General features: G+C 56.0%; 100 protein-coding genes, 1 tRNA gene, 1 other RNA gene, 1 pseudogene and 1 riboswitch (2 of these 104 only partly in view). Of the genes and pseudogenes, 44 read left to right on the top strand and 59 right to left on the bottom strand.

All coding sequences use genetic code 11. From position 1 onward, the window contains the following. On the top strand, positions 1-1076 hold the 3' portion of the coding sequence (locus tag N655_RS19235) for an alpha-amylase family glycosyl hydrolase (protein WP_049961459.1). Its footprint begins 823 nt before the window's first position; only the last 1076 of its 1899 coding nucleotides appear in the window; the start codon falls outside the window, past its left edge; its stop codon occupies positions 1074-1076. Positions 1077-1171: 95 nt separating this feature from the next. Here N655_RS19235 and N655_RS0114580 read toward each other — a convergent pair. The 9 genes from N655_RS0114580 to N655_RS19240 all read right to left on the bottom strand — a co-directional run bounded on the left by N655_RS0114580 (position 1172) and on the right by N655_RS19240 (position 14990). Beyond that, positions 1172-1263 (bottom strand) — tRNA-Ser (locus tag N655_RS0114580). A 50-nt stretch (positions 1264-1313) separates the two neighbouring features. Continuing rightward, the gene (locus N655_RS0114585) at positions 1314-2438 is read right to left on the bottom strand and encodes a glycosyltransferase family 4 protein (protein WP_026443576.1); all 1125 of its coding nucleotides are present in this window, start codon (positions 2436-2438) and stop codon (positions 1314-1316) included. A 155-nt stretch (positions 2439-2593) separates the two neighbouring features. Then, positions 2594-3586, bottom strand: a complete 993-nt coding sequence (locus N655_RS0114590) for an NAD-dependent epimerase/dehydratase family protein (protein WP_026443577.1) — start codon at positions 3584-3586, stop codon at positions 2594-2596. A 72-nt stretch (positions 3587-3658) separates the two neighbouring features. After that, entirely contained in the window at positions 3659-5074 is a 1416-nt protein-coding gene (locus N655_RS0114595) for a UDP-glucose dehydrogenase family protein (RefSeq protein WP_026443578.1), read from the bottom strand. 210 nt (positions 5075-5284) lie between these two features. Continuing rightward, on the bottom strand, positions 5285-6553 hold the full coding sequence (locus N655_RS20625) for a hypothetical protein (RefSeq protein WP_155987609.1): 1269 nt from the start codon (positions 6551-6553) through the stop codon (positions 5285-5287). Beyond that, positions 6478-7983, bottom strand: a complete 1506-nt coding sequence (locus tag N655_RS0114610; RefSeq protein ID WP_026443580.1) for a hypothetical protein — start codon at positions 7981-7983, stop codon at positions 6478-6480. The genes N655_RS20625 and N655_RS0114610 overlap by 76 nt, the downstream gene beginning before the upstream one ends. A 39-nt stretch (positions 7984-8022) precedes the next feature. Then, positions 8023-8955 (bottom strand): polysaccharide biosynthesis/export family protein, encoded by a 933-nt coding sequence (locus tag N655_RS0114615; RefSeq protein ID WP_162173562.1) that lies wholly within the window; start codon positions 8953-8955, stop codon positions 8023-8025. Positions 8956-8959: 4 nt separating this feature from the next. Next, on the bottom strand, positions 8960-11209 hold the full coding sequence (locus tag N655_RS0114620) for a GumC family protein (protein ID WP_026443582.1): 2250 nt from the start codon (positions 11207-11209) through the stop codon (positions 8960-8962). Positions 11210-11546: 337 nt separating this feature from the next. Next, complete coding sequence (locus N655_RS19240) at positions 11547-14990, bottom strand: alpha-mannosidase (RefSeq protein WP_049961460.1); 3444 nt, start codon at positions 14988-14990, stop codon at positions 11547-11549. A 132-nt stretch (positions 14991-15122) separates the two neighbouring features. On the opposite strand from N655_RS19240, the gene N655_RS0114630 reads away from it, so the two are divergent. The 5 genes from N655_RS0114630 (at position 15123) to N655_RS0114650 (ending at position 23601) form a co-directional block, all read left to right on the top strand. Continuing rightward, entirely contained in the window at positions 15123-17315 is a 2193-nt protein-coding gene (locus N655_RS0114630; protein ID WP_044934772.1) for a ligand-binding sensor domain-containing protein, read from the top strand. Beyond that, positions 17312-18562, top strand: a complete 1251-nt coding sequence (locus tag N655_RS0114635; protein ID WP_026443584.1) for an ABC transporter permease — start codon at positions 17312-17314, stop codon at positions 18560-18562. Before N655_RS0114630 ends, N655_RS0114635 begins: the two co-directional genes overlap by 4 nt. Beyond that, the gene (locus N655_RS19245) at positions 18562-20010 is read left to right on the top strand and encodes a zinc dependent phospholipase C family protein (RefSeq protein ID WP_049961461.1); all 1449 of its coding nucleotides are present in this window, start codon (positions 18562-18564) and stop codon (positions 20008-20010) included. Before N655_RS0114635 ends, N655_RS19245 begins: the two co-directional genes overlap by 1 nt. Before the next feature lie 147 nt (positions 20011-20157). Further along, positions 20158-20925: an ABC transporter ATP-binding protein gene (locus tag N655_RS0114645; protein ID WP_238324771.1), complete on the top strand. Its 768-nt coding sequence runs from the start codon at positions 20158-20160 to the stop codon at positions 20923-20925. Between the two features lie 219 nt (positions 20926-21144). Then, positions 21145-23601, top strand: a complete 2457-nt coding sequence (locus tag N655_RS0114650; RefSeq protein WP_026443586.1) for an ATP-dependent Clp protease ATP-binding subunit — start codon at positions 21145-21147, stop codon at positions 23599-23601. Positions 23602-23713: 112 nt separating this feature from the next. On the opposite strand, the gene N655_RS0114655 is transcribed toward N655_RS0114650, so the two are convergent. Together N655_RS0114655 and uvrA (N655_RS19250) are read right to left on the bottom strand one after the other, a co-directional pair. Next, positions 23714-24610 (bottom strand): CPBP family intramembrane glutamic endopeptidase, encoded by an 897-nt coding sequence (locus N655_RS0114655; protein ID WP_026443587.1) that lies wholly within the window; start codon positions 24608-24610, stop codon positions 23714-23716. Beyond that, positions 24607-27444, bottom strand: coding sequence for an excinuclease ABC subunit UvrA (gene uvrA / locus N655_RS19250; protein WP_044934776.1), 2838 nt, complete (start codon positions 27442-27444; stop codon positions 24607-24609). The genes N655_RS0114655 and uvrA (N655_RS19250) overlap by 4 nt, the downstream gene beginning before the upstream one ends. A 175-nt stretch (positions 27445-27619) precedes the next feature. Here uvrA (N655_RS19250) and N655_RS20795 point away from each other — a divergent pair, with 175 nt between their 5' ends. After that, the gene (locus N655_RS20795) at positions 27620-27781 is read left to right on the top strand and encodes a hypothetical protein (RefSeq protein WP_202900343.1); all 162 of its coding nucleotides are present in this window, start codon (positions 27620-27622) and stop codon (positions 27779-27781) included. A gap of 38 nt (positions 27782-27819) precedes the next feature. Here the strand turns inward: N655_RS20795 and N655_RS0114670 are convergent, their stop codons facing one another. Continuing rightward, positions 27820-28449 carry a hypothetical protein gene (locus N655_RS0114670; RefSeq protein ID WP_162173563.1) on the bottom strand — a complete coding sequence of 210 codons (630 nt, stop codon included), beginning with the start codon at positions 28447-28449 and terminating at the stop codon, positions 27820-27822. 181 nt (positions 28450-28630) lie between these two features. On the opposite strand from N655_RS0114670, the gene N655_RS0114675 reads away from it, so the two are divergent. Genes N655_RS0114675 through N655_RS0114685 form a run of 3 tightly spaced genes read left to right on the top strand, consistent with a single transcriptional unit; the run spans position 28631 to position 30718 of the window. Further along, a complete protein-coding gene (locus N655_RS0114675; RefSeq protein WP_155987611.1) occupies positions 28631-29593 on the top strand; it encodes a hypothetical protein in 963 nt (320 codons plus the stop codon). An 18-nt stretch (positions 29594-29611) separates the two neighbouring features. Next, positions 29612-30262, top strand: a complete 651-nt coding sequence (locus N655_RS0114680) for a nitroreductase family protein (RefSeq protein WP_026443590.1) — start codon at positions 29612-29614, stop codon at positions 30260-30262. 9 nt (positions 30263-30271) lie between these two features. After that, entirely contained in the window at positions 30272-30718 is a 447-nt protein-coding gene (locus N655_RS0114685; RefSeq protein ID WP_026443591.1) for an NUDIX hydrolase, read from the top strand. On the opposite strand, the gene ribA is transcribed toward N655_RS0114685, so the two are convergent. Then, complete coding sequence (ribA, locus tag N655_RS0114690; RefSeq protein WP_026443592.1) at positions 30719-31378, bottom strand: GTP cyclohydrolase II; 660 nt, start codon at positions 31376-31378, stop codon at positions 30719-30721. Between the two features lie 130 nt (positions 31379-31508). On the opposite strand from ribA, the gene N655_RS19255 reads away from it, so the two are divergent. Next, a complete protein-coding gene (locus N655_RS19255; protein ID WP_202900344.1) occupies positions 31509-33386 on the top strand; it encodes a CRTAC1 family protein in 1878 nt (625 codons plus the stop codon). Here the strand turns inward: N655_RS19255 and N655_RS0114700 are convergent. Beyond that, positions 33364-34227: a hypothetical protein gene (locus tag N655_RS0114700; protein WP_026443593.1), complete on the bottom strand. Its 864-nt coding sequence runs from the start codon at positions 34225-34227 to the stop codon at positions 33364-33366. The genes N655_RS19255 and N655_RS0114700 overlap by 23 nt on opposite strands. 60 nt (positions 34228-34287) lie before the next feature. Between N655_RS0114700 and cyaY the strand changes: the two genes are divergently transcribed. From cyaY to N655_RS0114715, 3 genes are read left to right on the top strand one after another with little or no spacing between them, the layout of a single operon-like run. Beyond that, positions 34288-34671 (top strand): iron donor protein CyaY, encoded by a 384-nt coding sequence (cyaY, locus tag N655_RS0114705; RefSeq protein ID WP_349509495.1) that lies wholly within the window; start codon positions 34288-34290, stop codon positions 34669-34671. An 11-nt stretch (positions 34672-34682) separates the two neighbouring features. Further along, positions 34683-35444: a glycosyltransferase family 2 protein gene (locus N655_RS0114710; protein ID WP_026443595.1), complete on the top strand. Its 762-nt coding sequence runs from the start codon at positions 34683-34685 to the stop codon at positions 35442-35444. A 58-nt stretch (positions 35445-35502) separates the two neighbouring features. Next, positions 35503-37206, top strand: coding sequence for an acyl-CoA mutase large subunit family protein (locus tag N655_RS0114715; RefSeq protein WP_238324772.1), 1704 nt, complete (start codon positions 35503-35505; stop codon positions 37204-37206). 18 nt (positions 37207-37224) lie between these two features. Here N655_RS0114715 and N655_RS0114720 read toward each other — a convergent pair whose 3' ends face one another. After that, the gene (locus N655_RS0114720) at positions 37225-38208 is read right to left on the bottom strand and encodes an anti-sigma factor (RefSeq protein ID WP_049961462.1); all 984 of its coding nucleotides are present in this window, start codon (positions 38206-38208) and stop codon (positions 37225-37227) included. Positions 38209-38337: 129 nt separating this feature from the next. Beyond that, complete coding sequence (locus N655_RS0114725; RefSeq protein WP_049961544.1) at positions 38338-38934, bottom strand: RNA polymerase sigma factor; 597 nt, start codon at positions 38932-38934, stop codon at positions 38338-38340. A 182-nt stretch (positions 38935-39116) separates the two neighbouring features. On the opposite strand from N655_RS0114725, the gene N655_RS0114730 reads away from it, so the two are divergent. Continuing rightward, on the top strand, positions 39117-39719 hold the full coding sequence (locus N655_RS0114730) for a ribonuclease HI family protein (RefSeq protein ID WP_049961463.1): 603 nt from the start codon (positions 39117-39119) through the stop codon (positions 39717-39719). 39 nt (positions 39720-39758) lie between these two features. Here N655_RS0114730 and N655_RS0114735 read toward each other — a convergent pair whose 3' ends face one another. Both N655_RS0114735 and N655_RS0114740 read right to left on the bottom strand, forming a co-directional pair. Next, entirely contained in the window at positions 39759-40388 is a 630-nt protein-coding gene (locus N655_RS0114735; protein ID WP_069955832.1) for a YdcF family protein, read from the bottom strand. Between the two features lie 9 nt (positions 40389-40397). After that, the gene (locus N655_RS0114740; RefSeq protein WP_026443601.1) at positions 40398-41042 is read right to left on the bottom strand and encodes an L-threonylcarbamoyladenylate synthase; all 645 of its coding nucleotides are present in this window, start codon (positions 41040-41042) and stop codon (positions 40398-40400) included. Positions 41043-41116: 74 nt separating this feature from the next. On the opposite strand from N655_RS0114740, the gene N655_RS19260 reads away from it, so the two are divergent. Genes N655_RS19260 through N655_RS0114755 form a run of 3 tightly spaced genes read left to right on the top strand, consistent with a single transcriptional unit; the run spans position 41117 to position 43819 of the window. Beyond that, positions 41117-41944 (top strand): TrmH family RNA methyltransferase, encoded by an 828-nt coding sequence (locus N655_RS19260; protein WP_155987612.1) that lies wholly within the window; start codon positions 41117-41119, stop codon positions 41942-41944. Between the two features lie 37 nt (positions 41945-41981). Continuing rightward, complete coding sequence (locus tag N655_RS0114750; protein WP_026443602.1) at positions 41982-43316, top strand: replication-associated recombination protein A; 1335 nt, start codon at positions 41982-41984, stop codon at positions 43314-43316. Between the two features lie 47 nt (positions 43317-43363). Further along, positions 43364-43819, top strand: coding sequence for a metallophosphoesterase family protein (locus N655_RS0114755; protein WP_026443603.1), 456 nt, complete (start codon positions 43364-43366; stop codon positions 43817-43819). A 25-nt stretch (positions 43820-43844) separates the two neighbouring features. On the opposite strand, the gene N655_RS0114760 is transcribed toward N655_RS0114755, so the two are convergent. The 5 genes from N655_RS0114760 to N655_RS0114780 all read right to left on the bottom strand — a co-directional run bounded on the left by N655_RS0114760 (position 43845) and on the right by N655_RS0114780 (position 49815). Beyond that, a complete protein-coding gene (locus N655_RS0114760) occupies positions 43845-44924 on the bottom strand; it encodes a class I SAM-dependent methyltransferase (protein WP_026443604.1) in 1080 nt (359 codons plus the stop codon). Positions 44925-45128: 204 nt separating this feature from the next. Continuing rightward, positions 45129-46388, bottom strand: a complete 1260-nt coding sequence (locus N655_RS0114765; RefSeq protein WP_349509496.1) for a homoserine dehydrogenase — start codon at positions 46386-46388, stop codon at positions 45129-45131. A gap of 122 nt (positions 46389-46510) precedes the next feature. After that, the gene (locus N655_RS19265; protein ID WP_081823742.1) at positions 46511-47917 is read right to left on the bottom strand and encodes a sensor histidine kinase; all 1407 of its coding nucleotides are present in this window, start codon (positions 47915-47917) and stop codon (positions 46511-46513) included. Next, positions 47907-49310 (bottom strand): sigma-54-dependent transcriptional regulator, encoded by a 1404-nt coding sequence (locus tag N655_RS0114775; protein WP_026443606.1) that lies wholly within the window; start codon positions 49308-49310, stop codon positions 47907-47909. Before N655_RS0114775 ends, N655_RS19265 begins: the two co-directional genes overlap by 11 nt. A gap of 121 nt (positions 49311-49431) precedes the next feature. Then, positions 49432-49815 (bottom strand): (2Fe-2S) ferredoxin domain-containing protein, encoded by a 384-nt coding sequence (locus N655_RS0114780; RefSeq protein WP_026443607.1) that lies wholly within the window; start codon positions 49813-49815, stop codon positions 49432-49434. Between the two features lie 93 nt (positions 49816-49908). On the opposite strand from N655_RS0114780, the gene N655_RS0114785 reads away from it, so the two are divergent. Both N655_RS0114785 and recJ read left to right on the top strand, forming a co-directional pair. Continuing rightward, complete coding sequence (locus tag N655_RS0114785; protein WP_349509497.1) at positions 49909-50382, top strand: hypothetical protein; 474 nt, start codon at positions 49909-49911, stop codon at positions 50380-50382. A 2-nt stretch (positions 50383-50384) separates the two neighbouring features. Further along, positions 50385-52184: a single-stranded-DNA-specific exonuclease RecJ gene (recJ, locus tag N655_RS19270; RefSeq protein WP_044934790.1), complete on the top strand. Its 1800-nt coding sequence runs from the start codon at positions 50385-50387 to the stop codon at positions 52182-52184. A gap of 7 nt (positions 52185-52191) precedes the next feature. Here recJ and N655_RS0114795 read toward each other — a convergent pair whose 3' ends face one another. Further along, complete coding sequence (locus N655_RS0114795; RefSeq protein ID WP_026443609.1) at positions 52192-53973, bottom strand: AMP-dependent synthetase/ligase; 1782 nt, start codon at positions 53971-53973, stop codon at positions 52192-52194. A 144-nt stretch (positions 53974-54117) separates the two neighbouring features. Between N655_RS0114795 and N655_RS0114800 the strand changes: the two genes are divergently transcribed. Beyond that, positions 54118-54555: a DoxX family protein gene (locus N655_RS0114800; protein WP_026443610.1), complete on the top strand. Its 438-nt coding sequence runs from the start codon at positions 54118-54120 to the stop codon at positions 54553-54555. Positions 54556-54582: 27 nt separating this feature from the next. Here N655_RS0114800 and N655_RS0114805 read toward each other — a convergent pair whose 3' ends face one another. The 7 genes from N655_RS0114805 to N655_RS0114835 all read right to left on the bottom strand — a co-directional run bounded on the left by N655_RS0114805 (position 54583) and on the right by N655_RS0114835 (position 60845). Beyond that, positions 54583-54858 (bottom strand): DUF507 family protein, encoded by a 276-nt coding sequence (locus tag N655_RS0114805; RefSeq protein WP_026443611.1) that lies wholly within the window; start codon positions 54856-54858, stop codon positions 54583-54585. Next, complete coding sequence (locus N655_RS0114810) at positions 54855-55133, bottom strand: DUF507 family protein (RefSeq protein WP_026443612.1); 279 nt, start codon at positions 55131-55133, stop codon at positions 54855-54857. The genes N655_RS0114805 and N655_RS0114810 overlap by 4 nt, the downstream gene beginning before the upstream one ends. A gap of 89 nt (positions 55134-55222) precedes the next feature. Then, positions 55223-57223 carry a TolC family protein gene (locus tag N655_RS19275; RefSeq protein WP_049961464.1) on the bottom strand — a complete coding sequence of 667 codons (2001 nt, stop codon included), beginning with the start codon at positions 57221-57223 and terminating at the stop codon, positions 55223-55225. Beyond that, positions 57220-57924, bottom strand: a complete 705-nt coding sequence (locus N655_RS0114820; RefSeq protein ID WP_026443613.1) for an ABC transporter ATP-binding protein — start codon at positions 57922-57924, stop codon at positions 57220-57222. The genes N655_RS19275 and N655_RS0114820 overlap by 4 nt, the downstream gene beginning before the upstream one ends. 81 nt (positions 57925-58005) lie before the next feature. Continuing rightward, complete coding sequence (locus N655_RS0114825; RefSeq protein WP_026443614.1) at positions 58006-58725, bottom strand: ABC transporter ATP-binding protein; 720 nt, start codon at positions 58723-58725, stop codon at positions 58006-58008. 29 nt (positions 58726-58754) lie between these two features. Further along, on the bottom strand, positions 58755-60047 hold the full coding sequence (locus tag N655_RS0114830; RefSeq protein ID WP_026443615.1) for an efflux RND transporter periplasmic adaptor subunit: 1293 nt from the start codon (positions 60045-60047) through the stop codon (positions 58755-58757). A gap of 156 nt (positions 60048-60203) precedes the next feature. Further along, positions 60204-60845, bottom strand: a complete 642-nt coding sequence (locus N655_RS0114835) for a pyridoxamine 5'-phosphate oxidase family protein (protein WP_044934792.1) — start codon at positions 60843-60845, stop codon at positions 60204-60206. 162 nt (positions 60846-61007) lie between these two features. On the opposite strand from N655_RS0114835, the gene uvrA (N655_RS19280) reads away from it, so the two are divergent. From uvrA (N655_RS19280) to N655_RS0114850, 3 genes are read left to right on the top strand one after another with little or no spacing between them, the layout of a single operon-like run. Further along, positions 61008-63941, top strand: a complete 2934-nt coding sequence (gene uvrA, locus N655_RS19280; protein ID WP_044934795.1) for an excinuclease ABC subunit UvrA — start codon at positions 61008-61010, stop codon at positions 63939-63941. A 5-nt stretch (positions 63942-63946) separates the two neighbouring features. Continuing rightward, positions 63947-65293 carry a tetratricopeptide repeat protein gene (locus tag N655_RS19285; RefSeq protein ID WP_162173564.1) on the top strand — a complete coding sequence of 449 codons (1347 nt, stop codon included), beginning with the start codon at positions 63947-63949 and terminating at the stop codon, positions 65291-65293. Between the two features lie 38 nt (positions 65294-65331). Further along, on the top strand, positions 65332-65781 hold the full coding sequence (locus N655_RS0114850) for a hypothetical protein (protein WP_026443617.1): 450 nt from the start codon (positions 65332-65334) through the stop codon (positions 65779-65781). Between the two features lie 156 nt (positions 65782-65937). Here N655_RS0114850 and rpoZ read toward each other — a convergent pair whose 3' ends face one another. The 4 genes from rpoZ to N655_RS0114870 form a co-directional block, all read right to left on the bottom strand. After that, positions 65938-66171, bottom strand: coding sequence for a DNA-directed RNA polymerase subunit omega (gene rpoZ / locus N655_RS0114855; RefSeq protein ID WP_026443618.1), 234 nt, complete (start codon positions 66169-66171; stop codon positions 65938-65940). A gap of 20 nt (positions 66172-66191) precedes the next feature. Next, the gene (gmk, locus tag N655_RS0114860; RefSeq protein WP_026443619.1) at positions 66192-66902 is read right to left on the bottom strand and encodes a guanylate kinase; all 711 of its coding nucleotides are present in this window, start codon (positions 66900-66902) and stop codon (positions 66192-66194) included. 68 nt (positions 66903-66970) lie between these two features. Next, positions 66971-67876, bottom strand: a complete 906-nt coding sequence (locus N655_RS0114865; protein WP_026443620.1) for a YicC/YloC family endoribonuclease — start codon at positions 67874-67876, stop codon at positions 66971-66973. 18 nt (positions 67877-67894) lie between these two features. Beyond that, a complete protein-coding gene (locus N655_RS0114870; RefSeq protein ID WP_026443621.1) occupies positions 67895-69727 on the bottom strand; it encodes an ABC transporter ATP-binding protein in 1833 nt (610 codons plus the stop codon). On the opposite strand from N655_RS0114870, the gene N655_RS0114875 reads away from it, so the two are divergent. Next, positions 69726-70994, top strand: a complete 1269-nt coding sequence (locus N655_RS0114875; RefSeq protein ID WP_349509498.1) for a pyridoxal phosphate-dependent aminotransferase — start codon at positions 69726-69728, stop codon at positions 70992-70994. The genes N655_RS0114870 and N655_RS0114875 overlap by 2 nt on opposite strands. 39 nt (positions 70995-71033) lie before the next feature. Here the strand turns inward: N655_RS0114875 and polA are convergent, their stop codons facing one another. From polA to rimO, 12 genes are all read right to left on the bottom strand, one after another. Continuing rightward, on the bottom strand, positions 71034-73790 hold the full coding sequence (polA, locus tag N655_RS0114880; protein ID WP_044934798.1) for a DNA polymerase I: 2757 nt from the start codon (positions 73788-73790) through the stop codon (positions 71034-71036). 66 nt (positions 73791-73856) lie between these two features. Beyond that, the gene (gene metE, locus N655_RS0114885) at positions 73857-76124 is read right to left on the bottom strand and encodes a 5-methyltetrahydropteroyltriglutamate--homocysteine S-methyltransferase (RefSeq protein WP_026443624.1); all 2268 of its coding nucleotides are present in this window, start codon (positions 76122-76124) and stop codon (positions 73857-73859) included. 96 nt (positions 76125-76220) lie between these two features. Beyond that, positions 76221-76421: riboswitch (cobalamin riboswitch) on the bottom strand. Between the two features lie 48 nt (positions 76422-76469). Continuing rightward, positions 76470-77135 (bottom strand): riboflavin synthase, encoded by a 666-nt coding sequence (locus N655_RS0114890; RefSeq protein ID WP_026443625.1) that lies wholly within the window; start codon positions 77133-77135, stop codon positions 76470-76472. Beyond that, entirely contained in the window at positions 77120-78253 is a 1134-nt protein-coding gene (ribD, locus tag N655_RS0114895; RefSeq protein WP_026443626.1) for a bifunctional diaminohydroxyphosphoribosylaminopyrimidine deaminase/5-amino-6-(5-phosphoribosylamino)uracil reductase RibD, read from the bottom strand. Before ribD ends, N655_RS0114890 begins: the two co-directional genes overlap by 16 nt. Before the next feature lie 6 nt (positions 78254-78259). After that, positions 78260-79225, bottom strand: a complete 966-nt coding sequence (gene ftsY / locus N655_RS0114900) for a signal recognition particle-docking protein FtsY (protein WP_026443627.1) — start codon at positions 79223-79225, stop codon at positions 78260-78262. 30 nt (positions 79226-79255) lie between these two features. After that, positions 79256-80263 carry an NAD(P)H-dependent glycerol-3-phosphate dehydrogenase gene (locus N655_RS0114905; protein WP_026443628.1) on the bottom strand — a complete coding sequence of 336 codons (1008 nt, stop codon included), beginning with the start codon at positions 80261-80263 and terminating at the stop codon, positions 79256-79258. Then, a complete protein-coding gene (gene plsY / locus N655_RS0114910; protein ID WP_044934802.1) occupies positions 80260-80892 on the bottom strand; it encodes a glycerol-3-phosphate 1-O-acyltransferase PlsY in 633 nt (210 codons plus the stop codon). Before plsY ends, N655_RS0114905 begins: the two co-directional genes overlap by 4 nt. 20 nt (positions 80893-80912) lie before the next feature. Then, positions 80913-82157: a competence/damage-inducible protein A gene (locus N655_RS0114915; RefSeq protein WP_026443630.1), complete on the bottom strand. Its 1245-nt coding sequence runs from the start codon at positions 82155-82157 to the stop codon at positions 80913-80915. 21 nt (positions 82158-82178) lie between these two features. After that, a complete protein-coding gene (locus tag N655_RS0114920) occupies positions 82179-83216 on the bottom strand; it encodes an SMP-30/gluconolactonase/LRE family protein (protein WP_026443631.1) in 1038 nt (345 codons plus the stop codon). A gap of 30 nt (positions 83217-83246) precedes the next feature. After that, positions 83247-83726 carry a phosphatidylglycerophosphatase A family protein gene (locus N655_RS0114925; RefSeq protein WP_026443632.1) on the bottom strand — a complete coding sequence of 160 codons (480 nt, stop codon included), beginning with the start codon at positions 83724-83726 and terminating at the stop codon, positions 83247-83249. Continuing rightward, entirely contained in the window at positions 83713-83943 is a 231-nt protein-coding gene (locus tag N655_RS0114930; RefSeq protein WP_026443633.1) for a DNA gyrase inhibitor YacG, read from the bottom strand. The genes N655_RS0114925 and N655_RS0114930 overlap by 14 nt, the downstream gene beginning before the upstream one ends. Further along, on the bottom strand, positions 83940-85460 hold the full coding sequence (rimO, locus tag N655_RS0114935) for a 30S ribosomal protein S12 methylthiotransferase RimO (RefSeq protein ID WP_081823744.1): 1521 nt from the start codon (positions 85458-85460) through the stop codon (positions 83940-83942). Before rimO ends, N655_RS0114930 begins: the two co-directional genes overlap by 4 nt. Before the next feature lie 172 nt (positions 85461-85632). Here rimO and ffs point away from each other — a divergent pair. Then, positions 85633-85730: signal recognition particle sRNA small type (gene ffs, locus N655_RS20130), an RNA gene on the top strand. 129 nt (positions 85731-85859) lie between these two features. Next, positions 85860-86876 (top strand): beta-ketoacyl-ACP synthase III, encoded by a 1017-nt coding sequence (locus tag N655_RS0114940; protein ID WP_026443635.1) that lies wholly within the window; start codon positions 85860-85862, stop codon positions 86874-86876. On the opposite strand, the gene N655_RS19290 is transcribed toward N655_RS0114940, so the two are convergent. Both N655_RS19290 and N655_RS0114950 read right to left on the bottom strand, forming a co-directional pair. Beyond that, positions 86839-87591 carry a YqaA family protein gene (locus tag N655_RS19290; protein ID WP_049961466.1) on the bottom strand — a complete coding sequence of 251 codons (753 nt, stop codon included), beginning with the start codon at positions 87589-87591 and terminating at the stop codon, positions 86839-86841. The genes N655_RS0114940 and N655_RS19290 overlap by 38 nt on opposite strands. Positions 87592-87660: 69 nt before the next feature. After that, a complete protein-coding gene (locus N655_RS0114950; RefSeq protein WP_202900345.1) occupies positions 87661-88503 on the bottom strand; it encodes a menaquinone biosynthetic enzyme MqnA/MqnD family protein in 843 nt (280 codons plus the stop codon). A gap of 118 nt (positions 88504-88621) precedes the next feature. On the opposite strand from N655_RS0114950, the gene N655_RS0114955 reads away from it, so the two are divergent. The 3 genes from N655_RS0114955 (at position 88622) to N655_RS0114965 (ending at position 92284) form a co-directional block, all read left to right on the top strand. Next, positions 88622-89938, top strand: a complete 1317-nt coding sequence (locus tag N655_RS0114955; RefSeq protein WP_238324775.1) for a Gfo/Idh/MocA family protein — start codon at positions 88622-88624, stop codon at positions 89936-89938. Between the two features lies 1 nt (position 89939). Continuing rightward, a complete protein-coding gene (locus N655_RS0114960) occupies positions 89940-91355 on the top strand; it encodes an FG-GAP repeat domain-containing protein (RefSeq protein ID WP_026443638.1) in 1416 nt (471 codons plus the stop codon). An 80-nt stretch (positions 91356-91435) separates the two neighbouring features. Further along, entirely contained in the window at positions 91436-92284 is an 849-nt protein-coding gene (locus tag N655_RS0114965) for a ThuA domain-containing protein (RefSeq protein WP_026443639.1), read from the top strand. Positions 92285-92430: 146 nt separating this feature from the next. Here the strand turns inward: N655_RS0114965 and arsB are convergent, their stop codons facing one another. From arsB to N655_RS0114990, 5 genes are all read right to left on the bottom strand, one after another. Beyond that, a complete protein-coding gene (arsB, locus tag N655_RS0114970) occupies positions 92431-93504 on the bottom strand; it encodes an ACR3 family arsenite efflux transporter (protein ID WP_044934805.1) in 1074 nt (357 codons plus the stop codon). A 10-nt stretch (positions 93505-93514) separates the two neighbouring features. After that, positions 93515-94009 (bottom strand): arsenate reductase ArsC, encoded by a 495-nt coding sequence (locus N655_RS0114975; RefSeq protein WP_026443641.1) that lies wholly within the window; start codon positions 94007-94009, stop codon positions 93515-93517. A 4-nt stretch (positions 94010-94013) separates the two neighbouring features. After that, on the bottom strand, positions 94014-94340 hold the full coding sequence (locus N655_RS0114980) for an ArsR/SmtB family transcription factor (RefSeq protein ID WP_026443642.1): 327 nt from the start codon (positions 94338-94340) through the stop codon (positions 94014-94016). A gap of 150 nt (positions 94341-94490) precedes the next feature. Further along, positions 94491-94742, bottom strand: a complete 252-nt coding sequence (locus tag N655_RS19295) for a DUF3311 domain-containing protein (RefSeq protein WP_044934808.1) — start codon at positions 94740-94742, stop codon at positions 94491-94493. Further along, positions 94739-95296: a DUF488 domain-containing protein gene (locus N655_RS0114990; RefSeq protein WP_044934810.1), complete on the bottom strand. Its 558-nt coding sequence runs from the start codon at positions 95294-95296 to the stop codon at positions 94739-94741. The genes N655_RS19295 and N655_RS0114990 overlap by 4 nt, the downstream gene beginning before the upstream one ends. A gap of 59 nt (positions 95297-95355) precedes the next feature. Between N655_RS0114990 and N655_RS0114995 the strand changes: the two genes are divergently transcribed. From N655_RS0114995 to pgeF, 5 genes are all read left to right on the top strand, one after another. Beyond that, a complete protein-coding gene (locus N655_RS0114995) occupies positions 95356-96258 on the top strand; it encodes a glycerophosphodiester phosphodiesterase (protein WP_026443644.1) in 903 nt (300 codons plus the stop codon). 119 nt (positions 96259-96377) lie between these two features. Then, entirely contained in the window at positions 96378-97100 is a 723-nt protein-coding gene (locus tag N655_RS0115000) for a ZIP family metal transporter (RefSeq protein ID WP_026443645.1), read from the top strand. A 42-nt stretch (positions 97101-97142) separates the two neighbouring features. Continuing rightward, positions 97143-98159 (top strand): vWA domain-containing protein, encoded by a 1017-nt coding sequence (locus N655_RS19300; protein ID WP_155987613.1) that lies wholly within the window; start codon positions 97143-97145, stop codon positions 98157-98159. 123 nt (positions 98160-98282) lie between these two features. Beyond that, positions 98283-99887 carry a DHA2 family efflux MFS transporter permease subunit gene (locus tag N655_RS0115010; RefSeq protein WP_044934813.1) on the top strand — a complete coding sequence of 535 codons (1605 nt, stop codon included), beginning with the start codon at positions 98283-98285 and terminating at the stop codon, positions 99885-99887. 352 nt (positions 99888-100239) lie between these two features. Continuing rightward, positions 100240-101109: a peptidoglycan editing factor PgeF gene (gene pgeF / locus N655_RS0115015; RefSeq protein WP_044934815.1), complete on the top strand. Its 870-nt coding sequence runs from the start codon at positions 100240-100242 to the stop codon at positions 101107-101109. Between the two features lie 39 nt (positions 101110-101148). Here the strand turns inward: pgeF and N655_RS19305 are convergent, their stop codons facing one another. The 3 genes from N655_RS19305 to N655_RS0115030 all read right to left on the bottom strand — a co-directional run bounded on the left by N655_RS19305 (position 101149) and on the right by N655_RS0115030 (position 102943). Next, positions 101149-101457 carry an integration host factor subunit beta gene (locus N655_RS19305; RefSeq protein WP_044934817.1) on the bottom strand — a complete coding sequence of 103 codons (309 nt, stop codon included), beginning with the start codon at positions 101455-101457 and terminating at the stop codon, positions 101149-101151. Positions 101458-101523: 66 nt separating this feature from the next. Further along, complete coding sequence (sppA, locus tag N655_RS0115025) at positions 101524-102432, bottom strand: signal peptide peptidase SppA (RefSeq protein WP_026443648.1); 909 nt, start codon at positions 102430-102432, stop codon at positions 101524-101526. Positions 102433-102466: 34 nt separating this feature from the next. Further along, entirely contained in the window at positions 102467-102943 is a 477-nt protein-coding gene (locus N655_RS0115030) for a TlpA family protein disulfide reductase (protein ID WP_238324778.1), read from the bottom strand. Positions 102944-103024: 81 nt separating this feature from the next. Between N655_RS0115030 and N655_RS19310 the strand changes: the two genes are divergently transcribed. The 7 genes from N655_RS19310 (at position 103025) to N655_RS19315 (ending at position 110972) form a co-directional block, all read left to right on the top strand. Then, complete coding sequence (locus tag N655_RS19310) at positions 103025-104059, top strand: glycosyltransferase family 2 protein (protein WP_238324780.1); 1035 nt, start codon at positions 103025-103027, stop codon at positions 104057-104059. Between the two features lie 74 nt (positions 104060-104133). Beyond that, entirely contained in the window at positions 104134-104544 is a 411-nt protein-coding gene (locus N655_RS0115040; protein WP_026443649.1) for a 6-pyruvoyl trahydropterin synthase family protein, read from the top strand. Next, positions 104541-104948: a 6-carboxytetrahydropterin synthase gene (locus N655_RS0115045; protein WP_026443650.1), complete on the top strand. Its 408-nt coding sequence runs from the start codon at positions 104541-104543 to the stop codon at positions 104946-104948. Before N655_RS0115040 ends, N655_RS0115045 begins: the two co-directional genes overlap by 4 nt. Positions 104949-104966: 18 nt before the next feature. Then, entirely contained in the window at positions 104967-105581 is a 615-nt protein-coding gene (folE, locus tag N655_RS0115050; RefSeq protein ID WP_044934820.1) for a GTP cyclohydrolase I FolE, read from the top strand. Between the two features lie 33 nt (positions 105582-105614). Beyond that, positions 105615-106490, top strand: a complete 876-nt coding sequence (truB, locus tag N655_RS0115055; protein ID WP_044934823.1) for a tRNA pseudouridine(55) synthase TruB — start codon at positions 105615-105617, stop codon at positions 106488-106490. Between the two features lie 477 nt (positions 106491-106967). Then, complete coding sequence (locus N655_RS0115060; protein WP_026443653.1) at positions 106968-109910, top strand: hypothetical protein; 2943 nt, start codon at positions 106968-106970, stop codon at positions 109908-109910. Positions 109911-109922: 12 nt separating this feature from the next. After that, on the top strand, positions 109923-110972 hold the full coding sequence (locus tag N655_RS19315; protein WP_044934826.1) for a VWA domain-containing protein: 1050 nt from the start codon (positions 109923-109925) through the stop codon (positions 110970-110972). 11 nt (positions 110973-110983) lie between these two features. Here the strand turns inward: N655_RS19315 and N655_RS19320 are convergent, their stop codons facing one another. Together N655_RS19320 and N655_RS0115075 are read right to left on the bottom strand one after the other, a co-directional pair. Further along, positions 110984-111703 (bottom strand): acyloxyacyl hydrolase, encoded by a 720-nt coding sequence (locus tag N655_RS19320; RefSeq protein WP_049961470.1) that lies wholly within the window; start codon positions 111701-111703, stop codon positions 110984-110986. A gap of 124 nt (positions 111704-111827) precedes the next feature. Then, positions 111828-112574, bottom strand: coding sequence for a YebC/PmpR family DNA-binding transcriptional regulator (locus tag N655_RS0115075; protein WP_026443654.1), 747 nt, complete (start codon positions 112572-112574; stop codon positions 111828-111830). Positions 112575-112814: 240 nt separating this feature from the next. On the opposite strand from N655_RS0115075, the gene N655_RS19325 reads away from it, so the two are divergent. After that, positions 112815-113999: an outer membrane beta-barrel protein gene (locus N655_RS19325; RefSeq protein WP_162173566.1), complete on the top strand. Its 1185-nt coding sequence runs from the start codon at positions 112815-112817 to the stop codon at positions 113997-113999. Between the two features lie 176 nt (positions 114000-114175). Further along, positions 114176-115343, top strand: a pseudogene (locus N655_RS19330) (TonB-dependent receptor); it runs 2143 nt beyond the window's last position.

Consider the following 115343-nt stretch of genomic DNA (forward strand, 5'->3'; position numbering starts at 1 on the left):
ATACACATCCTGTATCGCCTTTTCGCTACCTGCCCGATCCACATGCGGCACCGCTCGATGCATCCAACATCGTTACAGGATGGTTCACAGATTCGCTGCCTGACCTGAACCAGGAGAACCCACTCGTAGAAAAATATCTGATTCAGAATGCAATCTGGTGGATTGAAATGGCAGGCATTGACGGCCTTCGGGAAGACACCTTCCCTTATGTAGGAAGGCAGTTCTGGTCAGACTTTCATCACGAGATCCACACGCTCTATCCGATGATAAAGACGGTAGGTGAAATCTTTCATGCAGACCCTGACATTACCGCTTACTTTGCTGGAGGAGTCACTCGTGCTGGCATCGATACAGGGCTGGATACGCCCTTCGATTTTCCCACATACTTCTCGCTGCGGGACGTGCTGCTGCACGGCAAGCCCATGAATGCGCTCGAAGAGTCTCTGGGACGGGACTGGCTTTATCCGCACCCGGAACGTCTGGTGACTTTTCTGGGAAATCATGACACGAAGCGTTTTCTCTCAGAGCCCGGAGCAAGCCTGGCCAAACTGAAGACAGCATTCGGCCTGCTGGCCACTTTGCGCGGAATACCGCAGATCTACAGCGGTGACGAGATCGCCATGCTCGGCGGCGATGATCCGGACAACCGCAGAGACTTTCCCGGCGGGTTTCCTGGAGACACAAATAATGCATTCATTCAGGCTGGACGCACCGCCGAACAACAGGAGGTCTACGCATGGGTGCAGGGACTGCTTCACCTTCGCTCAGATAATGCGGCCCTTACGCAAGGAGCGCAGCAAAATATCTTTGCCGACGATACCGTGCTAGCGTTTGTGCGCGGAATGCGTCTGGACTCCGGATGCAAATCGGGCGAAGATCGAGTGCTGGTAGTGGCAGGAAAGAATGATTTGACAAGACGAATTTCGCTCACCACTACACAGACTGCGCTCCAGGGTTGTGAACACTACAGCCAAATGTACCCCGCAGTACCGTCCCAATTCCATGTGACAGCAAACACCGTGACCTTTGAGCTTCCGCCAAACGGATTTCTTATTTTTCGGTCCACCGAAAAATGAAAGTAGGATTGCTGAATGCATGGATGGCATGGATGTGCGTTGCACTGACTCGCAGGGTCAGCGAAGCAAACTTGAAGATGTCTGAATAAGGTTAGTGGCGGAGAGGGAGGGATTCGAACCCCCGATACCCGTTAAGGTATGCCTGATTTCGAGTCAGGTGCATTCAACCGGGCTCTGCCACCTCTCCGCTTTATTGGTCTGTATTCTTGATTGTAGCAGATATCAAACCGTGTAATTTCAAGCGTTTGCTTGTATTAAACGGTGGTACAGGTCGAGATAACGGTCCATGCTCGGGTCAAATGCAAAGCGGCGAAGGTTCTCAAATCCCCTGCTTCTCAGGTCCCTGAAATCGTCGGCATTTTTATCAATCACCTCTGCGGCCTGCTCGGGCAGTTCAGGGTCAATATAGATGGCCGCTGTACCAGCAATCTCCGTCATGGGAGGACGATTGCTGGTGATGACGGGACATCCGCAAGCTTGGGCCTCCAGAAGCGGCCAGCCAAAGCCTTCCTCCAGCGAGGGGAACAGCAGCGCGACAGCTCCGGAGTACAGGGCCTGCAGCTCTTCATTCGATATGTCAACTCGCTCCACTAGGGCGTCGAGCAGATCCATTCTCTGCGCGAAATCGCGCATTTCTCTAGTCCATGGCTTCCCTGCCAAAACGAGTCTCGCATTCTGAAACCGCGGAAATTTTCGCAATTCAGAAAAAATGCGCATCACCCCCAGTCGGTTCTTGTACCAGTGATTATTACCCACATGAAAGAAATACTCGTCGTGCACAGTGAGACCACACTTGGCTTTTTCGGCCTCAATCGCTTCCCTGCTCGCCGGAGCATATTTCCAGTGAAGCGGGTGATAGATGACTTCTAAATTCTGTGGCGCATGCGCACACAGCTCCTTTACATCCTGTAGGGTTTTCTGCGAAACACACACAATGTTTTTTGCCTGCATGAGGCTGCCTGCGATCCAATTTTGCAAAAGGCGGCCCATTTTTCCTACACGAACTCCAGGATATTTGCCGCGTGCAGAAAAAACCGCAATCAGGTCATGACACGTAATCAGGCAAGGTTTTTTCCCAGCACACTTGAGATACATTGCATTGGAGTGGTCACAAATGTGGATCACGTCCACAGCAGCGGCCTTTTTTCGCAAATAGGGAAAAGCAAAGATATATTTGTCCAGATATCCGGCCCACTTCTTCCAGGGCCCGTGCAGCCAGGAAGGCCGGCCCAAAACCGGCGGTGGAAAGACCGTCTCAACCATGACGCCCCGACTGCGAAGTGCATGCTCCAGCATATCTGCATAGCGCAACATGCTCTCCTGGGCGTCTGGCGGATAATTGGAAATGAGCAGGACTTTCATGAAAGAAGCAAAGGCTTAACCTCGGGAGGTTCTGTCGTCACATATCCCTTAGCTGCGTCTTGGGCCCTGTGACTGGTCTCTGATGCAAGGATGCAAGCGTCAGGAGAGAAAGAAAAAGGAACGGCCTTTGTGGGGCCATTCCCTTTCTCAAACAATTAACGGCCGACCGTGGCCAGCATCTGGCTTTCAATCCATTCGTAGGTCTTTTGCATTCCATCACGCAAGCGAATGGAAGGCTCCCACCCCAGATACTTCAGAATTTTCGTATTATCACTGTTGCGTCCGTTAACGCCCTTTGGGGCATCCAGCTTGTATTTACGCTGGAGTTTTACTCCGGCAATCTCTTCGACAATATCTACAAGCTGATTGATCGTGACTAATTCACTGCTGCCCAGATTAATGGGCTCAAGAATATCATCACTTTCAAGGATGGCCTGGGTCCCTTTGGTGCAGTCATCCACGTACATAAAACTGCGCGTCTGGGTCCCGTCTCCCCAAATTTCTATCTCGTGTTTCCCTGACATCTTTGCCTGAATGACTTTTCTGCAAATCGCTGCCGGGGCCTTTTCGCGCCCGCCGTCATACGTTCCGAAGGGACCATAGACATTGTGATAGCGTGCAACGCGGGTCTGAAGACCGAAGTCTTCTCGAAAGTGACGGCACATGCGCTCACTGAAAAGTTTTTCCCAGCCATAGCCGTCTTCAGGCAGCGCAGGATAGGCATCCTCTTCCTTCAGCGGCGCCACATCCGGGGTCTTCTGTTTTTCACCGTTATAAACACATGCTGAGGAAGAATAAAAGAAGCGCTCGACGCCGGAATCCCTTGCCGCCATCAGCATATGCGTATTGGTCAGAACACTCAGCATGCACAACGCTTTATTGTTCTCAATAAAGCCCATTCCACCCATGTCTGCTGCCAGTTGGAAAACTACCTGGGTTCCCTTGGCCGCTTGATAACAGTTGTCCTTTTCGCGAAGGTCCAGGACCAGGTTTTCGACGTCCTTTGACTTCTGGTACCACTCGTCGAGCGGCTTTATATCTACAGCGCGTACTACATTGACACCATTCTTCAAAAGAGCATTCACCAGATGTCCGCCGATAAATCCACCCGCCCCACAAACCACTACCTTTTCATTCGTCAGTTTCATTCCTTGCTCCAGTTTGATTGAGTCTAACTAACCACCAGGCCCTGCGTCTCAAAAAGCATACTTTGTAAACAGTTATGGCAGATTATAGAAAAACGTTGCCTCTTTCTCCTGCGGCGCCGCAGCTCTTCCCACTCCAAGATAAGTAAATCCATAGCGACGCATTACAGATGGATCCAGCAAGTTTCTTCCATCAATGACGACCGGATAACGCATGATCCGAGATAGCCGGTCAAAGTCCAGATCTATAAATTCCTGCCAGTCCGTTAAGACCAGTAACGCGTCAGCATCTCTTGCGGCCTCGTAGGCATCCTCGGCGTACATCATGTGCGTGGATGATGGAAGCACGTAGCTCGCTCTCTCCATCGCTGCCGGATCGTAAGCCGAAATCATGCAGCCTTCCTCCAGGAACATCCGCACCAGATCAATCGCTGGAGATTCTCGGATATCATCCGTTCCCCCCTTGAAGGCAAGGCCAAGCACTCCCAGCTTTTTCCCTCGGAAGGTCCAAAGCGCTGAACGCACCTTCCGGAAGAAGCGCTTTTTCTGTTCGCGATTCACTTTTTCAACTTCATGCAGCAGGCCAAACTCAACTCCAAGATGCTCCGCTACATATCGAAAGGCCGCCACATCTTTGGGAAAACAGGAACCCCCGTAACCAATTCCTGCTTTAAGAAAGCTGTTTCCAATCCTTCGGTCGGACCCGATGCCCTGACTCACTTGTTCGATGTCCGCTCCCACAGCCTCACAAATATTGGAAACAACATTGATGAAGGAAATTTTCATCGCTAAAAAGGCATTGGATGCATGTTTAATAATTTCTGCTGCCTTTGTCGAAGTTTCAAATAAAGGTGGGACATGATCTGGAGTTCTTGCCCCGGGGATTGCGCTGGTTTTCCTATAGTAACTACCAGTGGTAAGCGGTGCATACACCCTACGCAAAAGGACTGCAGCTCGCTCGCTGTCTACACCAATGACGATGCGATCAGGATGGAGAAAATCGGCAACTGCTGTTCCCTCACGCAAAAACTCAGGGTTCGAAGCGACATCAAAAAGCTCACGTGATACTCCATTGCGCACCATGATTCGGCGAATCCACTCACTGGTATAGACCGGAACAGTACTCTTTTCCACGATGAGCCGATAGCCGGTAATCGCACGCGCAATCTCACTGGCAACCGCATCCACATAAGACAGATCGGCGGTCCCTGCGTGGTCTTGCGGAGTGCCAACCGCAATAAAAAGTATCTGCGCCCGTTCAGTCGCTTCTTTCAGGGCCGTAGTAAACTCAATCAATCCATTCTGATGCCGCTCCAGTAATTGGGGCAAATACTCCTCGTGAATCGGCGCTTTCCCTTGTCGCAAAAGGGCGACTTTGCTTTCGTCGCTATCAACACAGATGACATAATGACCCAGTTCCGCAAAGCAGACCGCAGCGACAAGACCCACATAACCAGAGCCTATAATTCCTATCGTGAGTTGCTCTTCCATAAGCTGAACTCAAACCTTTTTGATGAATGGAACAGTGGTGCGCAAGATTCAGAACAGCATACCTAGAAATGGAACGGATGAAAATTTTTGTACTTAGGTCTGCGTTGCCTATTGGTAGGATTATTTTAATCACATTCTTTGAAAAGGCAAAACCCAATCCTCACCGGTAGGTCCGGACGCGAAAGACTGGGCGGACAAATTCAAGATTAATTAATACGAGTTCTCTTCATCCTCGTCCTGTGCATTGAGTAGAGGATTATGATAGCGGGTGCGAGTTAGCCTTCGCTGCCTTTTCGTTGCCAACCATGCATCCGTGTTGTCAAATTTGTCCGGCAATTGTGTTCTGGGGGCGAAGAGATCTTTTTGCTCTGTACGGAAATCCGCGGTCGTTTTTCCATGCAGTTGCTGCTTATTTGAATTTGAGGAGGAAGACGCCCTTTTCTTTGGTGAAGAAGCCGTAAAAATATTTGGAACAAACATCTGATCTGTATTCCAGGTATCAGACTTGCGAAATGGACTTACTCTGTCCTTGCTATACGGCCATGGGTCCCAATCAGACCACTGCGGTCCGCTTGTTGTCGGATCGGTCGCTAAAGCGGCAGGAACCTGCGGGACCGATACGATAGCAGTATCCGAAGATAGGGCATCCGGCTGCTGGTAGGTCCCTTGCTGCATATAGGGGTCCTCTATGCCATAGGACACCGATCTGGAAGAATTGGCTTGGTCCAACGGTTTCTTCATCCCCCTCCTGATTTGGTTGTTCGGGGACGCGTTTTCAATTTTCGTGTATCTGCCAACCGCAGGGCGATATGGAACCGAAGGCTGATCCTCACGTTGCATCCGAACAGATTCACTTCCATCGAAACGGAAACTGTCATTTGAAGGACGGAAGCTATCGAGCATGGCTGCCGAACCGCCAGCCTTCGGACTTGAAATAGAAAATCTGGCCGTGGATGGTCTAAGAGGTGAGAAAGCAGACAGGATCGGCGTCCTCAATACGTATGCAGGACCAAGTGGATCAATCGGACTTAAAGGAATCTCCGGACGCGCTCCAGTTAATGTCATTGCGTCCAGCTGATCGGTAGACACCTGAGAAGGCGGCGATGGAATGGTCAGCGTCCGGTCCAAGGAAGGGTTCATTCTTGTAATGAATACGTCAGCGCCTACGGTGTCCGTTGTTAGAGTATGCAAATCCGGATTGACAAGGTTACTAGATCCTGGTTCGATCTCCGCCGAAGTAGTGGGTGCAAACCCCGAATTGCTGCCATCAGCGTTACTGCCCAAAGGCTGCGAGATAGGAGTTACATCTGATGGAATATCAAGATTGATTTGTGCAGAAGCTACGACACATCCTCCTATAAATAACAGGAGGAACAGATAGCTGACGATTGGACGATGCCCGTTCATCGCCACCCCTGAATCAACTCTCTTGAGGATGATCTTTCCGGTAAGTAAATATGAAATATCTTGAAATAACACCAGAAAAATATTGCAAATATTAAGCTGTTTCGCAGGGTGACTAAATGTCCCCAAACCTCTGTCTCGGTTGAAAAGGCGTCAAATAGAAGTGCAAACGTAATAAACGCACCAATCGTGGGGGGCAAAAAAGAGCTTGTGATGCGATTGGAGAAAGCAAAGAGAACACTGATCATCACTGGATAAGCAATCATCCCCCATATCCCAAAATCCAGTGCCCCGGAGGTAAGAATTGAGTTTGCCTCATCTATGTAGGAAAAATTGAATTGCATGTTAGCAATGCCTTCTTCCTGATAAATGGAGGAGTTCTTGTCTTCCCAGAGGATCCCGGGAATTGTTACGAGCAATTCATGATAGATAGCATTTCCCATGGCCGGGGTTTTCTGCTCACTTGCGCCCAACAAATCAGAAAGATACCCCAGGACAAAGGTGCGTTGTTCTAAATTATTAATGAACTGGGCTTTCACCCTTGAGTTGTAGCCACTTTCATAGATTTGAATGGCCATCGAGATCCTATCATATGTAGAGAGTGTGCGCTTTGTACCGTATCCAGCTACCCGAAGATAATAGAATGCCAAAAGACTCACACTCAAAACCACGACCATTGCTGTGAGGTAAGCCACTTTCTTGAAAAGAGACCATTGCTTCAGAAAATTGGATGCGCTAAACCTACCAACAATGACTGCCAGAAGTATGGAATAAATCAGATTTCGGCGGCCAGTAGGCAGAATTAAGACAAACTGGATGACAAGAAAAACAACCAGTCCCCAACGCTTTAAACCGTTTGAAGAGTTCAAAATGCCCAGCGCAGTGGTTGCAAACAAGGCTGGATAGATCCACATTAAAAATGATGTGAAGATGCTTTCTGATCCTCCGCCCTTGGCGACACCTCCCATGTAGCCGATATTTCCTGTAACATAGCCAACCAGAAGCATCGCTGTACCTAAAACTATGAGCACCACTACCTGGGTATCTACTTTCAGCTTCAAACGTGGTGGAAAGATTGGCTTCTCAAAGATTTCGCCAAAGATGCACAGAACGGCGGAAGAGACTAAAACAGCAGCCATGGTTCGTGTAACAATTTCGGTGTCTTTTAGAAAATAATTAGCAAGGCTGATGTCTTCCCGTGGAATAGAAAGCCAGCTATTGAAAGCGCCGAAACCGTACCCGAAAGCATTTGCGATGAAGAAAATATGGGAAAAACGAAGAGGGGCCTGTTTCACCACAACGTCCCAAAGCACATAGCCGCCCGCAAGCCCCCCCGCAGCAGAATCTACAGCAAGCATTGAGTCCGTTGGGAATGCCCATCCAAGGAAGGCCGCACAAAATAGGAAAAGCGGTATATAGAGGATGTACATCTTGCGCCACTGGATATGATCCGGGCCCGTGATATTCAAAAGCACTGGAGGCGCAAGATTCATCGCATAGCTCATTCGGCATTCCATAGATAAGTTGCCGAGCGGTAACTACTTTCAGGGGTGAGCATAGATCAAAACACCACTTACAGTAGAAATCGCAGCTTCCACTCCTCTGTAAGTCATGGTCTTTCCCACGCTCGATGGCACAAAGATAATGTCGCCATCGGCCACTTTCATATCGGCCTGCGATCCATTGGTTACATGCTTCAAATCCAGGTCCACTTCTTCTCTTCCTTCAGCCGTCTTACGAATCAGCTTCACTTTACTTAAGGCGGCAGTCTTGTCCCAACCTCCGGCCAGTGAAAGTGACTGCATCAGCGAAATCGGATTATTGTTGTCAATCAGAAATCCTCCAGGCTTTAGCACATCTCCGATGACATACACGACTCCAGCTTTGGCGACGATGATCGTGTCTCCGGGAAGGATCACAGGATTCTGCTGGGCCGACAGCTTTCCCGGTTGGGACTGAAGCGCTATGTTCTCCGGATGCTGTGGATCATCCCGATGAATAATGGATATAGTCTTTCCTGCAGTAGGCTGAAGTCCTCCGGCCACGGAGATCATATCCAAAAGACGCCGTGTTCCCAGAGTCGGATAAACTCCGGGGGTCCGGACCTCACCCATCACTGTCGCACCCTGGGTAGCATATTCAGAAATCAATACAGTGACATGAGGCTCCAGAAGAAGCCGGCGAGTGCGCAATTCCAGTTCAATCTTCCTGGCAGCGTCAATCGTCGTCATGCCCGCGAGATGAAGACGTCCAAGCACAGGAAGATTGACCTCTCCATCCTGCGTCACGCGGGCTGAGGTGCTTAATTCCGGAGTATCAAACACGACAACGCTTAGCAGGTCGCCTGCTCCGATAAGGATGTTTGGGGACTGGTTTTGCTCGGTGTTCTGTGGCGGGACCACGGCCGGCGGCTCTCCGGTCTGCCCATAAGACATAAAGGCCTGAGAGACCATCCACACAATACACGTCAGGATCAAGCATTTATTTTTTCGCATCTTGAACGTCTGGCGCTCCATAGCCTGCTCCGTAGCTTTTGTAGCCGTAATCATAGTGTCTGGAATAGGTGTAGTAGTTTTCCAGGCGAAGGTCTACATCATTCATGACCGTTCCCAGCAGTCTTGTGTTCACACGCAAGAGTTGATCGCGCACTCTCAGCAGGGCCTTCTTTCGAGTGATCCCTGCACGCACTACAATGAATGCCACATCTACATGGGGAGCAATGCTCAGAGTATCTGCCACGGGAAGTATGGGTGAGGTATCCAGAATGATGTGATCATATTCGAGCCGCCACTGCAGAAGCAGGTCCTCCATACTGCGCGATCCCAGCATCTCGCCAGGATTCGGAGCAACTGGCCCGCGCGTCAGCAGGGTAAGGTTTGGCAGGTCAGGAACAGGCCGCTCATAGGCTTCTTCCCCAGATTCGCGGGCCAGCAATGTGGACAAGCCGGCACGATTCGAGGTCTTGAACTTTAAATGCAGGGTTCCTTTCCGTAAGTCAGTGTCCACAAGCAACACTCGCGCGGAGCGTCTGGCAAAGGAGATCGCAAGGTTCGCAGCGCAGGTAGACTTTCCTTCCGCCGCCAGGCCGCTTGTTAATAAGATGAGCCGCGGTTCTCGGTCCACCGAAGACAGCAGAATGGAAGACCGCAATGTTCTGAAACCTTCTGCGCCAATCGAGTGTGGCTCCAGGTATGAGACCAGCTCAGAGGCCACGAGGCCCTTATCGATTGCTGAGGCTGCATCTGCTCCTGAGGTAGAGATTTTCCTGGAAGTCGCAAAATGTGGAATGACCGCAAGCGAAGGTAATCCGGAAATGGCCTCAACATCCTCTGACGTTCGCAAAGTATCGTCAAGCGACTCCACAAGCAACGCAATCAGAATTCCTACCAAGGCCCCGCCGAAAAGCCCGAGCGCCAGGTCTAACCGCTTTATAGGAGAGATCGGTTTCGCCGGCTGGGTTGCCCGGTCAATCACATCAATTGCGTTTGAATTCAGTCCAGCAGTAATGCCGGCTTCTTTCAGCTTTATTTGGAGTGCGTCATAAAGGTCGGAGGCTGAATCGGCCCCATGCTTCAGAATTTCAAATTCAACTTCAGAAGAATTGGCCCGGTATGCTTCCTGCTTGATCTGCTCCAGGCGAGAGTGTAAGAGGTTTTCCGTGTTGACTGCGGCATTGTATTCTTCTTCAAATTTATTTGTCAGGTTGTTGATTTCTGCATTGATATTGTCCTGAACAGTGGCAAGCTGCTTTTCTGCTTCTTTCAGCTTAGGCCACTCGGGGCCATATTTGGCCTTAAGCTGCGCATATTGCACCATTAACTCGCTTTGTTGCTGGCGCAGTGTCTGCAGGGGGGAGCCGGGTGCAACGGAGGCAAGCAATTCGGGATTGCGGGTCTGGGCCAGTTTGTAGCGGGCTTCTTTTACAATGCGGTCCGCTTCCGCCTCCGCCAATTGCTGGTTCACCGTACGCAAGTTCTGCGCTACCAGGCTGTCTCCATCCGTTGTGGTCCCAACCAGATCATTTTTTCGCTGGAACTGGATAACGGCCTGTTGCGCATCCTGCACTTGCTTCTTTAAAGCATTCAATTGTTCTGAAAGCCAACTGGAAACCCGGAGTGTACCTTCGTAGCGGGCCCGCAGATCACGCTCCATGTAAGCATCGACAATGGCGTTTGTAACATTGGTGGCCACTACGGGGTCCGGATTGGAAAACTTGACCTGGACCAGATTTGTGCCTGGCAGCACCAAAATTTTCAGATTACCGGACATTATCTGTAACAGGGCTGCGCGTTGTTTCGGAGTGAGAGTGCCATTGTAAGGTGTTTTACGAAACACTTCCGCAAATGGCCTCTTATGATAAAGGTCCAGCGTATGGATCACGTTCAGCAATACAGTATCGCTGCGCATGATCTGTATCTGTGTTAAGAGCCGTTCAGAAGCAGAATCCTCACCCACCAGACGCTGTTGAATCAGATTGCTGATGCCGATGTTCGTTGAGCGGGTCAGGTCAATGTCTACACTTGCTGTTGCCTGATATTGCGGCACAGACAAGAAAGCGATGCATCCCCCTACGATCACTCCCAAAAGAATGCAAACGATCAGGATCCACTTGCGCTTTAAAACAATTTTGCGCAGGTCGGCCGGAGAAAGAATTGATGGCCCGAAGCCTGTCTGGCCAGCGAGATCGAAAGGTAGCTCCTGTTTCTGCGGTGTAATCAACTGGCCTCGCATAAGATTGATCAGACTCCTTTGCTTCCCTGCAATGATGATGTCATCTGCGATATCACTTTGGCCGGCTCTTGTTTTCTTTCAATAAGTTACAAAGCATGACAGTGAAAAGTAGTAGTGACTCTTAGCTTACTGCCACAGAATATCTATACTTTATCCGAATCCCAGAACATGGATGTAATTTAATTTTGGAAAAGAGGTGGGGCCGGTGCTTGTCAGAGGCCGACTATTCTTGAAGGGCAACTGTTTTTGCAGCAATGTAAAAATCGAGCACCGTTCTCCAAAAGCCAAATGGCCGGAGGATGGTCTCCTCCGGCCACTGACTGGTTCTGTTCAGAAGCTACCGATTCTGCGGGTAATCCACCCGTAAGGCGAGTATTTCATACGGATGAATTGGGACCGTCACTTGTCCGTTTGTTACTGAAAGTGAAGGACCCTCCGGCTGCTCCAGCAGATTGGTCTCCGTAGCTGAGACTGCTCCCGAAGGCACAGTCACTTCTACGTTCGCCTGCTTCCCTGCCCATTCATACATGTGCAGGACAAGCGCATCGGAGTCCTCTGCTTTCTTCATCGCAGTCAGCACCACATTTTCAGGCTTCACGGTCAGGAAGGAATGCTCCAGCGGAAGCGTTCCCGTATGCGCTTCTAGCTGCACTGCCTTCAGCTTGTAGTTGTATTCATAGCCATGGCGGACCGTAAGCGCCTGCTTCCAGTCTCCTGCATGAGGATACAGCGCAAAGCTGAAGTGCTGGTGTCCACGGTCAGCCTCCGGATCAGGCCATGTTGGCGAACGCAGCAAGGAAAGACGCAGCACATTCCCCGCATCGTCATAGCCATACTTCGACTCATTGATGAGGCTGAATCCGTGCTGTCCATCTCCAAGGTCGGCCCAGCGCAGCGCGGGAACCTCAAACTGTGCCTTGTCCCAACGATTGTTTCGAGTTGTCGGGCGCTCAATGCTGCCATACGGAATCTCGTAGGTTGCCTTGTCACTGGAAGCCGCCAGCGGAAACGCTGCTTTCAGCAGGATATGCGTCTCATGCCAGTCAATGTCATTCACGATATTGACCTCATCCGAGTAAGCAGCAAGCTGGATTTCCTGCACAAACTTCGAGTTCTGCCAGTGCCGTGTCACTCGGACCGAAGCCCGCGCAGGACCCTTCTCCACCAGTTCCACCGAATCGGCCTCTGTCAGTTTTGTTGGCGGAGCATCAAGTGTGCCCGGGTCAATGTTCCAGGCATCATAGTCCTTCGGAAGGTCCTTGAATGCCTGCAACTCATTCCCGCATGCGCCGGAAGCCAGCGACTCGAAATTGCTTTTCTTATCAAAAATGCTGGTGATGCATCCCGTGGTCTTGTCGACTGTCACACGCAGCAGCGAATTTTCAAGCGTGAGGCCGCTCACCTTCAGATCACTGGCAAAGGGCTTCTCTCCGGGGATGGCATGAAGCACGGCGTAGCCCATCGAGGGCACGTTCTTTGCAAGGACGAGCAGCTTAAAGCTGTTGGTTGCCTTGTCGCTGGAAAGGACAAGAGACGGCAGTACCTGATTTTTTGCATCCAGCACAGAGATGCCCGATGTTGCATTCGGCATCTGCACCGAAACTTCAAACCACCCGGAACGCTCCCACGACAGTGGATTGAAGACCAGCACTGGCACTTCGCCCGCTGCTTTGGTATTGATCCGCGCAGCAATGGTCTTCAGGGAATCCTGCGAGATCTTGTCGGTTTCAAGGTGCGTCTTGTCGAACTGCTCCTGCGCTTCTTTGTAAATAATGCCGATGCCCGAACCGGCGGCCAGATCGTGGAAGTCATTAAAGGTGATCGTCCGCCATGCATCTGTCAGTTCATCATTTGGATAGCTCTTTCCATCGAGCCACGCCAGCGACGCCAGTTTCTCGGCATTCAGCGCCCACATTTCGCTGTGGCGCATGTTCCACTTGTGGTGCGCCTGTGTGGTCATCACACCGCGGTGATACTCAAAGTACAGTTCGCTCTTCCAGGTCGGAATCGCAATCTGCCCTGCCGGTGGCATGGAGGGAGGCGTGTAGCCCTTCATGATTTTGAAATAGTCCCATTCCGGTGATTCCGGGGCAATCTGCTTCTCTACTGTACTGAAAAAGCTCTGCGCCGTCCCGAATTTATAGTTGGGAACAATCTTGTCCGGCTGTGCCCAGTGCATGCCTTCATCCAGAATTGCGCGGGTCGGACCACCGCCGTGATCGCCAATGCCGTAGAGGTCCATCATCTCCGTCATTCCCGGAGACCATTTCCGTGCTGTTGCCAGATCAGCCGATAGCCGCACTGGATTCAGGTTGTTATTTGCATAATCGTGCGGGAAATACGTCAGCACCTTGCTGCCGTCCGGCGACTCCCACCAGAAGAGCTTGAAGGGGAGCTGGTTTGTATCGTTCCACGCCATCTTCTGCGTTACGAAATAATCAATCCCGGACTTTTTGTATATCTGCGGCAGTTGCCAGTTGTAGCCGAAAGAATCCGGGTTCCAGCCAATACGGACATCCACGCCATACTCCTGCTGATAAAAGCGCTTGCCCAGCAGGATGGAGCGGGCCGTCGCCTCGCCGGATGGCATATTCAGGTCTGGTTCCACCCACATCCCGCCGACAATTTCCCAGCGGCCTTCCTTGATGCGCCTTTTGATCTCATCATTGATGGCCGGATACTTGGTCGCCATCCAGTAGTTATAAGCAGCAGCCGATTGGGTGTAGGTGTAGTCCGGATACTCGTTCATCAACTGCAGCGCCGTGGAAAACGTCCGCTTGACCACGTCCACCGTCTCCGTCCAGGGCCAGAGCCATGCGGCGTCAATGTGGGAGTTCCCGGTCAGGTGGAACGTCGCTCCCTTCAGCAGAGGCTTGAGCGCTTCCAAATCACTGCTCGCCTGCTTCAGTGAAGCATCAAACTTCGCCTGGTCTGCAGCATCCAGTGCTTTCAAATCCACTGCATGGACGGCCTTTTCCAGCGTCGCTTCATCACCCTGAGGATTGGTCGAGAGGCTGGGGACCAAAAGGGCTGCGGAAAGAAATTCCTTACGCAGATCATCAGGATTAGGACGGCTCTCAGAAAAATCAATCTTGAAGTCCGCATTGTGGAAAGTCTTCTGGTCCACCGTCTGCAGCAGCTTGACCGCAATCAAAACCTTTTGCCCGGGTTTTGCATGATCAAGCAGCACAATCGGTTCAAGATCATCGCCCAGAGCAACCCGGCTGCCGTTAAAGTAAATAATTTGCGGCATGGGCCCGTTCGCATATGCCTCAAAGCGGAACCAGATGCGCGTGTCCGTCAGGTCATAGCCGTGCAGCGTCTTCGGTACCTCTACCCAACGGCGGAACCACGCAGCTTCCCCCGATGCCCGGAAGCCAGGTTTCACCGTCTGCCAGTCTGAATCATCCAGACTGACGCTTTCACCATGCGGAACGTCCCCTGCATGAAATTTCCATTCCCCTGCATCCAGATGGTCCAGCTCTCCCAACCGCTGAATGACCATTTGCGATTCAGCGGGCATTGCCTTTGTAATCTGCGCGACCTGTTCGGCATCCTGCGCCCAGACGGCAGACGAAACACACAAGGCAGCCATGGCCAATGCCTGGCCCCAACGGCGTTTTACGCGTTCACTCCTCACCTGCACACTCCTCGCTCGTATTTCCGTGTCCATCTCCACAAAGCCCGGAGAAAACTGACGGGTAGAGACGGTTGGATTATACCTGCTGAAGGGCATTTGTGGAAACGTTCCCATGATCAGGGCCGACGGGACAGCACCCATGGCTGACCATCGCCCCCTTTTCTCGCCTTGTCCGGGCTTGCCCGGCCAGCGAAGCTTGCGAAAATCTCCACCTCTTCTGTTTTCCGGCGAAAGTGTATGCCTGGTTCCGCTGTATCCTGTAACTTGTTATCAATGAAGCTCCTATTCCTGCCGGTATTCGTGGCCCTTGCCTGCTGTGCCTCCCTTGCACAGGGGACCAAACTCTGGACTCAGCAACGCTTCGACGAGTTCGAAAAAGGCACTCCCAAGGGTGTGGCCATCCGTAGCAACGGTCTTCTGGAGCCAGGACCGGAAAGCCGCCAGTTGGCCATGACTCCTTCCACTTATATCTGGGCCCTGGCTGCTGACTCTGCCGGCAATGCCTATACGGCCACCGGATCTCCAGCCACCGTTTTACGGATCGCGCCGAACGGGAAAATCACCAAGCTCTTTACCAGCAAAGACCTCTCCGTGCAGGCCATCGCCGTTGCAAAAGATGGTTCTGTATATGCCGGGACACTGCCGTCTGGCAAGGTCTATAAGCTGCCTGCGGGCGCCGCAGACCTTGACGAAACAAAGGCAACGGTGGTCTTTGACCCCGCTCAGACTGAGGCCAGACCCAAATACATCTGGGCCCTGGTCTTTGACAGCACCGGACGCCTCTACATCGCAACCGGAGCTCCGGCCGCTATCTATCGGCTGGACCCTGCTTCAGCCAATCCCAAACCCGAGCCTTTCTTTAAAAGTGACGAGCAGCATATTCGCGCCCTTGCCTTCGATAAATCCGGAAACCTCATTGCCGGGTCTGACGGCAGCGGACTCATTTATCGCATCGACAACACCGGCAAAGGCTATGTCCTTTTCGATGCTCCCCGGCACGAAATCACCTCACTCTCCATCGCAGATGACGGCGCGATCTATGCGGCCGGCGTGGGAAGTAAAGGGCAAACCACACTGCCGCCGCTTCCCGTCCAGGGCACGCCCTCTGTATCCACCACGATTACATTTGTTCAACCAGGCTCCGTGCAGGCGTTTAATGGCAACACTGTGATCCCGGATGGATCTGAGGTCTACCAGATCGCGCCGCATTCGGCCCCGCGTAAAATTTGGTCCGACCGCGATGATATTGTGTACTCCCTCCGTTGGACCCCTCAGGGCCTGCTGGCGGCCACTGGCAATCGGGGCCGTATCTACCGCATTGAGGACAATGGGGACTATGCTGACATTGCCCATCTCGAAGCATCGCAGGCCGTTGGTTTTGCCGATTCGCCACAAGGGCTGCTGGTCGCCACAGCCAACCCTGGGAAGGTCTATCTGTTAAGCCATGCTCCTGCTGCGGAAAGCACGTATCTGAGCAATGTTTTCGATGCAGGTGTCTTCTCCCAATGGGGCCGTGCGGAGGTGGATTCGAATGGCTCAGACTACGAGATCTACGCACGCGCTGGTAATATTGAGAATCCTGAGCGTGCCTGGAGTGACTGGAAGAAGATCACCCCCAATCTTGGCCCGCTCGGCCTGGAACAGGCGCGCTTTCTGCAATGGAAAATTGTGCTCCATCCCGGCACAGCTGTCAGCTCTGTCGCCATCAATTATTTGCCTGTAAATGTAGCGCCCGTCATTGATGAAATCGCCGTGGTTCCAGGAGCGCGGGTTCCGGCCCCTCCTCCGCAACAGCTACAAAACCAGCCCATCGCCATCAGCTTCGGTGAGCCATCGCGTCCCCCCGTGCAGTTCAATGAGCAGGGACATGAACCGCTCACCGGCATCAGGGACAAGTCCGCAGTGACTGTTCGCTGGGCGGCCCACGATGACAATGGCGACGACCTGATTTACAGCCTTTACTATCGGGGCGATGGCGACAAAGAAACCAACTGGCAATTGCTCAAGGACAAGGTCTCGGAGCGCTACTTCAGCTTCGACGCCACCACCTTTCCCGACGGCGCGTATCGACTAAAAGTCGTCGCCAGCGATGCACCTTCCCATAATCCTGGGGATGCGCTCACTGCAGAAAAAGTCAGTGACCGTTTTGTGTTGGACACGACGCCGCCTTCGTTGTCTCCCATAGAAGCCCATCTCGTCAACGGAAGGATCCACGTCGTTCTTACAGCGACAGACACAACCAGCCCGATATCCCATGCTGAATACTCCGTTGACTCAGGCCCCTGGCAATATCTCGAACCCGTTGGAAAGCTCTCCGACTCGCTTACCGAGCACTATGACTTTGACGCGGCGGTCCCTCAGCGACAGCAGGGTCTTGCTCCTGAAAACCCCTCTGAGCATCTGATTACCGTGCGCGTCTACGATCGTTATGACAATGTTGCGGCAGCAAAGGCAGTTGTGCGGTGAAGTTTGAGCTTTTTGTCGCCGCACGGTATCTGCGGGCCAAGCGCCGCCAGGCCGTCATTGGCTTCATCACGGCCATCTCTGTGATTGGGGTGGCCGTCGGAGTTGCCGCGCTCATCATCGCGCTGGCCATCACCAATGGAATGAGCCGTGACCTGCGCGAGCGCCTGTTAAGTTCCACAGCCCATGTTTCTCTCATGCGCATCCAGAGCGACGGAATCGGCAACTGGCGCGCCCTCACCGCGCGGCTGCGCCAACTCCCTCACGTCACTGCCGCTGCTCCCGGACTTTACGAGCCAGTACTCATTTCCCGCGGGGCCCTCTCTGCCGGGGCGGAGATCAAAGGCATCATTCCCCAGCAGGAGCGTACCGTCAGCGATCTGCTCTCACATCTCACACAGGGCAGCGCTGCTCCCCTGTCAGGGCCGGAAGCCTCAACAGCAGATGCAGAGCGCCCTACGCCCCCGATTGTGGTCGGATATGACCTCGCCGACTCACTCAATGCGAAAGTTGGCGATACGGTGATGGTCACCAGCCCTCAGGGCGAACTTACTCCCTACGGACTTGTTCCGAAATATCAGCGCTTTCAGATCGTAGGCATCTTTCATTCCGGCTTCTACCAATATGATTCCAGCTTCGCTTTTGTGCGCCTCGCCGACGCCCAGCGCCTCTTCGATGAGCCGGACCTCGTGTCCATCATCTCTTTTAAGGTAGACGATCTTTACCATGCTGACCGCATCAGCAAAGAAATCGAGCAGGCCGCAGGCCCCGGTTTTGAGGCCACCAACTGGATGGAGCAGAACCGCGAGCTTTTCCGCGCCCTGAAGCTCGAACAGGTCGTAACCTTCATCGTCATTGGCCTGATTGTCTGTGTCGCCGCCCTCAACATCCTGATCGCCCTGACCATGATGGTGATGGAAAAGACAAAGGACATTGCAGTGCTCATGTCCATCGGCGTCCGGCCCGAACAAATCCGGAGCATCTTTCTGATGCAGGGATTTCTCATCAGCCTCATCGGCACAGGAATCGGCCTTGTTCTTGGCTATGTCCTCTCCTGGGCCGGGGCCCATTATCGCTTTATCCATCTTTCGGCAGATGTCTATTCCATTGACTATCTTCCCTTTGCCCCGCGCATCCGCGATGGTGTGATCGTGGCGCTTGTTTCTCTTGGGGTCTCCCTGCTGGCCACGCTCTACCCGTCGACCTCTGCGGCCCGCGTTCTGCCCGCCGAAGCCTTGCGTTACGAATAGTGCAAGCAACCGGCTATGATGAAGGCTGCTCCAACAAACCGATGCTGCTTACTCGACAGAAGAAAGCCCTTCTCCGCAAGGCAAATCCTGCGGACACCTTTTCTGCCTTAGCGTCCGGCGGTCAGTTTTTTAGATGGAAAAGGAAGGGGCAGACGCAACTCCCTTGGCTGACAGGCGCTCTCATCGCTGCCCTCTGTGTTTCTCTTCTGGTCCAGCCAGTCTGGGGCTACTCCGTTCTCACGCACCAGCAAATTATTGATCTGGCCTGGGAACCGTCGATCAAGCCACTGCTACTGTCCCGCTATCCAAATACCACCGAGGCCCAGTTACGTCTGGCGCAGTCGTATGCCTACGGAGGCTGCGAGATTCAGGATGCCGGTTATTATCCATTCGGGCATGTCTTCTTCAGCAACCTTACCCACTACGTCCGCACCGGAGACTTTGTGGCCAGCCTGGTCCGCAATGCCAGGGATGTAAACGAGCTGGCTTTTGCTCTGGGTGCCCTTTCCCATTACATCGGGGACACCATCGGCCATCATGACGCCATCAATCCTTCCACCGCTGTTGAATTTCCCCGCCTCGCCCTGCAATATGGCCACTCCATTACCTATGATGAGAGCCCGCACGGACATGTCCGGACGGAATTTGCCTTTGACGTGGATGAAATGACCAAACACCATCTGGCGCCCGCGGCGTATCTCGACCATATTGGACTGCGAGTATCGCTCGGCCTGCTGGAGAGGGCCTTTTATGAAACCTATGGCCTGCATCTGCGTGAAGTCCTGGGCAACAAGCGCCGCAGTGCTGTAATCGCCTCCTATCGCCATTCGGTGCGCAGTTTCCTGCCTGCTTTCGCTCACGCTGAGGCAGTCATCCATCAGCACGACTTCCCCCCCGAACTGGATACACCGGAGTTTCAGGCGCTGCACGCACGCATTCAGCAGACCGGCGACCTGCATCAATGGCAGGCCATGCGCCGCGGCCCGGGAATTACCACGCATCTGCTGGCCTTTCTCGTCATTCTCATTCCCAAAATCGGGCCCGCATCCGATCTGGCCATTAAGATCCCGACCCAGGAAACGGAGACCAGCTACGTCACCAGTGTCAACCTTACACTCCGGACCTTCGAAACGCATCTGCAGAACCTCCGTACCAATCGCACCGATACCCCGGAAATCATTTTGAATCTTGAAAATCGTGATCTCGACACCGGTTACGTGGTGCAGCCCGGTGGCTACCCGCGCACGGACAAGACTTACGCCCAACTGGTGAGCAGCCTTACCCGATACCCGGACCGTCCCGTGCCCTCCGGATTAAAACGCGATATTCTGGCTTACTACTCCAACCCTTCTTCGCCCATCATTACCAAAAAGGACCGGAAAGCATGGCAGCGGCTCCAGCAGGAACTGGCCCTGCTGCAAACCATGCCTGTTGTTCCTCTCAAATAGCGGGACCTCAGAATGAAGCTTTTTTAAGCATCCATCTGCACTTTGGCCCTTGGCCTGCATCTTCGTAAGTTTTTGATGGAAATACCCTGGCAAAAATCTGTTGCATCAACCCTTTGCTTTTGGTGTCCAACAATGGTAGAGGTAGTTATGGGAACTCTCTCCATCGATCGGCACGGCGCCTCTGCGGCCCAGTCGTCTATGAGTTTGAGTCCTCTTGCTGCGACCGCGCATCCATTCCTCTGGGTAGAAAATCTGCGTAAGGAATACGCAACTGGACGCGGAAGACTCATCCTCTTTGATGGCCTGAGCTTTCAGGTCGATCAGGGCGAACTGGTTGCGATTGTTGGCCAGTCTGGGTCCGGAAAGAGCACTTTATTGCACATTTTGGGTGCCCTTGATGCTCCCACCAGCGGTGAAGTATACTGCGCCTCAACTCCTTTGAGAAAACTGTCGCCAGGTGAAGCTGCCTCCTTCCGCAACCGGGAAGTGGGTTATGTATGGCAATTTCACTACCTTCTGCCGGAATTTACTGCACTTGAGAATGTAGCCATGCCGCTGCTGGCCCGCGGGGAGTCCAGAAAGTTGGCCTTTGCCCGGGCCATGGAATGCCTGCGGGACGTGGAGCTGGAAGGTCGTGCAGACCACCAGGCTGGAGAGCTTTCCGGAGGAGAGCAGCAGCGGGTTTCCCTGGCGCGCGCCCTGGTAACGCAGCCCCGATTACTTCTTGCTGACGAACCAACCGGGGATTTGGACAGTCTAACAGCAGATACGGTATTTTCTTTGCTCCGGCGTCTTCATGAAAAGGAGCATTTGACATCGGTCATCGTAACGCACAATATGACGCTTGCGCAGCGATGTAGCAGAATTTTACGGCTGGAAAAAGGCCGTATGGAGGAACTGTCTCCGCAGAGTTGATTCGGCGGAGAATTGTGTAGTACTGAAGTGGGATGGTTAACAGATAGCTTCCATCCCAAAGGCCGTCTTCACCGGGGCCAGTTTTCGATGGGTGAAAGCGGCGAGAAGGGCCGAAGATGCAGGCGAATTTGCGAAGAAGTCCTCCGAACAGAAGGACGCCGGGCAACCTCTTGGATGCTTCCGGGCTTCGACAAACGCAGACGTCTTCTCAGGGGAAATATGTTCGAACGTTATACAGAAAAGGCACGTCGCGTCATCTTCTTTGCAAGATATGAGGCCAGCCAGTTTGGCTCGCCCTACATTGAGACCGAACATTTGCTGCTCGGCCTGTTGCGTGAGGACAAGGCGCTGACCAACCGCTTTCTCCGCTCGCACGCCTCCGTGGACTCAATCCGCAAACAGATTGAGGGCCACACCACCATTCGTGAGAAAGTATCCACCTCTGTCGACCTTCCCCTTTCCAATGAATGCAAGCGCGTGCTGGCTTATGCCGCAGAGGAAGCCGAGCGCCTGTCACACAAACACATCGGCACGGAGCACCTTCTGCTGGGCCTGCTGCGCGAGGAAAAGAGTTTTGCTGCGGAGATCCTGCACGAGCGGGGACTCAAGCTTCTTGCGATTCGTGAGGAGCTGGCCCGCACCACGCAGGAAAAGGCGCCGCAGCAGCAGCGCAACCGAGAATCCAGCCTCCTGGCGGAGTTCTCCCGCGACCTGACCCAGGCGGCACTGGATGGACAGCTCGATCCGTTGGTCGGGCGTGATGCTGAGCTGGAGCGGGTCGTCCAGATCCTTTGCCGCCGCACCAAGAACAATCCTGTATTGATTGGTGAACCCGGCGTAGGAAAGACTGCCATTGTTGAAGGCCTGGCCCAGCGCATTGCCGACGGGGACGTACCCAGCTTCCTGGCCGACAAGCGGGTCCTGGCCCTGGACCTCTCGCTCATCGTTGCCGGAACGAAGTATCGCGGCCAGTTTGAGGAACGCCTCAAGACCATCATGAAAGAGTTGATGGAAAACCAGAACTGCATCATTTTCATTGATGAACTGCATACTCTGGTCGGCGCCGGGTCTGCCGAAGGCTCTCTTGATGCTGCCAACATCCTCAAGCCTGCGCTTTCTCGGGGAGAAATCCAGTGCATCGGGGCCACCACGCCCGGCGAGTATCGTAAGTCCATCGAAAAAGACCGCTCCCTGGAGCGCCGCTTCCAGGCCGTCAAGGTCCCACCGCCCAACGAAGATGACGCGGTCAAGATCATCATGGGCATCAAGGACCGCTATGAGAAGTTCCATGCCGTCAGTTACACTGATGATTCGATCCAGTTTGCGGTCTCTCACTCAAACCGCTACATTTCCGACCGCTTCCTGCCCGATAAGGCCATCGATCTGATTGATGAGGCCGGCGCGCGCGTCAAACTGCGCCAGACCTCGCTCCCGGACGAGATCACCGAAGTCCATAAGCGGATCAAGTTCATCGTCCATCGCATGGATTCGGCCATTGCCAACCATGAGTTTGAGAAGGCCCGCTTCTATTCCGACGAGGAGCGGAAGGAACGCGAGAACCTGCGCGCTCTGCGTGATAAATATCACCTCGACGACTCGACTGCCGGCATTGTCACTCGCGAAGACATTGAGGAGGTCGTGAGCCGTTGGACAGGCGTACCAGTCACCTCCATTAAAGAGGAGGAGACCCAGAAACTGCTGCGCGTAGAAGAAGAGCTGCATAAGCGCGTCATCTCGCAGGACAAGGCCATCTCCGCGCTGGCCCGCGCCATCCGCCGTTCCCGTGCCGGGCTGAAGTCCCCGCACCGTCCCATCGGTTCGTTCCTCTTCCTGGGGCCAACCGGAGTCGGTAAGACCGAGATGGCGCGCACTCTGGCCCAGTTTCTCTTCGGATCAGAAAAGGCGCTCATCCGCTTCGATATGTCCGAGTTTATGGAGAAGCACTCCGTCTCCAAACTCATCGGGTCCCCTCCGGGGTACGTAGGATATGAGGAGGGAGGGCAACTGACAGAGCGCGTCAAGCGTTCACCCTACTCCGTCGTCCTGCTCGATGAAATCGAGAAGGCACATCCGGATGTCTTTAACATCCTGCTTCAGGTCTTCGAGGACGGTCAGCTTACGGACGGCCTCGGCAACACGGTGGACTTCAAAAACACCATCATCATCATGACTTCCAACATCGGAGCGCGCCATCTCCAGCGGAAGCAGGGGCTTGGCTTCCAGAGCGACCGCGAAGAACTGGTGATGGAGAAGGTTGAGGAGCTGGTCAAAAATGAGGTCAAGCGGACGTTCAATCCGGAGTTCCTGAACCGCCTGGACGAAATCATTATTTTCCAGGCACTTACTGATGCAGACCTCATCCAGATTCTCGAACTGCTCGTACAGCAGCTCAACACCAATCTGGCCCAGAAGGCCATCACCATCTCGGTGACTGAGGAAGCGAAAAAGTGGATCCTCGAAAAGACCATGGTGGATCGCACTTACGGAGCGCGTCCTCTGCGCCGCGCCTTACAGCGCTACGTAGAAGATCCGCTCTCCGAAGCGCTGATAGCCGGCCAGATTACAGAACGGCCCGCATTTATCGAGGTCTATCTTGAAAACAACCAGCTTTTCTATCGCCCAGTGGGCAAGGAAGGCGACCTCAAAAGCGAAGGTGCGCTGCTTTACAGCAATTGAGTTTCTACCTCAGCACTTTGGCCCTCAGGACCCCGCATTCCATGCGGGGTCTTTCTTATGAGAGACAGACAGCACGCCGCTTTGCCCCTGTGTCCGTCATGAGTTCTCTGAATCAGGAATTCAGACGCTCCAGATGTTGGAATCCGTCCGTTTGCAGCAGGATTCCAGCAAAGAGGGTGAGATTGTAGGCCGCATGGACCACGGTGCTGGCCGCAAGCGACCGGAGTCGCAACCGAACGGCGCAGAGCACAATGCTGACCAGGCCAATGAGCAGCAAGGGTCCCCATGCGCTGGAGACCTGTTCGGCATGAAGCAGGGCAAATGGGACCGTCGTCAACACCACGGAAAGTGGAAGCGTAATCCACGAAAAGGCCTGAGGAGAAAGGACCTGTTGTCGCATGAGCCACTGGAAGGCATGGACCAGCCCGGGCAGAAGAAATCCGCGAAAGGCCAGCTCCTCCATAAAAGGCGCAATCGAAACGCCAAAGAAAAGCATCATCCAGGCACCCAGTGACGAGTGGACCATGTCCTGCAGGATTGGCGGATTCTGCGGCATAGGAATCGGCAGATACGCCTGCAAAAATGTGATGCTGATTCCCAGCCCCACACCCAGCCCGCAAAGCCCCCAAAGCCTGTCGTGCGCGGTAGATGCGTTCCAGTGGATCCCCTCAAAAAAAGGACGCTGCCAAAGGACCGTAAAAACGACCATCGTCACGAAGCCAATCAAAAGATAAACAAAGGCTTGTGTAGGGATGGCCAGTCTGGCATCCTGGCTCATCAGGCTGAAAAGTTCACGATAGCTCTTGGAATGCAATTGGGGAACCTGCTTCGCCAGAAAAAGAAAGACCCCTTCACCGGCGAAAAGCAGAGGAACACACATGACAAAGAATAAGGTCGCATGCCCCAGGTGGGGTATCTCATCATCAGGCAGCGAGGTCTTCTGCGGTGGTTCTTCGGCAGAGAACCCCGCGGAAGAAACCGGAGTCAGCGATACGGGATCGAGCGTCATGCAAGGGCCACGTTTTGGGATGACTTCTGCTTTTTGGATGTGCGGTTACCAGAAGCAGGGACTTCCTTATAGTACCGCCGAAGAAATTGTCCGGTGTAAGATCCTGCAACGCCGGATACATGCTCCGGAGTACCTTCGGCCACAATCTGCCCGCCTTCTTCTCCACCCTCCGGTCCCAGGTCGATGATCCAGTCCGCGTTGCGGACCACGTCAAGATTGTGTTCGATAATAATGATCGTGTTGCCCAGGTCCGTCAACCGGTGCAGCACTTCCAGCAGTTTGCGTACATCATCAAAATGCAGCCCGGTCGTAGGCTCGTCCAGCAGATACAGTGTGCGCCCGGTCTGGCGCTTCGACAATTCGCGGGCCAGCTTCATGCGTTGCGCCTCACCGCCGCTCAGTGTCGTGGCCGACTGTCCCAGATGAATATAGCCCAGGCCTACGTCCACGAGTGTTTGCAGTTTTTGCTTCACTTGCGGAATGTCCGCCAGCACGGGCAGAGCGTCTTCAATCGCCAGGTCCAAAACATCAGCAATGGAGTACCCGTTGAACTTCACGGCCAGCGTTTCCTGGTTGTAGCGGCGCCCGTTGCAGACCTCGCACTGAACATACACATCGGGCAGGAAATTCATTTCAATACGCCGCTGCCCTTCACCCTGACACGCTTCGCAGCGTCCTCCGGCCACATTGAAGGAAAAGCGTCCGGCCTTATACCCGCGCTCCCGCGACTCGGGCAGCATGGCAAACAGATCGCGGATGGCCGAAAACACACCCGTATACGTTGCCGGATTGGACCGGGGAGTACGCCCGATGGGCGACTGGTCAATGCGAATGACTTTGTCTATCTTCTCATGGCCCGAGATGCGCGTGTGCTCACCCGGTTCTTCTCGTGAGCCATAAAGCTGCTTTGCCAGCCCCCGATACAGAATGTCATTCACCAGCGTACTCTTGCCCGACCCGGAGACCCCAGTCACCACCGTCATCACACCCAACGGGAACCTGGCCGTAATGTTGCGCAGATTATGGCTGCGCGCACCTTCCACCGTGATCCATTTGCCATTGGGAACACGCGGCACAAGTCGGTGCAATACACTGATCTCTCCCGCTAGATATCGTCCGGTCAACGATTCCCGCGTCTCCATGATCCGCTGTGGCGGACCTTCAGCGACCACCTGCCCGCCCAGCTTCCCAGCGCCGGGGCCAAGGTCCAGTACATAGTCCGCATGGCGGATCGTGTCCTCATCGTGTTCCACCACGAGGACGGTATTTCCCAGGTCGCGCAATGATTCCAGCGCCTGGATCAAACGCTGATTGTCTCGCTGATGAAGTCCGATTGAGGGCTCATCCAGTACATAAAGCACACCGCGCAAACGCGAGCCGATCTGTGTTGCCAGGCGGATACGCTGCCCTTCACCCCCGGAGAGCGTGGCCGCGCTCCGGTCAAGGGAGAGATAGCCCAGACCGACGGCATTCAAAAACTCCAGCCGATCGAGAATCTCCTTGCGCAAGCGTCCGGCAATCAGCGCCTCTCGCTCCGTAAATTCCATCCTGCGCGCAGCCTCCAGGGCGCGCCGCAGCGACAAGGCGGTGAAATCGGCAATGGAAAGCCCTGCTACCTTCACCGCCAGCGATTCAGGCCGCAGGCGCTTTCCCTGGCAGGCCGGGCATGTCGTGGCCGACATATATCCCAGCATCCATTCGCGGTAAGCATCCGATCGGGACTCCTCTACCGCATTGCGAAGATAGGCAAGGATCCCGTGAAAGCCTGTTCGCGGGGCCTCCGTCTTTCCCGGACCATACAACAGAATGTCCTGATGTTTTTTGGGAAGCTGCTCAAATGGCTTCTTCAGGTCGATCTTGTACCGCTGCGCCGCCAGATGAATCAGTTTGATGAGATATTGTGAGGCGGAACCTGGTCCTAATGCGCCATCCAGCAGCGGTTTTGACCAGTCAGAGATGATCTTCGCCGGGTCAAAATCATAAATGCTGCCCAGTCCGTGGCATTCCGGGCACGCCCCGTAGGTGCTGTTAAAAGAGAAACTGCGCGGCTCCAGCTTCGGCACATCCAGGCCGCAGTCAGGACACGCCATCGAAGACGAATAGAGCTGTTCCCCACCGCCGGAAATCGCAACCAGCACCAGTCCATTCGCCATCTGGAGAGCGCGCGCCACCGCCTCCTGCAAGCGCTTCTCTACCCCCGGCTTGAGCACGATACGGTCAATCACCGCCTCGATGGTGTGGTTTTTGCGCTTTTCCAGATTCACCGGCTCGGACAAATCACGAAGTTCGCCATCAACCCTTGCTCGGAATCCCTGCTGGTCCAGCTCATCCAGAAGGTCTTTAAATTCTCCCTTACGCCCGCGGACTACAGGCGCATAAATCGTTACCCGCTCACCCGGGGCCAGCGACAGGATACGCTCCACAATCTGCTCATGCGTCTGTCGTGAGATCGGCCTTCCGCAGTTGGGGCAATGCGGCACACCTACAGATGCATATAGCAGACGCAGATAATCGTAGATTTCGGTGATTGTCCCCACCGTTGAGCGAGGACTGCGGCTGGTCGTCTTCTGTTCAATCGAAATAGCCGGACTGAGTCCCTCAATGGAATCCACATCTGGGCGCTCCACCTGGTCTAAGAACTGCCGCGCGTAGGCCGACAAAGTCTCAACATAGCGTCGCTGGCCCTCAGCATAGATTGTGTCAAATGCCAGCGATGACTTGCCTGAGCCTGACAATCCGGTCACGACAGTCAGTGTATTGCGCGGAATCCGGACGCTGATGTCCCGCAGATTATGCTGGCGCGCTCCGCGTACTGTGATGTGGGTGATCGACATGCAGTGTGAAAATTCAGCGAAATTGCAGTTGCTGTAAGCTGATCAATGCAGTTGCAAATCGGAACAGATACTATAGGTATCTTAGTTGGCAATAGAAAGCAGGGTCAATTCGCGCGAGTTTCTGAGACAATGTGCATCGTAGCTGTTGGAAGCCGGTATTGAAATGCAAAATCTAATGAACCTGATCTTACTCTTATGCGCGGCCGGAGCAGCGTTGGCTTTCGGGGTCCTGGCTGCTTACGGAATTTGCCGTGTGGCCTTTGGCCTGCTCAGACTCCATGCCCGCTCTTATGCCAAAGCTCCCCAGGCCAAAGCGGAAATCGCCCGAATTGCTTAGGCCTGATGGCGTCCGTTCCCCTCATCTGCAGCTGCCAGCTACTGTGGATTCTGTTGCTGTTGCAGTTGCCGCGCCCGCAAGTCCTGCAATTCCTGTAATAACTGCTGCGGGGTCTTGACGCCGCCATTCTGGTCCGAGGGCGATGGGGCCGGGGAAGCTCCATTCATCTCCGGTGTGTTCACAGGTCGGGGCGGCAGTGGAGAAGTGTCCGGTGGCTCATCCGGAGGCATATTCTCATCTCCGTTGTCCCCATTCTCCGCGTCGTTCTCCTGCATCTGGCGGGCTACCATCACGGGACTGTTGGTCGGAATTCCACCGCTTCTGGGCGTCAGAATCAATTCCCGCGGCGCACCGTTGCCCAGCCTGCCTACCATGACAACGTTGTAGGCAAGGCCGTCCAGCAGCGAAGCCACCACCTCACGAGGACTGGCCGGACCATAACTGCCAAAAATCCTCTGCTCAGTGACAGGCCCATCCACCTTCATGCCCGTCCGGGAGGAAATCTCCTGCAGGATCGCCGAGAGCGTGGAATTGTCCGCTTTTATCGAAAGTTTTTGTCCGTCAAACTGCACCTGTGCGGGCTGTGCCGGTTGGTCCAACAGTGACACCGGCTGAGGAGCAGCGGCAGGGACAGAAACGGTCTCCGTTTTGGAGGCGGACCTGTGCACGGCCACCCTCTGCATTTGCGCCGTTGCAGTTACGGCAAGCAGCAGCCAGAATGAAACGGCAGGTCGCATCTTAGAAAATAAGACGTTCGTGAGAGTGTCCTCTCTATACTAGACTAGCAGTGGTTTGAGTTTGCTCGTGAATTTTTCTTTTTGGCTTATGAATTCCCGGCGATGGCTTTTCTTGCTCGCAGTTCTGCTTTCCTGCGGAGTGGCCGGCGCAGTCACCTGCACCACGCAGTCGCAGATGACAGAAGCGCAGCGATCAGTTCTCCTTAAGGCAGGGACCACCCTGGCTGCGGAAATTCAGGCAGGAAATGTGGCAGCGGTCAAAGCCGACACCATCAGCCTTGTGGTCGCGCAGTTTGATCCGATTGCAAACACCATCCAGTCCATATCACCGGAAATGCAAGGAGCAAATTTCCTTGTGCAGAACATGTATGCGCTGAATGCTTCTGACCTGAAAGCCCCGGCGGACACACAGTTTTTTTGCAGCGTTCCTGGTTCTGAGCTGCTCATTACCATTTCCCTTGCCCAGTTGCCTCCCGGAAATTACGCTGTTCTTCTGGTTCATTCATCCGGCGGAAAACAGCCCCAGCAAATGGCCATGATCCTGGCCAATGATTCCGCCCAGAGCAATCAGTGGAAGCTGGCAGGTTTCTATGTAAGGCCGCTGACTCTGGCCGGGCACGATAGCGTCTGGTACTGGACCCAGGCCCGTGCCTTTGCAGCGAAAAAACAGCAATGGAACGCATATTTCTATTATGAAACCGCTGCATATCTTGCTTTGCCCGCTGATTTTCTCTCCAGCCCAAACCTTGAAAAGCTCCAGAAAGAAATGGGAAGCGTGAAACCCGATGGTCTTCCCGGGTCTGGACCGATGGTGGTCTCCGCTGCCGGACAGATGTTTGAGATTACTGACCTGCATACCGACGGATCTCTTGGACATCTGGATCTCGTTGTGAACTACAAGGTCAGCGATGCCTCTGACCCGGTGGCGACGCGGAGCCGAAATATCGATGTGATGAAGGCACTTCTGGCACAACACCCGGAGCTTCGCGAGGGATTTTCCGGCCTCTGGGTCTATGCGAATGCTCCCAATCAGCGTCCTTTTGGCATTGAACTGCCCATGAATCAAATTCAGTAAACTTCAGGAAACATTCTCATGGCAAACATCATGGAGAAAAATTTGTCTCAGGTGATTGCACAACGCCGTGCAACCCCCAGCTTTGATGGCTCTCCTGTTCCGGACGAAGACCTGAAGAAAATTCTCGATGCCGGCCTTCACGCACCCAGTGGCTATAACATGCAACCCTGGCGCTTCATCGTCGTCAGACAACCGGAACAGAAACGCCGCCTGCGTGCCGCCAGTTTCAACCAGGCAAAAGTCGAAGAGGCTTCCGCCGTCATCGTCGCCTGTGGCGATGCGGACGGTTGGCGCAAAGGCGATCTGGAAGAGATGCTGCGCCTTGGTCGGGAAGGCGGCATGCCGGAACATTATGCCGAACAGGCCAAAGTCAACATTCCGAATTATCTGTCCAATCACCCGAATTTTCCCATGTGGCTCAACCGGCACGTCATGATTGCCTTTACTACCATGATGCTCATGGCCGAGGCCCTGGGATACGATACCGCCCCCATGGAAGGGTTCGAGGAAGAAAAAGTTCGCGAAGTGTTGAAACTGCCGCTTAGCTATCACGTTGTTGCTTTGCTCGGAATCGGCCATCTGAAAGGCCCGGATAAATTCAATGGTGGGCGCTTTGCCATGGCCCATACCGTCTTTGTCGAAGAATATGGCAGACCTGCGAAATTCTGAGTGTAAGGAATGAAGCGCGAATATCCGGACGCCCCCGTCATCGGCGTAGCCGCAATCATTTTGGAACAGGAAAAGGTCCTGTTCATCCAGCGCGGAAAAGAACCTTTACAGGGTGAGTGGTCCCTGCCCGGCGGCGCTCTTGAGTTGGGCGAGTCTCTGGCCCAGGGAGTTTGCCGCGAAGTGCAGGAAGAAACTGGACTCGAAGTGGAACCCTTGCAGGTGGTGGAAGTCCTCGATCGAATTGCCCATGATGAAGCCGGCAGGGTCCGCTATCACTATGTTCTGGTCGATTTCCTTTGCCGCAGGACTGGCGGCCAGTTACGCTGTGCCAGCGATGCGGTCGCGGCCGTCTGGCTCTCCCGTGAAGAGCTTGCCGGCCGGGAGAAATACAGAATTACGGCAGGCACAGCCGCTGTGGTTGAGAAGGCCTTTCAGCTTGCCCAGATGTGGCCGTAGTCATCCCCGCTTCTCTTCAAGCTCTTCATGCAGATGGCCCATCTTTTCCCGTTTGACCCTCAAATAACGCAGAAATGTCTCTTCAGGCTCAACTGCCGCGGAGATGCGTTCCGTTACCCGGACCCCGGCTGACTCCAGCGCCTGCACTTTTTCCGGATTATTGGTGATGAGACGCACTGCGGGTATGCCAAGCTGTTTCAGGATCTCGGCGGGAAGCTCAAATTCGCGGCAGTCTGGCTTATAGCCAAGCTGGACATTGGCCTCCACGGTATCCAGCCCCTGGTCCTGGAGCTCGTAGGCCTTCAGTTTGGCCATCAGGCCGATGCCTCTGCCCTCCTGCTGCTCATAGATCAGAATCCCGGCACCCGCCTCAGTGATCTTTGTTAAAGCAAGCTCAAGCTGCAAACGGCAGTCGCAGCGGAGAGAGTGAAAGACATCACCAGTAAGACACTGGGAATGGATGCGAACAATGGGCGGAGCAGAGTGTACATCGCCCATCACCAGCGCCACCGCGCCTTCTACCCGTCTTGCAGCCGCTTGCTCCTCGGGATTACACGGTTCAGGATTGGCCAGTACACCTTCAAATCCAAGAATGCGGAAATGTCCCCAACGAGTGGGAAAATCAGCATCTGCGACCTTTTTGACGCTTTCAAACGGCATGTTTTGATTATACGAACCTGCTGGCCGGGGTCCCTGCTCCCTCCCCAGCCCACATCATTCAAGGAATGAGATGCGACAAGGGATGCAGGGCGCACAGGCGCGTCACCTTGCTACAATTTTCCCGTCCCCAATGAACCGACGCGCGTTTCTTCAGTCTCTTAGCCGTACCGCTCTGGTCCTGCCTTTTTCCGATGTGCTGCTGCTGGCCACCCCACCGTGGAAGAGGGCCGCAAGATTTGCCGGGCAGGAAGCGCCGCAAAGCAAACCCGGGGCGCAACCGGCCTATGAAGCAAGGCCCATGCCGCCGCCACCGGGTCCCAGGTCCCCGATTGCAGGAACGCCTCTGGGAGTGCAGTTTCTTGACGTTGCAGCGCAATCGGGCTTGGACGTCAAAACCATTTATGGAGGTGAAGGCAAAAATAAATATCTGCTGGAAACCACAGGCTGCGGCGTGGCCTTTTACGACTATGACAACGATGGATGGATCGACATCTTTTTGGTCAACGGCTGGAGGCTGGAGGGCTTTGCCAAAGGACAGGAACCAACCTGTCATCTTTTTAAAAATAATCGCGACGGCACCTTTACCGACGTCACAGCCAAAGCCGGGCTGGCCCGCAGCGGATGGGGCCAGGGTTGTTGCATTGGTGACTATGACAACGATGGTCATGATGACCTTTTCGTCAGCTACTATGGGCAGAATGCACTTTTCCACAACAATGGAAACGGCACCTTTACCGACGTCACAGCCAAAGCTGGTCTGCTGCAATCCAGGCTCCGCTGGAACTCTGGCTGCGCCTTCCTCGATTACGACCGGGACGGCCACCTCGACCTCTTTGTTGCCAACTATATTGATTTCGATCTGAAGACTGCACCCACTCCGGAATCGGGCCCCTGCGAATACAAGGGCATCCTGGTTGCCTGCGGTCCTCCGGGACTTCCGGGTGGCAAAAACATTCTTTATCACAACAATGGCGACGGGACCTTCACGGACGTCTCCGAGAAAGCAGGCATGTGGAACACGGTCGGCAACTATGCCCTGAGCGTGGCCGTTGCCGACTTTGACAATGATGGATGGCCAGACATTTACGTAGCCAATGACTCGACGGCAGCGACCCTGTATCAAAACCAGAAAGATGGCACATTCAAAGACATTGCCATCGAAGCCGGGGCCGCCCTTTCTCCCGATGGAAAGCCGCAGGCAGGCATGGGTGTCACCGTGGGAGATTACAACCGCGATGGAACCCTGGACATCGCAAAGACAAATTTCGCTGGAGACACAGATTCGCTCTACACAAACCTCGGCGATGGTTCCTTTGAGGACGATACCTATCTCTCCGGACTGGGTGTGAATACGCGCTATCTGGGTTGGGGAATTGGTTTCTTTGACATGGACAATGACGGCTGGCTTGATCTTCTGGTTTCCAATGGCCACGTCTACCCCGAGGTCAGTACTTCAAAGACCGAGGCCCCCTATGCGGAGCACAAATATCTGTATCGCAACCTGCGCAACGGCCGATTCGAAGATGTGACCGAGAAAGGCGGTCCGGGAATCACAACACCTGTGGCCGCACGCGGCTGCGCCTTTGGCGACTATGACAATGACGGAGACCTGGACATCGTCGTAAACTGCGTCAATTCCCTTCCGCAGCTCCTACGTTGTGATTCTGAATGGAAGCGCAACTGGATCAAAATCAAAACGATTGGCACAAAATCCAACCGCACAGGAATCGGCGCGCGCGTCAAAGTGGTCGCCCGTTGTCAGCCTGATGCGAAACAGCCTCTTGTTCAGATTGACGAGGTCCGCAGCGGTGGCAGTTATTACTCGCAAAATGATCTTCGTCTCCATTTTGGCCTCGACCAAGCCAAGACCGTAGACCTGGTCGAAGTGCGATGGCCCTCCGGACAGGTAGACTCCTATAGCGGTCTTGCCGTGAATCAGCTCTACCTGCTTGAAGAAGGCAGCAAAACCCCGAAGGCTCTGGCTCTCACTGGCTTAAAGAAGAAGTAGCCGGACGGTCTTTCTCCGGTAGAAGCTCGGCCTGATTTTCCGCAGCCGCTTCATCCAGCAACCGCCGAGCTTCTGCCAGAGTAATTCCGGCTTCAACGGGTTGGAACTGGGACCGCGCTTCATAATGGTCTTTGCTCACGCTCTTAAAGAGGACCACCCGCCCGGAAACATGTACCTCCACCAGGTCAGTCTTCCAGTGCGTACTGCTTACCTGCTCGCGGTGGATCGCAAACTGACCGCCTTTGTCTACGTATCCCAGCAGACCAAAACCAAAATCAATCCGTTCAATCACAGTGCCATGCATCGCGACCAGGCGCTTGAATCGCTGATTGATGACCATGCTTCCGGCCATTCCATGAAAAACACGGGCTTCATACGTTGGCGGTTTAAATGCCGGGTTGGGACGAAATTTCAAAGTCAGCAGATCTCCCGCTGGGGGCCCTTCGGCTTCATACAAAAATGCTTCCGGCATCAACTTTGTCAGCCTTTGCAAACGTTCTTCATCCTGCAAATGGTCGTCTCGGTTCTTTTTGAGAGCAGCCGGGCTGTTCAACAGTTGATTCAGCCTTGCATCTTCTGCCTGTTGCTGTTTTTCGTCCAGACGCTGTCCATCTTTTTCGAGAATCCGGTAGATTGGCCCCTGCTCTGTTTCCACCTGGTATTTCAAAAATGTCTCCTGACCGATCTTTTGCTGTATGCGGTACTGCCAGAAACTGTTTCGTTCTCTGTCTTTCCATTCATTCCAGGCCACATCTTTCACCAACTGCTCAAGGTTTGCAGGAGTTTGCGCCAGGGCGATGCAGTTTATTGCAAGAAGTGCTAGTGAAAGAAGAAGCTTCATCCGGAATTTCCCTCTCTCCCGATTTTGCCGTCTCCTTGCTGAATTTCAGATGAAAATCCAATGACGGATACTGAGAACAACAACAATTCTGCTTGCTACACTAGTGCCATGATGGATGAAACAGAATTTCGCCGCCATGCGGACGCGGCCATGGAGTCCCTGAAGAAAAGCCTGATTGATGCCGAAGCACAAGGCGATTTTGAAGCCGAAGAACAAGGGGGCGTGCTGAATGTTCTTTTCGATGACCCGCCGGCAAAGTTTGTCATTACGCCAAATGCTCCCGTGCGGCAAATCTGGATCTCTGCTCTGGCCACCAGCTTTAAACTCGACTGGTCTGATGAAACAAAAGACTTCATTCTGCCGAAGGACGGCACAAGGCTGAAGCCCCTGGTCGCGCGCCTCATCAACCAACATCTGGGCAGCGAGTCTGTTTCTCTTGGATAACGGGCCCTCCGATGGCAAAGACCCTCTCCGTCGCCATAATCACCAAAGATGAGGAAACCAACCTGCCCCGCACACTACAAAGTGTGCTGTGGGCAGACGAAATCATCGTTGTGGATTGTGGCTCTTCTGACAGGACGGTCGAGATTGCGCAGGACCTGGGTGCAAAGGTATTCCATGAGCCCTGGCGCGGCTTTGGCAAGCAGAAAAATTTTGCCATTGAGCATTGTTCTTCCGAATGGGTCCTTTCTCTGGATGCCGACGAGGAAGTAAGTCCTGAGCTTGCTGCAGAGATACGCCTGCTATTGAAGAACACTCCGGACGTGGAGGCCTATTTTCTTCCCCGCAAAAACTTCTTTTTGGGCCGCTGGGTCCGACGCGGCGGATACTGGCCTGACCCCAAGCTTCGCCTCTTCCGCAAAGGATCAGCATGGTTTGAAGAGCGCGCCGTGCATGAAACCATCTGCTTTTCCGGCGCAACTCATACCCTCAAAGGCAGCCTGATTCATCACGCATATCCATCTCTGGAAATTTATCTTGCACACATGAACCGGTACAGCTCCCTGGGTGCGGAACAGGCCATCGCCAAAGGCCGGACAAGCCGGAGCACACCTGCTTTTTTGTGGAATGTATGGATCAATCCAGCCGCAACCTTCCTTTACAACTACTTTTTTCGGCTTGGGTTTCTGGATGGCCGCGAGGGGTTCCTGCTGCACCTCTACCACTCGGCCTATGTAAGCTGGAAATATGCGAAAGCATGGCAGGCTTGCCGATAATACATCGCGTCGCATAAGCTGAAAAGTCTTCCAGATGACGGACCCAGGCAAATTGCGCATGGCGAATGCTAGAAAGCGCTGGGAAGAACAGACCCTGAAGCCGGCGCTAAGCAAATCCCCGGAAAAACCGATTGGTGCACCCTCAGGCATCAATTGCGACGAAAAGGGAAATGCCCGCTTCACAACCCTCTCTGGAGTACCCGTCGAACGCCTCTACACTGAAGAGGACCTTCCCCCGGACTGGTCTGAACACCAGGACCAATACCTTGGGGAACCGGGACAACCACCCTATACTCGCGGTATCCATTCCAGCGGGTATCGCGGCAAGCTGTGGACGATGCGCCAGTTCTCCGGATTCGCCTCACCGGAAGAAACCAATCGGCGCTACAAATACCTTCTGGCCCAGGGGGGCAGTGGGCTTTCTGTCGCTTTCGACTTGCCTACGCTGATGGGACGGGACTCGGACGATCCGGAAAGCGAGGGCGAAGTCGGCAAATGCGGTGTGGCCATTGATTCCCTCGATGATATGGAGACGCTCTTTTCCGGCATCGACCTGGAACAGACCACCGTGTCCATGACCATTAATTCGCCTGCCAGCGTGATCTGGGCCATGTATCTTGCCGTAGCGGAAAAGCAGGGCGCGGACTGGAGGAGGATCTCCGGCACTCTGCAGAACGACATCCTCAAGGAATACATCGCACAAAAGGAATATATCTACCCGCCTGCTCCTTCCATGCGTCTGGTAGTGGACACCTTCGAGTTTGCCGCGCACCATCTCCCGCGCTTCAATCCCATCTCGATTTCCGGGTATCACATCCGCGAAGCTGGATCGACAGCACAGCAGGAACTGGCCTTTACCCTCTACGACGGAATGGAATATGTGGAATGGGCCCTCCGCCGGGGCCTTTCTGTAGACGATTTTGCTCCGCGCCTCAGCTTTTTCTTCAATGCCCACAATGACTTCTTTGAGGAGATTGCCAAATATCGTGCGGCGAGAAAAATCTGGTATCGCGTGATGACACAACGGTTCCGCGCAAAAAGTCCCCGCGCGGCCTGGATGCGGTTTCATACACAGACCGCCGGTGTTTCTCTGACTGCCCAGCAGCCGAAGAACAATATTGCGCGTGTTGCCATTCAGGCGCTGGCCGCAGTCCTGGGGGGAACACAGTCCCTGCATACTGATGCCTACGATGAGGCGCTCGCCTTGCCTACGGAAGACGCGGCCCGCATTGCCCTCCGCACCCAGCAGATTCTGGCTTATGAATCCGGCGTGACGAAAACCGTAGACCCCTTGGGCGGCTCCTATTTTGTCGAACGCCTCACGCTGGACATGGAAAAATCGGCCTTTGCCTATTTTGAAAAGCTGGACGCCATGGGTGGGATGGTGCGCGCCATTGAAAAGGGCTTTCCGCAAAAAGAGATTGCCGAGGCCAGCTACGCATATCAGCAGGCCGTGGAGGCAGGGGAAAAAATCATTGTCGGCGTCAACGAATATATGATGGAAGAACCACAGCCGCAGATTCTCCATATCGACGAATCCGTGCGTGAGGCGCAAAGCTCTAAACTCAAAAAGCTGCGCCGCGAACGCAGCAACGAGGCGGTGGCCCGCTCTCTGCTGGCGCTCTGCCATGCTGCGGAAAAAGAAGACCAGAACACGATGCCCTGTTTTCTGGAATGTGTAAAGGCCTATGCCACAATCGGCGAAATCTGCAATGCCCTGAAAAAAGTCTTCGGGACCTACAACGAAGTGACGCTGAGTTGATGCAGGGACGCTGCATCATTACTGGATCTGCGGCAGCTGCTGCAGTACCTGCCGCGAAGCAGTACGGATCTCCGGACTGTCATCCTGCATGGCAACCGTGTGGAGCACCTCGCGCACACTCGAATCGGCCTCTACCGGCTCAATCAGACTGATTGCCTGGGTGCGTACACGCGGGTCCGAGTCATTCATGAGCGCCTCCAGCACCGCATCCCGCACCCGCATATCTTCCGCAATATAAGGCTGGAGGCCCTGGAGGGCCTTCATGCGTACACTCGCGTTCTTGTCATGCCGCAGTGCTACCATCAGCGCGTCCCGCACCCGCCCGTCATCGCACTGGCGTCCTGCTCGACACTCGTTGGCCAGAAGATCAACGGAATCGTCCCGCACCCCTGGGTTCACACTATTTTGTGTCCCCAAAAGCAGCAGCTGATGGATACGCGGATCATCCGGAGGGCCCTGCAATGTCTCAGGCACTAGCTTGTTATAGCTTACCGTTACCAGGCTGGAGTTGGGATCGCGCGTAATATTGCTGACATTTGCCACCTGGACCGGCACATCATCATTGCCTGCCAGCGCCTGGACCGCGTCAGGACCTGGTTTGCTGTCTCCAGCATGGGCAGCTCTCAACCCGGCGCGATAGCCACCGTATCCGCCCAGCGAGATTCCAGCAAACAGGAGCAAGGAGGCCATGACCGGCGCAGACCGTATGCGGCCCATTCCCCGGCCAAAGAGCTGCAGCGTCCGCTCCAGCCATCCGCTGTGCGGCATGTTGTCAAGCGCTTCCTCCAGACGCATCCGGGCGCGCGCCACCAGACTCGGGGACGGCTCTTCTACGGGATAAAAGGACATGGCCGCCTGAAGTCCGCGCACCGCCGCCATTTCCTTGCGGCACTCCTCGCACTCCTTCAGGTGTTGATCGAGTTGATGGCTGGCGTCATCGGACAATTCACCGTAGACTGCCAGCGCGATGTGTTGCTGTGCCAGATCGCACTTCATGGCCATGGTCCCTGTTCCTCACTGTCCTCAAAAAGTGTTGCTTTTTTCGTTGTCTTCGCTGGTGATTGCCAGTCTTTGTGCCGCGCGACCTTTGTCGCTTAAAAGCAAGAGTCTTTCACTTCACCCATTCACAAATCAGCGTACCTCAGCCAGACTCGCCCTTAGTTTTTTCGTTGCCCGGAAGAGTGTATTCTTTGCCGTCTCTTCCGTTGTGTTCAGCATCTCTCCAATGGTCCTCAGTTTCAGCCCTTGATAGTGTTTCAATTCAAAGACCATCCGCTCACGAGGCGTCAGCTTTTCCAGGGCCGCCTGGATCCGTTGCCCCAGGAGCTTGCGCTGGAGCTCTCGTTCCGGGTTGGCAATCGCGCGGTCGTCGCTGACGTTGCTCAGCAAATCCATCTCTTCGCCAGACGAATCAATCATGATCGCCGGGTCTTCCCGACGCGACTTCCGCCTCCGCAACTGGTCGAGGCAAAGGTTTGTGACGATCCGGTAGATCCACGTATAAAACGAGCACTCAAACCGGAAGTTGCCGATATAGCGGAACGCCTTGAGAAAAGCCTCCTGGTGGATGTCCTGGGCATCCTGCTCAGACCCGGTCAGGTGCAGGGCCAGTCGCAGGACAGCCTGATCATATTGACGCACGAGAATGTCAAAGGCAGCGCGCGAGCCCTGTTGGGCCTCGCGTATCAGCTCTGCTTCGGTCGTCCGGTCGCGTACTTCGGTTGGCATCCGCTGGGAGGATTTTACCGCTCGCCCCGTCTCCAATGCTGTTGCTTGTGTGGGAACGGGGATGCGTAGTGCTTCTGCTGCCATTGCCTGCAACTCCACGAAGAGCAAATGCAAATGCAATTTAACGGACGGACCAATCGGAAAAAGGTGAGCAGAATCTGCAATTTATTTAAACTCAGTGTATGAATAGCCGCCGTGAGGGAGAACTCTTTCCGCTGCCTGAAACTCCGTCCGCCGCGAAAAAAAATACCTGGGTCACCGCCTATTGTGACGGGGGTTCCCGCGGCAACCCAGGTCCAGCGGGGTATGGTGTATATGTGGAAGACGCAGAAGGTCGCAAATTGGCCGAGCTCAATGAATATTTAGGCAAAAAAACCAACAATTTTGCCGAATATTCCGCCCTCCTGGCTGCTCTTGACTATGCTTTGCAGAACGGGATCCCAAAACTTCGGGTCATCGCCGACTCTGAGCTGCTCGTCAAACAAATTCAGGGCAAGTATCGCGTCAACAGCACAGACCTGCGCCCGCTCTATGAAGGGGCCCTCAGCCGCATCCGACAGTTAAAAGGTTTTGAAATCCAGCATGTTCTGCGGGAAAAGAACCGCCGCGCTGACCAGTTGGCCAATCTGGCGATGGACAAGGGCATGGGGCGCACTTCGGCTTCGCTCCCACCTTCTTCCCGGGTCCTGCGGGGCTTTGTGAAGGGCGGGGCCATTCATCTTCTTGAGGGAGAACTTCCAGAAGGCATTTATGTAAAGATCCTGCCAGAACATAACAATAGCTAATGTATAAATCAGTATTTGAGTAAATATAAGTATTTATTATTATCCGTGCATTCCGATCCGCCAGGCCGTGTAGCTTAGAATCTCATGCGCCATGCGCGTCCATGACTCCTTCCAGCCCAGACTTCCCGTGACCTGCCGAGGAGATGTCAGGACATGAAGACCGTTTTTCTCGCACAGGGCGTGAATGCGGAACAAGTGGGTTCCATCACTCACGACGATGATGCGGGAAAGATGATTGGTCCTGGCAATGCTGGCCAGTCTGGCCGCGGATTCCGCGGTATTGCTGCTCTGCGTTTCGGCAATGATGGCTGCTTCGGGAACGCCGTGGGCGAGAAGATAATCATGCCCTACCCCACCTTCAGAATGCGTATCTCCCGGGTCTCCGCCGCCAAGGGTAATGACCAGTGGCGCCAGACGGCGCTGGTATAACTCCAGCGCATGGTCCAGACGCGCCCGCAGTACGGGAGACGGCCGTCCATCATACTCCGCAGCCCCAAAGACGGCGATCGCATCGGCGGGCTGGGCTTCGTCGCGGTCAGCGTAATACCGGATCTGGCCATAAACCCAGGCGCTCCAGCCAACTGCAATCAGCAAGGCCACAAGGAGGACCTTGGTCAACCATCGGGAGCGGGCGAAATCCTTCTTCAAATGGGTGTCGGGAACAATCATGACCGCGTCTTAATGATGCAAGGCCAGTGCGATTTCGTGAGTTGCAATCGCCCCTTCGCGCAGGATCTGCCAGCGGCCGTTGCCTTCAGAGAGGTCCACAATCGTGGTGGGGAGACTGCGCCCTGTGGGTCCTCCATCCACGATGAGAGGGATGCGGTCTCCAATCTGGTCACGCACGCAGGCTGCATATGTACATTCGGGGGCGCCCTGCAGATTGGCTGAGGTTGCCGTTATCGGCAGACCAAAGGCCTTTGTTACTGCGCGGGGAATGGCCGCGTCCGGAATGCGAAGCGCTACATTTCCGGTGTTTGCCGTAACACGCAGCGGAAGACGGGAACTTGCTTTGACGATCAGCGTCAGCGGGCCGGGCCAGAAACGCTCTGCCAGCCGATCAAAATTCGCATCCATATCGCGCGCCAGTTCATAGGCCTGCTCCAGGGTCCCTATCAGCAGCGATAGGGGCTTATGCTTCAGGCGGGTCTTAATCTCGTAGATCCGCTCTACCGCCCTCAGGTTCACTGGATCAACCGCCAGACCATAAAAGGTGTCCGTAGGCATCCCCACAACTTTGCCGTTCCGCAGGCAGGAGACAACATATTCGACGCGCTCGGGCTCCGGTTCGTCCGGATGAATGCGCAAAATCTCGGCTGACAAGATAACTCCCATCAAGAAATCTTAAAGATGGCGCGACACGTTAAAATTTTTCCATGCCGGCAATACAAAAGCACATGCCTGTTCGCATTGTACAAAGCCGGCAGAATGCCCGCGTAAAAGAAATACGCATGGCGTTAAGAAAGGGCGGGAAGGGCCCCTCCGGCCTGGTTGCCCTTGAGGGATTCCATCTCATCGAGGAGGCCCTGCGCGGCCATCTTCCTGTTCCTGTTCTTTTTGTCCGCTCTGGCAGCCTGGACCTCCTGGAAAAGCTCGACCTTCCTGCCTCTACTGAAGTCCTGGAGCTGGCACCGGATGTGTTTGCCAGCATTGCCACGACAGAGTCGCCCCAGCCGGTTGCGGCATTGGCCCAGCTTCCGACCTTTTCTTTGGAAGCTGTGCTTTCAAAATCGCCTTCGCTGATTGTGGTATTGGCAGGGTTGCAGGACCCGGGAAATCTGGGGACGATCATCCGCTCGGCAGAGGCCTTCGGGGCCGCAGGAGTCATTACATTGCCGGGCACAGCCAACCTTTGGAACACCAAAGTGTTGCGGGCTTCGGCTGGCTCGATCTTCCGCATCCCGGTGCTTTCGCTCAAGGAAGACGAATGCCTGGATGTCCTTCGGCATCATGGAGTTCCTTTGATTGCCGCGGTAGCGCGAGGAGGCACGCCTGCCCATAAGATGGACCTTTCCCGGCCGGCAGCGCTGGTCATCGGCAATGAAGGCAAGGGACTGCACCCGGAGATGCTGAGCGCATGCGAAGCCCGCATCAAGATTCCGTGCCCGGGGCCAGTGGAGTCGCTGAATGCCGCCGTCGCGGCCAGTATTTTGCTGTATGAGGCGGCCAGACAACGCGGCCAGCGAGTGCCGAAGCAGAACCTTTTACCAGAGGACAGCATTTAACTTTTCGCTGGTCTATCTGTCATCATCAGTGAAGCCTATGTCACTCTTCGGCAGCACTTCCGGCCTTTCCACCAAGCCCGCCACAGCACCTCTGGCCGAACGGATGCGCCCGCGCACGCTCGATGAATATGCGGGACAGGAGCATCTTCTGGGCCCCGGGAAACCACTGCGGGTCCAGATTGAGCGTGACGATGCGGCTTCGATGATTTTCTGGGGACCTCCGGGAGTGGGCAAAACTACGCTGGCCAAAATCATCGCCGAAACAACACGTGCCAGCTTCATTGAGTATTCCGCCGTACTCTCCGGGATCAAGGAGATCAAGCAGGTCATGGCGGACGCTGAGAAGGCAGCCACCTACGGGTCGCGGACCATTCTGTTTGTGGATGAGATCCACCGCTTCAACAAAGCACAACAGGACGCCTTTCTTCCCTATGTAGAGCGTGGGGCCATCCGTCTTATCGGTGCGACGACAGAAAACCCCTCCTTCGAGATCATCTCTGCGTTGCTTTCCCGCTGCCGTGTTTACACCCTGCGCGCGCTCACAGAACAGCAAGTCCTTGCGCTGCTGGAGCGTGCCTTGCATGATCCAGAACGCGGGTTGGGTCTTTTGAATCTGAAGACCCAACCGGAAGCATTGGAACTGATCGCAAGCTACGCAAACGGAGATGCGCGGCGGGCCTTGAATGGGCTGGAAGTCGCCGCAGGCCTGGCGCAAGCGAACGGGAACCACTTGACAGTGGATGTGGCAAAAGAGGCGGTCCAACAGCGCGTGCTGCTTTACGACAAGCAGGGTGAGGAGCATTACAATCTGATCTCTGCCCTGCATAAATCGGTTCGTAACAGCGATGCAGATGCAGCACTTTACTGGCTCGGCCGAATGCTGGCGTCTGGCGAGGACCCGATGTATGTCGCGCGGCGTGTGGTCCGGATGGCGGTGGAAGACATCGGACTGGCCGCCCCTGAAGCGCTAAACCTCTGCCTTTCCGCCCGAGATGCTATGGACTTTCTTGGCTCGCCAGAGGGAGAGCTGGCGCTGGCGCAGGCGGTGGTCTATCTGGCCCTTGCTCCAAAATCCAATGCAGTCTACACCGCGTATGGCCAGGTACTGGATGATATCGAGCGCACTCGTACCGAGCCCGTTCCGCTGCACCTGCGAAATGCCCCAACCGGACTGATGAAAGCGCTCGGCTATGGCAAGGGCTACCGGTATGCGCACGATGAAGAAGGGCGCGTTGCTGATATGGAGTGCCTTCCCGAAAGTCTGCGGGGACGGACATATTACCATCCGACCCATGAGGGCCGGGAAAAGATACTGGCACAGCGCATGGAAGAGATCCAAAAGATCAAGAAAAGCAAAAGTGCAGAAAGCTAAAAGCAGCACCTAGAGAAAAACGAAATAGCAGGACCCTTTTGCAGAGCATGAAAATCGGCATCCTTTCTGATACGCATGGACTGTTACGGAGTGAAGCCCTGTCTGCCTTGCAAGGCGTAGAGCACATTCTTCACGCAGGCGACATTGGCGACGCCTTGATTCTCGATCAACTCAGGCTGATTGCCCCGGTGACCGCGGTCCGTGGCAACATTGACCGCTCCGGTCCATGCGCAAAACTTCCTGCGTCCGAGATTCTGGAACTGCATGGAGTCACGCTCTATATGCTTCACGATGTACACGAACTTGACCTGGACCCCCGAGCAGCAGGAATCCAGGTCGTCGTCAGCGGACATTCGCATCAGCCACTGATTGAGTGGAAGATAGGGGTGCTTTACTTCAACCCCGGGAGTGCCGGCCCTAAAAGGTTTTCCCTTCCCGTTTCACTCGGATTTTTGGAAGTATCGGGCGCAGAGCTTACTCCTTCCCTTTACCGAATCGATTAGGACCTTCCATTCCGGAAGCCCAGAATCAGCAGCGCGCTTCAAACACCATATTGAAAGGTGTTTCTGCAGCGCGCCGGAAGTGTGTAAAGCCCCCCTTGAGGACGACTTCACGGACCTTTTTCTCGCCGGCCTGCGCACCCAGCCCCGCACCCACTTCCTGCGCCAGTGAGGCCGGAACACAGCACACGGTGGATGCCGAATAGAAGATTTTTCCCACGGGATTCAGATTTGCCTCAACGCTGTCGGCGGCCTGCGGCTCAACGATCATCCATGTGCCGTCCTTTTTGAGAGACCGGAAGACATGCTTTGCGGCCCCTACGGGGTCCCCCATGTCGTGCAGGCAATCAAAACATGCAGCGAAGTCATAACCGCTGCCTGGGTAGGCCTGTGCGGGAGCAACTTCAAAATGCACACGGTCTGACAGGCCCGCCTGGCTGGCCGTCCGCCGGGCCTGCTCAATGGAAGCGTCATGATAGTCAAAGCCAAAAAACTCGGATTTGGGATATGCCTGCGCCATAAGGATGGTCGAGGCCCCATGTCCGCAACCAATGTCTGCAACGCGCGCACCAGAGCGCAGTTTTGCCTCGACCCCATGAAGAGAAGGAATCCAGCTTGTCGTCAGGTTGGCCAGATAATTTGGGCGGAAGAAGCGCTCCGTCCCTTCAAAAAGTCCCTTTTCATGCTCATGCCATCCAAACCCCTTGCCCGTCCGAAAGACCTCGGTAAGTTTTTCTTCGTCCTTCATGCAGGAAGCGATGAAATGGTAGAAGCCAGGCAGGTCCATGGCCATGTCTCCCCGTGAAAGCAATTGCGCCTGCTCCGGAGTCATAAAATAGGTTTGCGTCGCCGCGTCATATTCCAGATATTTCGCGGCCGCGTTTGCATTGAGCCACTCTCGCACATACCGCTCAAAAGTCCCTGTGCGTTGTGCCAGCTGGGCAGAAGTCATTCGGTCTCCGCTGGCCAAAGCCTGATAGAGACCGAGCCTGTCTCCAATGACCAGCAGGACCGAGTGCATGGCTGCGCCGAGGTCGCAAACTGCCTGGTGTAATAATGCCTGCATTTTTTCTGCATCCGGTTGCCTGGATACGGCTTGTGTAGACATCGTCCTCCTCCTGTGGCGCGGGTGGTTCTGGCGGGAATGTTGACAGAGAGCAGAGGAAGGCCCGAAAGGGAGGCACCCGTGGCCGTGCGAATTATACTCCGCAAAATGGTGTTCAGGAGTTTTCAGGCGTTACAACGTAGTCCTAAACTGTCCGGGGTCGCACCGACCCACACCCTTTTCATGAAGCTTTTGCCGTTCGCCGCCTCAGGTGAGGCTTTCTGCGTCGAGAATCGGCATATTCAGGGTGGGCTCCAGCAAGCAATCCAGATGCGCTATCTTCTCCAGCGCGCGGGTCAGTGCTGATTCCGGGCAAGGTTCAGCGATGACCACGAACGGCAAATTGGTCTTGTTATATCCCGGCTTTTGCAGGATGGCATGGATATTGATCTCCTGCTCTGCCAGAGCACCGGCAATCTGGGCAATGATTCCGGGCCGGTCCTTCACGATGAATCGAATATAGTGAGGGACGAGTAAGTCGGAGATGACAGAGGTCTTCTGGCTGGGTAAATCAATGGTCCGGGAACCGTGTACGACGGCGAGTAGATCAGAGACAACGGCCACCGCAGTCGGATGACCGCCCGCGCCATGGCCAGAGAAGACCACATCTCCCCCATATGCGCCCCCCAGCAGCACCATGTTCTCCGTTCCTCGTGACCAGGCCAGCGGGGAGGCCAAAGGCACCAGCATGGGGCCCACCGCGGCCAGCACCTGGTCCTCTTTGAGCTCGGCGCGGGAAATCTGCCGGATGGTGCATCCCATTTCCCTGGCGTAGGCAAAATCGATTGCTGCAATTTCGGTGATGGGTTTGCAGCAGACATCGCCTACCCTGATATCGGCCCGCAATGCAATGCGAGAGAGAATGACGAGCTTGGCGCGTGCATCGAACCCTCCCACATCTTCGGTGGGATCCGCCTCGGCATAGCCGAGCTTTTGCGCTTCCTTCAAAACTGGCGCGAACTCCGCACCTTCTTCCATCCGGCTAAGGATGAAATTGCAGGTCCCGTTCAGAATGCCTTCAATGCGGGTCAGGCGGTCCCCTGCCAGCCCCTGTTGGATGCCTGGGATCACGGGCACGCCTCCGGCGACGGCCGCTCCGTAATACAAATGGACGCCCTTGGCCCGAGCCAGTCTGTCGAGCGCAACACCGTGTTCGGCAATGAGCTTTTTGTTGGCGGTCACAACGGATTTGCCCGCCTCAAGCGCACGACGTACCCAGTCTCCGGCAGGTTCGAGACCACCCATCAGTTCCAGCACGACATCCACAGGCGAAGAGAGGACTTCCTCGATGTTCTCCGTCCAGATGACCTGCTTCGGTACCCAGTCCACACGTTTACGAGCAACGTTACGATTCAGGACATAGGACAGTTCCAGTCCTTGCGGCTGCGCCTCGCAAAGGATACGTGCAACGGAACTACCCACCGTTCCAAAACCAAGGATGGCTACCTTTGAGACAGGTTGACTCACTCGTTCTTTTCTCCGTTTGCGTGAAGCCGTCATCCTGAATCAAACGTTGGCAGAAGACGGGCATGGATGTTTGCAGATGACTGCAGGGCAATCTCAGGTTGTGAGAAATCCTGATTCCCATCTTACCGGAACTCCAGGGATGCTTCGTGCTCCACGGCCAGGGGGATCCTTACCTCAGCCTGACAACCCCTGCTGTCCACGCGATTTCGTAAATCAAGAGACCCGCCGTGCGCTTCTGCAATCTGCCTTGCTAAGACGAGTCCTACGCCGGTCCCGGTCCGCTTGGTTGTGTAAAACGGGACGAAAAGGTTGGCAGGGTTGGTGATGCCAGGTCCGTTGTCCTCGATCATGATGGAGGCAAAACCAGCGGATGTTCTGGCGTGGATTCGTACCTGCGGGGCCTCGGAAGGATCTTCATCCTCGTGTCTGCTGATGGCGGCTTCGACTGCATTGCGCACCAGGTTAATCAGTAGCTGCTCCATTTGATCGGCGTCTGCCATCAGGTCGGCCGGGGGGACCGCTCCCACTTGGACGGGAACCCGCGTTTCCAGGCTGGAGATGCGCTCCAGCAGGGTCTGAAGCGAGACCCGGCGCAAGACAGGCGCAGGAAGCTGCGCCAATTGGCGGTAGGCCTGGACGAAGCGGTTCAGCGACTCGGCCCTGCTTTCAATCACATTCAGCCCGCGTTCAAATTCTGCCGCGCACTCCTCCAGGCCCTTTTGTTCAAGCCGGTGCCGCAAACTGCCGGCAATGGACTTAATGGGCGCAAGAGAGTTGCTAATCTCATGGCCCAGAACACGAATCAGTCTGCGCCAAGCGGCCCGTTCCTCTTCACGTAATGCTGTGCTGACATCGGAAAGCACAAGCAGGACATGCGGAACTCCCCGCTGCCGGAAAGTGCTTTTTCGCACCATCCAGCGGGTCTGCTGGTTCTGCGCTTCCACGGTGACGATGCCTTCGTCGCCCGTATCAAGGAAACGCCGGAGGTCCAGCTCGGATGCGTTTCTGCCCAGGTCGCGGGCCGCATTCAGACGCAGGGCACGTTCTGCGGCCGGGTTCAGGACCCGCAGTGCGCCCGTCGCATCAAAGGCGAGCACGGGGGCATCCATTTCGAGGATGACCCGCCGCAGCAGGGCGACGGCCTCCAGTGCCCCTACTCGCTGAAATTGCAGAGTATCGGCAAGCTGGTTGATTTCAACTGCCAGCTCTCCGAGAGCGTCCTGTGGCACAGCATTTCGCGCCCGGTAGGAAAAATCTTCCTCACGCAGAGCAGCTACGACATTTGCAAGCGTGTGCAACGGGCGCACCATCTGCTCAATAAAAATAGAGGAGACCAGCAAAAGGACCATTCCCAATGCGAGAAGGACCCCCAGTCCCCAGGGAATGGAAACCCGCTCTACCCAGATCAGGAGGGCGGACAAAACAAAAATCGGCAGACAGAGCACCCCGACCAGGAGCTTCAGTTTCGCCTCGAAACGGAAGCCTTCCGCAGGCGCCCTGCGGACCGCACTCCGTCTATCAGATGCCATATTTTTCCATCCGCCGATACAAAGCACCCCGGCTCAGGCCCAGCGCTTCGGCTGCCTGGCTTACGTTGCCATTGCAACGCGCCAAAGCTTTGCGGATGAGAATGCTTTCGACGGCCTCCAGACTCATGTCTTCGAGCGCCTGTGCTGTTGTGCGCGGCTGGTCCAGTCCGAGGTCGGAGGCCTCAATCCTGCTGCCCCTGGCCATCAGCACTGCACGCTCCATGGTGTGGTCCAGCTCGCGCACATTTCCCGGCCAGGAATAATGCAGCATCACCTGGAGTGCGCCCGGATCGAGACCTGCAATGGACTTTCGATAGCGAGCAGCATAACGGTTGAGAAAATGGGCCGCAAGCAAAGGAATGTCTTCCCGCCGTTCGCGGAGCGGCGGTAGATGGATTTCCACGGTATTCAACCGAAAGAAGAGGTCCTCGCGAAAGCGTCCCTTCTCCACTTCGCTGCGCAGGTCTGCGTTCGTTGCGGAAAGCAGGCGCACGTCCACACGCCGCGTTTTGGAAGAGCCAACACGTTCCATCTCGCCGGTCTCAAGCACACGCAGGAGTTTGGCCTGCTGGCGCAAAGGAACATTCGCAATCTCATCCAGAAAAAGCGTGCCCCCGTCGGCCAGCTCAAAGCGCCCGATGCGCTCTGTACGAGCATCCGTAAAGGCGCCTTTTACATGGCCAAAAAGCTCACTCTCAAAGGTGCCTTCCGGCAGCGCACCCGTATTGACGGCTACCAGAGAGCGGGAAGCCCTGGGGGAAAGGGCGTGCAGCATCTGCGCCACCACTTCCTTGCCGGTGCCATGCTCGCCGGTAATCAGCACATTGGCATCCGAAGGGCCAATACGATGGATGGTATGCAGCACAGGCTGCATGGCGGGTGCGGTGGCGATCAGCTCAGGATATCCCTGTCCTCGTAATATCTGGTTTTCGGCCTCCAGATGCTGCGCCCGCCGGACCGCACGATGCAACTCAATCTGTGTTTTCAGAATGGTCAGCAGGCGGGCATTGTCCCAGGGCTTCTGGATGAAGTCCCGTGCTCCGCGCCGCATGGCTTCCACGGCCACTTCCACATTGGCCCAGGCTGTCATCACAATGACTGGCGCGTGGCTGTCCAGCGTCTTGATCTGCGTGAGCAGGTCAAGGCCTTCCTGACCAGAGGTCGTGTCCCGGGTGTAGTTCAAGTCAATCAGTAACGCATCAAAAGAGCCGGTTTGCAGTGCGGCCAGTACGCTGCGGGGTGAACGGGCCTTTTCGATGTGATATCCCTCGGGGCCGAGTAACAACTCCAGAGCGTCCAGTATCGAGGGCTGGTCGTCGGCGATTAAAACACGTGGCCGCTGCTGCGCAAGGTTTCCGCTTTCCGTCTTTCCGTTGTGATGGACGAGTGTCATCCGGAGATATAAAGATATCCTAAGCTGCTGGGAAAATTAAGTTCAGCCGGCCTGGGATGGAAGCTGTCATCCGATTCTGCAGAAGCTGGTGGCTTTCTGCCAGCGAATGTGCACACCATCGCTACCTGCTGGCCGGCGGCTGGTCCTTCACCAGGTTTTTCCGATGTGGACAGGTTGCGGTGTTCAGGCAATCCTCGTCAAGCTGTAAGCGGGCGACGGGCGTACCCTCAACCAGATGTTTCGAAACAATCTCATCTACATCTTCGGGGGCCACAAAGCCATACCAGACCGCTTCCGGATAGATGACAACTGTGGGCCCGTGTTCGCACTGGTCCAGGCAGCCGGCGGTGTTGGCACGTACAGTGGCCTTGAGGCCGGCGTCCTTGATCTTTTCCTTGAAGAGCCTGTGCAGATCAGGGCTGCCGCGGTGAGCGCAGGAAGGCCGGGCGCTTCCTGGTTCACGTGCATTGGTGCAGAGAAATACATGTCGCTGGAACTTCGCCAATATCTTTTTCCTCTCTCAATCTCTCTTTTACTATCGTACAATTCAGAAATTTGGTGGTTTTCCACTCTTTACTTTTTGAGAGAATAGGCTCTGATGATGCAGCCGGACAATCTGATCTTCCTTAAGGACGATATGATCGCCTTTATCGCTGGGCATGGGATGCGTCGCATTCCGGGGCAAATTGGCGAGAATGTCCCTTCCGTCACATGGGAAGATGACAATAATCCTGACGGATGGAAGGACTTTGTAGAAACAGCCAAGGCCTGCGGAGCACCCTTTGTAACCATGAGCGACTTTGTGCTGGAAAAAGAAGATGTTGAGCTGCTGCTGGATGAGTTGGCGGGCCTTGATTTGAGCATGGGAGAAAACGGAATCACAGAAGAAGCCCATGCACTCGTCAACCATGTAGGAAAAACTGGTTTTATCCAGCTTGGCTTTGTGCATCAGGGGGTCGCATTCATTCATGAATCCAGTACCGCCTGGTATGACAATTACCAGCATGTACTGGAATCTGTAGAAGACTTTGGCGATATTGTCTTTGAGCAGAACGAGGACGAAGACGAATAACGGTGGTAGAACTCCGCAGAAGCAGCAAGCGGTGGCTCTATCCTGAGAATGACCCCGCAGCAGCCGCACTTGCACACTCGGCCGGCATCCCCCTCATCGTTGCCGAACTCCTTTTGGCACGGGGCCTGCGCTCCACGGAGCAGGCTGTTCGTTTTCTTCATCCGCAACTGGGCGATCTGCATGACCCCTACGCCATGCTGGGCATGGCCTCCGCGGTGGCGCGAGTCCAAAAGGCCATAGAACACCGCGAACCGACCCTGATCTATGGCGATTATGACGTGGACGGCACGACGGCCACCGTCCTGCTAAAGACAGCCATTGAGATCCTGGGAGGCGAGGTCCGCTATCATATTCCTCACCGCATCCACGAGGGATATGGCATCAGGGATGAGCGCCTGGCGGAAGCGGCCGCCGATGGAACGCGGCTGGTCATCAGCGTTGATACCGGCATTCGCGCTTTTGCCGCTGCTGAGGCAGCCGAGGCCCTGGGACTGGATTTGATTGTCACCGACCATCATTTACCAGAACAGAGTCTGCCACGGGCGCTTGCCGTGCTTAATCCAAACCAACCGGGGTGCGGTTATCCGTGTAAACATCTCTGCGGCGCGGGAGTGGCCTTTAAACTGGCGCAGGCCCTGCTCGAATCCCGGGACAAAGAGAGGGCGCGAAAGAAGATCCTGCCCTCGTTCCTGAAGGTACTGGCCATCGCAACCATTGCCGATGCTGTTCCGTTGCTTGATGAGAACCGTATTTTTGTGGCGCTTGGGCTGGATGGGCTGCGCCGCCCTGTAAACGCCGGACTGCGCCACCTGCTGATGGTCGCAGACCTTGATCCTTCTCAAAGACGCCTGACACCTACCGATGTGGCCTTTCGTCTGGCGCCCAGACTGAATGCGGCCGGCCGCATGGACATTGCCTCCGATGTGGTTGAGCTGTTGACAACTCGACAGCCGCAGCGCGCCCGAGAACTGGCGGAAAAACTGGAGCGGCTCAACACGGAGCGCCGCGCCGCAGAGAGCGGAATCCTTACCGAGATTGAAGAGCGCATGGGCGGTTCGGACTGGCGGAACGACCATTGCATGGTGATGGATGGGGACGGCTGGCACCGGGGAGTCATCGGCATTCTGGCCTCACGGATCGTAGACCTGACAGGCCGACCCGCGCTGGTCATCTCGCGGGAGAACGGAGAGGCCCATGGCTCTGGCAGGTCCATTCCGGGATTCCACCTCCTTGAGGCAATGGAAAGCTGCCAGGACCTACTGACACGGTTTGGAGGACATGCACATGCGGTTGGCTTCTCGCTGCCCTCGAAAAATGTTCCGGAACTCCGGGAGCGCCTGAATACGTTTGCAAAGGCACGTTTGACGGAAGCCGCATTCACAGCGCAGGTCCCGATCCATGCCCTGCTGCCGCTGGACCGAATTACCCCGGCACTCTTTACCTGGATTCGCCGCATGGAGCCGTTTGGGTTGAGCAATGAGGAGCCGGTCTTTGCGGCGCACAACGTCCGGCTCGCAGCCCCTCCGCGCTATTTCAAGGAAAAGCATGTCCGTCTGCAACTGGCCCAGGGACCGCGGGCCAGCATGTTCCCTGCTGTGGGCTGGAACAAGGCCGAGACCGTGCGGTCGTTCGGTCTGGAGGAAGGCAGCATCCTTCATCTTGCCTACAAGCTTCGGGAAAATGAACATCCCGAGTTCGGCGGCCTTGAATTGGAGATTGTAGACATAAAGATTGCTCACGAGGCGGAGGAAGAAAGCCGTCCTCTCGAAATGATTGCGTCCACGGACCGGCCTGGAAGCTGACAACCGACTACCTGACTTCATCCGGATAGAAGCTCTGGATCACTTCCCTGTATTTTTCCGTAATGACCCGCCGTTTCAGCTTAAGACTGGGCGTCAGTTCTCCAGATGCCAGAGACCATTCTTCTGGAACAATCCTGAAGCGCTTGATCGTTTCAAAGTGCGCGAGGGAAGAATTGACCTCGTCCACGATCGACTGGTAACGGGCCACAACCGAGGGATGCTCGACCAGTTCGCGGCGTGTGGGAGCTGCAATGCCCTGCTGCCGCGTCCACTCTTCAAGGGCCTGAAAATTTGGTGAAATGAGTGCCGCAATAAACTTATGCCGGTCACCCACGAGGGCCGCCTGCCCCACAAGGAGATACGCCTTCAGCTTGTTTTCAATGGGCTGAGGAGCAACCATCTTTCCGCCCGATGTCTTCAGAAGCTCTTTTTTGCGGTCTGTAATGTAGAGAAAGCCGTCCTGGTCCATGCGTCCGATATCGCCGGTGCGGAACCAGCCATCGGAATCAAATGCCAAAGAGGTGTCATCCGGCTTCCGCCAGTATCCGGAAAAGACATTCGGTCCCCGCACCAGAAGCTCTCCATCTTCTGCGATGCGACACTCTACATTGGGCAGCGGCCTGCCTACAGAACCGATTCGATAAGCGGAATTTGTGTTGATGGCGATGACCGGGGAGGTCTCCGTCAACCCATAGCCTTCCAGGATGCGAATGCCTGCACCGGCAAACCATGTTGCTGTGTCGACCCCGAGGGGCGCGCCACCGGCAATGAAATAGCGTACATGCCCTCCGAATCCATGCCGGATTTTGCTGAAGACAAGTTTGTGGGCCAGCTTCCAGCGCAAAGAGGAGGGTGTTTTTCCCTGGAATGTCTCTGCGCAATGCCGCTGCCCTGTACGGATGGCCCAGTCGAAGATCTTTTTCTTCAAACCAGAGGCAGAGGCCTGCCGTTCGGCTTCCTGACGGACCTTTTCAAAAACCCGCGGAACAGCAACCAGCACAGTGGGCCGAATACTTTGCAGGGCCATCGGCAGCTTTTCAAAGGACGAGCAATAGGCCACCGTCGCCTGCCGGGTGTAGATGGCATAGTCCAGATGCCGCGCCGTAATATGAGAAAGCGGCAAAAACGAAATACAGGAGTCCTGCTGAGAGATGTCAAAGCCGGCCAGCGAATAGTTCAGGTTGGAAGCAATATTTCCGTGGGTCAGCATGACACCCTTCGGGTCGCCGGTCGTTCCGGAGGTGTAGATGAGTGTGGCCAGGTCCTGCGGTCTTACATCGTAGGCCGCACGATCGAATGCAGCGTCGCGCTCTGCGCCGGCACGGTCCGCATCTTTTAACAGCGATGACATCAGCACCGCGTCCGGAACGCCGTCGTCATCCATCAGAACAATGTGCTCCAGGGCCGTTTTTGGACGCACCTGTGCGACTTTGTCATACTGCTGTTTTGAAGAGACCACTGCGAGACGGGCGCCAGAGTCGGCCAGTAATTGTCCAATCTGCTCGGCAGTGAGTGTGGGATAAATGGGGACATCCACGGCGCCGATTGCCAATGCCGCAAAGTCCGTTACCGCCCATTCCCATCGGTTCTCGGCCAGAATCGCGATGCGGTCGCCCTTCTGGATGCCCCATTGGCGGAAGGCTTTGGCCAGATTGCGTACGCGCTGGTAGATCTGCATCCCGGTAAAGGACTGCCAGTTTCCTGCGTTGTCCGGATAGAGCACCGTGCGCGGGTTTGGACTGGACGCCGCAAGGAAAAGGATGTCATTGATGGTTTTTAGCTGAAGCATCTCTGCTCGACCAATCTATCGGAGCAAGAAAGGATTGCCAATATCCTTCCCCATTTTCAGGAGCACGTCGTCCGTGCAAAAAACTTTACTTGCCTTCCTTGCCCGATTCGCGCAATCTGTTAACAGTTTTGGAGGAAAGGTGGAATGAAGCAACTCTTCGTTACAACGAATGATTTTACGCTTACCGTGGTACGGCTGGTCCTTGGCATTGTCTTTTTTATGCATGGGGCACAGATCGGCCTGGGATGGTTTGGTGGCTTTGGGTGGCATGGAACGATGCAGTTTTTCACAACCCAGCTCGGAATCCCCGCATTTTTTGCCGCGCTGGCCATTCTTGCCCAGTTGCTCGGTGGCCTGGGGCTGATTGTGGGGTTCCTCAGCCGCATTGCGGCCTTTGGCATAGGGGTGGACATGCTGGTTGCCATCTTCAAGGTGCACCTGCACGTAGGCTTTTTTATGAACTGGTTTGGAATGCAGAAAGGTGAGGGATATGAATATCACCTGCTGGCCCTGGCCCTCTGTTTCCTCATCCTTGTAAAGGGCGCGGGCGCAGCCTCGATTGACAGGGCAATCGGAAAGTAAGAGACCGCGGTCTGGGAGCAAGGGGATTTATATCCCCAGCTTCTTTACCTCGTCGTTATAGTATTTGCGGTAAAGGATCTCCCACTCCTGGCTGCCTTCCAGAATGATCTTTCTCTGGGACTCAATCTTCTGGCGCGCGGCCTGATCAATTTTCATTTCTTCGGCAAGGAGGTGTCCGAGGATCCTGCGCGCCTCCTGCCGGATGGTATTGCGGTCTTCCATGAACTCGACCTCATCCATATCGGCCAGAGTATCAGCAACGACATGGGCCAGCTTATTGAGTTTGTCCTGTGAGATTCTCACAACACCGCCTTGTACTTGCGCGCAAGTTCCTGCTTCACCTTTTTGAACATCTCAGGGTAGCTTGCGCCTGTGCGCCGCATTTCATCCTGGTAGGCCTCCAGAATGACGCGGACCTCCTCATTAATACGGTCTTCGAGCTGCAGCTCATCGAGCAGACCATGATAGACGCGCTCTTCCACCTGGGGCAGCTTCTCAGTTTTGATCATTTTTGCCGCAATCAGATGCTTGACCGTGTGGCGCGCCAGATATCCAACATATTCTTTCGAGAAAATCATTGATCCTAAATGGGAATATAGCACATGGTCCCGGGAAAGCAGAGCTTCCGGCGCCGCACTCCAAAAATGCAGCGCACCAGCACGGCCTTTTAAGGCATATGGGTCACGACCCCGCTCTTAGCGTCATCAATCGAGACGCCCATACGGTCCAGGGTGGACCCGGTGGCGCGGTCAATATCTACTTTAGCTTTTTCATAAGCCGTCTGCGCTACGGCCAGGGCGGATTCGGCCACGGCCAGGGCCTGTTCACTGGTCAGCACGTCGTAAGCTGACATGGCCCCCAGCTTCTGCTCCTGCTTTGCAATCTCGAAGGTCTTCTGTGCCAGGTCGCGGGCCTTTTGCGCCGCAACCACTCTGGCCTGCGCCTGCTGCAAAGCATATTGGGAGTTCCGGACATCGAGCAGGATGCTCTTCTTTTGCTGCTCAAAAGTCAGCTCTTTCTGCCGGTAATCGAGTACCGCTCGGAACTGGTCAGCCTTGGCCACGCGATTGCGGAGTGTAATGTTCAGCGAGAAGCCAACCTGATACTCAGGAGAGGAATAGTTGAAGGTATTTTCAAAGGTGCCAGCAAAATCCTTGGGAAGGTTAGTCTGGCAAAATGAGGCGGAAAGCTGGCAATAAGGATTGATCTGACCGCCGAACCCGGCGCCAATAAACTCGCCATACAGAGAGAGCCGGGGCAGCAGCTCATTCTTAATGGTTTTCAGGTTGTTTTGCGCAATCTGCATGGCAATCTGGTCTTCTGCAACATCCGGACGGTTTTTCTCGGCCTCAGCGATGAGCTGTTCAATCGGTTTTTCCGCATTGGGGTCTGCTGTGCCGACAAGGTCGAGTGGAACGACCGGCATATCGGCCAGGGCGGGATCGTCGATGGTCTTCGTCAGCGCATTTTTGATGAGCAGCTCATTCAGCCTGAGGGTCGCCCGGGCCACGGTAAGGTCGCCCTCTGCGGAAGCGACTGCGGCCTGGTCTTTGATGACCTGCATGGCTGGGATGGCCTGCAACTGGAGCTGTTTCTGGTCGTCGGCGAGCGTCTCATTCGCGTAATCGAGAGAGCGCTCCTTGATTTTGGCATCCTGGTAAGCACTGACCAGGTCCCAATAGATGTTTTCCACCTGAGTGACTGTAGCGATGACTTGCGCACGAAAGCCCAGGTCAGTGAGTTGCAGGTTCTTTTTGGCAATGTGCATGTAGCGCTGATTGGTGGCCAGTCCGAACCCCTGCAGCAAAGGCTGATTGATGGTGAGATTGAAATTGGTGGTCAACTGCGGGCTTAGGATGTTGTAGACGCTGTTTGTGGTCTGGCGAAGTCCATAATCCGTAATGTTGAAGTTTGTGCCCAGAGAAAAGGCCTGGGAATAGCTGGACGCAAGCTCAATCGTGTTCTGTTTCAGAATCGGGACACCGAATTGTGCGGTGTTCACCTGCACCAGCGTGGTATGGTCCACCAGACCCTGCACGGAAAGCTGCGGATCAAACGATGGAATGGAAGCGCCGTTTCCGAGCGTGGATGTGACCAGTCCGCCAGCACCGGCCGCGGTTGCTCCGCTGCTTGCACCGCTTCCCGTGCTGGGCCCGGATGCACTGAAGCCGCCTTGTGTGCCTTGCGCGATGGCGGTGTTTACACCATTGGCCGCACCTCCGGCCTTCGTACGCATCAGGTCTGCCTGCGCTATGGGCAAGTTGTAGCGGAAATAAGCAATGTCCAGATTGTTTTCAAGCGCCAGTGCGATGGCGTCTCGAAGGGACAGATAGATTTTTCCGTCCCGTATCAGTCCCTGCAGACGCGGTGAGTTTGTAAGATTAATCGGCGGGACGGTACTCGCCATATAAGGCGCAAAGGGATTATGTGAGTGCGGAAGATCGATATGAAAAGGGACCTGCTGTCCTGCAGGATGCACCTGCGCTGCCTCCTGGGCCTGCTGGGCCAGGGTAGCAGGGGCCGGCTGCTGCTGCGTTGCGTTGCCGGGAGCATCGGGGACGCTGGCTGCATTTTGTTGGGTGCTCTGCGCGAGCGCGCTGGAAACCATGGTACAGGCCAGGGCAAACGCCGCGCACTTGTGCGTAAATCCGGGAGTCTTCTTGGTCACGGTCTGCCCACCTCCGCTGCGACATCCGGGTCTGCAGTATCTTTTGTGATCCATCCGTCATGCAGCTCAATCACACGACTGCCATACGCGGCATTCACCTCAGAATGTGTGACCTGAACAATGGTGGTCCCCTGCTCGTTCAGCTTTCGGAACAATTCCATGATTTCCCTGGCCTGGCTGGAGTGCAGGTTTCCGGTAGGCTCATCGGCAAGCAGGAGCGCGGGTGTGTGAATGACTGCACGGGCGATGCCGACCAATTGCTGCTGCCCGCCGGAAAGCTGAGAAGGAAACAGGTCTTTTTTGCCGACGATCTGAAACCGGTCCAGGGTGTCTGCCACCAGGGCCTGACGTTCCGCCCGCGGAATGTCTTTATAAGACAGCGGCAGGTCAATATTTTCCTTTACGGTAAGATCGTCCAGCAGATGATAGCTCTGAAAAACCATTCCGATATTCCGTTTGGCCAGTTCAGCACGCTGTTTGCGGTTCATTTTGTGAACTGCCTCCCCTTGGAACCAGTACTCCCCAGTCCACTGATCATCGAGCAGGGCCAGCACATTTAACAAAGAAGACTTTCCGGCCCCGGAAGGCCCCATAATTGTGACAAATTCGCCTTCGCGAATGGAGAGATGGATCCGGCGCAGGACCCAGGTCTGTCCGGCACCGGTCTTATAACTACGCTCAATGTTCTTCAGTTCAATCATCGAATCGTCATCCAATGGACAAAACCAGAGCATTCCGACCGTGAGGTCCGTCGGCTGCGGCAGTTTTCCCTGAAAGAATGGCTAGCGGGCTTCCAGCACCTGCTCCAGAGCATCTCCCTCCGATACAACCTTTCCATCGAAGAGGTGGACGTTGCGCTCGGCGTGACGGGCAAAGCGTGGATCGTGCGTCACCATCAGGATGGTGGCGCCGTCTTTGTGCAGGTTGGCGAGCAGTTCCATCACGGCTTCTCCATTCCGGGAGTCCAGATTTCCCGTTGGTTCGTCCGCCAGCAGAATGGAAGGAGAGCCGGCCAGGGCCCGTGCCACGGCCACGCGCTGCTGCTGGCCTCCGGAGAGCTGCGAAGGATAGTGCTTCATCCGGTGCGCCATACTTACGCGTTCCAGCGATTCCTGCACGCGGCGCTTGCGCTCGGCTGCTGACATGCCGGTGCGATATGTGAGTGGCAGCTCCACGTTCTCATAAACGGTAAGGTCGCCAATCAGGTTAAAACTCTGGAAGATGAACCCGATCTCCTGGTTGCGGATGCGAGAGCGCTGGGCAAAGTTGAGGTTTTCGACCGCGTGGCCATTCAGCCAGTATTTTCCGGCCGTCGGCGTGTCCAAGAGGCCGATGATCGAGAGAAGTGTGGATTTGCCGCAACCCGACGGCCCCTGCATGGCCACATATTCTCCTTTATTTACTGTGAGATGAATGCCCGAGAGTGCATGGGTCTCGATTTCATCGGTGTAGAAGACCTTGGTCAGGCCCTCAATTTGAATCAGCGGTTGACCGTTCTCCATATTGCTCAACTCCTCTCCTGTACCGCGCTTTACTCTAAACGAACCTTGTCTGTGGCATCGTACCGAGACATGTCTGACAGGATGACCCTGTCCCCTTCCTTCAGGCCATCGAGGACCTGAATCTTGTCCACGGACGCCTTGCCCACCTTCACCTGCACTCGCGTGGCCGTCTTGCCATCCGGATCAATCCTGAACAGACTGATGGTGCTGTCCGGGTTTCCGAATGCGGGACGCCCCACATAAAGCACGTCTGACAGACGCTGCTGATCAATGGTCCCGTCCACGCTGAGCTGCGGGACCGCTCCCGGAGGAAGTGGCCCATCCAGTTTTACGTCAACTGTGCGCGTTCCGTTCACGACCGCGGGATCAATTCTTGTCACATGACCGGGAACCACCCCGTTGTGGGTGTCAATTTCCGCCGGCTGGTCGAGCAAAATGTCATGGGCCTGGGTCTCGGCGATCTTCAATTGCGCCTTGAGCTGATTCGGCACCACGACCGTGGCCAGCGTTGTGCCAGGGGCCACATGCGTCCCGACCCCGAAGGAGGACTGGTCAGAGGTGCTGGTAACCGGGGGGCCCAGTGAGGTCAGCACCCCGTCAATGCCGGCCCGGACCTGCAGCGCCGCCTTCTGCGACTGCTTGAGCTGCAGAAGGGCCTTGTCCTGCTCGATTTTGGCTTCCTGGACGTCCAGCTGCGTTTTGATGGCCTTTTCGTTGATGTCAATCTGCTCTTCCGAGATGCGGTTCTGGGTGGTCAAAGCATCGGCTGTGGTCTTCGATTTGTTGTAATCAATGCCGCTGATGACCCCCAGCTCATATCGCTGCTTGTCAATCTGCGCCTGCATCTGCGCCTGCTGGTAGTTCGAGCTGACTGTGGCTGCCGCCACCTTTTTGTCCATCAGCGCGCTCTGGAGCTGGGCCTGCAGATTATGGTAGGCCACCTGGTCTGATTTGAGCTGCAACTCCGCGTTCAGAAGCTCCTGGTCCAGCTGCGGGTCAGCCAGCTCCATGATGACAGTATCTGCCTTCACTCTGGTGCCCGGCAAAACACGAATGCGCACCACAGTGGATTCAGTTTGTGCCGGAACCAGCCGGATGCTCTCCTCGCTGGGAACCAGCGTTCCCAGACCTCTTACCTGCACGACGAGGGGGCCGCGTTTGACGGTGTCAGACCAGATTGTGTTTGCATCTACCGTCGGAGCAGCGGGCTTCAATCGCATGACCGCAGCGGCCGCGGCAGCAACGACAACCAACGCGATGATCCCAGTGATGATCTGGCGACGGACTTTCTTTCTCTTAATGTCGGGACGGGCAATATCCATCGTTTTCGTTATCCTGCAACTTTGCAGCCAAACCCTGTGGCGAAAATCCGTTTCTATTCAAGGGGTTCTATGGATTTCCGAGAAAAGGTCGCCTCAGCGGGTGTCCATTTCCGGAATGAAGTGTCCATTCCCGGACATGGAAACAAGCCGAAATGCCTATTTCCGATATCGCACGACCGATTCGGCCAGAGCGATCTCGCCTGCCAGCCTGGGGTCAGCCAGAGGTCTTCCTGGTTTCAGTTCCAGCGGAACGACCCCGGCCCAGACTTGCAGACCATAGTCCTCTTCCTCATCCACCGGGTGGCCTGAACGGACCTTAGCGGAAGCATCCTCGATGACAAATTCCAATACAGATGTAGCTTTGAGTTCCTTCTCGTTGGGGGCGCGTACCTCATCCCAGCGTCCGGCAATCAGGTGCTCGGAAATGATGCGCAGCCCTTCGATTTTCTGCTGAGGATCGTCCAGTTTGCGTGCGGTCCCAAACAAAACGGCAGACCGGTAATTCATCGAGTGGTGAAATGCGGAGCGGGCCAGGACCAGGCCGTCGACAAGTGTGACATCAACGCAAATCTGCGCACCTTTTTCCAGAGTGCGAAGCATGCGGCTGGCGGCCGAACCGTGGAGATACAGCTTGTCTCCACTGCGCCCATAGAGCGTAGGGATGACAAAGGGTTGGCCTTCGACGCAAAAGCCTATGTGCGCCAGAAAGCCTGCATCGAGAATCGCGTGGATGGTCTCCCGATCGTAGACCGCGCGCTTCGGAATTCTTCTTACCTGCGCTCTTTCAGAGATTTGCATGGTCTGCCTCAGTTTGCTGCCTTTCCCTACGCCGCCGGATTGGAGAGGTTCCCGCATGTCGCAGCCTGACAGGCAGCCGAGGAGCAGGACAGAACGGGGCAGCGCAGAACAGTATAATCATACTGGGGAATTGCATATTTCTGTCCCCGGAGACGTATTCGATTGACTGAGCAGATCATCATCCGCGGGGCGCGGGTGCACAATCTTAAAAATATTGACTGTGACATTCCCCACGGGAAGCTTACTGTCGTCTCCGGCGTCTCGGGGTCGGGCAAGTCCTCACTTGCCTTCGATACGATCTATGCCGAGGGCCAACGGCGTTATGTCGAGTCGCTTTCAGCCTATGCCCGCCAGTTTCTGGAGCGTATGGAGAAGCCCGACGTTGACCTGATGGATGGCCTGGCCCCGGCCATCGCCATCAAGCAGAAGAATTCCACCCGCAATCCGCGCTCAACGGTGGCAACGGCGACGGAAATCTACGACTATATGCGCCTGTTGTATGCGCGTTGCGGGACCGTTTATTGCACTGTCTGCAATGGCGTTGTCAAACGCGACACGGTGGATGAAATTGCCGAGACCATTCTGGCGCTGGGTGAAGACACACGGCTCCATGCGCTGTTTCCCGTCCAGAAGGCGCAAACGCAGCCCCTTTCTCCAGATCCGGAGGAGAAGCCAAGACGCGGACGTAAGACCGCCGCAAAAAAAACTGAGGCGTCCCCGTCTCCGCTTACAGATGCGCTGAAAGAGAGATTGTCGGACCTGAGGAAGCGCGGTTTTAACCGTCTTTACCAGAACGGAAAGATCTATGAGTTCTCGACGCCGGAGTCTCTGCTCGAAATCAACTTCGCGCTCCCCGTCTATGTGCTGGTGGACCGCATCGTGGTCAGCACGAGCAATCGCCCGCGCATTGTGGATGCAGCGGAGATCGGCTACAGAGAGTCCGGCGAGGTCCTGTTTGAAATTGTCCCGCGCGACCCGGAAGCACCGGAGCGGGAAAGGCTGCGTTTTTCCGGGGCGTTCGAGTGCAAGAACTGCCATCGCCCATACCGGGAGCCGGAGCCCCGGCTTTTTTCCTTCAATAATCCGTTTGGAGCGTGTCCGCGGTGCCAGGGGTTTGGAAACACGATTGATTTTGACCTTGATCTCATTATTCCGGACAAGTCCAAGACCCTGGAAGAAGGCGCGATCGATCCCTGGAACCGCCCAAAGTACCGCACTTATTTCACTGAACTGAAACGGGCGGCAAAACAGCACGGCATCCCCATGGATGTACCCTGGTATGACCTGACGGGTGACCAGCAGGCGTTTGTGCTGAATGGACACGGCGACTTTCCAGGCGTCCACGGATTTTTTGCCTACCTGGAACGCAAGAAATATAAGCTGCATGTCCGCGTGATGCTCAGCAAGTACCGCGGATACGCCCTTTGCCCCGAATGCAAAGGCCAACGCCTGCGCGCCGAGGCCCGCGCCGTGCGTATTGCAGGAAAGAACATCTGCGAGGCTGCAGGTCTTTCCATCAGCGAGGCGAACCGCTTCTTTTCAGCACTGGAACTGACGCCGATGCAGCAGGAGATTGCTGGAAGCGTACTTCAGGAGATCCGCCAGCGGCTGCACTTTCTGGATGCGGTCGGCCTGGACTACCTTACGCTGGACCGGCTCGCTTCCACGCTTTCCGGCGGAGAATCCCAGCGTATCCAGCTTGCCACTTCACTCGGCTCGCAACTGGTGGGCGCCTTGTACGTGCTTGACGAGCCTTCGATCGGTCTACACACGCGCGATACGGCAAAACTCATCCGGATCCTCGAAAACCTGCGTGACCTAGGCAACACGATCCTCGTGGTTGAGCATGATCCGGATGTCATCCGTGCAGCGGACTATCTACTCGACCTTGGCCCGGGCGCAGGCGAATTTGGCGGACGTGTGCTGGCGGCCGGAACGGTGGAAGAAGTTGAGCGCAATCCGGATTCGCTGACCGGGAAGTACCTGAGCGGACAACTTTCCATTCCCGTTCCTACACGGCGACGCGAGCCTGGAAAAGAGTGGCTCCGTCTGCGCGGGGCGCGCTCGCACAACCTGAAGGGAGTGGACGTGGACATCCCTTTAAATATGCTGGTCTGCATCACCGGGGTTTCAGGCTCCGGCAAGTCCACGCTGGTGCATGATGTGCTGTACCGCGCAGTCACCCATGCCCTGGGCAAGGGGGAAGGTGCCGATCCGACAAACCTCTACAAAGAATTGAAGGGCGTCGAAAGGCTGAACGACGTCGTTCTGGTAGACCAAAACCCGATTGGACGCACGCCGCGCTCCAATCCTGTGACCTACATCAAGGCCTTCGACTCTATCCGCGAGCTTTTCGCCGCGCAGCCCGAGGCACAACGGCGCGGTTACACTGCGGGCCACTTTTCCTTCAATGTTCCGGGAGGACGCTGTGATGTTTGCGAAGGCGATGGCACAGTCACCGTGGAGATGCAATTCCTGGCTGACGTAGAGCTGCCCTGCGAGGAATGTCACGGCACGCGCTACAAAGCCAGCACCCTGGAGATCAAGTATAAAGGCAAAAATATTGATGATGTATTGAACCTCACCGTCAAGGAAGCGCTGCGTTTCTTCAGTGGACAGCAGAAGATACAGGAGAAACTTGCAGTATTAGATGAGGTTGGACTCGGTTATGTCCGGCTGGGGCAATCGGCCACGACATTGTCTGGCGGAGAGGCCCAACGCGTGAAGCTGGCGGCCCATCTGGGCAGCGTGCGCAGAGGGGCAAAGAGCCGCGTGCTGTATATTTTGGACGAGCCAACCACCGGACTACATTTTGACGATGTCAGTAAGTTGCTGACGGCCTTCCGCAAGCTCATTGAGGGTGGAGGATCATTGCTGGTGATTGAGCACAACCTAGATGTCATCAAATCTGCAGATTGGGTGATTGATCTGGGCCCTGAGGGTGGGTTGAGGGGCGGACAGATTGTGGCCACAGGGACCCCGGAAGAGATTACGCAAAATGAGCTTTCGCACACGGGCTACTGGCTGGCAAAGGTGCTTTCGCCACGGGGACCTGTGCGTCCAAAAGAAGAAACAGAGAGTGAAGTGGCAGTATGAAGGAAATGGGGAACTCGCGCGCAGTAAAGAGCGGAGCTTTCAATGCAGCACTCCTCAGACTGACAATCTCAGGGGTGCTCTTAGGTTGCTGTACAGGATTCGCCCAGTCCGCTCCTCTGCCGCCGGGCACCAGTCTTGATGAAACAGCCCCGGTCAAAGACCCTGGCCCGCTGGCAAAAGCCGAAGATGCCATTGCCAACAAAGATTATGATCAGGCGAGAAGTTTGCTCGACCCGTATCTTTCGGCCCACCCCGGAGACGCCCGCGCACTTTTCGACCGGGGATTTCTAGAAGACTCTCAGGAACATGACGAAGCGGCGGTCGGATACTACCAGAAAGCCATTGCCGCCGACCCCAAGCAGTTTGAATCACACCTTGCGCTGGGCCTGGTCCTGGCCCGTGAGGGGAAACAGAAGGAAGCTGGCGAGCAACTGATTGCCGCCACAGAGCTTGAGCCAAATCCACCGGATCCAGCGGCCAAGGCCCAGGCCTTTCGCGCCCTGGCGCAGCTTGACCGCAACAGCGATCCGGATGCGGCCAAGCAGGCATTACTTCATGCCCTCCAGATCAGCCCGGAAACCCCGGACGATATTCTGCTGACCGGGGAAATCGCCGAGGCCGAAGGGGACCTGGCCTCAGCGGAGACTGCCTACCGGCGCGCCCTGCAACAGCAGCCGGAATCTTCGGCGGCAACCGCAGGGCTGGCCCATGTTCTGATTGCGCAAAAAAAATATTCCGATGCGGAACCCTTGATTCAGGCTGCGCTCCGTCGAGACCCTGACGATCCGGCCCTGAATACGCAGATGGCCCTTGTCCTGAGCGCAGAGGGCAAACAGGATGCGTCTGTTGGCGTGCTGGAAAAGCTGCACCAGTTCAAGCCGGAAGACGACTCCATCAGCAAAATGCTGGCAGATGCCTATGCAGCCAACGGTCAGCCAGACAAGGCAGCCGCCCTCTACGCGCAATTACTCAAGTCCAGGCCGGAGGACCCTTCGCTGCTGGCGGCCTATGGCGACAGCCTTGTCCGGCAGCAGCACTATGCTGAGGCCCTCCCTGTCCTACAAAAAGCGGTCGCGCTGAAACCGGATGACGGGAATGCCTGGAGCGGACTGGCTTTTGCTGCCTCTCAGCAGCACAACTACCAGCTTGTGCTCGATTCTCTTTCCGCCAGATCAAAATATCTGCAAGAAACCCCCGCTACCTACTTCCTTTGGGCAACAGCTTACGATAATCTTCATCACACAAAGCAAGCAGCCGATTATTACAAACTGTTCCTGGCTGCTGCCAAGGGTCAATTTCCTGACCAGGAGTGGCAGGCAAAACACCGACTGATTGCTCTTGGTTACAAGTAGCCGGTAACGTTCCCCGTGGCACCGTAAGGAGGTGCACCATGCGGTCCGTAGCAGTTGCAGCAGCAGCGCTTCTGTTCATTCCGTGTAGATATGCGTGTGCCGCAACGGAAAAGGTCCCCGATCCACAGACGCTCCAGCAGCTCGAAGTGAAGGCAGACCATGCCTCTCCGAAAGAGCAGTGCTTTCTTTATGCCGAAATCGTCCACGACATGACAGAAATTGCCGGGCAGGAATTCTCCAGCGGCAATTTTGCGCAGGCATCGCTCACCTTGAAAGGGATCCAGGCCTATGCGCAGAAAATCCATATGGGCATGGCAGAGGACACAAAGAAACTGAAGAACGCCGAAATCCTGATGCGCCACACGGCGTATCGGCTGAATGAAATTTTGCACAGCGCATCGCTTGATGACCGTCCTACGCTTGAGTCCACGCTGAAGCAATTGGACAAGGTACAGTCAGAGCTCATGATGCAGGTGTTCAAGCATTAAGCCCGACGTCGGGGACGAGTTGGTCCGAAAGCACAAAGAATGGACCACTCCTGTTTTCTGACTGCGCACACGCAGACAAAAGCCCACTGTGCCGCATTTGCAGCGATAGCTTCCTGCCGATGAGACCAGCGCCCCTTCCGCGTTTTGAATCTCGAATCAGGAGATTGCAAAACGGGGAATCTCAGCGCCTGCCACCTCGGGCTTCAAAATTGGCGAATCCCCTTTTACGTACCCAATTTTGCCGGCGGCAATCTCTTCCTGTGCAATTCGGCATGCCTTGCTGGATTTGGTGGCCACAAGAGGGGTTGACCCGCTTTGCAACTGCCGCGCACGGCGCGCAGCCACCAGAACGTAACGGAAATTACTGTCGAAGGTCTGTTCCACGCTCATCGTCCGGTCCTCCCAATGAACTACGGTTTCACTGGCTCCGGGGCGGGCAATCCAAAAGCCAGAAGGACGGGCCTGACCCGTTCGTCTGTATTCTGTTGCCGGCAGCTTTCGGCCAGTTTCACCAGACGTTCCTGGTCCGGGGCCGGCGTAAGACCGGCCCTTTGGAGACGTTCACTGGTGACAATGGCCAGAAGCTCCTCTTCCGCCCGAGCCAGCACATCGTTGACCAGAATATAGCCGTATTCGCGATAATTCTCAATCTCCTGTCTGGCTTCAGCCAGCCGGCGGGCGATGACTTCTTCCTGAATGCTGCCTTCCGCCCGGCTACGGTTTCGCAGCCGGGTGGCCAGAATATCGGGGCTCGGCGGCATCACAAAGATGCTTACTGCCTGGGGCACTTTCCGGCGCACCTGTGCGGCGCCCTTGACGTCGATGTCTAAAAGAAGGTCCTTGCCATGGGCCTGGGCATCGGCCAGCGAGCGACGTGCCGTACCATAATAGTTCCCGAAGACATCGGCATATTCCAAGAATTCATCATTCTGGATCATGCGTTCGAATTCCTGGCGGGATATGAAGTGATACTCTCGGCCGTCTTCTTCCGAGCCGCGCGGAGCACGCGTGGTATAGGAGACGGAAAATTCAAGATTATCCACCAGGGAGCGAATCTGGTTTACGAGCGTAGATTTTCCCGATCCAGAAGGAGCGGAGATGATAAATAAAATTCCAGCCAATGCCTCATCCTCAGCGATTTTGTTTCTGTTCCCTGGTTCCCCGTACACCGGGCGGCAGAGATAGGAGCTTATTCGAGATTCTGCACCTGTTCACGCGCCTTCTCGATCTCGGATTTCATGCCCAGACCTATTTCCGTAATGCTGGCGCCATTGCCAGAGATGCCGCTGGTCTTTGACAACAGGGTATTGGCTTCGCGGTTCATCTCCTGCAAAAGGAAGTCCAGCTTTTTCCCTATTTCCCCGCCCTGGGCCAGCAGGGATTCAAAATGCGCGATGTGCGTGCGCATCCGCGCAACCTCTTCTTCCACATCGCTGCGCTCGACCAAAAGCGCCGCTTCCTGCAATATGCGGTCGCGATCAAAACTGCCTCCGGTGATTTCCAGGAGCCGCTGGCTGAGCCTTTCAAAATAAGCTTTCTGCACGTCTTCGCGGAAGGCGGCAACCTGTTCCACATATCCTGTCAGCCGCTGCAATCCTTTGCGCAATTCGTCGGCAAGGGCCTCACCTTCCGCCATTCTCATGCCGTTCAACGCTTCCAGCAGTCCGTCCAGTTGCTGCATCACAGAGGTCTCTACGGCCTGCATTTCTTCCTCGGAATTACGCGTATCGCCGGTGAGGACGCCGGGCAGACGGAAAATTGCATTCAGGTCCGGTTCGCCCGAAAGGCCGTGCTGTTCTGCCGCACTGCGGAAGGCAGCGACATAGGCAGCAATCATGCTGGCATCAAACCGCGCCTCGGTCCTGACGCTGCGGTCGAGGGAAAGCGTGACTTCGACATGTCCGCGCCGGACCTTTTCTTTGAGGGCTTTGCGCAGGCGCATCTCCAGCGGCTCAGTGCCGGCGGGCAGTCGCAGATGCAGATCAAGAAAACGGTGATTGACGCTCTTCAGGCCCAGGGTATAGCCCAAAGATTCTGAAATGCGCACCGAAACGCGCGCAAATCCCGTCATGGAAAATATTTTTGCAAAACTCATAGGTCAAATTTCAATCCATCACGGCAGTGCTGCTGCTGGCTCGTCCATAAACTGCAACTGATACAGCTTCTGATAAGTCGGCGAGATACGCAACAGTTCTTCATGTGGTCCGATGGCTGTGATGCGGCCCTGCTCCATGACGGCAATGCGGTCAGCGCGCCGGACCGTCGAGAGCCGGTGTGCAATCACCACGACCGTCCTTCCCTGCATGAGGTTGCTCAAAGCCGCCTGCACCAAGGACTCGCTCTCAGCATCCAGCGCGGAGGTGGCCTCATCCAGGATCAAGATGGGAGCATTTTTCAGGATGGCGCGGGCAATGGCCAGTCTCTGCCGCTCGCCTCCGGAAAGGCGAAAGCCCTTTTCTCCGATGATGGTGTTGTAGCCTTCCGGCATCCGCATAATAAAATCATGCGCCAGCGCCGCACGGGCAGCATCTTCCACCCGCTGCATGGGCACATCCGGCTGCCCGTAGGCGATGTTGTTGCGGACCGTATCGTTGAACAGGATGGTCTCCTGCGTGACCTTGCCGATCTGGTCCCGTAAGGAGCGGAGGCTCACATCGCGAAGATCATGTCCATCAATGAGGATACGTCCTGAGGTCACGTCAAAGAAGCGTGGAATCAGATTGACGAGCGTAGACTTCCCGGCCCCGCTGGGGCCAACCAGCGCCACCACTTCGCCACGCCGGATCTCCAAATTGATCTCATGCAGGACTTCTTTCTCGCCTTCATCGTCGCTATAGGCAAAACCGACGTTCTCAATTTTGATGGAGTCCTGAAATCCCCTGAGGTGGTAGGCACGGTGTTTCTCAAGCAGTTCGTCCTGCGCATCCATAAAGGTGAAGATTGCTGAGGAAGCACCAAGGGCCTGCTGAAAATTGTTGTAGAAGATCGCAAAACGCCGGACCGGATCGTATAGCTTAAACAGCGCCACAATAAAGGCAAAGAACGTGCCTTCCGTCATGGCCCCGCTCTTGATTTGTCCACGCCCAACCAGCAGCAGCAAAGCAATGGCAATGGCCCCGATGGAGTCCATGAGCGGTGAGCTGATGGCCTGGGCGCGCACCGAGCGAAGGTTCGCCTTGAAGAGCCGCTTCGCGGCGTCGCGAAAACGCAGAAGCTCCCAGAACTCCATATTGAAAGCCTTCACAATACGGTTTCCGGTAATTGTCTCGTGTAGGATGTTCTGGATTTCCGCCAGTCTGTCCTGGCCTTTCCGGGTTGTCTGGCGTACGTCACGGCCGATGCGTCGAATTGAGCCGATCACGACTGGCACGAAAATCAACAGTGCCCACGCCAGTTTGCCGCCCAGGGCAATGACCACACCCGTGGTGAAAATCAGGGTAAAGACCTGCTGCAGGAACTCCGACAGCACAGAAGACATCGCATACTGCACTCGTTCCACGTCATTGATGAGCGTGGAGAGCAGGGTCCCGGTGGCGTGTTTCTGAAAAAAGGAAACCGAGCGCCGCAAAATGGCCTCATACAGGTCATCGCGTAAATCGGTAATCATGCCGAAGCCGGCGTAATTCACAAGATACGTTCCGGCATAGTCGCAGATGCTCTTGAGCAAAGTAGAGATGACCAGCGCGAAAGCAACAATGGTCCACTCATTGTGGAAGTACGAGGGAACGAACTGCTGGAGCGTGAACTGATCGTGCGTGCCTGGGATCCGATAAAGGAGTATTTTCTGGTCCGCGCCGCCGGGGTTCAGCACGTGGTCGAAAATGGGTTTTACCAGGAGCACGCGGAAGGCCTCCAGCAGCCCCACTACCGCCATCAGAATGATTGACGCCAGCGCCTGCCACCAGTAATGGCGCACATAATACAGCAGACGCAGGATGTTCCTCATGAAAGTCCAGCGCCTGCCTGCCAGAAAAGTTTCATCCCGTTATTTTACCGCCCGGCGCATGGCCCGTCGTCTCTGTTCTAAGATGAAGGCGATGCAATTTACGACCGAAAAGCTCAGACCCAGCCAGATTTCTCCGCACATTGTTCAGTCTGAGATTCGCGCCATGACCGTGGAGTGCGACCGTGTGGGAGGAGTGAACCTGGCGCAGGGTGTCTGCGATACCGGAGTTCCCTCTCCCGTCATCGAGGCGGCAATCCAGGCCATCCATGACGGTCGAAACATCTACACACGGCTGGACGGCATTGCCCCCTTACGGGAAGCCATTGCCCGCAAACTGGAACGCTACAATAAAATCCTCGCAAGTCCGGACGACGAAATTCTGGTCACATCAGGTGCGACCGGGGCATTGTATGCTGCCTGCCTGGCCTTGCTGGACCCTGGCGATGAGGTGGTGCTGTTTGAACCTTTCTATGGGTACCATGTCAACACCTTGCTGAGCCTCCGCATAAAACCGGTCCCCGTGCCATTGTTGACGCACCACTGGGAGATTGACTTTGAAAGACTGCGCGCCGCCATTACGCCCCGCACCCGGGCGCTTATTCTTAATTCCCCATCGAACCCTTGCGGAAAGGTCTTCACTCAGGGCGAACTGCAGCAGATCGCTGAACTTGTGCTTGAGCACAATCTCTTCCTGTTCACGGACGAGATTTATGAGTATTTTCTCTTCGATGGAACCCAGCATCTCTCTCCGGCCTCTCTGCCGGGAATGGCCAGACATACGATTACGATTTCCGGTCTGTCGAAGACCTTCAGCATGACTGGATGGCGTATTGGCTATCTGGCTGCCGACAAACGCTGGATGGGCCCCATTGCGTATTTTCATGATCTGACCTACGTCTGCGCCCCCTCACCCTTCCAATATGGCGCAGCGGCAGGGTTGATGGAACTGCCAGACAGTTTTTACCAGGACCTGTCGGCCGAATATCAGAAAAAGCGCGACATGCTGTGCGCCGCTCTGTCCCATGCCGGTTTTTCTCCTTCCATTCCTCAAGGCGCATATTATGTTCTGGCCGATGTCAGTCCTGTTCCCGGCCGCACCGCGCGCGAAAAGGCCCGGAACCTGCTGGCGTCCACCAGTGTGGCCGCCGTGGCCGGAACTGCTTTTTTCAGCCAGGGGCGGGGCGAAGAGTTGCTACGCTTTTGTTTCGCGAAAAAAGACGAAGACTTGCAGCGCGCATGTGATCTGCTGCGGCAATCCAGACCATGAAGACGCGGTCCATCCGTCGCTGAAAGCGCCGCCCAGGCTTTATTTCAGGTCGCGCCAGTTACTTCCTATGCCGCATTCGGCGATGATCGGCACCTTCAGTTCGACAACGTGTTCCATCTCCTGTTTCACCAGGGCCAGCACCACGTCGGCCTCCTCGACGGGAACATCGAACAGGAGTTCGTCGTGGACCTGCAGAATCATCTGCGTGCGCAGATGCTCCTCGGCCAGCCTGCGGTCAATCCGGACCATAGCCAGCTTAATCAGGTCTGCGGCCGTTCCCTGTAAGGGCGTGTTGATGGCCGTGCGCTCGGCAAATCCGCGCAGGTTCGCATTGCGGCTTTGTATGTCAGGAATCGGCCGGACACGTCCAAAGAGTGTGCGAACACGCTGCTCGCGCCGAACCTCATCGAGCATCCGATCAATGTAGGCCCGGACGCCCTGATAGCGGGCAAAATAGGTTTCGATATACAACCGTGCCTCGTGCTGGTCAATGCCAAGCTGCGCGGCCAGCCCAAACGGCGAGATGCCGTACACGATGCCAAAATTCACCGCCTTTGCGCGGTTTCGCATCTCTTTGGTCATCCTGTCTACAGGAATGCCAAAGACCTCAGAGGCTGTGAGCGTATGGATGTCCTGACCCGTCTGATAGGCCTTCACCAGCAAGGGGTCCTCAGAAAAATGCGCCATCAGCCGGAGCTCAATCTGCGAGTAGTCGGCGGAGAGCAGCAAGTGCCCTGGAGCAGGAATGAATGCTGCGCGAATTTCGCGCCCCAGTTCGGTCTTGACCGGTATATTCTGCAGATTCGGATTTGTGGAAGACAATCTACCCGTTGCCGTCCCTACCTGATTGAACGTAGTATGCACACGACCGTTGCTGTCGGCCAGCAGCGGCAAAGTGTCAATGTAATTGGATTTCAGCTTAGCAAGCTGGCGATATTCGAGCACCAGCCGTGGAACATCATTCTGACCAGCCAGCTCTTCAAGCACATCCTGCGCCGTGGAGACCACCTTTCCCTTGCCGTATTTGAGCGGCTTGGGTAGACCCATTTTGTTGAAAAGGACTTCTCCAAGCTGCTTTGGCGAATTGATATTAAAACGATGTCCGGAGCGTGCAAAAATCTCTTCTCCGATGCGGTGGATCTCTACCGAAAGCCGTTCGCCAATCTCGCGCAGGACCCCGGAATCAATCCTTACCCCCGCCTTTTCCATCCGCAGCAGAATCGGGACCAGTGGCAGGTCTATGGTTTGATACACGTCACGGGCCTTCAGCGCGTCCACTTCCTCGCGCAGAACCGGAGTCAGCGCATGGATGGCCTGGGCCGCTTCCGTAAGCTGCTTCTCACCGGACTGCTGCAGCGGATGGCTGCTGAAGCGTGCAGCGATATCACTCAGCCGGTGTGAGGCATGGGTCGGGTTCACCAGATACGAATAAAGCATCAGGTCGTCCACCGCGCCGCGCAGGCACACACCGTGGTTTTCCAGGGCCCGGATGGCGCCCTTCAGGTCGTGGACATGCTTGATGACAGAAGCATCTTCCAGCAGCGGTTTGACTGCATCCAGAGGAACAAGCAGCGCGCGGCCCTCCTGTGCAGCAACACCAATGCGATACTCCTGCAGGTCGGACGATTGAACTTCGGCCTGCTCTGCTAAGTCCAGCAAAGACAGGGCCTTCTTTTCCGGTGCCTGTTCTTCGGCAGAGGCGGCCTCCTGCTCACTGACTTGCTCTGCAATGGCCGTATGCTCCGATTCAGGAACAGCCAGCGCAAATCCGCTTGCGCGCGCCTGCATCAGGAACTCCGTCAGTTGTTCCTGGGAAGGTTGAAGTATGTGCTCAACTTCTTTCTCCGGGGCGGTCGGAGCAAGCTCCTTGAGCAGAGTGGTAAACTCCAGCTCGCTGAAGAGTTGCCGGCACGCAGGTACGTCGGGTGCCTGCGTCCGCATCGCCTCAAGGTCGAGCTCCACTGGCACCTCGCAATGGATGGTCACCAGCTCCTTGCTGAGCAGAATTGTCTCGCGATTGTTTTCGAGCGACTCACGATATGTTTTGCGCTTTACCTCTGAGGCGCGCTCCAGGGCCGCTTCGACGCTGCCAAACTGCTGGATCAACTCAACAGAACCCTTGTCCCCGATGCCGGGAGCGCCTGGGACATTGTCTATGGCGTCGCCGCGCAGCGCCATGACATCGATGACTTTCTCTGGAGGCACGCCCAGCGTCTCTTCAACTTTGGCACGGTCGAGGACAAGATTTTCCTTGACCGGATTCAACACCTGGATGCGTTCGTCGACAAGCTGCAGCATGTCCTTGTCATTGGAGACGATAAATACGGGGTGTCCCTCGTTGGCCGCCTTCTTCGCCAGCGTGCCAATCACATCGTCTGCCTCATAACCCTCGGCCAGCAGAATGGGGATGCGGAAAGCTTCCAGCGCACGCCGGATATAGGGCAACTGCTGGAGAAGATCGGGTGGGGTTTCCGTGCGCGTGGCCTTATATCCCGCATATTCCACCTCGTCAAAGGCCTGCGTCCGGATATTGAACTTTCGGATCGTCGTCATTGCCTTTGCCCGCTCGTCGCGAAAAACAGGCGTGCTGGGATCAAAGACGGCTGCAAGGAACTGCGGCTGAAAGTCCCGCCGCAATTTGTTGATCATGTTCACAAAGACATAGGTCGCCGCCGTAGGTACCCCGGTACGTGTTGACATCGGCCTCTGCCGCTGCATTGCATGATAGGCGCGGAAGATGAACGACATAGAATCGAGAAGAAAGACGGGCGGTTTTCTGGCGTTTGCAGAGGACATCAGAGTCGAGTCTATCGCAAACAAAAACGGCCTGCCCTGAGACCAGGCAGGCCGCGAAAAACAGAGTCAGTCAAGCACGGAGGCATATTCCTGTCGCAAAGCCTGCGCGGCGGCGCACATATTTTTCAGAGACGCCACTGTCTCCGGCCAGTTGCGCGTCTTCAGCCCACAATCCGGATTGACCCACAGCTGCTCAGGACGTACCGCTTCCAATGCCCTGCGCAGGAGCTGCTCGATTTCGTCTTTTCCCGGAATGCGTGTCGCATGAATGTCATACACGCCGGGTCCAATTTCATTTGGATAACCGGCTTCACGGAAGGCCTGAAGCAGCTCCATGCGTGAGCGTGCAGATTCAATCGAGATGACATCCGCATCCAGGGCCGCAATCGCGGGGAAAATATCGTTAAACTCGCTGTAGCACATGTGGGTATGAATCTGGGTTGCGTCACTCACCAGAGAAGTCGCCAGACGAAAGGCCGCCGCGGCCCACTCCAGGTACTCGCTCCAGGCAGCTTTGCGCAGCGGCAGTCCTTCGCGTAGGGCCGGCTCGTCTACCTGAATGACGCGGATCCCGGCGGCCTCCAGGTCGCGTACTTCCTCACGCAGAGCCAGGGCAATCTGAAAGGCCACATCCTTTCGCGAAAGATCGTCGCGCACAAAGGACCATTGCAGGATGGTCACCGGACCGGTGAGCATTCCCTTCATCGGTTTCTGTGTCATGGACTGGGCCTTGCTGCTCCAGCACACAGTCATAGGCGCTGGGCGAAACACGTCTCCATAGATGATGGGGGGCTTGACGCAGCGTGATCCGTAGCTCTGCACCCATCCGTTTGCGGTAAATGCAAAGCCGGCCAGTTGCTCGCCAAAGTATTCGACCATGTCATTGCGCTCAAATTCACCATGAACCAGCACGTCCAGACCGATTTCTTCCTGCACACGGATGCAAGCGGCCATCTCCTGCTCCAGATAGGCATGGTACTCGGCCGTGGCCATTTCGCCTTTACGCCACTTTGCCCGGGCCTTGCGTATCTCTGTGGTCTGCGGAAAAGAACCGATGGTCGTGGTTGGAAACAGGGGCAAGCGCAATGTGGCGCGCTGCTTCTCCCTGCGTTCCGGGTAAGGCGCGCTGCGGCGGAAATCCTTCCGTTGCAACGATGCGGCAGCTTCCCGCACAGCCGGAACACAGGCCGAGGCGGCCCTTCCCCGTTCCTGAAGAATGCGATGGCGATCGGCAAAGGCCGCAGGAAAGCTCTTTGGTCCACCGGCAATCCACCGGACCTCTTCCAGCTTCTGCAGGGCAAAACTCAGCCACGGCTTCAGGCCTTCCGGCAGACTGTCTTCGCCACGGACGTCTACAGGTACGTGCAGCAGTGAACAGGACGGCGCAATCACAACCCTGTCTTCGCCGACGGCCCGCGCGGCGCGCTCAGCCAGCGCATGCGCTTTGTCTAGGTCGCAGGCCCAGATATTGCGTCCATCCACGCAGCCCAGACCCAGTATCTGCTGTGGCCGGAGTGCCTGCAAAGCGGCATCCAGTTGCTGTGGCGCCCGTACAAGGTCCAGATGCACTCCAGACACGGGCAAGGAGAACGCGAGATCGAGATTCTCTCCCAATCCTTCAAAATACGTGGTGAGCATTATCTTTAGCGGGACCTTCGCCAGACGCTCATAAGCCATGCCGTAGGCCCTTCGATAGGGGACAGGCAGGTCCGTCGCCAAGTGCGGCTCATCTATCTGTACCCATTCCACCCCTGCTTTATACAAAGAATGCAGGAGAGCATGGTAACTTTCCAGCAGAGCAGGAAGCAGATTCAAGGGGTCTGTTCCATCCACGGACTTCCCCAGCAATAAAAGCGATATGGGCCCAAGCAAAACGGGCCGAGAATGGACCCCAAGGTCTTCGGCGTTTTTGATTTCGTCCAGAATTTTTCCGGGATTGGTCTTGAAGGAAAGATTGCGCGACCATTCAGGGACCAGATAGTGATAGTTTGTATCGAACCATTTTGTCATCTCCATCGGAGACTGATGCTGGCTGTTGCGGGCCATCTCAAAATAGCGCTGTAAGGTGACTTCGTCGTTGCCGAAGCGCTCCGGCGTGGCACCCAGGGACACAAGCATGTCCAGCACATGGTCATACAAGGAAAAATCATTGGATGGAATGAAGTGGATACCGGCCTGCTTCTGGGCAAGCCAGCGATCGCGCTTCAATGCATGAGCAGTAGCCAGCAGTGCATCTTCGCCGCTCTTACCCTGCCAATATGATTCAAGAGCAAACTTGAGTTCACGACGCGCACCGATGCGCGGATATCCGAGATTCGCGGTTTTCAGAGACATGAGAAGTGGTTCCTTTGCAAATCAAATTGGAACCATCTGCGCGCAGGGACCAGTATCAGTGGCCCATTCCCCGAGGCCAGCCGACAAGTATGCGCACGCGATGGCGCTGCGCAGGCCGGTATTCGGACTCTGGGCCTTCTACTGGGCGCCGCTTCCCATTCATCGCTGAACAGTGCGTGGTTGACAGCCAACCGTGCGCTTTTCGCTCCCATCACCGCTGCGGGACAGTGCCGGAATTGCACCGGCTTCCCGTTTAACAGGGCCAAAGGGCCCTGCACCTGCACGTCTTGAGTCTACACTGCGCAGCGGCCATTGGTGAGAAGAGAGAGAGATGTTGTGTGTCCTTCAATATCCGTTGGCAATCAGGTATTCCAATGTCAACTCAGAAGCGGCCGTCTTTTGCCGGCGCTCCTGCTCAAAAAACTTCAACATGACGTCAGCCTCCAGATTTACCGGATCTCCAGGTTTGAGCGTATGCAGATTGGTATGCGCATACGTGTGCGGAATGATCGCAATGGTCACCGTGCTGCCATCAAATTTTGCAACGGTAAGGCTGATGCCCTCGATCGCAATTGATCCCTTTTCGACAATATATCGCGCCACGCTGTCTGGTACCGAAACCCGCAGCCACCAGTCTGTTACGGACAGATCCGCAGCGGACGAAACAGGCTCCAGAGAGAGCAGGGTGCCAGTCGCATCCACATGCCCCTGCACCACATGTCCACCCAATGGAGTGCCTGCCGGGGTGGGGAGTTCAAGATTTACCACTGATCCCGGCTTCAGTCTTGCAAGCGAAGTCCGCGCCACAGTTTCCTCTGCCAGATCAGCATAAAAAACCGGAGGATCTGCCGAAATATCCAGCGCGGTGAGGCAGACCCCGCTGACGGCCACAGAATCCCCTTCCCGCAGCTTTTCGGCCACTTTTGGTGCGGAAACCGCAATGCGTCTGGTACCTGCGCGGTCTTCCAGGCTGAGGACCTTTCCGGTAGCTTCAATCAGTCCGGTAAACATACTTTCTCCTGCTTCCAAGGGTCGTGCAGATATGCTTCCAACAGTACATCCTGTTCGATTGTCTTTGAGCAGATGCGCTGCGGCTCCTTGAGGACACTCGCCTCTCCGGAAAAAAGGGGGACTCCGTGTTCGCCGAGGAGCACTGGAGCATAAAACAAACTGAGCTTGTCCACGATCTGCGCTTTCATCGCAGCACTGTTCAGATGCGCCCCACATTCCAGCATCACGTTAAGCACATTGCTGTGAGCCAATCTGTGCACCACCAACTTCAGTGGGACGCGACCGTCCTGTCCGGAAAGCTGTTCCACGCGGATGCCGCGGGCGTCCAGCTCGCGTAATTTCTCTGCGGGGGCGCGTTCCGTGCAGAAGACCATCACATCATCTTTGGCTGTCTGCACCAGCCTGCAATCGAGAGGCAAGCGCAACGATGAGTCAAGCACCACCCGCAGCAATGGCCGGCGGCGCGGCAGACCACTGCGATCTGTAAGCAAAGGGTCGTCAGTCAGGACCGTGCCGATCCCGGTCAGAACGGCGTCTGAGGCATGGCGCATTTCCTGCACAATCGCGCGCGATGCCTCACTGGTGATGTAGTGCGGTTTTCCCTTCGGCACAACTCCAGGAGCGGGAGCAATGCGTCCATCGAGCGACACGCCGGCCTTCAGAGTGATCAAGGGTAGTCCGGTGACGATATATTTCGCAAAGCCATCATTGATTCTGCGCGCTTCGTCCTGCAGAACGCCGACCTCAACAGAAATGCCTGCTTTACGAAGCTTCTCCACTCCCTGCCCATGGACCGCTGGATTCGGATCGCAGGTCGCCGCCACAACCCGCTGCACCCCGGCCCGGATGAGGGCATCGGCGCATGGCCCGGTCCGTCCGTGATGGGAACAAGGTTCGAGTGTGACATAGGCCGTCGTTCCGCGGGCCTTTTCTCCAGCCTGCCTGAGTGCCACGATTTCGGCATGGTCCAATGCATCATATTGATGAAAGCCCTCACCTACCAGCCTTCCGTCACGCTGGACCAGCACACATCCCACGGCGGGATTTGGAGAAGAGACACCAACAGACTGCCGCGCAAGGTCAAGCGCTCGTCTCATCCAGCGGATGTCTTTCTGCATCTGGATTCACGCCCCCAGAAGGGAATCCACGAAGGCGCTGCTATCAAAGGGCAGGATGTCTTCGAGCTTCTCACCCACGCCGACATAGCGGACCGGAAGCTTTAGCTCACGTGCAATGGCCACCGCAATCCCTCCTTTGGCCGTGCCATCGAGCTTGGTGAGCACGATCCCTGTTACGCCGGCAGATTCTGTGAAGATCCGCGCCTGTTGCAAACCGTTCTGTCCGGTCGTCGCATCCATCACCAGAAGGACTTCATGCGGGCCATCCGGGACAAGGCGTCGCGTAGTACGCCGCATCTTGTCAAGTTCCGCCATCAGTCCGTCTTTTGTGTGCAGGCGTCCGGCCGTATCCACGATCAGCACATCTCGGGCACGTGCTTTTGCCGCTTGGAGCGCATCGAACAATACTGCGGAAGGGTCGCCGCCCTGGCGGCCCTTGATCATCTCTACGCCACTGCGCTGGCTCCAGACCTCCAGTTGCTCCATGGCCGCAGCACGGAACGTATCCGCAGCGCACAGTAAGACGGTCTTGCCCTGAGAGCGATAGAACGCAGCCAGCTTGCCACTGGTCGTGGTCTTGCCCGTTCCGTTTACGCCTACCATCATGATGACGGCTGGAGGCGCTGGCACAAAGGGCGCAGGGCGCTGCTGCGCATCCAGAATGCCCTGGATCTGCTCTTTTAAAAGGGACTTCAGTTCTGCGCCATCGCGAATCTGCTGCCGTTTGGCCCGCTCGCGCAGATGGTCGATGATTTCCGAGGTGGTGGTCACACCCAGGTCTGAGGCGAGCAGGCTCATCTCCAGATCTTCCAGCGCCGACTCGTCTACTTCGCGCGTCAGGGCCATGACGCTTTCAATCCGGTCACTCAGGTTCTCGCGGGTGCGCGAGATCGCCTGCTTCATCCGGTCGAAGATACTTTTCTTTTCTGGTTCTTCAGCCTCTTTCAGGCTGCCAAAGAGTGTTTGAATCATGGAAAATACCGCTGCTTCAAGTGTAGCAATCTATTCATCACGTCCTGGACGCGCCATCAATTCGCGCATTGCGTCCTGCGGTGATTTTTCTTCGTTCAGGATCGCAGCCACCTGCTCGGTAATCGGCATTTCCACTCCATAGCGCCGCGCAAGGCCCAGGGCCGCCGATGTGGTGCGCACACCTTCAGCTACTTTTCCCTTCAGTCCGGCCAGGATTTCCGAAAGCCTTCGTCCCTTCCCCAGCTCGGCACCGACGGTGCGGTTGCGGGACAATGCACCGGTACAGGTAAGCACGAGGTCCCCTACGCCGGAAAGCCCGGCCAGTGTTTCGCGTCTACCTCCGCAGGCAACCGCAAGGCGCGTTGTTTCTGCAATACCACGGGTAATGATCGCTGCCACACTGTTGTGTCCAAGGCCCAGACCGGCGGCAATCCCGGCGGCAATGGCGATGACGTTTTTGAGCGCGCCGCCCAGCTCCACTCCGACCAGATCATCGTTGGTATAAAGACGCAGTGTCTGGCTTCCAAACTCGCGCTGGATGCCGGCGGCCAGATCCGTGCTGTCAGAAGCAATCGTAATCGCCGTTGGCAGTCCAGCAGCCACTTCCTGGGCAAAGGAGGGCCCACTCAAGACCCCGAGCGGCAAGTGCAGACCAAAACCCCCGAGCACATCCAGAATCACCTGACTCATGCGCAGCAGGGACCCATCCTCAATCCCTTTCGTTGCACTGACCAGCATCTGCCCGGGCCGAAGATGCGGAGCAAACTGCGTGTACGTTGCGCGCACATGGTGCGATGGCACCACGCTGACAACAATCTCAGCCCCATCCAGGGCCTCCTGGATGCTGGAAGTGGCGGAAATGATCTTCGGTATGGGAAAGCCGGGAAGAAAGGCCCGGTTTTCACCGTATTCCCGGATGCCCTCACTCACTTCCATCGCGTGGGCCCACAGGGTGACTTCATGGCCGCCGCGCCTGGCAAGACTGATCGCGATGGCTGTTCCCCATGCTCCGCTGCCCATCACTGCAATGCGGCTCATGCAGCGGCTTCCTTTGACTTCCCAAAGCGATACTCCGTGCCATGCAACAGCCGCCGGATGTTCTGAGAGTGTTTTGCAATCACAAGGACCGGCACAATCAGAATCACGGCGGTCAGCCACAGGTTGTATGTCTCGCGATGAGGCAGAAGAAATGCAAACAGCGGAAAGGCGGCAGCGGCCAGAATGGAGGCCAGTGAAACGTAACGGAACAAGACAAAAACCAGAACAAAAACGCCGAGTCCGGCCATTGCAGGCGGCCATGCCAGCGCCAGAAAGACGCCCAGCGCTGTTGCCACGCCCTTGCCCCCTTTGAATCGCAGCCAGACAGGAAAGATGTGCCCCAGGATGGCAGACAACGCAGCCAGCGCAGCCGCATTCTGCGCCGGAACGGCGGGAAATACCCACTGCGCGAGAAGGACAGCCAACGCACCTTTCAGCGCATCCAGCAGAAACGTGAGGGCGCCTAGTCCTTTTGCTCCGGAACGAACAACATTGGTAGCACCGATATTGCCGCTGCCTTTGGCGCGGATGTCCTCTTTCCGGAAAACGCGCACCAGAACATAACCAAAGGGCACAGACCCTAGCAGATACGCGATCAACGCAATTACAAAATATGGGACCACTAGCATCGCGATTCTGAGTGTAGCAGCTACATCAGCCTGCGGCGTACCATGTCGAGCGCCTGCTGGGTGGCATAAAAACGGACGCGTTCGCGATCGCCGGCAAAGTTTTTCTCAACCACCTCAGTCTGTACGCCATCGCTCAGGGCGATATAGACCAGGCCCACAGGTTTCTCCTCGGTCCCGCCCGTAGGGCCGGCGATTCCTGTAATTCCTACGCCATAAGTACTTGAACACCGGCGTCGAATGCCCTCGGCCAGAGCTGCGGCCACTTCCCGGCTGACGGCGCCGCGCATCTCAATCAATTCTTCCGGCACCCCGGCAAACTCCGTCTTCAGCTCGTTGCTGTAGACTACGGCCCCACCTAGAAAAGACCGGGAACTGCCGCTGACGCTGGTCAGGCGTTGCGCCAGCATCCCTCCCGTACAGCTTTCTGCCACAGAGAGAGTGGCACCGCGCATTTCCAGATAGTACAGGACAATCTGCTCCAGGCCCTCTCCCTGCGAAGAATAGACAAAATCATCCAGTTCGTCCTCAATGCGGCTGGCCAGTTCATGGACGCGCGCTTCAGCATGTTCTTTCCGCGGATGACGGCACATGAGCGTAATCTGAATGTCCCCTGCTCCGGCAAGAATGGTCGTCTCCACATCCGGATATTGGGTATAAATTGGGGCAATCCGCGAGTCGCAAAGCGATTCGCCGATCATGGCCGCTTTGAGTGTCCGTGTCGCGATGTGACGCACAGGCAGCACGGCGCGCAGACGCGGCATACACTGCTGGTCAAACATCGGCTTGATTTCTCTGGGAGGCCCGGGAAGCAACATGCCCAGCTTGCGGTGACCTGCAAAGACCGTGTCCAGCCACTGCCCGGGCGCGGTGCCATGCGGGTTCTCAAGCACCTCCGCACCTTCGAGCATGTCGGCCTGCTTCAGATTATTTTCCGTCAGCGTCCAGCGCCGCTGCGCCGCACGTGCGTAGAGCTGTCCCACGATGTCTGCGTCGCGCTTTAGTTTCGTGCCCAGCACGTCTGCCCAGGCCTCGCGCGTCAGGTCGTCCTCGGTCGGCCCCAAACCACCCATCGTGATCACAATGTCGGTGCGGCCCAACGCTGTCCGGATGGCGGCGGCGAGGTCTTTTCTACGATCACCCACGATGGTTTTGAAGGCAACCACGACACCGATTTCGTTGAGCCGTTCGGTCAGATACAAAGAATTGGTGTCCTGCCGCCAGGGGGTAAGCAGTTCAGAACCAATGGCAATGATTTCGCATTTCATGAGCAGGCAGGACCAGAAAAGTCAGAAAGGCCGCAGCCCTTCCACTCCCAAAGGTAAATGATACATGGCCGTGCTCGTGGCCAGAACCATGTCCCCGCCGGGAGCAAAGGCCAACCCGACCAGTCCGGTCCCGGCAATCACAAGCGAGGCCTCCTTCTCCGGCGTAATGCGCACGACGCCGCGTCTTCCCTGCCAGGATGCGCAGACATACAGGTTCCCGCTGATATCAAAGGCCATGCCTTGAGGACGTCCCAGCCCGCGGAAGAAGACCGTCGTATTGCCGTCGCGGTCAATGGCGTAGAGATTGTCGTAGCTTGAAGTCGTCGGCCCGGCCACATACAGCACCTCATCGGGCCCGAAGGCAAGGTGATAAGCGGAAACACTGGGTTCCAGCGTGGCGAAGACAAAGATCTGGCGGTCGGGGGCAATCTTGAAAATCGTGCCGCTGCGGTCGCCGACAAACAGGTTCTGTTCGCTATCAAAGGCGATCCCGGTGGCAATCCCCATGCCCTCGGCAAACTGAGTGTAGATGCCGTTCGGCGAAACGCGATAGACCACCCCATCATTTCGCGAGGAAACGTAGAGAAAACCTTCTGGATCTAACGCCAGTCCGGTTGCATTCATGATTCCTGTAACAAACGGCCGCATCTCGCCATCGGAACCAATCCGGAAAACCGAAACCGGGGTCGACTGGCCCCTGGGCCCGGACAGTGTGGCGTAGATGTTTCCTTCGCGATCGACTGCCGGGTTGGCCACGATATGGACATCTGTTGCGATCATGCCTCCAACCATGAGGCGGGCATCGTTGCTCTGTGCCCCATTCTGCAGAACGCGAAGGTTTCCGGTTTCTGCTTCCTCGGGGACCTTCAGGCGAATGCGACGGCTTCGGCTCAAAAGGAGAGGCGCAGCCAATTGTCCCAGCATGACTACCGGCTGTCTTTGGGCGACCGGGCCAAGGCTTGCGCCAATCAGCTCTACCTCGCCGCCGGGGATGGCCGCGGCCGGCACTACGGCCTCAATTCTGGGTGTTTCCTGCGTATTTGCTTTTGTCCTAGCCATGTCCTGAAACCAGCGGCGCATTGCCATTTCCTACCACCAGTGATGTATCACAACAAATATCACCAGCGCATAGGTCCCGGCAGCCACATCATCGAGCATAATGCCTGTTCCGCCATGCAGGCGTTCGAGTTGGCGCGCCGGCCACGGTTTTATGATGTCGAAAATACGGAAAAGCAGCAAAGCCAGCAGAGCATGGGACCATTCCGGCGGAGAGGCGGCAAGCGCGATCCATTGTCCGCAGACCTCATCCAGCACCACGTGGCCGGGGTCCTCGCGGCCGCTTTCCCGTGCCACAATCGTGGCTGCCGGTACCCCCACCAGCAGCGCCAACAGCGCGCCCGCCAGCGAAAAGACAGCCACTCCCGCGGCAGCAAGGTGCGCGCTCCGGCAGACCAGCAGCCAGAGCAGCACAGCGGCGATTGAACCCCAGGTGCCGGGTCCTGGTCTTCCCAGCCCAGCACCGAAGAATGTCGCAGAGATCCAGGCCCAGCGTGTTTTATTCTTCGTCATCGTTCTTTTGGGGCTTTTTGGCCGACTCGAAATCTTCCAGAACTTCCGGATCGAGTACGGGAGAAGTGATGCGATAGGCCCCGCTCGCCCATTTACCCAGATCAATGAGTTGACAGCGCCCGCTGCAAAATGGAAAATCCGCCCCTTCGGGCACTACAATCGTCCCGCAGGTGGGACAACGGAGGACTTTTCTGTTTTTGGAAGGCCGTCTGCTCATGCACTCTGAATCACCCGCGCGATCACGTCATACTCATGCGCTTCGGTGATCTCACACTCATAAAACTTGCCTGCCTCAATGGCTTCGTAGGGGCCAAAGTCATTGATGTAGACTGTCCCATCGATTTCCGGAGCGTGGAACTGCGACCGGCCCTGCCACAAAAGCGGGGTTTCTTCCGATTCCCCCTCCACAAGTACAGTCATCGTTCTGCCCACCCATTGCTGCCTGATCGTTTTGCTGATGCCCTTCTGTAACCGCATCAACGCACGCTGCCGCTGTTGGATGACCTTGGCAGGGACCTTCTTCCCCAGAGAAAATGCGCCGGAACCTTCCTCATCGGAGTAGCCAAAGACACCCAGCCAGTCAAACTTTGCCAGGCGGACAAACTCCTGCAAGGTCTCGAAATCCGTATCGGTCTCACCTGGAAACCCCACAATGAATGAGGTGCGCAGCGCAATCTCAGGAACAGCCGCACGTACCTTTTCAAGCATCTTCAGAAAGATTTCCGCATTCGCACCACGCTTCATGCTTTTCAACACTGGTGCAGAAGCGTGTTGCAGCGGAACATCCAGATACTTGCAGATGTTTTCGTGCCGCGCGATGGTCTCCAGCAGACGGCCTGTGATCTTGTTCGGATATGCGTAAAGAAAGCGCAGCCAGCGCAGTCCCTCAATGCCAGCCAGCCTCTCCAGCAGCAGTGCGAGACCGTCCTTCAGACCCAGGTCTTCGCCATAGCAGGTTGTGTCCTGACCGATGAGGGTGATCTCCCGGACACCCTGTGCGACCAAGCTTTCTGCCTCCGCCACGACAGATTCAAAATGACGGGAGCGGAATTTTCCCCGCAGGTTCGGAATCACACAAAAGCTGCATGGATGGTCGCACCCTTCGGCAATCTTGATATAAGCGGAAGGACCACGCGTTGCCAGAAGCCGCGGAGTGGTGTGGTCATACAGATACTGCGGGAGCGCAGCCGTAGCGCCGTCCCATTCGCTGCGCGCAAACCGTCCCTGGGCCTGGCGGCGCTCGCCCTCGGCCCGCGCAACCGTACCGGTGAGAATCTGGAACGGTGATGCAGGCTTCAAGGCCGGCTCGGGAGCATGCAAACCTGCCGCTGCAAGAATTTGTTCGAGCTCTCCCGTTCCTATAACCGCGTCGACTTCCGGAATATTTTTCTGAATTTCATCGCGGTATCGCTCCACCAGACATCCGGCCACAATCAGCTTTTGTGCCTTGCCTTCGGATTTATACTGAGCCATTTCCAAAATCGTATCTACGGATTCCTGTTTGGCTTTGTCGATAAAGGAGCAGGTGTTGACGACCAGCACGTCTGCCATATCTGGCGACGTGACCATCTGCGCGCCCGCCTGATGGAGCAGGCCCATCATCACCTCGCTGTCCACAAGGTTTTTGGGACAGCCCAGGCTCACAAAACCCACCTTCAGCGGCTTGGACGGAGCTTCGTTTTTTGGGGAATCGAGGACGCTGGTATCAGCGCCGTCGAGAAGAGATTGCGTCACACTCTTATTTTACTGGAAATCCTCTGAAAACCTCGACCGTCATCCGGACCGGAGCGCAGCGCAAGTGGAGAAAGCTGCAATCTTTCCAAAGCCGTGTCCTCTTTGAGGGCCGCCCCAAACTGATTGCGAAACGGCACATCGGGCACCTGCAAAGGTGATATGATCACTAGTGTGCCGGGTCCTGCGCGACGCAATCCCGCCAACCCCGCCAGGTCCGGAAGGAAGCAACGGTAACGGGCCAGTGCGTGTGCAGCAGGTTCCCCGGTGCACTGGTTTTTCCTTCCCCTTCACAACAGAACTTTTGCATTTTCCACCTCACCCACCTCTGCCTTTCATAGACACCACGCAATCTCCTCATAGAAAATAAGTTTTTACTTTGTACCTGATGGAGAGAACCCTTTGAGCCTTACCTTGCGTCCGAAACAGGCGCGACGCGCCAAGATCAGCGCCCTCGGCACCTATGTTCCACCCCGGACCCTTACCAACGCCGATTTAGAAAAGATGGTTGAAACCAGCGACCAATGGATCGTGGAGCGTACCGGCATCCGTGAACGTCACCTGGTCGAAAAAGGACAGGCCACCAGCGATATGGCCGTCGAAGCTGCAAGAAAATGCCTGGCGGAACGCGGCGTTACTCCGGAGGAAGTTGAGGCCATCCTTGTCGCAACCGTAACGCCGGACATGATGTTTCCCTCCACTGCCTGCCTGGTCCAGAACAAGCTTGGGGCAAAAGGGGCCTGGGGCTTTGACCTCTCGGCCGCATGTTCTGGCTTTGTCTATGCCCTTCAGATGGGCACGAAACTCGTAGAGTCTGGCGCACACTCCAAGGTCCTGGTCATCGGCGCAGACACCATGTCTTCCATTATTGATTACACTGACCGGGCCACCTGCATCCTGTTTGGAGACGGAGCGGGCGCTGTTCTGATCGAACCTGCCTCTGAGGGCGAAGTCGGCATGGTGGATTATGTGCACGAAATTGATGGCTCCGGTGCCTGCTCGCTTTACATGCCCGGAGGCGGCAGTCTTCACCCTTCCTCAGCCGAAACCGTCGCCAAAAAGATGCACTATGTCCACCAGGACGGACAGGCGGTCTATAAATACGCGGTGCGGAAAATGGCGGAAGCCACGGAAAAGGTCCTGGAACGCAACGGACTCAAGGGGACCGACCTCGGCTGCTTCATTCCACACCAGGCCAACAAACGCATTATTCTCTCTACTGCTGAGCGCCTGGGAATGCCGACTGAGCGGGTCATCATCAACATTGATCGCTATGGAAATACCACCGCGGGCACGATTCCCATTGCCATGCAGACCGCACGCGAAGAAGGCCGGTTAAAGAAAGAGGACCTGGTGCTGATTGCGAGCGTGGGCGCGGGTTTTACGGTCGGGGCCGCGCTGCTCCGCTGGGAAATTTAGCCACGAGCTTCCGGTCTTTGTCCTCGGCCTTCAGGGACCCGCATCCCGGGCCGGGGACGAACAACTGGTCACAGCAGATGCAAGCTTTTGTTTGTGCTGGTCCTGACGGTATTTCCACACTCCGAGCAGAACTGCCGCGGCCAGAAGCCCGAGAAAGCTCCACAGGATGACATGGGACCATCCTGCGACATAGCTCGACCACAGCTTCCCTACGTGGCGGCCGTAGGTTGCTCCCAGCCAGACGATGGCCCCGTACCGCAGCGTCCGCGCTGCGGTACGGGGCCCATAAAAACTGCTTCCGTGCCACTCCCAAGGCACCGGCGGCCAGCAGAAAAGGCATCAGCGGAATGGGCGGAGGCAGAATGGCGGCCGTAGCCACGCTGGCAGGTCCGTGGTGCTTCACCCATCGTTCCAGGCGCGCGAGAAACCGTTTGGGCACATGTTTTTCCAACATGGCCTCTCCACCTTTCTTTCCGGCGCTCCAGGTCAGAGAGCCACCGAGTACGCTGCCACCCACGCTGGCCACCACCAGCAGCCAGGGAGCGGTATGACGCGCGGCCAGAAGCAGAACAAGGATGTCCGTGCTGCCGGGAAGAGGCAGAGGAACCAGGGACGCATCCAGCATGGACACCACAAAGACTCCAAGTGCACCAAAATGGACCAGCCAGTGAGGGACAGCAGCAGGATGCCCGTGTACGCGCTGAAGAGGACTCACGCAGTGTAGGACGCAGATTTTCCCGCACAAGTCGTGTGTGAGGAGTGAAAATTCACAGCCAGCCCGAACCTAAAGAAAACGCAGTTGCGGGACACCAGGCAGTGCTCCGCACTCGGTCCCATAGCGATAAAAAAGCCGCAGTCCTTCCAGGCATTCCTCATCCAGATGGTAATGAATGTTTTGTGTAAGATAACTCCGGACCGTTTCGGCTGGAAGCGGCAGGCGCGCGGTCCACTCTCGCACAAGGTCTTCGACATGCTCCAGTCCGTGGTCGCGTGATTGCTGAAAGTCACCAACGATTTGCTGCGCGTCCACGGGGAGGTCCCGGACGGCCCAGAAGGCCGACACCCAAGCCGTTCCGGTCCACTTCTTCCATTCCTGGCCCAAGTCCAGGTACAAAAGCTTCTCTCCGGTGCGCTCCTCACGCGCCCTGCGATCTTCCAGTGCGATCAGCGCTGGATCTCCGATGAGCAAAGCAGCGTCGGCTGCCCGCAGCATGGCTTCCAGATCCGGGGCAAAAGGAACAAACGCAACGCGACGGCGCCAAAAGTGATGGAACAGAATCCGTGTATAGGTTGCCGAGGTGCGGGAGGACGTATCAAGAGCAACCTTGTTGACTGCTTCGATTCCGTCAGGGTGACGGACCACCAGGACAATCGAGCGGATGGCCCCCAGAGATGCGATGGCGCACCCAGGCACAATCTTCCAGGAAGGGGAGGATGCATAGGCCGCCACCGGAACCAGTCCAATGTCAGAGCTCCCCTGCGCCAGCTCCTCGGCACACTGCGCGGGCGTCGTTTCATGGAGAACATAACGCTGCGCCAGTCTGATTTTTTCCGGAGCATGCTCAAAGTCCCACATCAGCGGTGCGGGATTCAGAAAACGGATGGCTGCGATGCGAAGAAGACCCACTTCATAGTGTAGCAATCCGAGAATGCAATCGTTTCCACAAATCAGATACAATGGCCGACGAATTCAATTTCTACAAGAAAGTGAGCTGCCATACATGATGCTCGACCGCAGGACCTTCATGAGGATGACTGCCGCTGCCGCCACAACAACTTACTTAAAACCTCTTTTTGGACAAACTCAGGCCACGGCCCCCCGCTCGCCGAATGACCAGATTCATCTGGCACTGATTGGCGCAGGCATTCAGGGGCAATTTGATACAAGTGTTGCCGTGCAGGTCCCTGGGGTGAAACTGGTGGCTGCGGCAGATTGCTATGACGGCCGTCTTACTCACTGCAAGGAACTCTGGGGGCAGGACATCTTCACCACTCGCGATTACCGGGAAATTCTGGCCCGTCCGGATGTGGACGCCGTGCTGATCGCCACGCCGGACCACTGGCACAAGCAGGCCGCGGTGGATGCGATGAACGCGGGCAAGGACGTGTATCTGGAAAAGCCCATGATCCACCTGTATTCTGATGGGCCGGAGATCATCGCTACGGCGCGCAAGACCAATCGCATCCTTCAGGTGGGGAGCCAGCGGGTCAGCTCCATTGTTTACGCGAAAGCAAAGGAGCTTCTGGCTTCCGGGATCATTGGCAAACTCAACATGGTCAGTGCCTACTGGGACCGCAATTCCGCCATTGGGGCATGGGACTATTCCATTCCGCTTGATGCCTCAGAGCAGACCTGTGACTGGCCGCGCTTTCTGGGTACAGCCCCCAAAGTTCCCTGGAACGCCGAGCGATTTTTCCAGTGGCGTAAGTGGAAAGACTATGGTTCCGGTGTAGCTGGCGACCTGTTTGTCCATCTCTTCAGCGGAACGCACTTCATCACGGGCGCGAATGGACCAACGCGCGCCATGGCCACCGGTGGTCTGCGCTACTGGAAGGATGGTCGGGACGCTTACGACGTGCTGCTGGCGCTGTTCGATTATCCCCAGGAGTTCAATCTGGCCCTGCGGGTAAATTTTGTAGACGGCGGCGAGGAAAGCGAAGGCTTCCTGTTTACCGGATCGGAAGGCCAGATGGCGATTGCCGGCAACTCCGTCACCGTGACGCGCGTCCCCCCAGCCACTGAGCCCGGCTACACCGTCTCAACTTTCGCTGATGCCATGCAGCGGCAATACATTGAGGAATACCGCAAGAAATATCCCGTCAAACACTTCACCGGTGCACCACCAGCGGCAGTAGAAAAATTTGCTGCACCTGAAGGCTACCTGGACAGCTATGACCACTTTCACAATTTCTTCAATGCCGTCCGCAACCGGACGCCCGTGGTGGAAGACCCGGTCTTTGGCTTCCGCGCAGCCGGAGCGGCCCTGCTCGCGAATGTCAGCGTGGACCGCGGCAGCGTCGTTCACTGGAACCCCGAAACCATGAAGATTGAAAGGGCCTGAAATGAAAAAATACTTCCGGTTTCTTCTTCCTGTCCTTGCGCTTTCCCTGCTGCCGCCAGTGCACGCGCAGGAACCTGATAAGGCAACAGAATTTCGCAAACCCGATCCGGGCAATGGGCCCGGCGGCCAGCCACGCATCGCCTTCCTCGCGCATCGGCTGGGGACCGACCATGCCGAAGGCATCTCTTTGCTGGACATGAACGGTGACGGCTACCCGGACCTGCTCAGCGGGGCCTATTGGTATGAAAACCCAGGCCCGCAAGGCGGTGAATGGAAACAGCACCAGTTCCGCACCGTCGGCATTCACAACGAGTTTGTTTCTGACTGCGGCGAGTGGATCGTGGATGTGGACCACGACGGATTGCCCGACCTCGTCACGGCCGGATGGATCACCAACGGTCTCTGGTGGTACAAAAACCCTGGTCCGGATGCCACCAAAGCCGGACAGATGTGGAAGGCAGAAAAGATCACTGACAGTTACGATACAGAAGGGGGTGCCTTTGCCGACATCAACGGTGATGGCAAGCCCGATGTTGCTCTGGCCCACTATAACCGGGCCGGCGTCCTTTGGGTAGACTTCTCGGGACCAAAACCCGCGGTCCATCACCTGGGCGGAACAGAACAGGACGGCCACGGAATCGGTGTGGCCGATATCAATGGCGATGGCAAACCAGATGTTCTCACCCCTCACGGCTGGTTTGAGCAGATAGACGCCAATCACGACCAGTGGAAATGGCATGGCGATTGGGACCTGGGCGATACGGGCTTCCCGATCATCGGCTATGACGTGAACCACGACGGAAAGATGGACCTGATCTTCGGACAAGGTCACAGCTACGGCCTGTATTGGCTGGAACAAGCCGGTACTCCATCGCATCCTATGTGGATACGGCATACGATCGATGAATCCTTTTCCCAGTCTCATGCACTCGCGCTGGTAGACATTGATGGAGACGGCCAGCCGGAGCTCATCACGGGCAAGCGCTACCGCGGCCATTCCGGTGCAGACCCGGGGTCTTATGACCCTGTCGTACTGTACGCCTATAAGCTGCCTACAAAAGAGCAGCTGGCCGCAGCCAGGTCCCGGGCGGGAAAGACTGCTGCCCCGGTGCACGCTAAGGGGATTGGAGATACCATGCGCATCTCGGCCCCCGAAGCAGACCCTGTCTTCACCCGTTACGCGCTTTCTGTCAATGGAACAGCCAGCGCCGGAACGCAAATCGTGACCGCAGACCTGGACAAGGATGGCGACATCGACATTGCAACGGCCGGAAAACTTGGCGTGCACGTACTTGAGAACCTGAAGATCAACAAGGTGCCAAAATCCGTGCGCGAAGAAACCCAGCCGCTCAACCGCAAATGGCCCTTCCCCGGCGAAGGTCCAGAGGTCGAACAGGAGGACGGTCCAACCAGGTAATGGCCAGGCACCCTCGGGGCCAAGAGTGCAGGCCCGGAGGGTGCCGTTCTGCGGAAAATCCTCTGACTCAGGAGAAAGCAATGCGTCATCCCGCCCTCGCTATGCTGCTTTTCCTCGCTTCTTTGCCGCTGTCTGCCTCCCAGATCGATCCGCTGCCGCCCTCCCCGCATAGCAAGCAGGTCCATCTGCGACACGTGCTGGTGATTGCCCAGACAAAAGGATTCGAGCACGATTCGGTCTCTGCCGCTATGAATGCCATCTATGACATGGGAAAAGAGAGCGGCCTGTGGGACACGGTCATGCGCACCGATACGGAACTTCTGACAAAGAAGGACCTCGGACGCAATGCGAAGAACCTTGACTCTTTTGATGTGCTTGTTTTTGCCAGCACCACAGGGGAGCTGGAGATGACAGACGACCAGAAACGCGACATGATTTCCTTTATCAAGGAAGACGGTAAGGGCTTTGTCGGTATCCATGCTGCCCTTGATACCAATTACACATGGCCGGAGTACGGGGACATGATCGGAGGATGGTTTGACCAGCATCCGTGGGGCACCTTTAACGCGCCCATCATCAACGAGGCCCCTGATTTCCCTGCCGTACGTCATTTTCCGCGAGAGTTTGTGAAGTATGACGAAATTTATCAGGCAAAAAGCTGGTCCCGGGACAAGGTCAACGTGCTCCTCAGTCTCGATGCATCCAGGATGGATTTTTCCAACAACCCGCGCATTCACCGTACCGACCGCGATTTTGCTGTTGCCTGGTGCAAAATGTACGGCAAAGGACGGGTCTTCTATTCCACACTGGGACACACGGAAGAGTCATGGCAGGACCCGGACATTCGCAGGATGTACTTTGAAGCCATCAAATGGGCGATGGGCCTGACCGATGGGAGCACCGCTTCTCATCCACGCCCGCGACCCTAGCTGCAGACGGAACGTCATGAGAAGCTCGGAGGAGTCACGCCACTTCTCTCCCGGCCGCCCTCAAAAAAGCTGAAGACTTTCAACGTTCACTCTGGGTGGCCCTAGCTACCATCCCCTCTGCATCCTGACCCCGCTGTTGCTGAAGATTAGGGCGCGGCAGTGCGGCGTTCGTACCAGCCACGCGAGCGATTGACCATGCGCACCACCAGCAGCATCACCGGCACTTCGATCAGCACGCCGACCACAGTGGCCAGCGCCGCGCCCGAGTGAAAGCCGAACAGGCTGATCGCGGCGGCCACTGCCAGCTCAAAGAAGTTGCTCGCGCCGATGAGTGCCGAGGGACAGGCGATGTTGTGTTTTTCTCCTGCCTGGCGGTTCAGCCAGTACGCCAGCCCGGCGTTGAAAAACACTTGAATCAAGATCGGCATCGCGAGCATGGCGATCACCAGCGGTTGCCGAATGATGGCCTCTCCCTGGAAAGCGAACAGGAGCACGAGCGTCAGCAGGAGCGCCGCCATCGATAGCGGACCGATACGCTCCAGCGCCCTGTCAAACGCAGTATGGCCCCGACGGAGCAGCGTTCGGCGCCAGAGTTGGGCGAGGACAACTGGAATCACAATGTAAAGCACCACCGACACCAGCAGTGTGGCCCAAGGAACGGTGATGGACGACAGGCCCAGCAACAGGCCGACGACAGGCGCGAAAGCAAACAACATGATGATGTCATTGAGCGCAACTTGCGAAAGCGTGAACACCGGATCGCCACCGGTAAGCCGGCTCCAGACAAACACCATCGCCGTACAGGGTGCGGCGGCCAGCAAAATGAGGCCGGCGATGTAGCTGTCGAGCTGAGTGGGCGGAAGCCAGGCGGCAAAGACATGACGAATGAAGATCCATGCCAGCAGCGCCATCGAGAACGGCTTGACCGCCCAATTCACAAACAGCGTCACACTGATGCCGCGCCAGTGTCGCTTGACCTGGCCAAGTGCGGCGAAGTCCACTTTGAGCAGCATCGGCACGATCATCACCCAAATGAGCAGGCCGACCGGCAGGTTGACCTGGGCGATTTCCATGCGGCCGACAGCTTGGAATACACCCGGCGCGGACTGGCCGAGCGCGATGCCGGCAACGATGCACGCCGCCACCCACACGCTCAGATATCGCTCGAAGCCGTTCATGACAGACGCAGCCGGCACGGACCCGACGGTTTCGGTGTTCATGGTATCGGCCTCACTGACGTCCAATATCGCGCAGCCCACGCTGCAACGAGAGAGCATCAAGGCTTTGCAATGGCAGCGACAGGAAAAGCTCGATGCGCCGACGCAGCGTGATCGCCGCATCCATGAATGCCTTGCGTTGTTGTTCCTCGGTACCTTCGACCGCGGCCGGGTCAGGCACGCCCCAATGGGCCGACACGGGCTTGCCCGGCCACATCGGACACGCCTCGCCAGCAGCGTTGTCGCAAACGGTGAAGATGAAGTCGAACGTCGGCGCGTCGGGCCTCACGAACTCGTCCCAACTCTTACTGCGGTAACCGGTGGTTGGCAAGCCCAGCCGCTCCAGCGTGGCGAGTGCCAGCGGGTGGACCTCACCCTTTGGGTGACTGCCAGCGGAATAGGCAGAAAAGCGGCCTTGGCCCAGCGCGTTGAGTAGGCCTTCGGCCAGAATGGAACGGGCGGAATTGCCCGTGCAGATGAACAAGACGTTGTAGGTGGTATCGGTCATGGCGTCAGCAGTCGCAGCGAATAGTGGTATCGGAAACCTCGCAAACGCCGCCTTGGCAGCAATGCTCGGTCAGGTAGCGGATCAGACCGTTCATGTGTCCATACTCGGCCCGATAGATCAGATTGCGGCCCTGCTGCTCGATCGTGACGAGACCAGCATGGGCCAGTTCTTTCAGATGGAAGGACAAGGTGTTACGCGGCACATCGAGCTGGTCAGCCAGCTTGCTCGGCGTCAGCCCTTCCGGACCGGCAACGACCAGGGCGCGAAATACGCGCAACCGTTGGTTGTGTGCCAGGGCGCTTAATGCGGAAACAGCTTGGTCTTCCTTCATAATTCTATAATACAACAACTATCGAATGATTGAAACGAGAAGACAGGAATTTCTAGAGGACTGAGCAAGGCGACACGATTCTGAATGGAGTCATCTTGCTGGATGCACCTGGAGCGTACGACTGGCAGAAGCTGTTGTAGATGGCGCTTTTCAGCGCAGATGTTCTGAAGATGGTCCCTGCCGGGTACAGTTGCCCGACCCTGCAGTCGGTCCCTTTTCTGTTGTTACCAAATATACGAAACCGGAAAGGACACTGGTCAGTACGATCCAGGCCATCTGGTACCAGTAGAAAAACGGAAAGCCGAACAGCTCCGGGTCCTGCCGCGCATAGGCCCCGGGAAACATAAGGGCGAGTGCAGGAAGCAACAGCAGCCAATACCAGAGTGCTCGGCGTGACTTCATGCTTCGGATTGTATACCGGAAGCAAATAGGTCGTCCTCGGCCGGGTACCATAAGCGCGTCCCCTCGACCCGCGCAAATGAGGTGAGTTTGTGCGGCTGCTGGCGGCTGTGCCCCTTGGCATCGTAAAAGATGTCTTGAACCGGGACGTTCTGTACCAGCAGCGCATCTGCCACCAGTGAGCGATGACAACGCCACGGCACCGCCTCTGCGCACATGATTGCCGTACGCTCGTGCGGACTGGCTTTCAGCAGCTCGTTGATTGCCGCAGCAAATTCAGGCGTCTGCATGTAATCGGCATATCCACGAAAGCTGGCATTGCGCCATCCGGTGTTGATGGAATCCTTCCGAGCATGACGCAGTCCGCCCAGCGACTTCTGCCAGCGGTAATGGATCCTGATGCGCCTGAGTGACTCTTCCAGGTCTTCCTGAGCGAACTGAGGGTTGTGCCTCGACCTGGGAATGGTACGGATGTCGACCAGCCAGCGCACATCGTGGGCCTTCAGAATTGCCAGGAAGGTTTCAATCGGCAGCGTGGAATGGCCAATGGTCAGCATCTTCAATTTTTACCGCATTGCAACCTAGCCCCGCTGGCAGGCACAATACACTCGCAGGTATGTTGAAAGTCCTGGCTTTTGGTCTTGCTGTGTTGCTGGCCTCTACTCCCAACGCGCAAATGGTCCTGGTGCAAGGACACCGCGGTTCCCGCGCTACGCGCCCGGAAAATACGATTCCCGCCTTTGAATATGCCATCCAGCACGGTGCTGACGTTCTGGAGCTCGATCTTGCCGTCACCCGGGACAATGTTTTGGTGGTCTCCCACTTCCCTTTCATTACACCAGACCACCCTGGTGAGCGCATCTGCACCGGACCTGAAGTCCCTCCGCATACGGCCATTCGCTCGCTCACACTGGAGCAGGTAAAGCAGTACGATTGCGGATCGGCAACGTTGCCGAACTTTCCCCGGCAAATGGCCATACCCGGGACCCGGATTCCGACCTTCGACGAGGTGCTGGACCTTGCCACACAAGACAACTTTGACTTCAATGTTGAAACCAAAAGCTTCCCCAGCCATCCTGAGCTGACGCCTTCGCCCGAAGAATTCGTGAAGCTGGTGGATGATGCAGTCCGGCGGCACCACCTGCAATCGCGAGTGATTCTGCAAAGCTTTGACTTCCGTACCCTGACTGCGATGAAGAAGCTGGACCCTTCCATCCGCCTTTCAGCGCTCCTCAGTGACAACGCAAAGGACGATGCGCTGATGGGCATTCCCGCCACAAACAAGAACTTTGTTTCAGTGGGAAAACAAACCGGAGCACAGATCATCAGCCCGAACTATCATCTGGTGACGCCGGAAAAGGTCGCCGCGGCCCATGCCGCAGGATTGCAGGTTGTTCCCTGGACGGTCAACGCCCCGGAGGACTGGCAAAAGATGGTGGATGCCGGAGTCGATGCCATCATTACGGACGATCCTGAGGCCCTGGTCGAGTGGCTGCGAACCAAGAAGCTGCACAACTAAGCACAAAGACGCTGATCGATGGACCACGGGAGGTGTTCTGCACTGGTCTTAGGTCTTCTGGACAAAAGCATTGCGGCCCACAGCAGGTATGATGAAAGATTACGCTCTTCTGCAACAGGATGCTCCTTTCACTCATTCTCGGGTCCGTGGCCGCCTTCGCTGACATCTTTGGCGGGCTGGTCCTTGTCCGCTCTCACTGGGAAAAGCGCTATCTGCGCTATTTCGTCGCATTGGGGGCGGGGTTCATGCTGGCCGTAGCTTTTCTTGAGATGCTGCCGGAAAGCATGGCTGTCTCAGCCCGATGGGCGCCGCTGCTGGTGCTTGCCGGCTATTGCGTTGTGCATCTGCTGGAACACACCATTGTGCCGCACTTCCATTTTGGAGAAGAGACCCATCAGGACGAATTTCTCTCATCCCATACCAGCTATTCCGTCCTTGCCGGACTTGCCGTGCACGCGCTTTTTGATGGCATTGCCATCGCCTCAGGGTTTGTTCTCTCCAGCAGGCTTGGCTGGCTGATCTTCATCGCGATTTTTCTCCACAAGGTCCCGGAAGGCTTCACGGTCGCATCGGTCATGATGGCATCAGGCCGTGGTCGCATGGCTGCGGTCACAGCGGCAGCCATTCTGGCCGCGGCCACGCTGCTGGGAGTTGTCCTCATCAATGTCCTTCCCTCCTGGGTGCAGGCGGGCCTGCCGCTTTCCGCCGGAGTGGCCATTTATGTGGCCGCCACCGACCTGGTTCCTGAAGTAAACCGCGAGCCGGGCATCCGCATGGCACTGGTCTTCTTTGCCGGAGTACTGCTGTTCCTTTTGCTGCGGACGTTTCTCCCCGAGATCTAAAGGGCTGCTACTCTGTTGATTGATGCTTCCTCTCAGCCGTGCGTGTCTGCTGTCCGTCCTGGCTTTTGCATTTCCCCTGTTTGCGGGGGCCAGCAGCCATCCAGAGAAGCAACGGTACCCTCGGCGCAGTCGGCCCCTACCATTCGTGTGAATACGAGCGTCGTCCTTGTGCCCGCACTGGTGGAGAGGCCCTCGGGCGAAATTGTTTACGGGCTAACACAAAAAGATTTCATCCTGGAAGACAATGGGGTGCAACAGGACCTTCATGTGGATGACGACCTCGATGCGCAGCCTGTATCCCTGGTGGTCTGTATCCAGCGTGGCCGTTCCGCTGCTCTGGAATTTGATAAATACGCAAAACTGGGACCTCTGCTTGACCTCTTTACTGCGGGAGGCCGGGGAGAGGCCGCGTTGGTTGTCTTTGACTCTAAGCCGCTTTTTCTTGAAGGATTCACTCGAGATACCAGCATTCTCTCCGATGATCTTCGCCGGTTGCGCCCGGGTGACGGTGGTGCTGCGATCCTCGATGCAGTTGGCTACTCTGTCGACCTGCTAGAGCATCGGCCGCCTGACCACAGGCGTATTCTTCTGCTCATCAGCGAATCGCGCGACCATGGCAGCAAGCACTCCAGCGCACAAGACCTGGTCGAACACATCGGCTCAAGCAATACTCTGGTGCTGGGCCTGACTTTTTCTCCCACCAAAGCCGGACTCATGGACTGGGGCAGGGGGAATGCTGAGGGAGGAGCCTCTTTGAACCTTCTGGCCCCGCTCCTGATGGCCGCCGCAGCTGTGAAGAAGAATGCCCCGCGCGAACTGGCAGTCATGAGCGGAGGAGAATATGCATCCTTTACCCGAGAAAAAGGTTTTGAAGACCAGGTGGCAGAGCTGGCCAGTCATGCCCGCAATCGCTACATTCTCAGCTTTCACCCGTCAGACCCGGCGCCGGGACTGCACCGCGTTGTGGTAAAGCTTACCAGCGACTATGGCGCGCACGTGGTGGCCCGAAACAGCTACTGGGTCCCCTCGAACACCGACAGCTCGCATTCGATGCCATAGATTTTTCGCGGACGAATGGAGGATTTGGCGGCCGCCAGCACGATCCTTTGCGTCATTGTTGGCTTTTCCCGCATCTATTTAAGTTCTGACTAAAATTTTTGAACGATTTAAAGATTTGTAGGAATGGCGACACAAACACTCGCTGCACCGGAAGCATTGACAAAAGAACGCTGGCGGCCCCGCGCCAATCCCTGGGCCATTGCTGCAACTGTAGCGCTTGCCGCTTTTATGGAGGTACTTGACACCTCCATTGCCAACGTTGCGCTGCCGCATATCGCTGGCAGCCTGGGGGCCAGCCAGGATGAAAGCACCTGGGTCCTGACGGCCTATCTTGTCTCCAACGCCGTGGTGCTGCCGATGGGCGGATGGGCGGCCAGTATTATGGGCCGCAAGAACTTTTTCATGTTCTGCATTACCATCTTCACCCTCAGCTCATTTCTTTGCGGCATCGCTCCAACACTCGGGATTCTTCTGGTGGCCCGCGTGCTCCAGGGCTTTGGCGGAGGGGGCCTGCAGCCGATGGCGCAGGCCATTATGGCTGACTCTTTTGAGCCTTCCAAGCGCGGACTCGCCTTTGCCCTCTATGGCATTGTGGCGATTCTCGCCCCTTCCATCGGGCCCACGCTGGGTGGCTGGATTACGGACAACTACAGTTGGCACTGGATCTTCTACATCAACATCCCGGTCGGTATTCTGGCCCTTGTTCTCGTTCAACGCATGGTGGATGATCCTCCCTGGATCAAGGCAGACCGCAGCCGGCTGCGCAACGTGGATGGGCTTGGCATCGCGCTGCTGATTATTTCCATGGCGGCCCTTCAGATTACGCTGGACAAGGGCGAAGAAAAGGACTGGTTCCAGTCCGACTTTATCCGCTTCTTCGGGACCACCTTTGCCATCTCCTTTGCCGCACTGCTGTTCTGGGAGTGGCACACGAAAAATCCCATCATGGAATTGCGCCTGTTTAAAAACAAAAATTTTGCCACCTGCTGCTTCCTGATGCTGTTTACCGGCGGCCTTCTGAATGCCACCACAGTCTTGCAGCCCCAGTTTTTGCAGGCGCAGCTGGGATACACGGCCACCATTGCCGGCTTGTCACTCTCTGCCGGGGGCCTGGTGCTTCTTTTGATGATGCCACTGGCTGGACAGGCCGTCAGCCGCTTTCCAGCCCGGAACATCATCCTCTTTGGCTTTGCCTGTTTTGCCTTTTCCTACTACTTCACGGCAACGCGCATCAATCTCGGGCTGAGCTTTGGGATGGCTTCATGGCTCAGGATCGTCCAGATCTTCTCCATCCCCTTTGTCTTCATCTCCATCACTACGGCTGCTTATTTCGGCATGCCTGTTGAGAAAAACAACCAGGTAGCTGGACTGATCAATTTTGTACGCAATATTGGCGGCAGCATTCTCATCTCAATTACCAATGCCGGAATCACGGAACTGGGGCAGTTCCATCAGGACCAGATGCTGAAGCACCTGACGCCATCCAATGCCAATCTCCAGCGTCAGATCAGTGCACTGAGCGGTGTATTTACGCACAGTGCGGGATCGGCCAATGCGGACTATCTGGCCCAGGGACAAATCTATAACCAGTTACTCCAGCAATCCCAGGCGCTTGCCTATAAAGACATGTATTTCATCCTTTGCGCCGCCTCGCTCATCATGATTCCGCTCAGTCTTCTTCTGCGCAAAAACAAGCCGGGTGCAGGAGGAGAGATTGCTGTGCACTGATGGATGGAGGGGCGCGGAGGTCGTTAAGCTTCAGGATAAATTCATAAAAGGTTTCATCTCGGCTTTCACAGTATTAAAAATTTCTCAATGTTATTGGGCAACTTTGGCAAAGGATACGCATTCATAAGTAGTAACAAATAGAGGCAACTTCACTATGCTGTATCTCTCGCCTAAGTTGTTGAGTTCACCCTTTGCGAATCCGCAGATGCGGAACCTCAGTTGACACTACCCTCAATGGCTTCCCCTCAAAATTGCCTCTGAACAGAAGGCCCGCAACCAGCGGGCCTTTTGCTTTGGTGCATCAGCACAGATAATGAGTGATATGCCACCTGAGGATTCCCACTGTTCAGCCATGCTCCAAGTCGTGACATGCCCGCAATGGGTTGACCTGCCCTGGCTTCTGCACGGATTCAGTACCCGAGTCGGAGGAACAACGACCGTCTATGGTCCTAAGAGGAAGGCTGGAGAAATGAACCTGGGCTTTACCGCAGAGGACGACAGAAAAAACGTGCTGGCCAACCGGGAGAAGTTCCTCCATGCCCTCAGCAAAGGGAAGGCACCCACGCCTTCTTTGGTTACTTTAAAGCAGATCCACTCTTCTGTTGTGCATGTGGTGGACCGCAGCCATACCGCCGAAGATCCCCGGTTACAGGGCGATGGCATGATGACCTCCGAGAGGGGGATCGTACTTGGCATTCAGACAGCAGACTGCATTCCGGTTTTGGTCATAGACCAAAACCGGCGCGCTGTGGCTGCGTTCCATGCCGGCTGGCGTGGTACGCTGAAACGCATTGTCGAAGTGGGAATCGGGCGGATGAGGGCGGAATTTGGCAGCGAGCCGGAAGACCTCTCTGCAGCCATCGGACCGGGCATCCGCCAATGCTGCTATGCCGTTGGGGAAGAGGTACGCGAGCAGTTCTTCTCGCAGTTCGTCTATGCGGACCAACTGTTCCGCGAAGTCTCAACTACTGACCCAGTAAAAGACAAGTACCCTCTTCTCTTTCTGACGGCCCGTCCTCCCGGGCATGGCCATTCCAGCCAGGTACTGTACCTGGACCTGATTGAGGCCAACCGCAGACAATTGATGGATGCGGGGGTCCGCGAGGATGCAATCTTTGTGCAGGGGGACTGCACGTGTTGCCAAAGGGACCGCTATTTCTCCTATCGGGCCGAGCATGGTCAGACAGGCCGCATGTTGTCAGCCGTGGGACTTAGGGGGTAGAGCCCGGAAACCGGCCGACGGCCCCTCTGATTTGCCATCCTATGCAGTAGGTTCTGCCGGACTGGCTTCATCCTTTGGATTCACTAGGTCGCGCAACTCTTTGCTGGGTTTAAAGTAAGGAACGCGCTTGGCCGGCACCTCGACCTTTGCCCCGGTTTTTGGATTGCGCCCGGTGCGCGGTTTTCTCTGCCGGATACGGAAGCTGCCGAACCCTCGGATCTCAATCTTGTCTCCGGCCTTGAGCGCCTGAATTACAGAATCGAAGATTGTTTCCACAATGACTTCGCCATCGCGTCGCGTCAAGTCGCCTAGCTGGGTCACTTCCTCCACCAAATCTGCTTTTGTCATGGCCAGTCTCGCTCCAGTCCAAAATGGGTACGCTCTGTAACTATAATAGATGCAATCAATTCACCCCTATTTCCAGAGAAAATAAAAGCCTGCTTGTTTTTCCAGTAACCGTTCCGGATTGGGCCAAAGATCGTCCGCATCGGTGGTAATCAGGTCAAGCAGAGAATGACGTTTTTTCGCGGGCTTTACCACGTTTGGCTCGCCGGAGATCCCCACTTGCCGGGCCGTGTCCAGCAGCGCATCCCTGAAGCCGCCTTGTTTATCAATCAGATGCAGGGGCAGGGCCTGCTGCCCGGTCCAAACCTGCCCAGTGGCCAGCGGCTTCAGCGCGGCTTCGGGAATCCCACGTCCCTGGGCCACATCGTGAATAAATTGCTCGTGCATATTGTCAATGAGTCCCTGAAAATACGCTTTTTCCTCCGGAGTCATCTCGCGCACGGGTGATCCGGCATCTTTGAGTGATCCTGCCTTCAGCACCTCGGGTTTCAATTTCGCCCATTTCAGCAGGTCTCCGTAGTTGGTCCACTCCATAATGACGCCAATGGAGCCGACGATGCTGGCATTATTGGCATAAATCCTATTTGTTCCGGAGGCAATGTAATAGGCCCCACTTGCCCCGATGCTTTCTATAGACGCAACAATGGGCTTCTTTTTCTCATTGCGGATGTGGGACACCTCTTCGTAAATCTCCTGTGAGGCGGCGGCCCCTCCACCTGGAGAATTGATGTGAAGAATGATGGCCTTGATGGAGTCGTCCTGTTCAAACTTGCGCAACTGGTCCACGGTATTCTGGGCGGAAACAATGACGCCATTGATGTCGATGACCCCGACGCTACTTCCGCGGAAATTGCTGTCACCGCCCAGCGTCTTTACAGCCGCGTACCCCAGCAGTGCGACCACAACAACCAGAGCGGCAAAAAGACCGCCCCCAAGCAAAAACCAGAACCATCCGGAGCTGCGTTTTTCTTCACTCATAGGGGCGAGTGTAGCATCCGGAATGACTTATCAGCTATTGCAGGTTTTCGAGATAGTTCAGAATTTCCGGACTGGTCCAGTCCTGGGGGCCGATAAATTTGCGACGGATGACCCCATGCGGGTCAATAATGTAGCTTTCCGGCGGCCTTGTCGTTCCGAAGGCCAGGTTGCTTTTTTGTGTCTCGTCGTGGATGGTCAGAAACGCAACGCGATGGTCTTTCAGAAACTGCTCATACGCCGCCCGATCATCGTTAAAATTTACGCCCAGGACAACCAGCTGCGGCATCTGCTGCTGCAAAGCATTGAGGGACGGCAGCTCCTCAATGCATGGAGGACACCAGGAAGCCCAGAAATTGAGCAGAACGGTCTTACCGCGAAAGTCCCTCAGATGGATGGTCCTGTTGCCATCGGTAATGGTGAAGTCCGGGGCCGCGGTGGCTACCTGCGCGGGACGAGAGCCACGGTCACATCCGGATGAGAGCAGCGCCAGCACCAGGAAGAGTGCCTGCACAGGCCGGGAGAAGATCCTGGAGGTTTGAGCAGAGAGATTCGACCAGCGCCACACATTTCTATAATAAATAGCGGAGCTTGCTTGGAACTGACTGTCATTATTCCGGCACGGAATGAACAGGACTGCCTGGAGGCGTGCCTTCAGTCGCTGGTTTCGCAGTCCGATGCAGATTGGACGCTGGGACGGGACTGGGAGGTGCTGGTTGTAGATGACCACTCCACCGACCTTACCCGAAAAATTGCCGCCGCTTTTTCCGATGTGACTGTGCTCGACGCTCCCCCATCGCCACCGGGGTGGACTGGAAAGGCCAACGCCGTCTGGACAGGGGCAAAACGGGCGGCGGGCCGCTGGCTGCTGTTCACCGACGCTGATACCCTGCACGAACCCGGAAATTTGCGGCGTGCCCTGCATGAAGCTGAAAAACACAAGGTGGCCATGCTCTCCTATTCTCCGCGCCAGATTGTGCAAGGTTTCTGGCAGAGGGCGCTGATGCCTTTGGTATTCAGCGAGCTGGCCCTGGCCTATCCCCCGGCAAAGGTCTCAGACCCTGAGTCGCGCGTGGCTGCGGCCAATGGACAGTTCCTGTTGATAGAGCGCGAGGCCTATTTCCAGATCGGCGGTCATGAGGCAGTTGCCCGATCTCTGCTGGAAGACGTTGAACTTGCCTCTATGGCAAAACGCCGCAAGCTCGGTCTCCGCTTCCGCTATGCTCCGGATGCGGTCAGCACGCGCATGTATCGGGGCTTTCGGCAGATGTGTGAAGGCTGGACCAAGAACCTCGCCCTGCTCTTTGGCAACCCGCTGTCGACGGCCGCATGGAAGCTGCTGGACATTCTCCTTCTGTTTGGGCTGCCGGTGCTTGCCTGGTATGTTCCATGGCCGGTCAGTATGACCACTCCGTGGCTGACTGCGCGGCTGTTGCTCCTTCTTGTTTGGTTTCGGACGCTGTGGCGCTTTTACCGCCGTGTGATGAAATCAAATTTTCCTTTTGTCGATTGCATGCTGAGCGTTTTCGGACTGCCTCTGTTCATCTGGTTACTGTGGCGGAGCTGGTTCGGGCACACGGTCGCGAAACGCGTAGTCTGGAAAGGCAGAGATTACGCAGGCGGAGGATAGCCAGTGCACTCGTCACCTGCTCCTGCGGCCTGCGCCGCACACCCAAAAGATATGCTGATGGACGGTCTGAAACGATGATTTTACTTACCCGAAGGGCAGAGTTCTCCGCCTCGCACTACTACTGGAACGAGGCATGGTCTGATGAAGAAAACCGGCGCGTCTTTGGCAAGTGTGCGAACAAGAATGGACACGGGCACAACTACACGCTTGAGGTAACCGTGGCTGGCGAAGTTGATGCGGCGACAGGCTTTGTTGTGGACCTGAAAAAGCTGAAGGACGTTCTGGAGCAGGAAGTTGTCCAGGCCTATGACCATCGGCATTTAAACAAAGAGGTCCCGGAGTTCCGCAACACCATTCCTACCACCGAGAACATTGCCATCGCGGTATGGCGGCGCCTGGAAGGCAAGGTTCCCGGAGCAAAACTGCACCGCGTGCGCGTTTATGAAATGTCTGACATTTTTGCTGATTACTACGGAGAGCCATGAGGGCCTATTTTTCCCGCCGCTATCGCATCAGCGCCTCACACCGCCTCCACTCTGAAGCATTCAGCCGTGAGAAGAACCGTGAGCTTTACGGCAAGTGCAACAATCCACATGGGCATGGGCACAATTACGTGATTGAAGTCACCGTGGGGGGACCGGTGGACCCGGAGACCGGCATGGTCTGCAATCTGGTGGACCTGGACGAGTGCGTGCGCAAAGAGGTCCTGGAGCGTTTCGACCACACAAATCTCAATCTGGACCCTCTTTTTGCGGAGCGTGTGCCGACCACGGAGAATCTATGTATAGAGATTTACAGGATGCTCAGTAGCGCATTTGATCATGGTGAAATCGTGCGCGTCCGTATTGAGGAAACCAGCAACAATTTTTTTGAGTATCCGGCAGTATAGAAAGAAAAGAGAGCTTACATGGCAAAACCAGCAATTCTCCGCAAGGTCCTGGAAACCGACCTGGAACAGGTGTCCACACAAGAACTCTACCGCGAGATCCTGCGCCGCTTTGATGAAGATCCCTCTCGCGATGGCCTTATCCGCACTCCCGAGCGCGTGGAGCGGGCCATGTCGTTCCTGACCAAAGGATACCGGGAAGACCCGGCGGAGATTCTACGTGGTGCGCTCTTCGATGTGGACTATGACGAGATGGTCATAGTCAAGGACATCGAGATGTTTTCCCTGTGCGAACACCACATGCTGCCTTTTTTTGGAAAAGTCCACGTTGCCTACATTCCCAATGGCAAGGTCATTGGACTGAGCAAGATCCCCCGCCTGGTCGAAGTCTTTGCCCGCCGTCTGCAGGTGCAGGAGCGCATGACACGTCAGATAGCCGATGCCATTCAGGAGGCAATCGGACCGCAGGGGGTTGGCGTCGTGATTGAAGCACGGCACCTTTGCATGATGATGCGGGGGGTTGAGAAGCAGCATTCCTCTACGGTAACTTCGGCGATGGTAGGGATCTTTCAGAAGCAGAACACGCGCAACGAGTTCCTGTCTCTGGTACGCAACCGTGCACAGAACGGCTTCTGAATTCCACACACCCGGGACAGTTATAGTAATCAGGTGAACGGGCTGTTGATCGTAGACAAGCCAGCGGGAGCAACATCGCATGATGTTGTGGCGCACATCCGCAGGGTCACCGGAGAGCGCTCCATCGGGCATCTTGGCACACTGGACCCCATGGCCACCGGCGTACTTCCTCTGCTGATGGGGAAGTTTACCCGGCTGGCGCAGTTTTTTGGCCCTCTGGAAAAGAGCTACGCGGGTACCATCCGGTTTGGATTTGCGACCGACACCTACGACGCCGAAGGACGGCCCATGGGCGATCCTGTTGCTGTTTCACTCACGCTCGAACAGGTGCGCACCGCAGCTTCCCGCTTTCAGGGCGAGGTCCTTCAGATGCCTCCTCCGTTTTCTGCAAAAAAGGTCGCGGGTAAACCCGCCTACAAGCTGGCCCGCGCTGGAAAAGAGCCCGAACTCCGGCCCGTTCCCATCTCGATCCGTCAACTGGATATCACCGCGCTCGAAGGCGATACCGCTGCATTTCTCATGACCGTCTCTTCCGGCGGATATGTGCGCAGTGTGGCACATGATCTAGGCCAGGCCCTGGGCTGTGGTGCACATCTTACCAGTCTGCGGCGCACAGCAGCGGGCCCGTTTCTGCTGGAAGACGCTCTTCCTTTGCCTGAAGTGGAAAGACTTGCTGCTGGCGGAGAGCTTGTCGCACACATGCCCCATCCGCGCACCCTCCTGCCGGAGCTGCCCGCCGTAACTGCGGACCCAGTTTCTACAGGCATGGTCCGTCATGGAGCAGCGGTCAATCTGCCCGAGTTTTCTCAGGCGCCGCTAATCAAGATTTTTGAAGGACAGACCAAGCTGATTGCCATCGGACGCCGCGTCGCCGGAACGCTCTTTCAGCCAATCGTCGTGCTGCTGTAGCTGCTGGCCCGCCTTTCCCAAAGAGAAAATCTTTGCTCTTCAACGGACCATTATCACCATCCGAAAGGCATTGTTCGTTTTACAAAAGCTGTTTGCATTGAAAAAGCGTTTCAAGAAGATACGTGAATGTTATGATGCTTTGCGAACAAAGAAAGGACCGCGAGACAGCCTACTGAATCACTCTCGTGAGGCACTGGCTATTTGTGACTTCCCTTTTCCGGAGTCATGACAAGTTCAGTGTCTGCTGTCTGCATACTCCTCCGGCTGCTCTCAAAGTCCTGGAAGGGGCGTTGGGCCATGAGGTACCGTCAGTGCGTCCGTGCGTTTTCCGCAGTCTCTATTTTCCTGTGCTTGTCAGCATTGGCCCAAGGGCCGTCCACGACGACTGCCTCTAAGACGGAGACACAAAGCAAAACGTTAGCAGCACCGTCCCATGATGTAATCCTGATTCCTGGCCCCCTGCGTTCCTTTCTTCGTATGGCAGGGATTAGCCAGAAGGTCGATCCGGATGACGTGCTGCCGCTTCTGGCCCGGAATGTCTATCTGCGCGGCTACGAAGACGGCATTGAAACCGAGTTTCTCCGCCTGTTGGACCGATATGTGCATCAAGCACGCGAACTTGAGGCCCTTGCCGGTCCGGATGGCACCATTCACACAGCCAACTGCCAGCAGGCCAGCCAGTTGCTGCAGGTCCTTGGCTATCAGCTTCACGGCGCCTGCGGCCAGAGAAGCTCCTATTTAATGACGGCCAATCCGGAACGGGCCTTTCTGACAATTGACTCCGGCTTTCCGCTCACACAGCTGGAGCAGTCGCTTCAGAAGAACCTGCCCTTCTCTTACGCATACCCGGTAGAACGTGTCCCCGTGATCTTCCACGAGAGCGACTGGGCCGGCATCACTCCCTGGCGGAAAAAGGGCGTGACCGACCTGATCGAAGTCTTGATTCATGATCCGGATGTGGCGCGCCTGTACTCTGCTCTATCCAAAAATGACGAAGAAACCCGTGAGGCCCTGCGCCGCTCTCCGGGACTGAAAAAGCTTCTTCCTTATGCTGCGGTCCTCGACTTCTACGGCAGTCAGATTGCCATCCGCTCGGGCCGCGTAGTGGTGCCCGGCGGAAACAGCGCAGAGCAGGGCTGGAAAGATCTTGTGGGAGCGTCCCCACAGTCCTATGGTGACTTTGTTTCTCATCTGGTGGCCAGAGACAAGGGCTGGCTGGCTGTTTACTATGATGTGCTCGCGCGCATTCCCGTCGAGCAGCAAGCACGGCTGACAGAGCCGACCCGGCTCCGGCGTCTGTATGAGGCCTATCGCTCATCCGGCCCGGACCCCAGCGCGACAAAAGGCGTTTTCCGCAAGGGGTCTGACCTGCTGATTCTGTACAGCCGTCTTCCCTGGACCCTGGACGGACAGCCTTATGTTCCGGGAAATCTGGAGATCTGGCGCGAGGTCCTGGAGCAGAAGGCCGACTCAAAGTTTACGCATGAATGGGCGCACCGCTCGCGGAACTGGAACAATCCGGAGCAGCTGCTGGAGGCCCTCGTTGCCTTCTCGCGCCTGGAAACGGAGACCGGCCCGGTGCAGATTTATCTCACCCTGAGCGAAATCGACAAAAGGCGCGGGCCGGACAAACGGCTTTCCGACGGGGCGGTGCGCATGATTGCCGCAAAGTACAACCAGTACAAAAGCTGGTATGCCGTCTTTGCAGAATTTCCCGGCCTGAATGACACCTCCATTTTTGATTTTGTCAACGTTGCCGAGGCCATGAACAAAATCCCTAACCCCTCTCTGCGCGCCAATACACTGGGCGCCTTTCAGGCCAACACGGGCCTTTGGCAGATCCTGGCCCGCCAAGGGGAAATCCCCTCCTCACAAATGAGCTCTTCCTGGCAAAGTGTGGTTGAGCCGTTTGCGAAGATCACCAATTCCGTCCAGCTTTTTGATGCCGCGCGTAGCTCCGTGAATGGACTGATGCTGGCCGTCACCGGATCGGCCAACTGGTCGCAGGATGATCTGGTGGAGATGCTGGCAGGGCCTCCGCAGCCGACCTCAGACAGACAGCGTGTGCGCGACGCAATCGCGACTAAAATCCATACTGTGCTTGACGACCAGAGACTGGCCTCTCTGGACACTTTGTTTGCCCTGGGAGATGGACTGGACCAGATGGCCAAAGGCAAGGGAGACAATGACCGGATGCTCGCCCTGGCCAATCAGCTTAAAGACTTTGAGCTGCCTCGGCCCATCTTTACCAAGAGTGAAAAAATTGAGTGGTCGCCGGTGGTCTATAGCAGCCGCCATGCTGAACTGCAAGCCAAGACCGATCTGGCAAAACTGATCAAGACCTCTGCGTCTCCTGCGCAACTGGAAGCCGCACGCGGGCAGCTTGCTCCGTTTCTGCGCGACACGCTGGTAGGGCTGAATTATGCATACTATGAGCCACCAGGAGCACAAATTCTGCACAACAATCCGCTCTTTGTGCGTTCGCACGATTTTGCCGGAATCACTATTATTGGCGCAGAGCAGCTTTGGGGACCACCGGACCTGATCGGCATTGGCACTCCTGCCGGGGGCGGCGCTTACCTGATGGGTTCGCTCGCTGACCTTCCCTATGCGCTCGCAACAGTCGAAGAAGACTTTATTTCTCCGGAAAATGTGCAGGCGCTTATCTGGAAAGAGATGGTACCTGACCTTCTGGTCAATGCCACGCTTGCGCGCTGGTGGCGAGTGGACCAGAACGAATTGCACGCCGTGGCGCTCTACCAGCGGTCCGGAGAAGAAATTCTGCGCGCCGCCGCATCCGACCCTGCGCTGCGGAGCAAAGTCCTTGCCATCTTTTCGCAAAGAATGTCGCCCCAGCGTCTTGAGCAGGTGGATATGGCGCTTCAGCGGCCCGAGGCCCTGGATACCCTACGGCCTCCCCTGCTTCCCGCTGACAGCTTCTATCTTGCCGCAGGATTTCGCAAAGACTTCCCCGCACAGTTTGCCTCCTTTGGGCCGGCCAGCCGCGAGCTGAATGAACTGTGCAGCAAGGACCCCGTGGATACTGAAATCGAAAAGATCTCAGAGGACTTTGGCGTCCCGCACCCCACGCTTACGCACAATTACACGCGCGAACTTCTGAATGAAAAGCCCTTCCCTGTCTTTGGTGGCTACTCCTACCGGCTGTTTGGAGAGTCTTGGGAATCGAGTAATCTCTATTGGGCGCGCCTGGCCGATGAGATGGGCTACTCTCCGGCCATGCTCAACCAGCTGGTTCCCGAACTGACTACCCGCATGGTGGCCAAGATCTTCGCCACGGACCTGGATGATTGGCCCGCAATTGCACGCGCCATGCAGGAGGCCGGAGCAGAGTTCCGGCAGAAGAAAGATTCCACTTTACAGGCGGTAAATTCCACCCTCTCACAGGAACCGGCCCGTTGAAACAGGTGCATTATGATGAAACGCCTCTTGTCTTCAGGTCTGCTGGCATTGCTTTTGCTGAGCAGTAAGAGCATTGGCAGTCCGGCCTTTGCGCAGGAAGACCCTTCCCACATTCGCGTCAATGTGGTCCTGGTGCAGTTGAACATCGCTGTAACCGACCGCAAAGGTCACTACATTACCGGACTGCGCCCGGAAAACTTCCAGGTCATGGAAGACAAAATTCCGGAGAGGATTGCAACTTTTGAAGAAGGCAATGGCCCTGTAGTGAAGGTAAGCGGGACCCCGCCGTCCAGTGCTGGAAATCTGATAGCACAAAACAGCGGGCCTACAGCACCGACCCCTGGAGGTATGAAGTTTATGGACAGCACGATGGGATCCGTAAACACGCCGCTGGCCGGGGCCAATGTTTTTATCTTGTTTGATACGAGCAACTACATGTATCGCGGCTTTGTCTTCGCCCAGGACGCCATTGCCAATTTTGTCCGTTCGCTGGAAGGCGTGGACCGCGTGGCCTTCTACTCTTATAGTCGCGACCTTTCACGTGCCACCCAGCTTACCTCTGACCGGGCCGCGGTCATGCAGGGTGTCCGTAGCACAGTGGCCGGAGACGACGCGGCACTCTATAACTCGCTCCTGATGACGGTGAAAGATGCCGCTCCCCTGCGCGGACGCAAGGCCATCGTAGTATTTTCCAACGGCCCAGACAATGCCAGTTCCGTTCCTCCGGAAGACGTGGCCGAGCTGGCCCAGTCCACCGGGACGATCATTTATATGATCAGCACGCAGCAGGCGCAGGGAGATCCAGTTTCTACCGCGGTGTTTGAGCGCATGAGCAAAGCGACCGGCGGCAAGGCCTACTTTGCAAAGAACTGGGAAGATGAAAAGCGGGCCTTTGGTTCGATTCGAGAAGACCTGGCGCACCTGTATTCCATCAGCTATTATCCGCAACCCAACCCAAACCGTGGGTGGCGCGCAATCTCAGTCAAGCTGGTAGGACACGGCCTGGAGAAGTACCACGTGCGCACCCGTGATGGCTATCGTCTGCGCCAGCAAACGCAGTGATCGAGCGGGGCTTATTTCCACCAAGTGTAGCCAATCTGAAATTGCAGGCTGGCGTTGACTCCCGGATTGCGGTCGCCCAGAGATGCACTGGAAATATGAACCGCATTGATACCGAGAGTGATCGACTGCCGGTCTTTTAAGAAATAGTGAAGACCAATACCCGCCTGGGGGGTGAAATTCCACACGCTGGTCCCTCCCGGCTCGCCGTGAGGAACAATAATGTCCGGGGGATATTTGTGGTTGGTCCAGACCAGCCCGCCTGCACCCTGAAACCAGGGGACCATGCGCCTGCCCGGCTTGAAGTTCCAGCGAAGAATGATGGGTGTGATACTGACGCCCGTAAAGGTACCGCCGTTGTAGGGCAGCAGCACCTCTCCCGTCTGCCCCTCATAGCTGTATTTCGTCCATTGCAGATGCGGCGCCGGAGTAAAAGACTGCCAGTATGGCATCAGTTCTCCGGCACACTCAAATTGTCCACGCAGAAGGCCCGGCAGATGCTGGTCTGTGATGACTTTTCCCAAGCGAATGCCCGCGCTGGCAAAGGTGAAATCGGACCGGTCACCCACCCCGACTCCTCCCTGAAAGAAAGGCCCAAACTCCCATGGCCGGGTAGCCAGCGCTGCGGAGGCCGGACTTTGATTTGCAGGAGCCGGAGTGCCCTGGGCCATCATGGAGATTGCAACGAAAAAAGAAGCAGCAGCAGCGAAAGCAACAACAAGTTTTTTATGCATGAGTCTCGGTCTTCTTTAATACTCCATTGTCAGATAAAGTACAGGAACATCTTCCCTTGAAGAAAAAAGGCCCGATGAAAAGATGGCCGCCCGAAGCGGCCACCTTTTCCTGTTTGGGTCAGTCTCAGCCCGCGACCTCTTCCAGCTGTTTTGCATCCATGTCGAAATTGGAATAAACGTTCTGCACGTCGTCGTGGTCTTCCAGGGCCTCCAGCAAACGGACCATCTGCGCCGCCGTAGACCCTTCAAGCTTGGTATAGGTCGACGCGATCATTGTCACCTCTGACATGACCGTTTCAATACCGGCATCGCGAACTGCCTGGGCGACTGCCTCAAAATTCTGCGGATCCGTAAGGATTTCCCAGGTATCACCCTCATCATTCAGGTCTTCACCGCCGGCTTCCAGCACAATGCTCATCAACTTCTCTTCATCTGCTGCGCTTTTTGGGACCGCGATCACGCCTTTCTTGGTGAACATAAAGCGCACAGAGCCGGTTTCCCCCAGGTTCCCACCATGTTTTGAGAACATGTGCCTGATTTCGCTGACCGTGCGGTTCCGATTGTCGGTCGTGCACTCGACGATGATCGCCACCCCGCCCGGGCCGTATCCTTCAAATGTGATTTCTTCGTAGACCGCACCCGGTAGCTCGCCGGTCCCTCGCTGGATGGCGCGCTTGATGTTGTCTGCCGGCATGTTTTCTGCTTTCGCAGCGGCAATGGCAGTTCGCAGACGCGGATTTCCATCAGGGTCCCCGCCGGCCCTGGCTGCAATGGTGATTTCCTTTATCAGGCGCGTAAAAATCTTGCCGCGCTTGGCGTCAAGGGCGCCCTTCTTGTGCTTGATACTGTGCCATTTGGAATGGCCGGACATGGCAAACCTCGGAAGCTGTTTTTTGTGATGGAATCTGCGGCAAAATGCTGAAACTCGTATGGCTTAGAGCAATTGCCGCAACTGTTCAGTATAACAGGGCAGCGTAGACCTCCATCCCGTGTATAAATTCCATTTATACACCCTGTGAAACCGGGCCGATGCCCCAACGGACTTCCGCTGCATCCACATCCAGCGGGCCTGGAAGGCACTCTGGTCCCCGGCATGGAGACGCTATCCGCGATGAGGATGTCTGGACGCAACCTTTTTGCCTGCCTCGCGCTTTGCCTTCTGTCTGTTTTGTTGCTTCCGGGACAGACAACAACAGCAGCAGATGCCTCCCAGTCCGGGGGTATCGGTGCCCAGCCCCTGCCGATGCCTCCGATGGCCGGCCCTCTGCAAAGTGCGTCTCCTCACTGGATAGAAGGCGGCAAGCTGGCCGTCACTGGCATCCTGAGCGGGTACGCTTCCACGCAGACGAACCACATTGCTGGAGATGCATCTTCGCACTTTGACATTTCCAACGCCCAAGTATTTGTACAGAAGCCGGCAGGCTGGTGGCAGTTCTATCTTCAGGGCGGAGCTTATAGTTTGCCAACGCTCGGGTCCCCCCAGCTTTCCAGCACAGACGCCATGAAGGACCTGTACGGCCCTTTCCCGCAAGGGTACCTGAAGCTCGCCAAGGGAAATTTCGATGTGAAAGCCGGTGCATTGCCCACCCTGATTGGCGCGGAATATACCTTCACCTTCCAGAACATGAACATCCAGCGCGGGCTGCTGTGGAACCAGGAAAATGCCGTCAATCGCGGTCTGCAGATGGACTGGAGCCACAGCAAACTCAGCACCTCCTTCAGTTGGAATGATGGTTTTTATTCCAATCGCTACCGTTGGCTTACCGGTTCCCTTTCCTGGACTTTCAATGCCGCCAACAGCCTGTGTTTTGCCGCTGGCGGCAATGCTGGAGCGAATGCCAGAAACACTTCGGCAACGCCGCTCTATCTCAACAATGAGCAGGTCTACAATCTCATCTACACCTACACTAAAGGAAATTGGGTGATTCAGCCGTACTTTCAATACACAGATGTGCCTACCCATCCGAGTATCGGGATTCAACAGGGTGCTGGTACAAAGGGCGGCGCTTTGCTGATGAATTACAGTTTTCCGCACGGCTTTTCTCTGGCCACGCGAGAGGAATATCTAAAAAGCACGGGAAGCCCCGCACGAGGTTCCATCAATCTGCTCTATGGCCCAGGCAGTGGCGCGTTCAGCTTTACCGCGAGTCCGGCCTACCGGAAAGACGCGTTCTTCCTTCGCGGAGAGTTGGCCATCGTCCATGCAACTGACATGGCTCCCGGTGCTGCATTCGGTCCTTCTGGCATGGAGGCCACACAGACGCGAGGCACCATCGAGGCCGGCTTCCTGTTCTGAGTACCTGAAGGCGCCCAGAAACCTGCCTGTCAGAACAAAATTTCCGATTGGTTTCATATAGCGGTATGAAGGACACGGTCCTGTATTGACAGGGCTTTTCTAGCCTCTCTATACCCTCATTGCAGAAGTAGAAAGAATTCCTCTTTTGAAAGGAGTCATGTATGTCCAGAAAAGGGATGACATTTCTGGTCAGGACTCTTCTTGTTGCATGGGTTGCTCTATGGAGTACGGGTTTGCTCTTCGCACAGGCGGTCTCAATCGCTTCGGTATCCGGCCGTGTCACCGATCCCCAAGGTGCTGCCGTCAGTGGAGCAGATGTGAAAATCACCTCAACAGAAACCGGAGCTGTACGCAGCGCTGTCACAAACAATGAAGGGTTGTACAGCATTCCAAACCTGCCGATTGGCGAATACACCCTGGAGGTCACCTCGGCTGGCTTTCAGGCTTATGTGCAAAAAGGGATCTCGCTGCGCGTCAATGACAATATTCAGATCAATGTTCCGCTGAGCGTAGGCAATGTGTCCCAGCAAGTGACCGTAAGCGCAGCCGCGCAAATGGTACAAACGCAGGACAACAGCATCTCACAGGTGATTGACCAGCACCGTATTGCAGAACTCCCGCTGAATGGACGCCAGGCCACACAGCTCATTCTGATTTCTGGTGCAGCGGTAACAACTCCCGGCGGCGACATGACGGGAAGTAAGAATTTCTACAGCTCTACAACGATATCAGTCGCTGGAGGTCAGGCAAACCAACTCAATTACCTCTTAGACGGAGGCGACAACAACGACACCTTTTCCAATGTGAACCTGCCCTTTCCTTTCCCAGATGCACTGCGCGAATTCAGTGTTGAGACAAATGCTCTGCCTGCGCGCAATGGGCTGCACCCGGGAGGCGTCGTCAACATTGTTACGCAGTCCGGAAGCAATCAATTTCACGGAGTGGTCTTTGAGTTTCTTCGCAACAATGTCCTGAATGCAACCAATTTTTTCAGCACCAAACGCGATACGCTCAAACGTAACCAGTTTGGCGGGACGCTGGGTGGACCATTGATCCATGACAAGCTCTTCTTCTTTGGCGGATATCAGGGGACCCGGAACCGTCAGACGCCAAACTCAGCAACAGCCTACATTCCGACTCCGGCCGCATTACAAGGCGACTGGTCGGCGATGGAATCGGCGGCATGCCAGTCCAGCGGAAAGGCGCGGACAATTAAAAACCCCTACACTGGCCAGGTATTTGCGAACAATCAGGTGCCCACCACTCTTTACAACTCAGCTTCTCTGGCCCTGCTGCAATATCTGCCTGCCACCAGTGACCCATGCGGAAAGGTTGTCTACGGAA

The sequence above is a fragment of the Pseudacidobacterium ailaaui genome (assembly GCF_000688455.1).
In the GTDB taxonomy this organism is placed as follows: domain Bacteria; phylum Acidobacteriota; class Terriglobia; order Terriglobales; family Acidobacteriaceae; genus Pseudacidobacterium; species Pseudacidobacterium ailaaui.

What these genes read in the sequence shown, in the direction of transcription:
- N655_RS19265 (WP_081823742.1), bottom strand. Translation starts at nt 47,917, where the DNA reads ATGGCATCTGATAGACGGAGTGCGGTCCGCAGGGCGCCTGCGGAAGGC.
- N655_RS0114905 (WP_026443628.1), bottom strand. Translation starts at nt 80,263, where the DNA reads ATGAGCCGCATTGCAGTGATGGGCAGCGGAGCATGGGGAACAGCCATC.
- N655_RS0114850 (WP_026443617.1), top strand. Translation starts at nt 65,332, where the DNA reads ATGCGGTCCGTAGCAGTTGCAGCAGCAGCGCTTCTGTTCATTCCGTGT.
- rpoZ (WP_026443618.1), bottom strand. Translation starts at nt 66,171, where the DNA reads ATGAGCGTGGAACAGACCTTCGACAGTAATTTCCGTTACGTTCTGGTG.
- arsB (WP_044934805.1), bottom strand. Translation starts at nt 93,504, where the DNA reads ATGAACACCGAAACCGTCGGGTCCGTGCCGGCTGCGTCTGTCATGAAC.
- N655_RS0114800 (WP_026443610.1), top strand. Translation starts at nt 54,118, where the DNA reads ATGAAGCAACTCTTCGTTACAACGAATGATTTTACGCTTACCGTGGTA.
- polA (WP_044934798.1), bottom strand. Translation starts at nt 73,790, where the DNA reads ATGTCCTCTGCAAACGCCAGAAAACCGCCCGTCTTTCTTCTCGATTCT.
- N655_RS0114730 (WP_049961463.1), top strand. Translation starts at nt 39,117, where the DNA reads ATGAATAGCCGCCGTGAGGGAGAACTCTTTCCGCTGCCTGAAACTCCG.
- N655_RS19315 (WP_044934826.1), top strand. Translation starts at nt 109,923, where the DNA reads ATGATGAAACGCCTCTTGTCTTCAGGTCTGCTGGCATTGCTTTTGCTG.
- N655_RS0115045 (WP_026443650.1), top strand. Translation starts at nt 104,541, where the DNA reads ATGAGGGCCTATTTTTCCCGCCGCTATCGCATCAGCGCCTCACACCGC.
- N655_RS19255 (WP_202900344.1), top strand. Translation starts at nt 31,509, where the DNA reads ATGAACCGACGCGCGTTTCTTCAGTCTCTTAGCCGTACCGCTCTGGTC.
- N655_RS0114955 (WP_238324775.1), top strand. Translation starts at nt 88,622, where the DNA reads ATGAGGATGACTGCCGCTGCCGCCACAACAACTTACTTAAAACCTCTT.
- N655_RS0114865 (WP_026443620.1), bottom strand. Translation starts at nt 67,876, where the DNA reads ATGAGTTTTGCAAAAATATTTTCCATGACGGGATTTGCGCGCGTTTCG.
- N655_RS0115010 (WP_044934813.1), top strand. Translation starts at nt 98,283, where the DNA reads ATGGCGACACAAACACTCGCTGCACCGGAAGCATTGACAAAAGAACGC.
- N655_RS0114925 (WP_026443632.1), bottom strand. Translation starts at nt 83,726, where the DNA reads ATGACGAAGAATAAAACACGCTGGGCCTGGATCTCTGCGACATTCTTC.
- N655_RS0114735 (WP_069955832.1), bottom strand. Translation starts at nt 40,388, where the DNA reads ATGATTGTTCCCGACACCCATTTGAAGAAGGATTTCGCCCGCTCCCGA.
- N655_RS0114920 (WP_026443631.1), bottom strand. Translation starts at nt 83,216, where the DNA reads ATGGCTAGGACAAAAGCAAATACGCAGGAAACACCCAGAATTGAGGCC.
- N655_RS19305 (WP_044934817.1), bottom strand. Translation starts at nt 101,457, where the DNA reads ATGACAAAAGCAGATTTGGTGGAGGAAGTGACCCAGCTAGGCGACTTG.
- N655_RS0114590 (WP_026443577.1), bottom strand. Translation starts at nt 3,586, where the DNA reads ATGAAACTGACGAATGAAAAGGTAGTGGTTTGTGGGGCGGGTGGATTT.
- N655_RS0114785 (WP_349509497.1), top strand. Translation starts at nt 49,909, where the DNA reads ATGATGCAGCCGGACAATCTGATCTTCCTTAAGGACGATATGATCGCC.
- cyaY (WP_349509495.1), top strand. Translation starts at nt 34,288, where the DNA reads ATGACGGATACTGAGAACAACAACAATTCTGCTTGCTACACTAGTGCC.
- N655_RS19240 (WP_049961460.1), bottom strand. Translation starts at nt 14,990, where the DNA reads ATGGGTGCTGTCCCGTCGGCCCTGATCATGGGAACGTTTCCACAAATG.
- N655_RS0114995 (WP_026443644.1), top strand. Translation starts at nt 95,356, where the DNA reads ATGTTGAAAGTCCTGGCTTTTGGTCTTGCTGTGTTGCTGGCCTCTACT.
- N655_RS0115075 (WP_026443654.1), bottom strand. Translation starts at nt 112,574, where the DNA reads ATGTCCGGCCATTCCAAATGGCACAGTATCAAGCACAAGAAGGGCGCC.
- N655_RS0114700 (WP_026443593.1), bottom strand. Translation starts at nt 34,227, where the DNA reads ATGAAGCTTCTTCTTTCACTAGCACTTCTTGCAATAAACTGCATCGCC.
- N655_RS0114890 (WP_026443625.1), bottom strand. Translation starts at nt 77,135, where the DNA reads ATGTTTACCGGACTGATTGAAGCTACCGGAAAGGTCCTCAGCCTGGAA.
- N655_RS0114655 (WP_026443587.1), bottom strand. Translation starts at nt 24,610, where the DNA reads ATGACGCTCGATCCCGTATCGCTGACTCCGGTTTCTTCCGCGGGGTTC.
- N655_RS0114760 (WP_026443604.1), bottom strand. Translation starts at nt 44,924, where the DNA reads ATGTCTACACAAGCCGTATCCAGGCAACCGGATGCAGAAAAAATGCAG.
- ribA (WP_026443592.1), bottom strand. Translation starts at nt 31,378, where the DNA reads ATGCCGTTTGAAAGCGTCAAAAAGGTCGCAGATGCTGATTTTCCCACT.
- ftsY (WP_026443627.1), bottom strand. Translation starts at nt 79,225, where the DNA reads ATGATTCAAACACTCTTTGGCAGCCTGAAAGAGGCTGAAGAACCAGAA.
- N655_RS0114750 (WP_026443602.1), top strand. Translation starts at nt 41,982, where the DNA reads ATGTCACTCTTCGGCAGCACTTCCGGCCTTTCCACCAAGCCCGCCACA.
- N655_RS20795 (WP_202900343.1), top strand. Translation starts at nt 27,620, where the DNA reads ATGAACCTGATCTTACTCTTATGCGCGGCCGGAGCAGCGTTGGCTTTC.
- sppA (WP_026443648.1), bottom strand. Translation starts at nt 102,432, where the DNA reads ATGAGTGAAGAAAAACGCAGCTCCGGATGGTTCTGGTTTTTGCTTGGG.
- N655_RS0114680 (WP_026443590.1), top strand. Translation starts at nt 29,612, where the DNA reads ATGGCAAACATCATGGAGAAAAATTTGTCTCAGGTGATTGCACAACGC.
- N655_RS0114795 (WP_026443609.1), bottom strand. Translation starts at nt 53,973, where the DNA reads ATGCTTCAGCTAAAAACCATCAATGACATCCTTTTCCTTGCGGCGTCC.
- plsY (WP_044934802.1), bottom strand. Translation starts at nt 80,892, where the DNA reads ATGCTAGTGGTCCCATATTTTGTAATTGCGTTGATCGCGTATCTGCTA.
- N655_RS0115000 (WP_026443645.1), top strand. Translation starts at nt 96,378, where the DNA reads ATGCTCCTTTCACTCATTCTCGGGTCCGTGGCCGCCTTCGCTGACATC.
- N655_RS0114825 (WP_026443614.1), bottom strand. Translation starts at nt 58,725, where the DNA reads ATGGAGAACGGTCAACCGCTGATTCAAATTGAGGGCCTGACCAAGGTC.
- N655_RS0114650 (WP_026443586.1), top strand. Translation starts at nt 21,145, where the DNA reads ATGTTCGAACGTTATACAGAAAAGGCACGTCGCGTCATCTTCTTTGCA.
- N655_RS0114980 (WP_026443642.1), bottom strand. Translation starts at nt 94,340, where the DNA reads ATGAAGGAAGACCAAGCTGTTTCCGCATTAAGCGCCCTGGCACACAAC.
- N655_RS19295 (WP_044934808.1), bottom strand. Translation starts at nt 94,742, where the DNA reads ATGAAGTCACGCCGAGCACTCTGGTATTGGCTGCTGTTGCTTCCTGCA.
- N655_RS0114630 (WP_044934772.1), top strand. Translation starts at nt 15,123, where the DNA reads ATGAAGCTCCTATTCCTGCCGGTATTCGTGGCCCTTGCCTGCTGTGCC.
- N655_RS0114965 (WP_026443639.1), top strand. Translation starts at nt 91,436, where the DNA reads ATGCGTCATCCCGCCCTCGCTATGCTGCTTTTCCTCGCTTCTTTGCCG.
- N655_RS0114685 (WP_026443591.1), top strand. Translation starts at nt 30,272, where the DNA reads ATGAAGCGCGAATATCCGGACGCCCCCGTCATCGGCGTAGCCGCAATC.
- N655_RS0114585 (WP_026443576.1), bottom strand. Translation starts at nt 2,438, where the DNA reads ATGAAAGTCCTGCTCATTTCCAATTATCCGCCAGACGCCCAGGAGAGC.
- N655_RS0114870 (WP_026443621.1), bottom strand. Translation starts at nt 69,727, where the DNA reads ATGAGGAACATCCTGCGTCTGCTGTATTATGTGCGCCATTACTGGTGG.
- ribD (WP_026443626.1), bottom strand. Translation starts at nt 78,253, where the DNA reads ATGCAGAAAGACATCCGCTGGATGAGACGAGCGCTTGACCTTGCGCGG.
- N655_RS0114710 (WP_026443595.1), top strand. Translation starts at nt 34,683, where the DNA reads ATGGCAAAGACCCTCTCCGTCGCCATAATCACCAAAGATGAGGAAACC.
- metE (WP_026443624.1), bottom strand. Translation starts at nt 76,124, where the DNA reads ATGTCTCTGAAAACCGCGAATCTCGGATATCCGCGCATCGGTGCGCGT.
- N655_RS0114775 (WP_026443606.1), bottom strand. Translation starts at nt 49,310, where the DNA reads ATGACACTCGTCCATCACAACGGAAAGACGGAAAGCGGAAACCTTGCG.
- N655_RS0114755 (WP_026443603.1), top strand. Translation starts at nt 43,364, where the DNA reads ATGAAAATCGGCATCCTTTCTGATACGCATGGACTGTTACGGAGTGAA.
- N655_RS0114725 (WP_049961544.1), bottom strand. Translation starts at nt 38,934, where the DNA reads ATGCCAACCGAAGTACGCGACCGGACGACCGAAGCAGAGCTGATACGC.
- folE (WP_044934820.1), top strand. Translation starts at nt 104,967, where the DNA reads ATGGCAAAACCAGCAATTCTCCGCAAGGTCCTGGAAACCGACCTGGAA.
- N655_RS0114720 (WP_049961462.1), bottom strand. Translation starts at nt 38,208, where the DNA reads ATGGCCATGAAGTGCGATCTGGCACAGCAACACATCGCGCTGGCAGTC.
- N655_RS0114620 (WP_026443582.1), bottom strand. Translation starts at nt 11,209, where the DNA reads ATGCGAGGCCAGTTGATTACACCGCAGAAACAGGAGCTACCTTTCGAT.
- N655_RS0114835 (WP_044934792.1), bottom strand. Translation starts at nt 60,845, where the DNA reads ATGCAAATCTCTGAAAGAGCGCAGGTAAGAAGAATTCCGAAGCGCGCG.
- N655_RS0114830 (WP_026443615.1), bottom strand. Translation starts at nt 60,047, where the DNA reads ATGGATATTGCCCGTCCCGACATTAAGAGAAAGAAAGTCCGTCGCCAG.
- N655_RS0114960 (WP_026443638.1), top strand. Translation starts at nt 89,940, where the DNA reads ATGAAAAAATACTTCCGGTTTCTTCTTCCTGTCCTTGCGCTTTCCCTG.
- N655_RS19325 (WP_162173566.1), top strand. Translation starts at nt 112,815, where the DNA reads ATGAGGATGTCTGGACGCAACCTTTTTGCCTGCCTCGCGCTTTGCCTT.
- N655_RS0115060 (WP_026443653.1), top strand. Translation starts at nt 106,968, where the DNA reads ATGGCAGGGATTAGCCAGAAGGTCGATCCGGATGACGTGCTGCCGCTT.
- N655_RS0114610 (WP_026443580.1), bottom strand. Translation starts at nt 7,983, where the DNA reads ATGAGCTATGCGATGAATCTTGCGCCTCCAGTGCTTTTGAATATCACG.
- N655_RS0114975 (WP_026443641.1), bottom strand. Translation starts at nt 94,009, where the DNA reads ATGACCGATACCACCTACAACGTCTTGTTCATCTGCACGGGCAATTCC.
- N655_RS0114810 (WP_026443612.1), bottom strand. Translation starts at nt 55,133, where the DNA reads ATGATTTTCTCGAAAGAATATGTTGGATATCTGGCGCGCCACACGGTC.
- N655_RS19285 (WP_162173564.1), top strand. Translation starts at nt 63,947, where the DNA reads ATGGGGAACTCGCGCGCAGTAAAGAGCGGAGCTTTCAATGCAGCACTC.
- N655_RS0114930 (WP_026443633.1), bottom strand. Translation starts at nt 83,943, where the DNA reads ATGAGCAGACGGCCTTCCAAAAACAGAAAAGTCCTCCGTTGTCCCACC.
- uvrA (WP_044934776.1), bottom strand. Translation starts at nt 27,444, where the DNA reads ATGTCGATCACCCACATCACAGTACGCGGAGCGCGCCAGCATAATCTG.
- N655_RS19260 (WP_155987612.1), top strand. Translation starts at nt 41,117, where the DNA reads ATGCCTGTTCGCATTGTACAAAGCCGGCAGAATGCCCGCGTAAAAGAA.
- N655_RS0115040 (WP_026443649.1), top strand. Translation starts at nt 104,134, where the DNA reads ATGATTTTACTTACCCGAAGGGCAGAGTTCTCCGCCTCGCACTACTAC.
- pgeF (WP_044934815.1), top strand. Translation starts at nt 100,240, where the DNA reads ATGCTCCAAGTCGTGACATGCCCGCAATGGGTTGACCTGCCCTGGCTT.
- N655_RS0114915 (WP_026443630.1), bottom strand. Translation starts at nt 82,157, where the DNA reads ATGAAATGCGAAATCATTGCCATTGGTTCTGAACTGCTTACCCCCTGG.
- N655_RS0114990 (WP_044934810.1), bottom strand. Translation starts at nt 95,296, where the DNA reads ATGCTGACCATTGGCCATTCCACGCTGCCGATTGAAACCTTCCTGGCA.
- N655_RS0114820 (WP_026443613.1), bottom strand. Translation starts at nt 57,924, where the DNA reads ATGATTGAACTGAAGAACATTGAGCGTAGTTATAAGACCGGTGCCGGA.
- N655_RS0114645 (WP_238324771.1), top strand. Translation starts at nt 20,158, where the DNA reads ATGGGAACTCTCTCCATCGATCGGCACGGCGCCTCTGCGGCCCAGTCG.
- N655_RS0114715 (WP_238324772.1), top strand. Translation starts at nt 35,503, where the DNA reads ATGGCGAATGCTAGAAAGCGCTGGGAAGAACAGACCCTGAAGCCGGCG.
- N655_RS19320 (WP_049961470.1), bottom strand. Translation starts at nt 111,703, where the DNA reads ATGCATAAAAAACTTGTTGTTGCTTTCGCTGCTGCTGCTTCTTTTTTC.
- N655_RS0114595 (WP_026443578.1), bottom strand. Translation starts at nt 5,074, where the DNA reads ATGGAAGAGCAACTCACGATAGGAATTATAGGCTCTGGTTATGTGGGT.
- N655_RS0114875 (WP_349509498.1), top strand. Translation starts at nt 69,726, where the DNA reads ATGAAAGTCCAGCGCCTGCCTGCCAGAAAAGTTTCATCCCGTTATTTT.